At 47.4% G+C, this 115,343-nt stretch carries 112 protein-coding genes, 1 rRNA gene, 1 pseudogene and 4 riboswitches; of the genes and pseudogenes, 43 read left to right on the top strand and 71 right to left on the bottom strand.

The genetic code is table 11. The annotated features are described in order from the left end of the window. Positions 1–94 precede the first annotated feature (94 nt). The 4 genes from HZS85_RS14210 to HZS85_RS14195 form a co-directional block, all read right to left on the bottom strand. Positions 95–955: a hypothetical protein gene (locus HZS85_RS14210; protein WP_214856603.1), complete on the bottom strand. Its 861-nt coding sequence runs from the start codon at positions 953–955 to the stop codon at positions 95–97. 67 nt (positions 956–1,022) lie between these two features. Then, complete coding sequence (locus tag HZS85_RS14205; RefSeq protein ID WP_214856602.1) at positions 1,023–2,006, bottom strand: YhdH/YhfP family quinone oxidoreductase; 984 nt, start codon at positions 2,004–2,006, stop codon at positions 1,023–1,025. A gap of 254 nt (positions 2,007–2,260) precedes the next feature. Beyond that, positions 2,261–2,767, bottom strand: coding sequence for a hypothetical protein (locus HZS85_RS14200; RefSeq protein WP_214856617.1), 507 nt, complete (start codon positions 2,765–2,767; stop codon positions 2,261–2,263). 49 nt (positions 2,768–2,816) lie between these two features. Continuing rightward, positions 2,817–3,584 (bottom strand): hypothetical protein, encoded by a 768-nt coding sequence (locus HZS85_RS14195; protein ID WP_214856601.1) that lies wholly within the window; start codon positions 3,582–3,584, stop codon positions 2,817–2,819. 141 nt (positions 3,585–3,725) lie between these two features. Here HZS85_RS14195 and HZS85_RS14190 point away from each other — a divergent pair, with 141 nt between their 5' ends. Next, a complete protein-coding gene (locus tag HZS85_RS14190; RefSeq protein WP_214856600.1) occupies positions 3,726–5,363 on the top strand; it encodes a glycosyl hydrolase family 28-related protein in 1,638 nt (545 codons plus the stop codon). A gap of 39 nt (positions 5,364–5,402) precedes the next feature. Here the strand turns inward: HZS85_RS14190 and HZS85_RS14185 are convergent, their stop codons facing one another. From HZS85_RS14185 to HZS85_RS14175, 3 genes are all read right to left on the bottom strand, one after another. Further along, complete coding sequence (locus HZS85_RS14185; RefSeq protein ID WP_214856598.1) at positions 5,403–6,224, bottom strand: DUF1028 domain-containing protein; 822 nt, start codon at positions 6,222–6,224, stop codon at positions 5,403–5,405. A gap of 99 nt (positions 6,225–6,323) precedes the next feature. Beyond that, complete coding sequence (locus HZS85_RS14180; protein WP_069940101.1) at positions 6,324–7,727, bottom strand: YfcC family protein; 1,404 nt, start codon at positions 7,725–7,727, stop codon at positions 6,324–6,326. A 231-nt stretch (positions 7,728–7,958) separates the two neighbouring features. Further along, positions 7,959–8,240, bottom strand: coding sequence for a putative quinol monooxygenase (locus tag HZS85_RS14175; protein WP_214856597.1), 282 nt, complete (start codon positions 8,238–8,240; stop codon positions 7,959–7,961). Between the two features lie 156 nt (positions 8,241–8,396). On the opposite strand from HZS85_RS14175, the gene HZS85_RS14170 reads away from it, so the two are divergent. The 4 genes from HZS85_RS14170 to HZS85_RS14155 all read left to right on the top strand — a co-directional run bounded on the left by HZS85_RS14170 (position 8,397) and on the right by HZS85_RS14155 (position 11,344). Beyond that, positions 8,397–8,882: a cupin domain-containing protein gene (locus tag HZS85_RS14170; RefSeq protein WP_214856596.1), complete on the top strand. Its 486-nt coding sequence runs from the start codon at positions 8,397–8,399 to the stop codon at positions 8,880–8,882. Positions 8,883–8,968: 86 nt separating this feature from the next. Then, positions 8,969–9,859 carry an aldo/keto reductase gene (locus HZS85_RS14165; protein ID WP_214856595.1) on the top strand — a complete coding sequence of 297 codons (891 nt, stop codon included), beginning with the start codon at positions 8,969–8,971 and terminating at the stop codon, positions 9,857–9,859. A gap of 13 nt (positions 9,860–9,872) precedes the next feature. Further along, complete coding sequence (locus tag HZS85_RS14160) at positions 9,873–10,805, top strand: aldo/keto reductase (protein WP_214856594.1); 933 nt, start codon at positions 9,873–9,875, stop codon at positions 10,803–10,805. An 83-nt stretch (positions 10,806–10,888) separates the two neighbouring features. Next, positions 10,889–11,344, top strand: coding sequence for an OsmC family protein (locus tag HZS85_RS14155; protein ID WP_251138001.1), 456 nt, complete (start codon positions 10,889–10,891; stop codon positions 11,342–11,344). 70 nt (positions 11,345–11,414) lie between these two features. Here HZS85_RS14155 and HZS85_RS16990 read toward each other — a convergent pair whose 3' ends face one another. Then, positions 11,415–12,233 carry an HNH endonuclease gene (locus HZS85_RS16990; protein WP_214856593.1) on the bottom strand — a complete coding sequence of 273 codons (819 nt, stop codon included), beginning with the start codon at positions 12,231–12,233 and terminating at the stop codon, positions 11,415–11,417. 186 nt (positions 12,234–12,419) lie between these two features. On the opposite strand from HZS85_RS16990, the gene HZS85_RS14145 reads away from it, so the two are divergent. Then, positions 12,420–13,604 carry a class I SAM-dependent rRNA methyltransferase gene (locus tag HZS85_RS14145; RefSeq protein ID WP_214856591.1) on the top strand — a complete coding sequence of 395 codons (1,185 nt, stop codon included), beginning with the start codon at positions 12,420–12,422 and terminating at the stop codon, positions 13,602–13,604. A 90-nt stretch (positions 13,605–13,694) separates the two neighbouring features. Here HZS85_RS14145 and HZS85_RS14140 read toward each other — a convergent pair whose 3' ends face one another. After that, positions 13,695–14,687, bottom strand: coding sequence for a zinc-binding dehydrogenase (locus HZS85_RS14140; RefSeq protein WP_214856590.1), 993 nt, complete (start codon positions 14,685–14,687; stop codon positions 13,695–13,697). Positions 14,688–14,796: 109 nt separating this feature from the next. Here HZS85_RS14140 and pepT point away from each other — a divergent pair, with 109 nt between their 5' ends. Continuing rightward, positions 14,797–16,032, top strand: coding sequence for a peptidase T (gene pepT / locus HZS85_RS14135; protein WP_214856589.1), 1,236 nt, complete (start codon positions 14,797–14,799; stop codon positions 16,030–16,032). Positions 16,033–16,121: 89 nt separating this feature from the next. On the opposite strand, the gene HZS85_RS14130 is transcribed toward pepT, so the two are convergent. Further along, a complete protein-coding gene (locus HZS85_RS14130) occupies positions 16,122–16,991 on the bottom strand; it encodes a prohibitin family protein (RefSeq protein WP_058713675.1) in 870 nt (289 codons plus the stop codon). A gap of 299 nt (positions 16,992–17,290) precedes the next feature. Between HZS85_RS14130 and HZS85_RS14125 the strand changes: the two genes are divergently transcribed. Beyond that, positions 17,291–18,913: an ABC-F family ATP-binding cassette domain-containing protein gene (locus tag HZS85_RS14125; protein ID WP_023469778.1), complete on the top strand. Its 1,623-nt coding sequence runs from the start codon at positions 17,291–17,293 to the stop codon at positions 18,911–18,913. A 66-nt stretch (positions 18,914–18,979) separates the two neighbouring features. After that, positions 18,980–19,360, top strand: coding sequence for an NUDIX domain-containing protein (locus HZS85_RS14120; RefSeq protein WP_214856588.1), 381 nt, complete (start codon positions 18,980–18,982; stop codon positions 19,358–19,360). Positions 19,361–19,586: 226 nt separating this feature from the next. Here HZS85_RS14120 and HZS85_RS14115 read toward each other — a convergent pair whose 3' ends face one another. From HZS85_RS14115 to HZS85_RS14095, 5 genes are all read right to left on the bottom strand, one after another. Beyond that, positions 19,587–20,054, bottom strand: a complete 468-nt coding sequence (locus HZS85_RS14115) for an SRPBCC family protein (RefSeq protein WP_214748837.1) — start codon at positions 20,052–20,054, stop codon at positions 19,587–19,589. Positions 20,055–20,130: 76 nt separating this feature from the next. Continuing rightward, positions 20,131–21,078, bottom strand: coding sequence for an ATP-grasp domain-containing protein (locus HZS85_RS14110; RefSeq protein ID WP_214856587.1), 948 nt, complete (start codon positions 21,076–21,078; stop codon positions 20,131–20,133). Continuing rightward, entirely contained in the window at positions 21,075–22,133 is a 1,059-nt protein-coding gene (locus HZS85_RS14105) for an LLM class flavin-dependent oxidoreductase (protein WP_214856586.1), read from the bottom strand. Before HZS85_RS14105 ends, HZS85_RS14110 begins: the two co-directional genes overlap by 4 nt. Positions 22,134–22,207: 74 nt before the next feature. Beyond that, positions 22,208–22,310, bottom strand: a riboswitch (SAM riboswitch). A 109-nt stretch (positions 22,311–22,419) separates the two neighbouring features. Then, entirely contained in the window at positions 22,420–23,058 is a 639-nt protein-coding gene (locus HZS85_RS14100) for a DUF975 family protein (protein ID WP_214748846.1), read from the bottom strand. Between the two features lie 193 nt (positions 23,059–23,251). Beyond that, positions 23,252–24,037 carry a DUF817 domain-containing protein gene (locus HZS85_RS14095; protein WP_214856585.1) on the bottom strand — a complete coding sequence of 262 codons (786 nt, stop codon included), beginning with the start codon at positions 24,035–24,037 and terminating at the stop codon, positions 23,252–23,254. Positions 24,038–24,190: 153 nt separating this feature from the next. On the opposite strand from HZS85_RS14095, the gene HZS85_RS14090 reads away from it, so the two are divergent. The 5 genes from HZS85_RS14090 (at position 24,191) to HZS85_RS14070 (ending at position 28,184) form a co-directional block, all read left to right on the top strand. Then, positions 24,191–24,856 (top strand): YczE/YyaS/YitT family protein, encoded by a 666-nt coding sequence (locus tag HZS85_RS14090; protein WP_214856584.1) that lies wholly within the window; start codon positions 24,191–24,193, stop codon positions 24,854–24,856. A gap of 154 nt (positions 24,857–25,010) precedes the next feature. Then, complete coding sequence (locus HZS85_RS14085) at positions 25,011–25,466, top strand: MarR family winged helix-turn-helix transcriptional regulator (protein WP_214856583.1); 456 nt, start codon at positions 25,011–25,013, stop codon at positions 25,464–25,466. A gap of 1 nt (position 25,467) precedes the next feature. Then, positions 25,468–26,103 (top strand): nitroreductase family protein, encoded by a 636-nt coding sequence (locus HZS85_RS14080; RefSeq protein ID WP_023469789.1) that lies wholly within the window; start codon positions 25,468–25,470, stop codon positions 26,101–26,103. A 52-nt stretch (positions 26,104–26,155) separates the two neighbouring features. Beyond that, complete coding sequence (locus HZS85_RS14075) at positions 26,156–26,791, top strand: nitroreductase family protein (protein WP_023469790.1); 636 nt, start codon at positions 26,156–26,158, stop codon at positions 26,789–26,791. 76 nt (positions 26,792–26,867) lie between these two features. Continuing rightward, positions 26,868–28,184: an NAD(P)/FAD-dependent oxidoreductase gene (locus HZS85_RS14070; protein ID WP_214856582.1), complete on the top strand. Its 1,317-nt coding sequence runs from the start codon at positions 26,868–26,870 to the stop codon at positions 28,182–28,184. Between the two features lie 21 nt (positions 28,185–28,205). Here the strand turns inward: HZS85_RS14070 and HZS85_RS14065 are convergent, their stop codons facing one another. The 5 genes from HZS85_RS14065 to HZS85_RS14045 form a co-directional block, all read right to left on the bottom strand. Then, positions 28,206–29,642: a DEAD/DEAH box helicase gene (locus tag HZS85_RS14065; RefSeq protein WP_195866052.1), complete on the bottom strand. Its 1,437-nt coding sequence runs from the start codon at positions 29,640–29,642 to the stop codon at positions 28,206–28,208. Positions 29,643–29,705: 63 nt separating this feature from the next. Beyond that, positions 29,706–30,779 (bottom strand): dual-specificity RNA methyltransferase RlmN, encoded by a 1,074-nt coding sequence (rlmN, locus tag HZS85_RS14060; RefSeq protein WP_023469793.1) that lies wholly within the window; start codon positions 30,777–30,779, stop codon positions 29,706–29,708. A gap of 124 nt (positions 30,780–30,903) precedes the next feature. Next, complete coding sequence (locus HZS85_RS14055) at positions 30,904–31,710, bottom strand: ABC transporter permease subunit (RefSeq protein ID WP_311246990.1); 807 nt, start codon at positions 31,708–31,710, stop codon at positions 30,904–30,906. Continuing rightward, on the bottom strand, positions 31,707–32,588 hold the full coding sequence (locus HZS85_RS14050) for an ABC transporter ATP-binding protein (protein ID WP_214856581.1): 882 nt from the start codon (positions 32,586–32,588) through the stop codon (positions 31,707–31,709). Before HZS85_RS14050 ends, HZS85_RS14055 begins: the two co-directional genes overlap by 4 nt. Before the next feature lie 12 nt (positions 32,589–32,600). Then, complete coding sequence (locus tag HZS85_RS14045; RefSeq protein ID WP_214856579.1) at positions 32,601–33,260, bottom strand: class I SAM-dependent methyltransferase; 660 nt, start codon at positions 33,258–33,260, stop codon at positions 32,601–32,603. A gap of 89 nt (positions 33,261–33,349) precedes the next feature. Here HZS85_RS14045 and HZS85_RS14040 point away from each other — a divergent pair, with 89 nt between their 5' ends. The 3 genes from HZS85_RS14040 (at position 33,350) to HZS85_RS14030 (ending at position 36,497) form a co-directional block, all read left to right on the top strand. Then, the gene (locus tag HZS85_RS14040) at positions 33,350–33,670 is read left to right on the top strand and encodes a heme oxygenase (protein WP_023469797.1); all 321 of its coding nucleotides are present in this window, start codon (positions 33,350–33,352) and stop codon (positions 33,668–33,670) included. Positions 33,671–33,794: 124 nt separating this feature from the next. Then, positions 33,795–34,532, top strand: coding sequence for a hypothetical protein (locus tag HZS85_RS14035; RefSeq protein ID WP_214856578.1), 738 nt, complete (start codon positions 33,795–33,797; stop codon positions 34,530–34,532). Between the two features lie 92 nt (positions 34,533–34,624). Then, positions 34,625–34,803, top strand: a riboswitch (Lysine riboswitch). Between the two features lie 110 nt (positions 34,804–34,913). Continuing rightward, positions 34,914–36,497, top strand: a complete 1,584-nt coding sequence (locus HZS85_RS14030; protein ID WP_214856577.1) for a Na+/H+ antiporter NhaC family protein — start codon at positions 34,914–34,916, stop codon at positions 36,495–36,497. 65 nt (positions 36,498–36,562) lie between these two features. On the opposite strand, the gene htpG is transcribed toward HZS85_RS14030, so the two are convergent. Both htpG and HZS85_RS14020 read right to left on the bottom strand, forming a co-directional pair. Next, the gene (gene htpG / locus HZS85_RS14025; protein WP_214856576.1) at positions 36,563–38,425 is read right to left on the bottom strand and encodes a molecular chaperone HtpG; all 1,863 of its coding nucleotides are present in this window, start codon (positions 38,423–38,425) and stop codon (positions 36,563–36,565) included. 83 nt (positions 38,426–38,508) lie between these two features. Next, positions 38,509–39,441 (bottom strand): hypothetical protein, encoded by a 933-nt coding sequence (locus tag HZS85_RS14020; protein WP_251138000.1) that lies wholly within the window; start codon positions 39,439–39,441, stop codon positions 38,509–38,511. Between the two features lie 72 nt (positions 39,442–39,513). Between HZS85_RS14020 and HZS85_RS14015 the strand changes: the two genes are divergently transcribed. Together HZS85_RS14015 and HZS85_RS14010 are read left to right on the top strand one after the other, a co-directional pair. Beyond that, positions 39,514–40,344, top strand: a complete 831-nt coding sequence (locus HZS85_RS14015) for an SDR family oxidoreductase (protein ID WP_214856575.1) — start codon at positions 39,514–39,516, stop codon at positions 40,342–40,344. 140 nt (positions 40,345–40,484) lie between these two features. Continuing rightward, positions 40,485–41,717 (top strand): M20 family metallopeptidase, encoded by a 1,233-nt coding sequence (locus HZS85_RS14010; RefSeq protein ID WP_251137999.1) that lies wholly within the window; start codon positions 40,485–40,487, stop codon positions 41,715–41,717. Positions 41,718–41,735: 18 nt separating this feature from the next. Here HZS85_RS14010 and HZS85_RS14005 read toward each other — a convergent pair whose 3' ends face one another. Next, on the bottom strand, positions 41,736–42,083 hold the full coding sequence (locus tag HZS85_RS14005) for a hypothetical protein (protein WP_214856574.1): 348 nt from the start codon (positions 42,081–42,083) through the stop codon (positions 41,736–41,738). An 85-nt stretch (positions 42,084–42,168) separates the two neighbouring features. Here HZS85_RS14005 and HZS85_RS14000 point away from each other — a divergent pair, with 85 nt between their 5' ends. Then, entirely contained in the window at positions 42,169–42,594 is a 426-nt protein-coding gene (locus HZS85_RS14000) for a DUF1801 domain-containing protein (protein ID WP_214856573.1), read from the top strand. A 52-nt stretch (positions 42,595–42,646) separates the two neighbouring features. Here the strand turns inward: HZS85_RS14000 and HZS85_RS13995 are convergent, their stop codons facing one another. Both HZS85_RS13995 and HZS85_RS13990 read right to left on the bottom strand, forming a co-directional pair. Further along, entirely contained in the window at positions 42,647–43,885 is a 1,239-nt protein-coding gene (locus HZS85_RS13995) for an MFS transporter (RefSeq protein ID WP_214856571.1), read from the bottom strand. Between the two features lie 26 nt (positions 43,886–43,911). Then, positions 43,912–44,367: a CBS domain-containing protein gene (locus tag HZS85_RS13990; RefSeq protein ID WP_035395501.1), complete on the bottom strand. Its 456-nt coding sequence runs from the start codon at positions 44,365–44,367 to the stop codon at positions 43,912–43,914. 182 nt (positions 44,368–44,549) lie between these two features. Between HZS85_RS13990 and HZS85_RS13985 the strand changes: the two genes are divergently transcribed. Then, positions 44,550–44,972, top strand: a complete 423-nt coding sequence (locus tag HZS85_RS13985; protein ID WP_035411811.1) for a MarR family winged helix-turn-helix transcriptional regulator — start codon at positions 44,550–44,552, stop codon at positions 44,970–44,972. A gap of 70 nt (positions 44,973–45,042) precedes the next feature. On the opposite strand, the gene mmuM is transcribed toward HZS85_RS13985, so the two are convergent. From mmuM to HZS85_RS13965, 4 genes are all read right to left on the bottom strand, one after another. Further along, positions 45,043–45,978 (bottom strand): homocysteine S-methyltransferase, encoded by a 936-nt coding sequence (mmuM, locus tag HZS85_RS13980; protein ID WP_214856570.1) that lies wholly within the window; start codon positions 45,976–45,978, stop codon positions 45,043–45,045. Beyond that, a complete protein-coding gene (locus HZS85_RS13975) occupies positions 45,953–47,356 on the bottom strand; it encodes an amino acid permease (protein WP_214856569.1) in 1,404 nt (467 codons plus the stop codon). The genes mmuM and HZS85_RS13975 overlap by 26 nt, the downstream gene beginning before the upstream one ends. A 77-nt stretch (positions 47,357–47,433) precedes the next feature. Beyond that, positions 47,434–47,535, bottom strand: a riboswitch (SAM riboswitch). Between the two features lie 108 nt (positions 47,536–47,643). Then, positions 47,644–49,110: a polysaccharide pyruvyl transferase family protein gene (locus tag HZS85_RS13970; protein WP_214856568.1), complete on the bottom strand. Its 1,467-nt coding sequence runs from the start codon at positions 49,108–49,110 to the stop codon at positions 47,644–47,646. Between the two features lie 204 nt (positions 49,111–49,314). Beyond that, positions 49,315–50,229, bottom strand: coding sequence for a ketopantoate reductase family protein (locus HZS85_RS13965; protein ID WP_214856567.1), 915 nt, complete (start codon positions 50,227–50,229; stop codon positions 49,315–49,317). A 182-nt stretch (positions 50,230–50,411) separates the two neighbouring features. Here HZS85_RS13965 and HZS85_RS13960 point away from each other — a divergent pair, with 182 nt between their 5' ends. The 6 genes from HZS85_RS13960 to ahpF all read left to right on the top strand — a co-directional run bounded on the left by HZS85_RS13960 (position 50,412) and on the right by ahpF (position 57,783). After that, complete coding sequence (locus HZS85_RS13960; protein WP_214856566.1) at positions 50,412–51,128, top strand: GntR family transcriptional regulator; 717 nt, start codon at positions 50,412–50,414, stop codon at positions 51,126–51,128. Beyond that, positions 51,121–52,662: a gluconokinase gene (gene gntK / locus HZS85_RS13955; RefSeq protein WP_214856564.1), complete on the top strand. Its 1,542-nt coding sequence runs from the start codon at positions 51,121–51,123 to the stop codon at positions 52,660–52,662. The genes HZS85_RS13960 and gntK overlap by 8 nt, the downstream gene beginning before the upstream one ends. 24 nt (positions 52,663–52,686) lie before the next feature. After that, positions 52,687–54,033, top strand: a complete 1,347-nt coding sequence (locus HZS85_RS13950) for a GntP family permease (RefSeq protein ID WP_214856563.1) — start codon at positions 52,687–52,689, stop codon at positions 54,031–54,033. Positions 54,034–54,053: 20 nt separating this feature from the next. Next, positions 54,054–55,454 (top strand): decarboxylating NADP(+)-dependent phosphogluconate dehydrogenase, encoded by a 1,401-nt coding sequence (gnd, locus tag HZS85_RS13945; protein ID WP_214856562.1) that lies wholly within the window; start codon positions 54,054–54,056, stop codon positions 55,452–55,454. 221 nt (positions 55,455–55,675) lie between these two features. Continuing rightward, positions 55,676–56,239 (top strand): alkyl hydroperoxide reductase subunit C, encoded by a 564-nt coding sequence (ahpC, locus tag HZS85_RS13940; RefSeq protein ID WP_012371860.1) that lies wholly within the window; start codon positions 55,676–55,678, stop codon positions 56,237–56,239. Between the two features lie 14 nt (positions 56,240–56,253). After that, positions 56,254–57,783, top strand: a complete 1,530-nt coding sequence (ahpF, locus tag HZS85_RS13935; protein ID WP_149428068.1) for an alkyl hydroperoxide reductase subunit F — start codon at positions 56,254–56,256, stop codon at positions 57,781–57,783. Between the two features lie 43 nt (positions 57,784–57,826). Here the strand turns inward: ahpF and HZS85_RS13930 are convergent, their stop codons facing one another. Beyond that, positions 57,827–58,396 (bottom strand): hypothetical protein, encoded by a 570-nt coding sequence (locus tag HZS85_RS13930; protein ID WP_214856561.1) that lies wholly within the window; start codon positions 58,394–58,396, stop codon positions 57,827–57,829. Positions 58,397–58,646: 250 nt separating this feature from the next. On the opposite strand from HZS85_RS13930, the gene HZS85_RS13925 reads away from it, so the two are divergent. Continuing rightward, positions 58,647–59,189, top strand: coding sequence for an ECF transporter S component (locus tag HZS85_RS13925; protein ID WP_214856560.1), 543 nt, complete (start codon positions 58,647–58,649; stop codon positions 59,187–59,189). 43 nt (positions 59,190–59,232) lie between these two features. On the opposite strand, the gene HZS85_RS13920 is transcribed toward HZS85_RS13925, so the two are convergent. Further along, positions 59,233–60,726 carry a malate:quinone oxidoreductase gene (locus HZS85_RS13920; RefSeq protein WP_035411778.1) on the bottom strand — a complete coding sequence of 498 codons (1,494 nt, stop codon included), beginning with the start codon at positions 60,724–60,726 and terminating at the stop codon, positions 59,233–59,235. Between the two features lie 245 nt (positions 60,727–60,971). On the opposite strand from HZS85_RS13920, the gene HZS85_RS13915 reads away from it, so the two are divergent. Next, positions 60,972–62,501 carry a cryptochrome/photolyase family protein gene (locus HZS85_RS13915; protein ID WP_214856559.1) on the top strand — a complete coding sequence of 510 codons (1,530 nt, stop codon included), beginning with the start codon at positions 60,972–60,974 and terminating at the stop codon, positions 62,499–62,501. Positions 62,502–62,541: 40 nt separating this feature from the next. Here the strand turns inward: HZS85_RS13915 and HZS85_RS13910 are convergent, their stop codons facing one another. Next, positions 62,542–63,909, bottom strand: coding sequence for an amino acid permease (locus tag HZS85_RS13910; RefSeq protein ID WP_214856558.1), 1,368 nt, complete (start codon positions 63,907–63,909; stop codon positions 62,542–62,544). Positions 63,910–64,069: 160 nt separating this feature from the next. Then, positions 64,070–64,147: riboswitch (glycine riboswitch) on the bottom strand. 209 nt (positions 64,148–64,356) lie between these two features. Between HZS85_RS13910 and HZS85_RS13905 the strand changes: the two genes are divergently transcribed. Next, positions 64,357–64,896 (top strand): histidine phosphatase family protein, encoded by a 540-nt coding sequence (locus HZS85_RS13905; protein ID WP_214856556.1) that lies wholly within the window; start codon positions 64,357–64,359, stop codon positions 64,894–64,896. 213 nt (positions 64,897–65,109) lie between these two features. Here HZS85_RS13905 and HZS85_RS13900 read toward each other — a convergent pair whose 3' ends face one another. Together HZS85_RS13900 and HZS85_RS13895 are read right to left on the bottom strand one after the other, a co-directional pair. Further along, positions 65,110–65,631, bottom strand: coding sequence for an NUDIX hydrolase (locus HZS85_RS13900; protein WP_214856555.1), 522 nt, complete (start codon positions 65,629–65,631; stop codon positions 65,110–65,112). Positions 65,632–65,649: 18 nt separating this feature from the next. Then, on the bottom strand, positions 65,650–66,144 hold the full coding sequence (locus HZS85_RS13895; RefSeq protein ID WP_214856554.1) for an LURP-one-related/scramblase family protein: 495 nt from the start codon (positions 66,142–66,144) through the stop codon (positions 65,650–65,652). 152 nt (positions 66,145–66,296) lie between these two features. Between HZS85_RS13895 and HZS85_RS13890 the strand changes: the two genes are divergently transcribed. Beyond that, complete coding sequence (locus tag HZS85_RS13890) at positions 66,297–67,904, top strand: FMN-binding glutamate synthase family protein (RefSeq protein ID WP_214856553.1); 1,608 nt, start codon at positions 66,297–66,299, stop codon at positions 67,902–67,904. A gap of 107 nt (positions 67,905–68,011) precedes the next feature. Beyond that, a complete protein-coding gene (locus tag HZS85_RS13885) occupies positions 68,012–69,007 on the top strand; it encodes a tRNA dihydrouridine synthase (protein WP_029343007.1) in 996 nt (331 codons plus the stop codon). A 45-nt stretch (positions 69,008–69,052) separates the two neighbouring features. On the opposite strand, the gene HZS85_RS13880 is transcribed toward HZS85_RS13885, so the two are convergent. From HZS85_RS13880 to HZS85_RS13860, 7 genes and pseudogenes are all read right to left on the bottom strand, one after another. Further along, positions 69,053–69,574, bottom strand: a complete 522-nt coding sequence (locus HZS85_RS13880) for an SF0329 family protein (protein ID WP_214856552.1) — start codon at positions 69,572–69,574, stop codon at positions 69,053–69,055. 31 nt (positions 69,575–69,605) lie between these two features. After that, entirely contained in the window at positions 69,606–71,150 is a 1,545-nt protein-coding gene (locus HZS85_RS16985; protein WP_353048876.1) for a glycoside hydrolase family 3 protein, read from the bottom strand. Between the two features lie 84 nt (positions 71,151–71,234). Beyond that, positions 71,235–71,423 (bottom strand): annotated as a pseudogene (locus HZS85_RS16980) (fibronectin type III-like domain-contianing protein); the annotation flags it as partial. A 15-nt stretch (positions 71,424–71,438) separates the two neighbouring features. Next, positions 71,439–72,365, bottom strand: coding sequence for a glycoside hydrolase family 3 protein (locus HZS85_RS16975; RefSeq protein ID WP_353048874.1), 927 nt, complete (start codon positions 72,363–72,365; stop codon positions 71,439–71,441). Positions 72,366–72,380: 15 nt separating this feature from the next. Beyond that, positions 72,381–73,460, bottom strand: coding sequence for an alpha/beta hydrolase (locus tag HZS85_RS13870; RefSeq protein WP_251137998.1), 1,080 nt, complete (start codon positions 73,458–73,460; stop codon positions 72,381–72,383). A gap of 177 nt (positions 73,461–73,637) precedes the next feature. Then, positions 73,638–74,825, bottom strand: coding sequence for a DUF4317 domain-containing protein (locus tag HZS85_RS13865; RefSeq protein WP_214856551.1), 1,188 nt, complete (start codon positions 74,823–74,825; stop codon positions 73,638–73,640). An 82-nt stretch (positions 74,826–74,907) separates the two neighbouring features. Continuing rightward, complete coding sequence (locus tag HZS85_RS13860; protein WP_214856549.1) at positions 74,908–75,105, bottom strand: hypothetical protein; 198 nt, start codon at positions 75,103–75,105, stop codon at positions 74,908–74,910. 192 nt (positions 75,106–75,297) lie between these two features. Here HZS85_RS13860 and HZS85_RS13855 point away from each other — a divergent pair, with 192 nt between their 5' ends. Continuing rightward, positions 75,298–75,918 (top strand): HNH endonuclease family protein, encoded by a 621-nt coding sequence (locus HZS85_RS13855; protein ID WP_396208846.1) that lies wholly within the window; start codon positions 75,298–75,300, stop codon positions 75,916–75,918. 15 nt (positions 75,919–75,933) lie between these two features. Further along, positions 75,934–76,176 (top strand): hypothetical protein, encoded by a 243-nt coding sequence (locus HZS85_RS13850; protein ID WP_214856547.1) that lies wholly within the window; start codon positions 75,934–75,936, stop codon positions 76,174–76,176. An 80-nt stretch (positions 76,177–76,256) separates the two neighbouring features. Here the strand turns inward: HZS85_RS13850 and HZS85_RS13845 are convergent, their stop codons facing one another. From HZS85_RS13845 to HZS85_RS13745, 21 genes are all read right to left on the bottom strand, one after another. Continuing rightward, a complete protein-coding gene (locus HZS85_RS13845) occupies positions 76,257–76,943 on the bottom strand; it encodes a hypothetical protein (protein ID WP_214856546.1) in 687 nt (228 codons plus the stop codon). Between the two features lie 24 nt (positions 76,944–76,967). Beyond that, positions 76,968–77,252: an STAS-like domain-containing protein gene (locus HZS85_RS13840; RefSeq protein ID WP_214856545.1), complete on the bottom strand. Its 285-nt coding sequence runs from the start codon at positions 77,250–77,252 to the stop codon at positions 76,968–76,970. A gap of 5 nt (positions 77,253–77,257) precedes the next feature. Continuing rightward, positions 77,258–78,409 (bottom strand): hypothetical protein, encoded by a 1,152-nt coding sequence (locus tag HZS85_RS13835; protein ID WP_214856544.1) that lies wholly within the window; start codon positions 78,407–78,409, stop codon positions 77,258–77,260. A 214-nt stretch (positions 78,410–78,623) separates the two neighbouring features. After that, positions 78,624–79,103, bottom strand: coding sequence for a 23S rRNA (pseudouridine(1915)-N(3))-methyltransferase RlmH (gene rlmH / locus HZS85_RS13830; RefSeq protein ID WP_023469837.1), 480 nt, complete (start codon positions 79,101–79,103; stop codon positions 78,624–78,626). A 72-nt stretch (positions 79,104–79,175) separates the two neighbouring features. Continuing rightward, on the bottom strand, positions 79,176–79,337 hold the full coding sequence (locus tag HZS85_RS13825) for a CxxH/CxxC protein (protein WP_069201504.1): 162 nt from the start codon (positions 79,335–79,337) through the stop codon (positions 79,176–79,178). Positions 79,338–79,481: 144 nt separating this feature from the next. Beyond that, positions 79,482–80,771, bottom strand: a complete 1,290-nt coding sequence (locus HZS85_RS13820) for a S1C family serine protease (protein ID WP_214856543.1) — start codon at positions 80,769–80,771, stop codon at positions 79,482–79,484. 106 nt (positions 80,772–80,877) lie between these two features. Next, entirely contained in the window at positions 80,878–81,669 is a 792-nt protein-coding gene (locus HZS85_RS13815) for an MBL fold metallo-hydrolase (protein ID WP_023469840.1), read from the bottom strand. A gap of 10 nt (positions 81,670–81,679) precedes the next feature. Further along, positions 81,680–82,516 (bottom strand): two-component system regulatory protein YycI, encoded by an 837-nt coding sequence (locus HZS85_RS13810; protein WP_214856542.1) that lies wholly within the window; start codon positions 82,514–82,516, stop codon positions 81,680–81,682. Positions 82,517–82,522: 6 nt separating this feature from the next. Further along, positions 82,523–83,839 (bottom strand): two-component system activity regulator YycH, encoded by a 1,317-nt coding sequence (yycH, locus tag HZS85_RS13805; RefSeq protein WP_214856541.1) that lies wholly within the window; start codon positions 83,837–83,839, stop codon positions 82,523–82,525. Further along, complete coding sequence (gene walK / locus HZS85_RS13800; protein WP_214856539.1) at positions 83,836–85,686, bottom strand: cell wall metabolism sensor histidine kinase WalK; 1,851 nt, start codon at positions 85,684–85,686, stop codon at positions 83,836–83,838. Before walK ends, yycH begins: the two co-directional genes overlap by 4 nt. Before the next feature lie 2 nt (positions 85,687–85,688). Beyond that, positions 85,689–86,396: a response regulator YycF gene (gene yycF, locus HZS85_RS13795; RefSeq protein ID WP_023469844.1), complete on the bottom strand. Its 708-nt coding sequence runs from the start codon at positions 86,394–86,396 to the stop codon at positions 85,689–85,691. A gap of 441 nt (positions 86,397–86,837) precedes the next feature. Continuing rightward, positions 86,838–88,130 carry an adenylosuccinate synthase gene (locus HZS85_RS13790; protein WP_056064628.1) on the bottom strand — a complete coding sequence of 431 codons (1,293 nt, stop codon included), beginning with the start codon at positions 88,128–88,130 and terminating at the stop codon, positions 86,838–86,840. A gap of 212 nt (positions 88,131–88,342) precedes the next feature. Beyond that, on the bottom strand, positions 88,343–89,695 hold the full coding sequence (gene dnaB, locus HZS85_RS13785) for a replicative DNA helicase (protein WP_023469846.1): 1,353 nt from the start codon (positions 89,693–89,695) through the stop codon (positions 88,343–88,345). Between the two features lie 19 nt (positions 89,696–89,714). Continuing rightward, positions 89,715–90,158, bottom strand: coding sequence for a 50S ribosomal protein L9 (gene rplI / locus HZS85_RS13780; protein ID WP_023469847.1), 444 nt, complete (start codon positions 90,156–90,158; stop codon positions 89,715–89,717). Continuing rightward, a complete protein-coding gene (locus tag HZS85_RS13775) occupies positions 90,155–92,140 on the bottom strand; it encodes a DHH family phosphoesterase (RefSeq protein WP_214856538.1) in 1,986 nt (661 codons plus the stop codon). Before HZS85_RS13775 ends, rplI begins: the two co-directional genes overlap by 4 nt. A gap of 134 nt (positions 92,141–92,274) precedes the next feature. Further along, positions 92,275–92,505 (bottom strand): 30S ribosomal protein S18, encoded by a 231-nt coding sequence (gene rpsR, locus HZS85_RS13770; protein WP_023469849.1) that lies wholly within the window; start codon positions 92,503–92,505, stop codon positions 92,275–92,277. Between the two features lie 45 nt (positions 92,506–92,550). After that, positions 92,551–93,069 carry a single-stranded DNA-binding protein gene (ssb, locus tag HZS85_RS13765; protein WP_023469850.1) on the bottom strand — a complete coding sequence of 173 codons (519 nt, stop codon included), beginning with the start codon at positions 93,067–93,069 and terminating at the stop codon, positions 92,551–92,553. A 23-nt stretch (positions 93,070–93,092) separates the two neighbouring features. Beyond that, entirely contained in the window at positions 93,093–93,380 is a 288-nt protein-coding gene (rpsF, locus tag HZS85_RS13760; protein WP_058704734.1) for a 30S ribosomal protein S6, read from the bottom strand. Between the two features lie 120 nt (positions 93,381–93,500). After that, on the bottom strand, positions 93,501–94,601 hold the full coding sequence (ychF, locus tag HZS85_RS13755) for a redox-regulated ATPase YchF (protein ID WP_214856537.1): 1,101 nt from the start codon (positions 94,599–94,601) through the stop codon (positions 93,501–93,503). 229 nt (positions 94,602–94,830) lie between these two features. Continuing rightward, on the bottom strand, positions 94,831–95,019 hold the full coding sequence (locus HZS85_RS13750; protein ID WP_023469853.1) for a DUF951 domain-containing protein: 189 nt from the start codon (positions 95,017–95,019) through the stop codon (positions 94,831–94,833). Further along, on the bottom strand, positions 94,991–95,920 hold the full coding sequence (locus HZS85_RS13745; protein WP_214856536.1) for a mechanosensitive ion channel family protein: 930 nt from the start codon (positions 95,918–95,920) through the stop codon (positions 94,991–94,993). Before HZS85_RS13745 ends, HZS85_RS13750 begins: the two co-directional genes overlap by 29 nt. 182 nt (positions 95,921–96,102) lie before the next feature. Between HZS85_RS13745 and yyaC the strand changes: the two genes are divergently transcribed. Further along, on the top strand, positions 96,103–96,720 hold the full coding sequence (gene yyaC / locus HZS85_RS13740) for a spore protease YyaC (protein ID WP_035412220.1): 618 nt from the start codon (positions 96,103–96,105) through the stop codon (positions 96,718–96,720). Between the two features lie 38 nt (positions 96,721–96,758). On the opposite strand, the gene HZS85_RS16905 is transcribed toward yyaC, so the two are convergent. The 9 genes from HZS85_RS16905 to HZS85_RS13695 form a co-directional block, all read right to left on the bottom strand. Beyond that, complete coding sequence (locus HZS85_RS16905) at positions 96,759–97,523, bottom strand: ParB/RepB/Spo0J family partition protein (protein WP_214856535.1); 765 nt, start codon at positions 97,521–97,523, stop codon at positions 96,759–96,761. 38 nt (positions 97,524–97,561) lie between these two features. Beyond that, a complete protein-coding gene (gene noc / locus HZS85_RS13730) occupies positions 97,562–98,395 on the bottom strand; it encodes a nucleoid occlusion protein (protein WP_214856534.1) in 834 nt (277 codons plus the stop codon). Between the two features lie 48 nt (positions 98,396–98,443). After that, positions 98,444–99,160, bottom strand: coding sequence for a 16S rRNA (guanine(527)-N(7))-methyltransferase RsmG (gene rsmG, locus HZS85_RS13725; RefSeq protein ID WP_023469858.1), 717 nt, complete (start codon positions 99,158–99,160; stop codon positions 98,444–98,446). Positions 99,161–99,165: 5 nt separating this feature from the next. Then, positions 99,166–101,055, bottom strand: a complete 1,890-nt coding sequence (gene mnmG / locus HZS85_RS13720) for a tRNA uridine-5-carboxymethylaminomethyl(34) synthesis enzyme MnmG (RefSeq protein ID WP_214856532.1) — start codon at positions 101,053–101,055, stop codon at positions 99,166–99,168. 43 nt (positions 101,056–101,098) lie between these two features. Beyond that, a complete protein-coding gene (mnmE, locus tag HZS85_RS13715; RefSeq protein ID WP_285801421.1) occupies positions 101,099–102,481 on the bottom strand; it encodes a tRNA uridine-5-carboxymethylaminomethyl(34) synthesis GTPase MnmE in 1,383 nt (460 codons plus the stop codon). Positions 102,482–102,628: 147 nt separating this feature from the next. After that, positions 102,629–103,483: a membrane protein insertase YidC gene (gene yidC, locus HZS85_RS13710; protein WP_214856531.1), complete on the bottom strand. Its 855-nt coding sequence runs from the start codon at positions 103,481–103,483 to the stop codon at positions 102,629–102,631. A gap of 104 nt (positions 103,484–103,587) precedes the next feature. Then, positions 103,588–103,938 (bottom strand): ribonuclease P protein component, encoded by a 351-nt coding sequence (rnpA, locus tag HZS85_RS13705; RefSeq protein WP_023469862.1) that lies wholly within the window; start codon positions 103,936–103,938, stop codon positions 103,588–103,590. Positions 103,939–104,103: 165 nt separating this feature from the next. Next, complete coding sequence (gene rpmH, locus HZS85_RS13700; protein WP_012371910.1) at positions 104,104–104,238, bottom strand: 50S ribosomal protein L34; 135 nt, start codon at positions 104,236–104,238, stop codon at positions 104,104–104,106. A gap of 202 nt (positions 104,239–104,440) precedes the next feature. Further along, complete coding sequence (locus HZS85_RS13695) at positions 104,441–104,635, bottom strand: hypothetical protein (protein ID WP_214856530.1); 195 nt, start codon at positions 104,633–104,635, stop codon at positions 104,441–104,443. Positions 104,636–104,975: 340 nt separating this feature from the next. Here HZS85_RS13695 and dnaA point away from each other — a divergent pair, with 340 nt between their 5' ends. The 8 genes from dnaA to HZS85_RS13655 form a co-directional block, all read left to right on the top strand. After that, positions 104,976–106,367, top strand: coding sequence for a chromosomal replication initiator protein DnaA (gene dnaA / locus HZS85_RS13690; RefSeq protein ID WP_056064610.1), 1,392 nt, complete (start codon positions 104,976–104,978; stop codon positions 106,365–106,367). Between the two features lie 191 nt (positions 106,368–106,558). Then, positions 106,559–107,692, top strand: a complete 1,134-nt coding sequence (gene dnaN / locus HZS85_RS13685) for a DNA polymerase III subunit beta (RefSeq protein ID WP_023469864.1) — start codon at positions 106,559–106,561, stop codon at positions 107,690–107,692. A 163-nt stretch (positions 107,693–107,855) separates the two neighbouring features. Next, complete coding sequence (gene yaaA / locus HZS85_RS13680) at positions 107,856–108,077, top strand: S4 domain-containing protein YaaA (RefSeq protein ID WP_023469865.1); 222 nt, start codon at positions 107,856–107,858, stop codon at positions 108,075–108,077. Position 108,078: 1 nt separating this feature from the next. After that, complete coding sequence (recF, locus tag HZS85_RS13675; protein ID WP_214856529.1) at positions 108,079–109,233, top strand: DNA replication/repair protein RecF; 1,155 nt, start codon at positions 108,079–108,081, stop codon at positions 109,231–109,233. Positions 109,234–109,243: 10 nt separating this feature from the next. Beyond that, on the top strand, positions 109,244–111,157 hold the full coding sequence (gyrB, locus tag HZS85_RS13670; protein ID WP_214856610.1) for a DNA topoisomerase (ATP-hydrolyzing) subunit B: 1,914 nt from the start codon (positions 109,244–109,246) through the stop codon (positions 111,155–111,157). A 27-nt stretch (positions 111,158–111,184) separates the two neighbouring features. After that, a complete protein-coding gene (gyrA, locus tag HZS85_RS13665; protein WP_214856528.1) occupies positions 111,185–113,797 on the top strand; it encodes a DNA gyrase subunit A in 2,613 nt (870 codons plus the stop codon). An 88-nt stretch (positions 113,798–113,885) separates the two neighbouring features. Continuing rightward, the gene (locus HZS85_RS13660; protein ID WP_214856527.1) at positions 113,886–114,929 is read left to right on the top strand and encodes an HD-GYP domain-containing protein; all 1,044 of its coding nucleotides are present in this window, start codon (positions 113,886–113,888) and stop codon (positions 114,927–114,929) included. Positions 114,930–115,274: 345 nt separating this feature from the next. Continuing rightward, positions 115,275–115,343: ribosomal RNA gene (locus HZS85_RS13655) — 16S ribosomal RNA — on the top strand; the annotation flags it as partial.

Below are 115,343 nucleotides of genomic sequence, written 5' to 3'. Positions count from 1 at the left end.
CCAAAGGATTTTCATATTTCCTCCCGAGTGTCGGACTCGGGAGGTTTTTTGCGCAAAAAAAGACGAATTCGCTTGAAGCAAATCCGCCGTTCATTCATTCTTGTCCAGGATCACGCGCAAGACGTAAACGCATCTTTCCGTTATCCGGGAACACTTTTAGTTGTAAAGATTCTCCCTCGTACCACGTACCATAGCTCGTATCGACGACGGGTTCACCCAGTGTCGATAATCCACCAGTCGAAGCATTCGTCCAGTCAATCGCTTCAATGATTCCATCCGAGACGACGAGCAGATATCCAGCATTCGAGAAGTAATACGTATTGACCGCGTCCTGTTGCGTATTACCAACAGCACCATATTTTGCTTCGAAGTCAGCAATTGGTTTTCCGAGATACTGCTCCGGCTTATCAATCGGTTGGTTGGCAACTGCTTGCGAGAGTGCCGTAAGGACTGCTTTATCTGATGTTCCTTTTGGTGCTTCTAATCGGACATCGGTCTCAGGCAAATACCCTTCGATACTATCGTTGAGTTGCAAGTGGACCATTCCGTCTTTTGCATCCAATACCTCATAGACATCACCTAAATCTGCTTTATAAATGACACTACTTCGGCTTGCATCGCGATAGACGTTCGCGAACGGACGTGTCACCCAAGCTGCTTGCGCATACTCTGCCGCCTTTTTCTTTGATTTCTTCTTCTCTTTTTTCGCTTCTTTTGGATCCTTTGTCGAGGCTGCCTCTTTCTTCGACTTTTCGTTTTTCGTTGCTTGATCCGTCGTTTTCGGCTTCTCAAGCGTCGATGTTGCTTGAGAGACATCGTTATTCGTCAACATATACAACCAGCCACCTACGATGAATAGCGTTGCTAAAATACCGCCAAACGCAATCCCTCGGCGATTGCGTTTCTGTCTCCGTCGTTCTTGTCGAGACTGTCGTTCTTGTTGGTGTTCACTCATGTATGGTTCCTCCTGAAAAGTCGACACAGTTTTTCCCCACTATACCACCAATGTTTACTCGAAATATTTAAATTTCGATGACAGTTCGACCACGATGACGAGAAGTCAGCAGAGCTTCTGCGATTTTAGGTAAGTCGTTCAGTTTTTTGACGTCGACTTCTGGTTCAAGATCGACGCGCCACTCATCCGCTAGCCGTTGCCATAAGATCTCTCGATATGCAATTGGTGTTTGTACCGCATCGATTCCAATCAAACGAATGCCACGCAGGATGAAGGGATAGACTGTCAGCGTCATCTCTGCCCCACCGACGTTACCACACGTCGTCACGACACCACCATACTGTACGAAGCGAATGACGGATGCGAGCAATGGACCCCCTACCGTATCAATGACACCTGAATACGTTCCTTTTTTTAATGGACGGTCTGTTTCTTCTAAGAACGTAGTGCGGTCTAATACCTCCGCCACACCTTTTTTAAGTAATCGTTCTTGTTCTACTCGTTTCCCGGTTACGGCGTGTACTGTATAGCCTAATCGAATCAGTAAGGCGATCGCAATCGTACCGACACCTCCTGTCGCTCCAGTCACAAGGATGGGGCCTGTCTCCTTTGAGACAATTCGTGATAGTTCATCGACTGATTGCGCTGCTGTCAATCCTGCCGTTCCATGTCGCATCGCTTCTAATGGGCGAATGGATTCTGGAAGTGGCGTCACCCAATCGGCTGGTACGCGTATGTATTCTTGAAATCCGCCCGAGGTATTCATTCCAAAATCAAAGCCATTGACGACGACCGCTTGACCGCTTTTAAACCGTTCATCTGTCGTTTGTTCGATATATCCTGCTGCGTCAACGCCTGGTGTATGCGGATAGGATTTCGTCACCCCTCGATTACCCGACATCGATAAGGCATCCTTATAATTGACACAGGAATGCGTGACACGAATTAAGACGTCTCCTTCCGGTAAATCATCGACTTGTTTCGCCTCAACCTTCCCTTCATAGTTCCCATCCACCTCTCGTACGACGAATGCTGAAAAAGTGTGTTTCATGATGTCTCTCCTTTCTCTTGTGCTTCTCTATACCCTGTTGTTTCCATCGACACACTAAAAATCCCTGTCGTTTCTCAAAGAAACGACAGGGAACGGGGACGGAAAAAACATCAGCGTTCCATAGGTGGTCAAAGGTAACAGGTCAGTCTGTCAATGGTTCATGGTCATCGGTTTGCCGTCGCCATCTCTTCTCCACAGAGGAAAATTGAGGTCCGTCCCCTCTCCTTGACGTGGAGTCTCACCACGTCAAGGAGTTACATATAACGTCCACCATCAAAGTCAATTGTCGTTTGATAGTTCGCGGCATTGATCGCATTCGATACTTTGTGTGCTTGCCGTTCCACTTCCTCCGCTTTTAAGCGATAGGCATCTGGATCGAATAAGGCATGACGAATGATCGTCGTCCCTTCAAATCCGTATTGGAACTCGCGTTTTGGTCGACTTGCGAGCATCTGATAATTTTGTGCCTTTGCCCGCAATTGGGTCGCCCACTCGATTGCTTCGACGAGCGGCATTTCTCCTTCATCCGTCACGATGACAGTTTCTAGATTCGCCGCGTAGACGAGACGATCCAAGACTCGCATATCATGACGCACGATGTCCATGGCGGATTCGACGTCGGTTAAGCTCCGGCCTTGTTGTGCGGGGAGTGCTTCTCCCTTTTCTAAATCAATGAACGCTACGCGCTCCATCTCTTCAATCAGCTGATCAAGCTGTTTCCTCAGAATACTCTTTAATTTCACGGCATCTGCTAGGTACATCATCAACTCCCCTTTCCTGTTCCATTTACGTCATTCCTTTCAAAAGGTTTCAATCAAACTGATGGACGAAGGCTCCAAATTCCCCCTGAATCGTTTGCTTGTCCATCTCCGATATCGTAGTATCTCGGTCTGTATAGCGTTCTAAGAGATAGGCTTTTATTAGGACATGTGACGGTTGGAATCCGATACGCAGGCACCATTCCTGAAGTGTTTCTGTATCATGTCGCCGTAAGCGGGTCGGGAGTATCTGATTGAACTGGATGAGTTGTTTACGAATCCAGGCATTTGGTAGCTCGATCGAGTTCTCTTTTATAACAAAGTCGTTGTCTAAGGACTGTAACGGGGTGTCAGTTCTGATCGAGTCCTCATCCTGTTTCTTGGTCTTTCGACGTTTCCGCCAAACGATATAGCTTATGATGAATAGAGGTAGAACAATCAGACTCATCAGTAACATCGATGAGGACGATTCCCCTTTTTCATTTATACCTCGCTTAGCATTTTCAACCCCTACAACGATGAGCTTATTCTTTTTCGGTTTGAGGTCTTTCTGCTTTTTGGGCTTTTCATTCGTGTTCCAAACACGTAAATCTTCGTCATTCTTCGTCTGCTTTTTAGGCAACCACGAAAGAAATGGAATGTTTAACAGCTTGCCGTTTTTCTTACAGTTCGGTTTACACGATCCGTTCGTTTCGACTCCTGACATCTTTATCGCTTGTGGCTTCAATGCTTGAAAAGCCGCTTCCGTAAGCGGCTTACTGATCCCTAATATCAGCAAAATCAATCCGATACCAATTACGAGTCGTTTGCAAAGTGACATCAAAAGTCCTCCTTTTTATAAATCCATTATAATCCAACTGTATAGTTTTAGTGTATTTTTATGGATGTTATGAAACAAGGAATGATTGTTCAATTAGAGGGGAAAAGGTAGACAGACCTATTCAGAGAGGAGAACTATTTCATGTTGAAACTCGATCACACGCATGATCCGTATCAAAATGCGGCGCTGATTCAAGAATACGTTGAAACATCAAGCAACGAACAGGCTGTTCGACAAGCAGAACGACTACTACACGATAGTACATTTATTGCACCACGACGTGATCCTAACCTCAGTCGAACACTTCGTTCGATGATCTCACCGTTATTTTTGACAAACCGTGATAAACATATTTTACCGCTGACACCAGCTTTCGTAACGCCACACGATGAGATTCGACCGAGTTGGTTCGGGCGGCTCAATCATGAGTTCGAACGTTTGATCAGTGAAGTCGAAATCGTTGATATCACTTCCTATGGTGCGGTCGGTGATGGACAGACAGATGATACACAAGCGTTCATCGAAGCCCTCGGTGATGGACATCGACAAGTCCATGTTCCAGCCGGTACGTACATCGTTCGAGGAATTCGTTTACCTAGTTATACGATTTTAACGGGAGCTGGCAAAGGGAAAACGATTATAAAGATGCACGATGACGCACCTAAAGGACGACGTCTTGTAACGAACCAAAATTATCTCCTTGGCAATCATCACCTGCTTGTTGAGAAAATGACGCTTGATTGGAACATCAAACGAATCGGTGACGCAAAGAAAAGTAGCACATGGGGCAATCACTCCAGTTGTCTCACATACGCACATGTCACTTATGGTTGGGTCTTTGATGTTGAAGCTGTCAATCCAGGACTCCATTGTTTTGATATTTCGACACCGTATTACAATTACAACGGGGACGGTGCTCGAGCGAACTTAAGTAGTTCATTCATCTGGTTCGATGGATTAACCGGTTACGGGTTCGGAGACGACGGGATCACGACGCATCATAGTGACCATCTCTTCATCTCGAACTGCTTTATGCATGACCCAAGTGGACGTGCCCATGCAGAAGGTTTTTCCAATTCGAACGGGATTGAAATCGATGATGGGTCACGCGATGTCTGGTTATTCAATAACGCATCAAGTCGTTGCTTCGGTGGACTTGAAATCAAGGCGCATGCGACCTCTTCTGCTGCCTCAACTGTTAAAATCGTTGGTCATTTATCAATTGATGACCACCGTGCCTTTAATTTTCGCCATATCGGGCATCATCAAGCAAGTGATCCAACGTCTCAGACGGCTTACAATATCATCGCAACACGCTTGATTGCTCAGACTCCTCAATATACGGAGCTATATACGAATTCAAAACCGCGCGCACTCGTCGTTTCCGCTTATCGTAATGTCGTCATTCATGATTTCACGGTGCTAGGTGATCCGTATTATGACTACCAAGAACAGCCAATGATCGGAATACAATATAAGGCGCGCAACGTTACGATCAGTCAGTTAAAAATGAGTGGATTTCGCCACGCAAAAACGGATATTCAAATCTTTGGTGGAGAAAACGGAGCTGAGGATGTACGCCTTCGGGATATCCGGATCGAGGATTCTGCCAAACACGGGATTACGATCGGTCCTGACATCAATCGCGTTAAGTTAACGAATGTGGCACTAAAAGGAGATGGGACGGTTGGCTTGAATGCTAAATCGGAACCGGAAATGGAACGGTTCATCGCGACCGGATTTAAAGTACCGATTCGTGCTCAGTCGACGCAAGCATGAACAAAACGACAGGATGGACTGTGGTCCATCCTGTCGTTTTCATTGGGATCGAATGTACGCGAGGACACGTGTATCAATCGCACGATCCGCTTGTTCGCGCATCTCAAAGTTTTCCGTATGAAGATATGTCCGGAGCGCTTCTTCGAAATCACCGCGATAGCCAAGTGTCAATAATTTATCCATCAACTCCGACTCTAACGCATCATCGATGGGCTTGATTTCTTCCGGCTTACTCGGTTGTAGGTAAAGTGTGTGCAATTGATAGATGCGTTCGAGTTCTTCAATTGGATTCGGGTGATCATCAACACGTAGATCAATATAGCGATCGTTGAATCCACCGTACCCGCCACCTTCCTTGACGACGAGCAGTGCTGCTGATTGCATTCCACGTGAGTCCCCGCCTGCTGCTTGCCCCGCAGCCAACGCACGCAACAACCGTTCTGCGAGTGGCCCTTGCGTCGATTCAAAGACACGTGCCATCTCTTTGACCGTATTGCCATCTACAAGAATATTCCCTTGCGCCGCAAAATGTTTCCCCGCAATTCCGCCTGCCCAGTCGTTACATCTCTCTCCCGTAAAAGTCGCACTTTTGCCATTCGCATCGATGATCCCGACCTGGCGATCCGCTCGTCCTTCATCTGCTTCCGTCAATCGACGGAGCACTTCGTCCGCTGAAGCGCCTTGTTCAATCATCCGCAATCCTTCAGGACCATACGTCGTGTTTGCAAACGACTGTGTCGCTACCGCACCCACTCCTGCCTTCGCAAACGGAACAGCACTCCCGACCGCTAAAAACTTCGACTGAACGGCAACGCCCCATGCTTGTTCTTTTTCACAATACCCAACGATTGAATATGTCACTTCAGTTCCCCCTTTAGTCATTACCTATTCCGTTCGTGATAACGCTTCCCGATTCCTGCAACTGAAAAACCTTCCAGACACATGTCCGGAAGGTCGACTTCATTGAATACCAAGTGTCACAGCGAGTAATAAGGCAGCACATGCCAAGGCAATCCAAATCGCGAAGAGTTTCCAAACGAAGCGTAACCATTTCTCATACGGAATGCCTGCAATCGCGAGAAACGCCATCAAATGTGCGCTCGTCGGGAAAATCATGTTCGTCAATCCATCCCCATATTGGAATGCCAAGACAGCCACTTGACGCTCGATTCCTAATAAATCGGACAATGGTGCCATGATGGGCATCGTCGTCGCCGCTTGTCCACTTCCCGATGGAATGAAGAAATTCGTAATCAATTGCACGGCGTACATCCCGATGACGGCAAAGAACGTCGGTAAATGTCCTACGGCATTCGATAAGCCGTAAATGACCGTGTCAATGACACGACCTTCTTCAAGAATGACGACAATCGCACGAGCAAAGCCAACGATCAATGCACCGAACGTCACGGCTTTCGCCCCGTCAATCAAACTCTCGAACGTACCGTTCACACCAAGCGTAACGATTCCCGCAATCATCCCGATGATCAAGAAGGATGCGGTTAATTCCGTCAAATACCAGCCCCACTCAAAGATTCCGATCACATTGAGCGTGATCCCACCGATTAAAACCAGTAAGACGAAAGCATGACGTTTCGAAAAGCGCGAAATCGTCGTCGCTGCTTCTTCCGAACGACGTTGTTCGAGATCATAAACAAGACTGCGCGCCGGATCATGTTTGACTTTCCGTGCGTAGTTCATGACATAAAGAATTGTCACCGCTAAAAATACGATATACACAGCCGTTCGATACCCGAGACCACTAAAGAGCGGTACTTCCGCAATTGATTGAGCGACACCTACCGTAAACGGATTCAGCATCCCGCCAGCAAAACCAACCGCCGCTCCTAAACTAACGATTGCAGCTCCTGTCATCGCATCATATCCAAGTGCACGCGCTAACATGATCCCAATCGGCACGAAGATGATCGTTTCCTCTGCCATACCAATCGTTGCTCCGGCAATCGAAAAGACGAACATCGTCATCGGAATCATGATGTGCCCTTTTTGACCAAATCGACGGATTAATTGATTGATTCCCGCTTCAATAGCACCGGTTTGACGAATGATACCGAAGACACCGCCAACTAAGAAAATGTAAAAAATGATCGCAGCACCCGCTTCCATGCCTTGCGGAATTGCTTCAAATAAACCAAAGAGATTGACAGGCGCAGACTCTACCGCGCGATATGTACCATCGATGACGACAGTCTGTCCGTCTTGCTTTTCACGATCGAATTGTCCTGCTGGAAGTGTATACGTCAAGATGACTGAGATGATGAGAATTGCCATGATAATGGCGTAAGTATGAGGCATCTTGAAGAATGATCGCTTCGACCCTGGTGCATTCGTTCGTTCATTCATGATAAAAGCCTCCTTTTTGTGTCTTTATAAGAATAATGCCCTAATCAGGGAAAAACTAACAGTTTCAATGAAATGTCATATGATTGTAAAAGAAAAGTGGAATACTGCTAACTTAAAGTTTCGTTAAAAGTAGAGGCTTTGATCAACCGTGTCGCATGAAACAAAAAAGGAAGGTATTTTAGGCCATGAACCCCGAATACCTTCCTTATGTGTTACGTCAATCTCTTATGATTATGCATGGAATGATTGAACATCCAATGGTTTAGCAAGAGCTGTTTGAGCAAATGCAACGAATTGTCCGAAATGAGCACTTGTGTTATGAGCTTCGATCGCAGCTTGGTCTTCCCATTTTTCAATCATCATGAAGACATTTTCGTCTTCTGTACTTTGGAACAGATCGTAGCTGATGTTTCCAGCTTCAGCACGCGATCCTGCTACTAATGTTTTAGTTGCTGCTAAAAATTCTTCTCGTTTTGCGGGTTGTACTTCTAACTTTGCTTCGATGGCGATCATCGGAAAGCCTCCTTTGTAATTTCGTTAACTTAAGCATCGTAGCACCTCCCGATTCGTTACGCCATAAAGATGCTCGGACGATTGATGATATATAATTACGGGTAATTACAGAGGGAATTATTACTTTTTACCACATCAGAGAAGGGAGCAACGAAGATGCGTGTTGAGGTATTTTACTTTGAGGATGACGGACATATTCCGAATAACCCTAATTTTCCGGTGTTGATTTATCGGCATGCATTTGAAGAACCGTCACGCATCGAACAGACTTTCCATTCACATGACTGGCGCAATAGCTGGGTGGATGGCATTTTTGATTTTCATCATTATCATAGTATCGCCCATGAAGTGATTGGTATTCTCGAAGGACATGCGACCGTCCAACTCGGTGGTCCACTCGGTAAGACCTTCACCTTGACGAGTGGAGACGTTCTCTTACTTCCTGCAGGCACAGGACACAAAGCGCTTGATACAAGTCGACACTTCCGTGTGGTCGGTGCCTATCCGAATGGTCAAGACTACGATACGTTGACCGGTCAAACAAGTGAACGCCCGGAAAACCTTCAGCGTATCCGCCAGGTAATGCGTCCCAAAAAAGATCCCGTCCTCGGTGATCATGGTCCCTTATTTGAGCATTGGTGACGTCTCTTTCTCTTGAAGAAGACGTTTTTGTTCGGAGTTCGCGTGGTAAACCCTACTATTGTCTATCTACTTAAAGGAGGAATTCAATGAACGCAACAGAAAAGACGCTAATACTCGCTGCATTAAAACAAAAAACAGTGACGTTTCCAGATCAGACGCACGTTCGGGCACTTGGACAAGGCACATGGCGGATGGGGGAAGAATCGGAGAAACATGAAGCTGAAATCGAAGCACTCCGCGTCGGTCTCGATAGCGGAATGGAACTCATCGATACGGCAGAGATGTACGGGGAAGGCGCCTCTGAAGAATTAATTCGCGACGCAATCGCTGATCGACGCGAAGAAGTCTTTCTCGTCTCGAAAGTTTATCCTCATCATGCTGGTGGGGAAGCGTTAAAAAAAGCTTGTTCCAAATCGCTTGAACGTCTCGGTACGGATTATCTTGATCTCTATCTTCTTCACTGGCGTGGCGACATTCCACTAAAGGAAACCGTTGAAGGACTGGAAGCCTTAAAACAAGAGGGCAAGATTCGCCGTTGGGGTGTATCGAACTTTGACGTATCAGACATGAAAGAACTGTTGGCGCTACCAAACGGTGACCAGTGTGCTGTCAATCAGGTACTCTATCACCTCGGCTCACGCGGAATCGAGTATGAACTGCTCCCGTTACTACGCGAACATGGTATTCCAGTAATGGCGTATTGCCCACTAGCTGAAGGTGGTTCACTGCGTGATCAACTCCTGAATCATCCGACCGTCGAGGAACTCGCTGAGACACATGGTGTTGAACCGGCACAGATCTTACTTGCTTGGGCGATGCGTGAAGGTGACGTCATCGCAATTCCTAAAGCAGGACAAGCACATCATGTCGAAGCCAACGGTCGCGCCGCACTTTTGAATTTAACAAAAGAAGAGCTAGCTGCACTTGATCAAGCGTTCCCAGCACCAACAAAAAAAGAACCACTCGATATCGTTTAAGGAGGTCATTTTCATGACAAAACATGTTCAACTCGGTCAATCTAACCTATTCGTTCACCCAATCGGTCTCGGGACGAATGCTGTCGGTGGACACAACTTGTATCCAAATCTCGATGAGCAAGCCGGACGCGATCTCGTTCGTGTCGCGTTACAGCAAGGGATCAATTTCCTCGACACAGCTTTCATCTACGGACCAGAACGTTCGGAGGAACTCGTCGGTGAAGTCTGGCACGACACGGTCGCTCGAGAAGATGTCGTCCTCGCGACGAAAGGTGCGCATCAGTTCGTTGACGGAAACGTCGTCATGAACAACTCACCTGACTTTCTCCGTCAATCGGTCGAAGAGAGTTTAAAACGTCTTAAAACAGACTATATCGATTTATATTACATCCATTTCCCAGATGAGTCGACACCGAAGGACGAAGCCGTCGCTGCACTTGCTGAACTAAAAAAAGAAGGAAAAATTCGCGCGATTGGTGTCTCGAATTTTTCACTCGAACAACTGAAGGAAGCGAACAAGGACGGACATGTCGACGTCTATCAAGGAGAATACAATCTGTTTAAACGGGATGCGGAAAAAGAGTTACTTCCGTACATCGTTGAGAACGGTATGTCCTTCGTTCCGTACTTCCCACTCGCCGCTGGGTTATTGGCAGGGAAATATACGAAAGAGACGACGTTTGATGATTTACGAAAAAACGACCCGTTGTTCCAAAAAGACGTCTTTGAACAAAACCTCGCAAAAGTCGATCAACTGCGTCCGATCGCAGACGCACACGATGCGGAAGTCGCACACGTCGTACTCGCGTGGTATTTGGCACAAGATGGCATCGATGCCATCATTCCTGGTGCGAAACGCCCGGATCAGGTGACAGATACGTTGCGTACGTTAGACGTTCAGTTATCGCAAGAGGATATCAAAAAAATCGACCAAATTTTTAGCTGATCGTTCTCTTCTTATACACATGAGCAGAATAGGCGAAAAATCATGCTGAACTTCGTATGATGGAGGCATGGAGGCGATTGATCATGAAGCACCATTTTCATTTAACTGCAGACTGGCCGGGAAATCGCAATGATGTCGGTCAGATCGAGACAGGTGAGTTAAAAACAAAAATTTCAATTCCGGACGCTATGGATGGTCCAGGGGTTGGCACGAATCCAGATGAGATGTTGCTTGGGGCAGCTGCTACATGCTATATCATCACGCTTGCCGCAATGCTTGAGCGTAGTAACATCCCAAAAGTCTCCTTAACGATGGAATCTGAAGGCATTGTTGATGTCACGAACGGCGTCTTCACATACGATGCGATCATTCATCGTCCGAAACTCTTATTACCAGCCGATCTGTCGGATCGTGATGTGGAGAAGGCGCAACGTCTCGCTGAAAAAGCAGAAGGTTCGTGTATGATTACGCGGGCACTGGCTGGTAATGTCAAAGTATCGCTTGAGGCTGTTGTAGAACGTGTGTCAGTTAATTTTTAATTAGAAATCAAATACTCCTTTAACTGTGCATTTTCTAAATTACAGTTAAAGGAGTATTTTTTTACTGAACTCAATAGCGATAAGGAGTCTTCAAAGAACTTTGTATCTTCCTTTTTAGCATCTCGTAAGAGGCATATTCATCTTGTCTCATTAATTTATGAATCATTCGATGGCAACTTGCACATAATAGAGCTAAGTCTTCAGTCTGAGTATCTGTTATACCACTTATACTTAATTGATTTTTATGATGCGCTTCAATATAACCTTTCCCGATAACTCCATAAACTTCCTCATAGTTCATCTCACAAATATCACAGAATAATTGCCCAGCATGTTCAATTGCAAACTGTTCTTTTGCTTTTTTAACTACTTTTGCATTTCGTTCTGTTATGTAATGCGTAGCGAGTCGCTTTTCGCCTTCTGTATAACGCTCATCTTCCAGTAGACTTTCAGCAATGTGCGAGTTAAGTACTTCACTTTCGTCTGTATAGTAGTCTATTTGAAAAGCAAAGTATTCTTTAAATTTGCTTTCGAAAGTATCAAACGTCATAAAGGGATGAAATTTTTCCAGTTTAAATGATTTATCTGAACCGTTCAGATCTTTTTTTAAGTTGATTACTTCATTTTGATTCAGCAATACAAATTGTATATCATCTATTCTGACTAACTCCTCCTCAGTAGTAATACAAAAAATAAGATAATCATATTCGGTTACTTTCGTATCTCGAATTCCATACATTCCACCCGTTGCCCCTCTTATTCCGATACGTTTCCCATCTAAAATTTGCTTATTCTTTTCTGATTTAAATGATACATTATATTGATCAGACAACGATTTTAACCACTCTTTTGTTAACTTTTTCATTACACTTACAATGTCTTTTTGCACGATCTATCCCCACTCTCGCTTTATTTGGAAGATTTTATTTATGATCAAAAAACAAAAAAATCAAAAGATCAACATAGGATTGATTTTAGGGATATCATTTTTTTATACCCAGTTATCCACATGTGGATAACTCCATTTATGGTATACTTATGCCACTTATCCACAAGTAGAAATGAGGAAACTTACATGTCTCGTGAACTTTATCCGATCGTCGTCAAACCAGAATGGATTGAATCGATTCGAAGCGGGTATCCCGCGTTACGCAAGGAAATGTTCGAAGCCTTACAACATGTCAAAGAGGCAGGCGGACTGCTCCATCTGATGACAGAACATAAAGAATACCTCGCGACTGGTTATTTTGGCAAGCAAGAAAAAGGTGTCGGTTGGACTCTCTCCATGGACGAGCAAGAAGCGATTGATGTCGACTTCTTCAAACAACTTTTTGAACAAGCATTAGACAAACGAAACGAATTTTTTGAAGAGTATTCAGAAGCCTTCCGTATCTTTAACGGTGCAGGAGATGGTATCGGTGGTTTGACGATTGATTGTTACGATCATCATTACCTTATTACATTCGAAAATGAAGGCATCTATACATTCCGTCCACTGATTCTTGAAGCTCTTGAATCACTACTGAATTACAGAAGCATTTATGAAAAACGAGATTTCCTCGTCGATCTTCAACCCGTCAAAGGCGACGACTTTTTGAAAGGGGAACGAGGCGATTTTCCTGAAGTCGCACAAGAATACGGTGTGTTGTATGAGTATGACTTGGATGCTGGTATGCGGACTGGTTTTGACATTGCCCAACGTGAACTTCGCCGAATCCTTCTCGATTCCGTCGAACGAAAAACCGTACTTAATCTCTTTTCTGATACAGGAACATTAACGGTAGCTGCCCTTTATGGTGAGGCTGCTCAAACGACAAGCGTTGATTTCTCGACACGTAGTCGAAATAAGACAAAAGATAATCTTGTGTTGAACAGTTTTACTCCTGAGAAACAGAAGATTTTAGTTCAGGATGCGTTCGACTACATCGAACAAGCCGATAAGAAGACTCGTTTTGACGTCGTCTTATTCCATCCACCCGTACAAGTCAATACACGAACACGTCAGTTTCGGACTGAACAGGATCTCGCTCTTTGGATCCAAAAAGTCATTCATTTGGCGAATCGCGGAGGACTGCTTGCGATTACGACAGACAGTCCCGCTCTTGATGCGTCACAATTGAAAAAAGCTGTGGAGCAGGCGTTCAACAAGTTGCGTCAAAAATTTGAAGTCGTATGGGAGCAGCCGGAGCAGAAAGATTTCCCGACTCCTCCTTCCATGCCACAACTCGCTCCAAAAAGTATTCTTGTTCGCCGTAAATGACGTGTTATCTAAAAAATCCGCTACTGAATTTTTCAGTAACGGATTTTTTATATTTTTAACAGGAAATGTAAAATGAATGGAGAATCATTTTTAATGGGTTGGATATACACTCACTTTACCAAAGTGTGATGTTCGATCAAATCGTTGATAGAGATCGTTCAACGCATCGCGTTCATAGGGAATCTGCTCTTCAATCCGTATTTCAATCATTCCTTCTTTCACTAAATGCATGAGTTCTGCTAAGTGACGTTGCTGTTGTTTCATCTCCTCTACTTTTCCTTTCAGCAACGGAAGCGCGACGAACACAGCTTCAAGTGACAAGGCTTTACTATGCATCATCGTTAAATCTTGTGTCGTCCGTGTCGCGATCGAAATGATGCGTCCCCGCTCTTTTGCGAGTATGAACGATTCTTGTAAATGGTCACCACCGACTGTATCAATGATGACGTCGAATCCATCCAGATCGAGTCGTTTGAGCAATGTTTCAGCTGATTCTTCCTTATACCGGTGAACGTGAATCCCTTTTGCTTCTAGCCAAGCTGCCTTCTCGTCAGAAGAGGCACTTGCTGTAACGTCACACCCATAATGACGAGCAAGTTGAACGGTAAGATGTCCTACTCCACCCGTTCCGCCTGCTACATATACGCGGATTCCTGGGGTAATCGCGATTCGCTCTTTTAAAATTTCCATTGCTGTCAATCCAATCACCGGTAAACAACCAGCAACCTCAGCCGATACCCCTTCCGGTCGTAAGACTGCCATTTGTTCAGGCACAAGCATTTCTTCCGCTAACGCACCGGCGCGTTTTCCAAGTCCACCGCCGAATGCGACGATGCGATCGCCGACAGAAAAAGACGTCACCCCCTCCCCGATTTCAATCACTTTCCCCGTTACATCACCCTGGAGAATTCCAGTCGTTGAAGCCGCCGCCACATGTCCGAAAAACATCTTCGTATCAAGTGGATTGATGCTTGACCCCTCGATTTGAACCCGTAATTCGTACTTCCCCGCTTTTTCGGGTGTGACGTCTTTTTCTGTAAGTGATGCATTTTTTCCGTACTGATCGACTACGAATGCTCTCATGAAGAATTCCCCCTTTTTCAATATTAGTCTATCATGATTCAGAATTCTCTCACATTAGTCGTTCATGCTATGATGAAGATATCTTATGACGAGAAGGGACGTTTTTGATTTGAAACAAGAATTGATTGATCGTCTAACTACATACGTGAAAGTCGATACACAGTCGAACTATGAGAGTATGACTGTTCCAACGACAGAAGGGCAATGGACACTAGCTCGTTTGCTCGTAGAAGAATTAAAGACAATTGGCATGGAAGAAGTCACCGTTGATGATAATGGTTATGTCATGGCGACATTACCTGCCAATACAGACGCAGACATTCCTACAATCGGTTTTCTCGCTCATCTCGATACAGCGACAGACTTCACAGGTACGAATGTCCGTCCACAACTCGTGGAAGCGTATGACGGACATCCCATCACGTTAAGTGAAGTGCCATCCGTCATTCTATCGCCAACTGATTTTCCTGCACTGCACAACTACGTCGGTCACACCTTGATGACGACAGATGGGACGACATTACTCGGAGCCGATAATAAAGCCGGAATCGCAGAAATCATGACAGCCATGCATCATTTGATTTCACATCCGGAAATTAAGCATGGTCGTATTCGTGTTGCCTTCACACCTGACGAAGAGATTGGTCGTGGACCACATCACTTTAATGTCGAAGCGTTCGATGCCACGTATGCTTATACGGTCGACGGCGGTCCGCTTGGTGAGCTTGAATACGAGAGCTTTAATGCGGCGGCGGCTAAAATCGTCTTCCACGGAACAAATGTCCATCCGGGAACAGCAAAAGATAAGATGGTCAATTCGCAGAAACATGCGATGGCGTTCCACGATCGTCTTCCCGGAGAAGAGTCTCCTGAATTCACGGATGGTTTTGAAGGATTCTTCCATCTGATTTCATTTGACGGTTCGGTCGAAAAAACGACGCTCGACTACATCATTCGTGATTTTGATCGTGAAGCCTTCGAGGGACGGAAACACTTCTTGTCTGCCCTTGTCGATGAGTGGAACAAAAAGTATGGTGCTGGTAGTGTGGAAATCGACTTACACGATCAGTACTACAACATGCGTGAAAAAATCGAGCCCCACATGCACATCGTCGATATCGCTCATGCAGCGATGGAGTCGCTTGACATCACACCGATCATTAAGCCGATCCGTGGTGGAACGGATGGCTCACAACTTTCATACATGGGTCTTCCGACACCGAACATCTTTACCGGTGGCGAGAACTACCACGGCAAGTTTGAATTCATTTCGGTCGATAATATGGTCAAAGCAACACAAGTGATCATTGCCATCGCTCAAGGATTTGAACAGGCTTCGCGCTAATCAAAAAGCAGATTCTCAGCGCTGAGAATCTGCTTTTTTTCATGTCTGGCGTTGTGGTCTTTATGCGGTTTATCTTAGACATATTTCAATTAGTTTTTTTCTTGTGTCGTACCGTCAGGAATCGGTAGTTGAACCATACTCCCTGATCCACTGACGAGTGGTGATTTCCCGTCCCACTTCTTGACGGCTTCATATTGAATCATTTCTTTCGTCAACGTCTTCTGTAATTCTTTTTGTGCTTTTGCCAATCCTTGAGCTTCGATCAAACGCGCATCGGCTGCTCCTTTTGCTTCTACGCGAAGACGTTCTGCCTCTGCTTTAGCGATTTCAAGATCCGTTTTCTTTTTATCGAGTTCCTGCGACGCTTTGACACGCGCATCGATTGCTTCCTGTGTCTTTTCATCTGGTTTTGGTGCACCGAGTGCGACATCCTCGATGATGAACCCGATGTCCTTGACGTCTTCTGCAAACTGCGTCTGAATGCTCGTCGAGACGTTTCCTGATTTTTCACCGAACAGTTCAAGGACGGTAACTTTCGAGATTTGCTCACGAGATGCATCATAGAGTCGTTGTTTCAAGTAACCTTTGGCAATCTCATCGATTTCGATTGGTCCGAACTTGTTGAAGACTTTTGTCACCTTATCCGGCGAAACGGAGAAGCTGTATGTAAAGTCGACGACGATGTTCTTTCCGTCTTTAGTCGCAAGCGTCATGTTATCAAGCGATTTCGTCTGTGTACGGATCGGATACTCCGTCACCCGTGTGATCGGTGAAACGACATGCCAGCCTTGCGATAACGTCTCATCTTTGACACCGCTTGACGGGGTATAAACGACACCAACTTGTCCGGGTTCGATTTGTTCGACGACGAACGGCGTTGTAGCCAGCAGGGCTAATACAAGTACACCGGCGATGATCATCGATGGACGAATTTTTTTCTTCGGTTTGATTTCTCTCATTCTGAATCTCCTTTATCAATCTTTTCTTGGATATAGCGATAGAGTTCCATGCCAAGCAAAACGATGAGGGCGAAAAACAATAACGTGAAAAAGATGGCCATCTAACGCCTCCTCTAGCGAATTCCTTACTTTCTTCTACGCATCCATCTGGAAAATGTTTCATTATTTTAAATGTCCGGTTGCTTATTTTTAATTTCTGTCCTAATATGGAAAGAACTTTGCCTGCTCTACGACAGATCACGATTTGTGGTACACTCGAATGAGCACATCACTTACTAGAAACGAGGGTTCATCTCTATATGATTACAGTACAAAACGTCGGTCTTCGCTTTGCGGACCGAAAATTATTCGAAGACGTCAACATCAAGTTCACGCCAGGTAACTGTTACGGTCTGATCGGTGCGAACGGCGCTGGTAAGTCGACATTCCTGAAAATTCTCGCTGGTGACATCGAAGCACAACAAGGCGATGTCATCATCACACCAGGCGAACGCTTAGGCGTCCTTCGCCAGAATCATTATGAATACGAAGAATTCCAAGTCATCGAAACAGTCATGATGGGACACAAACGTCTCTATGAAGTCATGAAAGAAAAAGATGCCATCTATATGAAAGAAGATTTCTCAGACGAGGACGGCATGCGTGCTGCTGAACTCGAAGGTGAATTCGCTGAGATGAACGGTTGGGAAGCGGAGTCGGAAGCAGCGATGCTTCTTCAAGGACTCGGCATCAAGGAAGACCTTCACTCGAAAACGATGGCTGAGCTGACAGGATCTGAAAAAGTTAAAGTCTTGCTTGCGCAAGCGTTGTTCGGTAAACCAGACATTCTCTTACTCGATGAGCCGACGAACGGACTCGACCTGAAAGCTGTCAAATGGCTTGAAGAATTCTTGATCGGATTCGAGAACACGGTCATCGTCATTTCCCACGACCGTCACTTCTTGAACAACGTCTGTACGCACATGGCGGATCTTGATTACGGTAAGATCCAACTGTATATCGGAAACTATGATTTCTGGTATGAATCAAGTCAGCTTGCTTCGCGTATGGCAAGTGACCAAAACAAGAAAAAAGAAGAGAAGATTAAAGAACTTCAAGCCTTCATCGCACGTTTCAGCTCAAACGCCTCAAAAGCGAAACAAGCGACGTCACGGAAGAAATTGCTTGATAAAATCACACTCGACGACATTCGTCCATCGTCACGCCGTTATCCGTTCGTCGGCTTCACACCGGAACGTGAAATCGGAAATGATCTCTTGATGGTCGACGGCATCTCGAAGACGATCGATGGCGTCAAAGTCCTTGATAACGTCCGCTTCTCGTTGAACAAGACGGATAAAGTCGCGTTCATCAGCCAAAGCGATATCGCGATCACGACACTATTCAAAATCCTTATGGGTGAGATGGAACCGGATAGCGGTACGTTCAAATGGGGCGTCACGACTTCCCAGTCATACTTGCCGAAAGATAACTCGGAATTCTTCGAAGGCTCGGATAAGACGATCCTCGATTGGCTCCGTCAGTATTCACCGGCAGATGAGAGTGATACGTTCCTCCGTGGATTCCTCGGTCGGATGCTCTTCTCTGGAGAAGAAGTCATGAAAAAAGCATCTGTCTTATCCGGGGGCGAAAAAGTCCGTTGTATGCTTTCAAAAGCGATGCTCAGTGGTGCTAACGTCCTTGTACTCGACGATCCAACGAACCACTTGGATCTCGAATCGATCACGGCACTCAACGATGGTTTGATCGCTTATAAAGGCGCAATGCTCTTCAGCTCGCATGACCACCAGTTCGTCGAAACGATCGCGAACCGCATCATCGAGTTGACGCCAAACGGTATCGTCGATAAAGAAACGACATACGATGAGTATTTGAACAACGATACGATTCAACAGCAATTAACAGCGTTATACGCACAATGATTTTAAAAGAGACCGGAACTGTCGTTTCGGTCTTTTTTTTTGAACATGTTGAAGGAGGAATGCGATATGCGACATCGGGTATGCGCTGCGTTGATTGAAGAGCAACAGATCCTAATGGTCGAATTACATACCCCTTACCGGACATTTTGGACGTTACCCGGCGGAGGTGTCGCGAATGGTGAAACAAAAGAGCAAGCCATCATGCGAGAAGTGTTAGAAGAAATGCATCTTCACGTCACGGTCGAACGGAAACTTTACGAGATTTCAATGGATCAAGGAACAGAGACATGTTTTCTTGTTCGCCGTGCCTTAGATAGTCCTGAACCTCGACTCGGGATCGATCCTGAACTATCGCTTGATCAACAAGAATTACGAGCTGTTCGGTTTCGACCACTGAATGAGATGCAAAATGATTCACAGATTTCTCGTTTGCGTCTACTATCGTAACGATATAATCTTTGGATTAAATGAAAATTTAATAACCGTATTTATACTTAAAAATAGTAGTCGGTAACTAAGCATTTTGATAATCCAAAATCGCTCGATCCAGCGATAGAAAACGAGAACGTTATCAAGGTGTCGACTGCCTATCCGTTTTACCGAGTGATCATAAATCGTATACGAATCGATAAGATATGAAAAAACGGATTCCCCAGTGCGGGAATCCGTTTTTTCATGCATTGTTCTTCTTTTGTTTCGCTGCCTCTTCTTCGACACGTTGCAACAAGCCTTGAACAATTTTCTCGTTTTCTCGTTCGCCACCGAGTGACAAGAGACTTTTCCCAACGAAGTTCACTCCTTCATTTTTTCCTGTATAAATCAACAGACAACGATCGTGTCCAAGTGGTTTGAGCGTAAACGTCATCTCGATCTTGAATATTTTAGCCAATGTGAATCCAATCGTATTTTGCTTGAAGTCAGGCTCGTTCGTATAGGCTAAATCGGTCACGATATAGGTTTCGAGTCGATTACCCTGCATGTATGTTTGACGATACGTCGAACCGACGACACCCGGTTTTCGTTCAATCACCTCGTGCTGGACGACGTTTGGAATCAAACGCTGCAATCGCGTGTGATCAAACAAGTGCCATGCTTCCTCAATCGGGATATCGAGCTGTCGTTCTTCTCTCCACGTAATCATAGATCCGCCCCCTTTTCTATAGAAATACCCTGTCATCCGGTCTTGTAACGTCCGGTGACAGGGCGGGAGCAGATTCTTATTTTACTGTGCTTGTTTCAAGGGCTGCACCGAGGAACTTCGCTAGTTCGAGCATGCCGTAGCGTCCTGCAGCTGCCTCGGCATCCGAATTATAGTTCGTATTCGTATTGACGTCATACGTATAGATCGTACCTGACGCATCCTTAATGAACTCGATGCCTGCGACCGCGATTTGGTTCGCTTGGAGGAATGCTTCATACTTTTGGATGATCGGGTTATCGAAGCCTTCAACGATTTGGAACTTCATCGGTGTTTGCGGTGCTTCTTCACCGACTGGGCAGAACAAGTCGTCGATCACGCATGCATCCGCTGGGCAAAGCTCAAAACCTTCTGATGTATCGACTCGAACCGCATAGACGAACTTTCCACCTACGAACTCACAACGTGTGATGTACGGTTCTGGTGCTTGAATATACTCTTGAATCAACGTGATGCCATCGACTGGTTCGTCGAATGTCGGACCGTCGAGATAAGCTTCAAGTGCTTCAATCGAATGGAATAACTGGACGCCGAGACCTTTCCCGGCACGGTTGTGTTTCGTGATGAATGACGAAACACCGATCTCTTTTGCTGCTTGTACGATTTGATCGCGTCCGACGGCAGCCGTCGTCTTCGGTACACGAATCCCAGCCTTCCGCAACGCCGTGTATTGATTGACTTTGCTGACTTCAAGACGAAGCGCACGCGTTCCGTTAAAGACGGTCCGGTCATGCTCTTCTAACCAAGCGAGGACCCCTTCCGTCAACTCCGGCGCGTAACGATGCCCCCGCGTATGCGAAGACGCACTCATACGACTGTAAAAGACACCTTCTGGCGGCAGTTCATCTAACGGTACGATTCCTTCATTTAAGTGCCACTGCTCGTACGGCAACTTGAGTTCTTCGAGACGTTTGATGAGATGATCCGTCCATTCTTGGTTTTCGTGGAGAATATGAATTTTTGTCATGATTGTTGACCTACCTTTCGTTTCGCTTCGACCAGTGGCATTACGTCACGGGCAAAGCGTTCCATTTCTTCAAGTTGTGGTGAGAATTGTAACAAGAGCAACGTGACACCAACGGCTTCGAACGCTAGAATCCGTTCGGCAATCTGTTCTGGTGTTCCGATCAAGTTCGGTCGCAGACCACGGTTCGAGACGGAATAATCATTTCGTTCGACCTGTTGTTCGAGTTGCGATTTACTGATGAAATCTTGATAACCGGCATAACCGGCGCTGTCTTCCTTAACGTCCGTGATGCGTTGCCACTCAAGAAGCGCTTCTTCTTCCGTATCCCGACAAATGATGTAGGCAGCAAGACCGAAGCTCTCAAGCGGTGCGTGTCCCGTCGCTTCCCGGCGTATTTTCATATCATTGATTTTATGAGCTACTTCTTCAACAGTGCCTCCATGCATGACGTAGGCATCACAATGTTCGACGATCGTCCGTTTTCCGGCTTCACTCTCTCCACCAGCGTAGAGCTTAATCCCCGGACGCTGGACGGGTTTCGGATGGAGTTCTGCCTGTTCGATCGTGTAGTGATGACCGAAGAAGCTGTACGGTGACGCATCTGCCCATAGTCCTTTCATGACCGTGACGAACTCTTCCGTCCGGGCATAGCGCTCAGCATGTGCAGTAAAAATACCGTTGTATTGTTTTGCTTCTTCTGCCCACCAGGCTGAGACGACATTGAGCGTAAATCGCCCTCCACTCAACTGATCGATGTTTGCCGCCATCTTCGCCGTCGTCGCTGGATTATGGAACCCGGGACGAACCGCTGTCATGATCTCAAGGCGTTCTGTTGTTGCAGCAATCGCCGCTGCCGTTGTCCATGCCTCAAGACTCGGTTCCTTGATGCCTTTGATATCGTTCAAGTTCAATTCCGCAATCAACGTCGTCGAGAAGCCGATGCGTTCAGCTGTTTGTGCGACTTGTTTCGCATAATCGAATGTTGCTGGCATCTGTTCATCCTCGACGTTACGTAACCATCCCCCAAAAATCGGTAACCAAAAACCATACTCCACTCCATCGTCCCCCTTATCATAAAAAAACGCTCTTTTCGAAGTTCGAAAAGAGCGACGGTATCTTGTCCTGTCCGCTCTTATCTTCAGAAGGTATTCCTTCCTGGAAGTAGCACCTTCCGCCATAGCGGGGTTGCTGAAGTGTCTTCGGGCCAGTCCCTCGACTTCTCTAGATAAGATGTGTTGCATTCATCGTACAGAATTCATTGAACTAAAGCAACCATTAAACCGTCTTTTCCTATCGGATTTATTTCAAAGAAAAATCCCGACGTAGTGTCGGGATTCCGGATTAATATGGTGCGACGAAATCTGATGTTGGCTCTGGTGCTTGTTCACCACGAACACGATCATAGAATTTGGCAAGCGTGACGCTGAAGTATGGTCCAACCCATAAGACAGCAAGACCAAGTGTAACGATTACAAGTAATGCCCAACCAATGAATGATAGGAAGAGTAAGAATGCTTCCATCTTGTGACCATCCATGAGTTGGCGTGAACGCGTGATGGCCTCTAGGATACCGATCGATGGTTCATCTCGAAGGATGTAGAACGTCAACAAGTAAGAGAATGACTTGATGATACCAGGGATGATTAAGAGTAACGTCCAGAGCGCGATAAAGATGAACTGAACAATGGCCAGCCCCACCACTTTCAGGAACATACCATATGGCTCAAACAAATCCGTCACTTTCGTTTCTTCGCCACGAGCAATCGACATGGCAATCCATGTCCAACCGACTCCTACTGGAATCAATAAAATCGACACCAATGATACAACGAGATCTATACTACTAGACGGCTCATCGATATCCGATCCAAATAAATTAGGAACACCCTGAATAATACTAAACAGCAGAAAAGCTAGGACTGCAAATCCCCAACGACCGCTGAGCGACTCCTTCGCTGCTTTCTTTAATTGAGATGACATGAGTAAGGTCCTCCTTGAAAAATAAGTTCTCACCTTACTCTACGGCTTAAAATTTCTAATGTTTCACTCTTTTTTCAATAATTTCCCGTCTCGTTGCTGGTTGAGCCAAGCACGCTCAAGTTGTCGTCCACATGTTAGAACGAACGTTGAACATCGAAGCGCTTCATCGCAAACGAAATGTCATATTTTTCGTCTATGTACGCTGATATATCTCCACAGCCGGATCCTGACGCTTGTATTTCGCGACGATGACGATCAAAACCGTGATGATCACAAGCAGGAACCAAGAAGACAATTTTCCAAGATCAACGACTGCCCAGCCTCCTTCCTGATGCGGATAGACCCAGCCTTTAAAGAACGTCACGATGTTCTCCGCGATCCAAATGAAAAAGGCAATCAGTAAAAAGGATAGGACGAGCGGCATCCGGTAGATCGTCTGCTCGATCGTAAAATGAACCCATGACTTATAGAAGACAAGGACGACGAGGACCATCAATAGCCAGCGTGCATCGAAGATCCAATGGTGGGTGAAGAAGTTGAGATAGACGAGACTGCCTACGCTGATCGCAAGCCAAGGCGGTGGAAATGCTGTGAAGCGTAAATGAAATCTTCGGAACGCTTGACAGACATAACTTGCGACACTTGCATACATGAATCCTGCATACAAGGGAACACCAGCCACTTTCGTTAGAGCCTGTTCCGGATAACTCCAAGACCCAACGTTCACTTTGAACAGTTCAAGTGCTAGACCAATCACGTGAAAGAGTAAGATCAGTTTGAACTCTTCCAGCGTTTCATAACGCGTGACAAGTAAGACGATTTGGACGAGAAGACACCATAGCAACAGGAGATCGTATCGCGCGATCGGTTCAGCAGGAAGATAACGTGAAAGAGCAAGCGCTGCGAAAATCATGACGGGAAAGACGCAACAGACGGCTTCTATGTATGTAAAACGAATCAGGTGCCGGATCGCTTTCATCCTGTCATCTCCTTTTTTCTTCAGTATACGTTTCTCTTTCGACCTTCCCCTCCTTCTTAAGATGGAAAAAACGGAAAATTTCGTCTTTCTTCTTCTACTTTCCTCATGATACAGTTAACGAATCAATTATTTTTAAGAAATGAGGTGTTAGACATGACGCGTCATCGTGCTTCCTGGTTATTACGCGCTACGTTAAAGTGGGGACTCTTCCTACTCGGTTTATTTTTACTCGCTCTCGGCTCATCGATGATGATCACGGCTGAACTCGGTGTCTCGACGTGGGATGTATTACATCTTGGTCTCCAAAAGAAGACGCCGCTATCCGTCGGAACGATCATCTTGCTTGTCGGTCTATTACTCGTTTTCGTGAAGTACGCGTTAGACCGCGTCACACCGCAAATCGGAACGCTCGTCAACGCGATTTTCGTCGGTGTCTTCATGAATCTTGTTCTTGGTTCTCATCTCTTACCTTCTTTTGAGTCGATCTGGTTGAATACGCTCTGGCTGATTTTCGGTATCTTCATCATTGGGATGGGCGCTGGTCTGTATGTCGCTGTTGGATACGGGGCCGGTCCACGTGATGGGTTGACGCTGACACTTGCAGAGCAATTCGGAACGTCAATTCGTCTGATGCGGACGATCATGGAAGTCACGGCATGCGGCATCGGTTGGTTGCTTGGAGGACCTGTTTTCTTCGGTACGATCCTCTCGATTTTCCTGATCGGACCGTTCCTGCAATTTTGGTTGTTCTATTTCCGCCGGATCATTGCAGCAATTGATGCAAAAGGACTTCCAGCGTCTGAACGCCAAATTAGCTAAGTCGCCTGACTCGATATCATTCCGCGTGAATGATATCTTTTTTTATGTCAGAAGCAGATAAGTTGCGTCATCAAAATAAACACGTTATATTCGTTTACATATCAATCTTTGATACGTCAAAGGTTTCTTCGAACGAAGGGAAGGATGTGATGGATTGAGTATTTCCTGCACCGAAAAAGGACGTTTGATCTATGCACTCGTCTCCGTCAATAAGACGATTGCTCAAAAATTCGATCTCTGTACGGATGGTTTCAGTCAGACGCGAATGGACCTACTTGCTCAACTACAAGTCGATCAAACGATCAGTCAAAAAGAATTGCAAAAACGCGTCAATGTCGATCACGCGGCGGTGACCCGTCACCTCAAACACCTGGAATCGACAGGGATGATTGCTCGCGAGCGTTCAGCCGCTGACAATCGGGTGATTCTTGTTTCCTTAACGGAACAAGGGGCGACGCGCATTGCACGATTACGCGAACAAAAAGAGGAGTTCCTCGAGAACTTACTCGAAGGATTCTCTGCTGAAGAACAACGGACTTTAGCTGAGATGATTCAACGCATCGAAGCGAACGCCGAAACATTACCTAAATTAAAAGAGGAGTCGCTTTAATATGGCAACGCAAACTCAAACAGACTTCATGGAAATCGTCAAAGGACGCCGTTCGATTCGTAACTACGATACAGACGTGAAGATCTCAAAAGAAGAAATGACACAAATTCTTGAAGAAGCAACACTCGCACCTTCTTCTGTCAACATGCAACCATGGCGTTTCCTCGTCATCGATAGCGAAGAAGGCAAAGCGACACTTGCACCACTCGCGAAATTCAACCAAGTCCAAGTCGAAACATCTTCTGCTGTCATCGCCGTCTTCGGTGACATGAACGCTGTTGATCAACTCGAGAACATCTACGATACAGCTGTCGCAAAAGGGCTCATGCCACAAGAAGTACGCGATCGCCAAGTACCAGCGATCCAAGGGATGTACAGCAGCGTATCAGCAAACGACTTGAAAGACAGCATCTTGATTGACTCGGGTCTCGTCTCGATGCAATTGATGCTCGTCGCTCGTGCACACGGTTATGATACAAACCCAATCGGTGGTTACGAGAAAGATCAAATCGCGGAAGCATTCGGTCTTGAAAAAGATCGTTATGTACCGGTCATGTTGCTATCGATCGGTAAAGCGGTGGACGCTGGATATCCATCAGTTCGCCTACCAATCAACGACATCGCAGACTGGAAATAAGTTTTTTTACACTATAAAAAAAGAAAACACACACAAGGGAGATTGAATAATTATGACTACTCAAACAACAACGGACTTCATGGAAATCGTCAAAGGACGCCGCTCGATTCGTAACTACGACACGAACGTAAAAATTTCAAAAGAAGAAATGACACAAATCCTTGAAGAAGCAACACTTGCTCCATCTTCAGTTAACATGCAACCATGGCGTTTCCTCGTCATCGATAGCGAAGAAGGTAAAGCGACACTCGCACCACTCGCAAAATTCAACCAAGTTCAAGTCGAGACATCTTCTGCTGTCATCGCTGTCTTCGGTGACATGAACGCGGTCGACAGCATCGAGACAATCTACGACATGGCTGTTGAAAAAGGTCTTATGCCACAAGAAGTACGTGATCGCCAAGTACCAGCCATCAAAGGTTTCTACCGTCCAGAAGACGTTGAAACATTACGTGATAGCATCTTGATCGACTCAGGTCTCGTTTCAATGCAATTGATGCTCGTCGCTCGTGCACACGGTTACGATACAAACCCAATCGGTGGTTACGAAAAAGACCAAATCGCAGAAGCATTCGGTCTTGAAAAAGAGCGTTACCTCCCAGTCATGTTGCTTTCAATCGGTAAAGCCGTGGACGCAGGATACCCATCGGTTCGTCTACCAATCGCTGACATCGCAGAGTGGAAATAAGCGATCTCACTCAGTCCGGATTCCTTTCATAGGCATCCGGCTTTTTTGTATACTCAAAGAAAAGGAGGCGTCAGTAATGTATGATGTGACGATTATCGGAGCCGGTGTGGCAGGAATTTTCCTCGCCCATCAGCTTGTTGAAGACGGGCAACGCGTCTTACTGCTCGATGCCGGAAAACCAATCCGTGAACGAACGACAGAAGATGCGTATCTTGGATTCGCAGGGCTTGGCAAATCAGAAGGAAAGTTCAATTATGCGACAGGATTCGGCGGGGAACTCGTCTCAAAAATCGGTGAAGAGACGACACGACGACTGTTCCAAGAAGTCGATGATCTTTTATGTACATATGGTGGAGGTACAGTTGAGACCTACTCGACGCATTCCTCTACTGTAGCGTCTCGTGCCCGTCGCGCCGGTCTACATTCGGTCGAGACGACCGTCCGTCATTTAGGCACAGTACGGACAGCTGCTGTCTTCACGGCGTTTGAGGACGCCTTATTACCACGTCTCGGTGCCCGGTTCGAAACGACAATCGAGCAGATCACGAAATCAGAGCCGTTTACGATCAAAACAGCGGACGAGATCTTCGTCAGTCAACGGATCGTGTTCGCGACAGGTCGTTCAGGTGCAGACTTTACGTTGCAAAAGTTAGCGACGCTTGGTGTCACCCCACAGCGGACTCGACTTGATCTCGGGGTGCGAATCGAGACGGATGAGGCGCTATTTCGGACATTGTTACAGGAGACGTTCGAGACGAAGCTCGGTTACGACTCGCCTTACGGTCAAGCCGTCACCTATTGCATGAATCCGCGCGGACGGATCATCCGCAAATATCAAGAAGGACTCGTCATGCCGGACGGCCAAAACGTCCACGAGACGGCAGACGGCTCGACGAATCTGAACTTTACACTATTTCTCCCGCGTTATTTTTCGACGCTAGCGAAAGCGAATGCGTATGCCGCACGCATCATTGGCGGAATCAACCAAGGTGGTGATCGCATCCTCGTTCAGCGACTCAGTGATTTCCGAGCATCGCGAGCGACGGCAAACGATCAACTGAGTCGTAACACCATTGTCCCTTCCCTAACCGCGTCCCCCGGTAATTTGCATGCAGAAGTGCCTACAGAAGACCTGCTCGTCTTAGAAGGGTTTTTAGAGCGCCTTGAGCAACTCCTTGAAGTGGAACTTCCGGGAGATACGTTGCTTTACGGATTAGATGGCAAGTTTTACGCACCGATGCTCGAGACGTCAGAGACGTTTGAGACGACATGTTCCGGTGTCTATGCGATCGGGGATTGTTCCGGTGCCACACACTCGCTTGCCCAAGCAGCTGCTAGCGGACTCCATCTTGGACATGCCTTGACGCAAAACAGCCGGTCCCTCTTCGCTTAAGCGGAGAATGACCGGCTTGTCTTATTTCTTGAATGCTTCGTACACTTTCAATTGTTTCCCTTTGACCTTCGTCGTCTTCATCGCCCGGAGGACAAGCGGACCTTTCCCGTTGAGGATATCGACATACGTCAACGTATCCTGAATCGAGATGATGCCGATGTCGTCTGCTGTGACGCCTTCAATCTTCGCAATCGTTCCAACGAAGTCGACGGCACGGAGTTTTTTCTTCTTCCCACCGTTAAAGAACAATTTCATGATGTCCGCATCAAGCTGTTCCGTTTTCGAAGAACGCGTATCTTCCGTCGCCATTTTCTCTTCGAATGCATCCGCTGTTCGCATCAAGTCCTTTTCCGTTGGTGCTTGGCGACGTGTCAGTTTCCCGTGATACTGCTCGATTTCCTTTAGGCGACGTTCGTCTGCCGGTGTGACGAGACTGATTGCTTGTCCGGCTGCTCCTGCCCGCCCCGTCCGACCGGTCCGGTGAACGTAGCTTTCTCGTTCGACAGGGAGATCATACTGGATGACGTGCGTGATGTTCTCGATATCGATGCCGCGTGCTGCGACATCTGTTGCGACAAGAATTCGGAACTTCCCGGCACGGAAGGCTTTCATCGCATCGAGTCGATCGTCTTGTTCCATTCCACCGTGAATTGCTTCAACCGGATAGTCATGGGCGCGGAGACCATTTGCGACGAAATCGACATGTTCTTTCGTCCGACAGAAGATCATGCAGCGATCCGGGTTTTCAGCGACCAGGACATCTTTTAAAATGGCGAACTTCGTCTTGTCCGTCACCGGAATATAACTATGCGTAATCGTTGAGACGACGGTCTCGCCCGCTTCGATTCGTTTTGGTGCCTCCATGTAGCGGTCACTCAACTGTTCGATATCTTCTGGGAAGGTCGCAGAGAACAACAGTGTCATTCGCTCTTTTGGTAACTCGGACAAGATGGCATCGACTTGATCGAGGAAGCCCATATTCAGCATTTCATCCGCTTCATCTAAAACGACGTAACGTACTTTCTCAAGCGATAACGTGCCCCGCTCGATATGATCGCGTACACGTCCCGGTGTTCCGACGACGACGTGTGTCTTTTGTTTGAGCTCCGTGACTTGCCCGCGGAACGGTTGCTTGCCGAAGACGGCTGTCGCTTTGATCCGCTTATAGCGTCCGATGTTCATGATATCTTCTTTGACCTGCAAGGCCAGCTCACGTGTTGGCGTCAAGACTAAGACTTGTGGTTTGTTTTCTTCCCACTCGACGAGTTCACACAGTGGGATCGCAAACGATGCCGTCTTTCCGCTCCCCGTCCGTGATTTGACGATGACGTCTTTTCCGGATAATACGACGGGGATGACCGATTGTTGGACTTCGGTTGGTGTCGTGTAACCGAGTTGCTCGATTGAATCGAGAATCGGTGTGCTTAAGTTAAAATCATTGAATCGTGTACGTGTCATAGAATGTCCTCATTTCTTATCGTAAAAAAAGCTTCCCACCGAAACGATGAGAAGCCCAACGAATTATTTGGATGCTACTTTATCTTTTTTGATTTGCTTACTACGTAATTGACCACATGCCGCATCGATGTCTGTTCCGTGCTCGAGACGAACACCACAGTTCAAGCCGTTCTTTTTCAACGTATCGTAGAACGTCGTGATATCTTCAGACGTACTGCGCTGATATTGACCGTGCTCATCGACTGGATTGTACGGAATCAAGTTGACATACGTCAGGTGACGTTTGTCTTCGAACAGTTTTGCTAGTTCGACTGCGTGTTCTTTTTGGTCGTTGACGCCACGAAGCAAGATGTACTCGATCGTGATTTTACGGTTCGTCGTTTGAACGTAATAATCGATCGCTGGCATCAATTTCTCAAGCGGGATCGCCCGGTTGATTTTCATGATTTGCGTACGCAATTCATTGTTTGGTGCGTGAAGCGAGATGGCTAAGTTGACTTGGAGTTTCAAGTCAGCGAACTTGTAGATCTTGTCTGCCAAACCACTTGTTGAAACCGTGATGTGACGTGCACCGATCGCAAGACCATTGTGGTCCTTGATGACGTTCAAGAAGTCAACCATGTTGTCGAAGTTATCGAACGGTTCACCGATACCCATGACGACGACGTGGCTGACACGTTCTTCGTTACCGACTGCATCGAGGTGATGTTGGACGTTCATGATTTGCTCAACGATTTCGCCTGCTGACAAGTCGCGGCTCTTCTTGATCAGACCACTTGCACAGAAGCTACAGCCGATGTTACAGCCGACCTGTGTCGTAACACAGACAGAAAGACCGTACTTATGACGCATCAGAACCGTTTCAATCAAGTTGCCATCATATAATTTGAAAAGGAACTTGATTGTTCCGTCTGCTGATTCTTGCTTGACCGCTTCTGTCATCGAGTCAATCGTAAAACTCTGATCTAACAACTCAAGGCAATCCTTGTTGACATTCGTCATTTCCGCGAAAGTCGTGACACGTTTACGGTAGAGCCAATCCCATACTTGTTTGGCACGGAATGGTTTGTGCCCTTGATTCGATAACCATTCTGTCATCTGCTCAAGCGTTAATCCATAAATGGATGGTTTATTCATTTCGAAAGACCTCATTTCTTTTTCCAGAACTACAACATTCCTTTATCTTAGTAAAAATCAGCGCGTGACGCAACGTTCAAATCCTAAATGTTCACTTTCTGTAAAGTTTTTGCGCCACTTTCGATCAAATCGACAGACTCCGACGTCCGAATTGAACGACTGCTCCGGTCAAGAACACGAGACAGAGGACGAGTAAAAGAATGGAATGAAGAAGAAAATGATTCGTTCCTTCTAGTAATTGTGTCGTATTGAATAAGGAGAAGACGGATAGATAACGGAGCCACTCCGTCTTGTCACTTAGTTCCGACAGAATCGTCAAGACGATCGATAGGACGAGTACACTACCGGCAAGCGAAAAAGCACGACGTTCTTCGTCAAATAACGTCGCAACGAATAACGTAAAGGCGCCGATCGCCAAGAGTAACAATAGCGCATTGAGCTGAATCCGCCATAAGATGACGTCATTGATCGAAATATCTGTCATCCACCAGTCGGATACCATCAAGACAAGTCCATTCAGTCCTACGAGAACCATACTTGCGATACCCATGACGATCGCGACAGCAAACGTATACGCATTCCGGGTGATCGGGGCTGCGAGATAGACGATCAGCTCTCCGTTGTCGATCGGTCGCGCAACGAGGCGCGCTGCTAATGAGAGCAAGAATAGACTCGCAATGACTTGAAAGATCAATCCATAATAGTTCCCTCCGAGCAGATCCAGTACATTATCGAATCCCGTCACCTTATCGTATTGAAATGCTTTTAAGACTTCTGGAGGTAACGCTTCTAGTTTTGTTTCTAGTAAACCAGTCTTCATCATCGATGGATAAAGCAACGCAAGCATCAATAAGTAGAGACTCGTTCCAATCGCATAAGCAAGCACGGGCTTTCTGACCTGCTTGAATAAAGAGCGGATCAACAATATCACGACGATTCCTCCTCTCCATAATAATGCAAGAAGACCTGTTCTAAATCATCTGCTGACGGACGAATCAGCCGTACATCGTACTGGGTTAAATAAGCGATCGCCTGATTCAAGCTCAGCGTCTCATCCGTTTGAAAACTGACTTCCAGCCGCTTCGGTTCAACACCGACTTGCATCGCGAACTGTGCTGCTTCCACCTCCGTTCGGAAGACGATCGTATACGTCTTTCGACTCGATCGAACCAACTCATGAATATCCGATTCGACGATGATGCGCCCTGCTTTGATTAAAGCCGCTCGATCGCACGATTTTTCCATCTCCGGAAAGTGGTGTGAACTCATCAGAATCGCTTTTCCAGCATGCTTCTCCTGTTCGATCCACTCTAAAAAACGCTCTTGCATCAAAGGATCAAGTCCACTGGTTGGCTCATCAAGTAGATAGACCGGTGCATCTTTCATGAAGCAACCGACAAGTGCCAGTTTTTGTTTCATCCCTTTTGACATCTTGCGGATTTTCGTCTTCGTCTCAAAAGGAAATCGTTTCAACAACAGTTGTCGCCGTGCCGGATTGCTACCGTGTAGTCGTTGCATCAAATCCAGCATGTCTGCTCCCGTCATGTCTCCAGGTAAACTAATCTCCCCCGGCAAATAACCGACCAACTGCTTCACCTCTTTACTTTGCTTCCAGCAATCAAAACCACCGATCGTCGCCCTTCCATCGTCCGCAACCATTAGTCCCATCAAATGTCGGAGTGTCGTTGATTTTCCAGATCCGTTTGGTCCGATGAAACCGAATATCATACCTGGATCAACTGTAAAACTGACATCGAATATTCCACGCCCCGGCGCAAATTCCTTCGTCACATGCTCCAAACGGATCATCATCCGACCTCCCTATTTTTTATTTCTTTCCTCACTGTATTCATACCCGTTTTGAAGCAGTTTGTTCGGATCAAAGCGATAGATGACGAACCGCTCGTCATGATTTTTTTCATAGAGGTCTCGTAATCGAATCTCATCGATTTGCTCGAATACGGTATGGCGCTCCAGGTACTCCCGGTATTCATCGGTCGGGTAATACAAGATGAGATCAACCGAACGCGGGGAACGTTCGACCGAACTTAAAATGTGATCGATCACTTTCATGAAAATTTGTGAAGAGAATGGATTAAAGAAATAAAACTTATTCGCCTCATCCGGAATGGTATACTGCTCGGCATACGTCTGTTCGAATCGCAAACTTCCGGAACGCCGCTTCCTTCGACTTTGGTATTTCGCCATATTCCGAAGTGCGTCCTCGTAAAATTGTCCATTCATCTCGATTCCGATGACGGAACAGTCGAATCGGTCGTGTAAGTAAAAGTTTAAACGCCCTTTCCCACACCCGAAATCAATGACCGTGTCCTGTTTTTGAAACGGATAGGTTTCGCATAATTCGCCGAGTGCCGCATAAGGCGTTGGTTCATAGCGATTGTAGTGACTAAATACACCATAAAGGTGTTGCATCTCAATGGTCTCAATTCGTAATCGTTGATCATATTCCTGTTCATTCATCGTCTTTTGTTCCTTCTTTCCGGCATTCTTGCCTTCATCGTACTATACTGAAGAAGTACGTTACTCGTTTTTTGAAAGGGGATTTTATGATGATCGTCGTTACGAACCGGATTAAAGTCAAAAAAGGGATGGCTGCAGCTCTCGCTCCTCGTTTTACGCGTCCAAGTGGACTTGATACGATGGACGGATTCATCCGTGTTGAGGTCTTATTGACGCAAAATATCGAAGAACACGATGAAATGAACGTCAACATGTACTGGGAAGACATGAAGAGTTTTCAAGCATGGCGGGAGAGTGACGATTTCAAAGCGTCACATAGTCGACCTGCGAGTAGTGAGGCAGGAGAATCGCCAATGCTCGGAAGCGAGATTCTGACATATGAAGTCGCTTCGGTCAAAGAACGCGCATAATGCACGAAAAGGACTCGTATCGAGTCCTTTTTTATATACCTATATACAAATAGTGAAAGGGTCGAATTGTCACAAATGGTATTATTTGTTATCATAGTGCCATTACAGAGAGAGAGGGTCCTTCATGAATTCATTAACTATATTTGAACAAGCCATTCGTAGCTTACCTGACGATCGTACGTTACGACGTGATGAATTATGGACGGACGATTTTTTATTGCAACAGGAGAACGAGCTGACCGTCTATTACTCTCCGATTGGCGAATACGTCAATACTGAAGCAAAAGTCGTCATCATCGGGATCACACCAGGTTTTGAACAGATGCGGATCGCTTTCGAAGAAGCGACAGATGCCCTTCACCATGGTGTTTCATTAGAAGAGACGGCACGCCTCGTCAAATATACAGCAAGCTTTGCCGGAACGATGCGACGTAACCTCGTCCAGATGCTCGATACACTTGAACTTCCAGCATTGCTCGGAATCGAGACGACGGCTAGCTTATTTCATCAACACCAGGAATTGTTACATCCGACGTCACTGTTAAAGCAACCCGTCTTTTATCGCGAAAAAAATTACTCGGGTCATCAACCGAAGATCAATCGTAGCCCTTTATTGAGGCACTACGCGGAAGAACACTTCGTCGCTGAGATCAATCAGTTACAAAAAACAGCGTTATTAATTCCACTCGGTCGGGTCGTCGAGACGCAAGTCCGTGGATTGATTCATGATGGACGAATCGAACAGCATCAGCTTCTTTCCGGATTCCCCCACCCATCTGGCGCGAACGGTCATCGAAAAAAACAATTCGAGGAAAACCAAGCCTATTTGATGAAACAGCTCATTCAACATTTTGCTGAATAAACAACTTTATCTTAAATTATCAGAATATATGGTTGAATCGCTTCTGAAATACATGATAAAGTGTCCATAAGAACAGAATATGACTATTCTATCGATGAGGTAGAGGCGCGATTTCAATCAGTACTTGGTCCGAGGATGACAACGAAGACGACTACAGGAAAGGTGACATCGCCGAAATGACAGTATGTGTCGAGCATATCGTCGTTGGTCGATTCGGGAAACACCCGATCGATTGCCATACATAACAGTTGTATGGAGCGCTCCAATTCGGCTAAGAAAGACGCATCCAGCGAGGGTGTCGGCTTTGTTGCCGGTGCCCTTGCTTTTTTTGTGCCGCGGGGTCTCATCTTTAAGCCATTTTTAAAGAGGAGGATATTTTTCATGGTCAACTATTCAGATTCCATCATTGCCCTTGTACCTGCTTTACTAGCTATCTTATTAGCCATCTTTACGCGAAAGGTCGTTCTTTCGTTAGGTGTCGGCATTCTCGTCGGTGCCCTGTTACTCCACCGTTTTAACCCGATCGATACGGTAACCTATCTCGGCAAGAACATCTTCAGTCTCTTTTGGGCAGACGGTGCCTTGAACGAGTGGAACGTCTTATTGCTTGTCTTCTTGTTATTGCTCGGCGTCCTTTCCACGCTCATTCAGACATCAGGTGGTGCTCGCGCCTTCGGTGAATGGGCTGCTACGCATGTCAAAACGGCGCGTGGTGCACGCTTAGTCGCCTTCGGACTCGGTATCTTGATTTTCATCGATGATTACTTCAACAGTCTCGCTGTCGGCAACGTTAGTCGTCCGTTAACGGATCGCCGCGGTGTCTCACGAGCAAAGCTTGCCTATCTGATTGACTCAACGGCTGCACCTGTTTGTGTCATCAGTCCGCTTTCGAGTTGGGGTGCATTCATCATCTCCATCATCGCCGGTATCTTAACGACGCACTCGATTACGGATTACTCAGCGTTTAGTGCCTTCATGATGATCGTTCCAATGAACTTCTATGCGATTTTCGCGTTACTTTTAACACTTTACATCGCTTACTCTGGCGTCTCTGTCGGACCGATGAAACAACATGAACACCGTGCCGCGAAAGGTGAACTTTTTGATGCGTCAAAAGGAACACCGATGGGGATGGCAAAAGAGGTCAACGAACATACGAACGGAAAAGTACGGGATCTCGTCGTTCCAATCGTCGTTCTCGTCATTGCTACGATCAGTGCGTTACTCGGAACAGGTGCTCAGGCACTTGCAACCGACAATCGCCCGTTTACTTTAATTGGAGCATTTGAGGCAACAGACGTCACACGGTCACTCGTCGCAGGTGTCGTCATCAGTTTAATCGTTGCTTTCCTGATGCTGATCGGACGGAAAATTCCGGGCCGCGATTACCGTGCAAGCATCGTTGCTGGTATGCGTTCCATGTGGCCAGCAGTCGTGATTCTGTTATTCGCTTGGACGATCATCGCTGTTATTGGTGATATGAAAACAGGCGATTATCTCGCAAGCTTCATCAGCAACTCGATTTCTGCTTCGTACTTGCCGTTCTTGTTATTCTTGATTGCCGGCTTGATGGCATTCTCGACAGGAACAAGTTGGGGCACATTCGGGATCGTGTTGCCCATCGGTGCGGATCTCGTCATGGCTGTCGATGCCTCACTCTTGTTACCGACGCTTGCTGCTGTTCTTGCTGGATCTGTCTTCGGTGACCATTGTTCACCGATTTCCGATACGACGATCCTCAGTTCGACAGGGGCTGGATCCCATCATATCGATCATGTCACGACACAGTTACCGTATGCGCTAGTCGGTGCCGTCACTGCGGCAGTCGGTTATTTAGTCATCGGTTTCACGGAGTCTTCGGTCTTCGGTTTCATCGGAGCTCTTGTCACATTCGTACTCTTCGTCGTCGTCTTGAACGTTCTCTCGAAAAAAGGAGAAACCGCTTCGGATTTACAGACGGATTAATGTAATTCTTTACGAAAAAAGGCATTGGATGCGCGCATCCAATGCCTTTTTTATATCTATTCGTTTCACACCATCAATAAACACACATCATTCGCGAACGCTACTGGATCCTCGAGTGGAAGTCCTTCGACAAGTAATGCTTGTTGATACATTAGTTTGGTATAGCGCTCGAATTTCGAACGATCGTTTTGATACGCTGTTTCGAGAGACTCGAACACCGCGTGTGACGGATTCAATTCAAGAATCTTGACCGCTTCTACCCCTTCGTTATTCGGCATCGCCTTCAAGATTTTCTCCATCTCGATCGAGACGGCGCCGTCCGTCGCAAAACAGACGGGATGCGATTTTAGACGCGTTGATGCTTTGACTTCCTTGACTTGTCCACTTAGCACTTCCTGCATTGCTTGGAACATCTCCGCTTGTGCATCCGTCGTCTCCGCTTCTTCTGCTTCGATCCCTAAATCGCTACTCGTGACCGACTTGAACGTCTTCTCGTTGTACGTCACGAGCATCTGGATCGCGAACTCATCGATCTCTTCCGTGAAGTACAAGATATCGTAACCTTTATCACGGACGAGCTCGGATTGTGGTAATTTATCCAGACGATTCGTACTCTCACCAGCGGCGTAGTAGATATGCGCTTGGTCTTCCGGCATCGCTGCGACGTATTCTGCGAGCGTGATCAACTTCTTCTCCTTCGCTGAGTAGAAGAGGATCAGGTCCTGTACCTGTTCTTTATGCATGCCGTAATCATTGTACATACCAAACTTCAGCTGACGTCCGAACGCTTGATAGAACGTTTCGTACTTCGCGCGATCTTCGCGTAAAAGTGCTTCGAGTTGTGTTTTAATTTTACTTTGGATATTTTTCGCGATCAGTTTCAATTGACGATCGTGTTGCAACAACTCACGCGAGATGTTAAGCGATAAGTCCTCCGAGTCGACCATCCCTTTGACGAAACTGAAGTGATCCGGCAACAAATCACTGCATTTTTCCATGATCAAGACACCATTCGCATAAAGCTCGAGTCCTTTTTCAAATTCTTTCGAATAATAATCGTACGGTGCCTGTTCCGGAATGAATAAGATCGATTGATAACGAACGGCGCCATCGACGCTGATATGAATGTGTTTTGCCGGTTTGTCAAAACCATACCGCTTCTCTTGGTAGAAGTTCGCATAGTCTTCGTCTGTCAATTCTCGTTTGTTCTTCCGCCAGATCGGCACCATGCTGTTGATCGTCTTGACGACCTCGACCTCTTCCGTCTCGTCACTGCCCTCGATCGGCTGACGTTCGAGTTCCTTCATCTCGATCGGATAACGGATGAAATCCGAGTATTTCTTGATGATGTTGCGCAGACGATACGTCTCGAGGTATTCATCATACGATTCTTCGTCTTCATTCGTCTTAATATGAAGCGTAATCTCCGTTCCAACCGTGTCCTTGTCGACTTCCTCGATCGTATAGCCTTCGACACCACGCGATTCCCATTTATAAGCAATCGTACTACCGAACGGTTTCGTAACGACAGTGACGACGTCTGCGACCATGAAGGCGGAATAGAATCCGACACCGAATTGACCGATGATATCATGACCATCTTGTGCTTCATTCTCTGCCTTAAAGGCAAGCGATCCACTTTTTGCGATCGTACCGAGATTCTCTTCTAGTTCTTCCTTCGTCATTCCGATTCCCGTATCACGAATGATGAGTTGACGCGCTTCTTTATTTGGTTCGATCGTAATTTTGTAGTGTTCCTTTTCGAACGAAATCGTCTCGTCCGTCAATGCTTTGTAGTACATCTTATCCATGGCGTCACTTGCATTCGAGATCAATTCGCGCAGGAAAATCTCCTTATGCGTATAGATGGAATGAATCATCATCTCCAGCAATCGTTTTGATTCCGCCTTAAATTGTTTCGTTTCCATGCTCATTCTGCCTCCCCTTTTTTAGCACTCATTCATATAGAGTGCTAATTCATCTCCTATTATTAGGGAGTTCTAAATATCTGTCAATCTTCTTTCCCGCTATTTTTTACGACTTTTTCACGGACGATTTTTCCGATTTGACGTAAGTGCTCTGCTGACCCGTAGGTGCCATGGCTGACGCCGTTTTCATCTTTTCGATTACCGAGACCGATGAATTGCTCACTTGGTTTGAAGTGGAGACCGACGACGGGGACCTGAAATTGTGACGAAAAGCCGATTTGAAAAATCGCGTCCGGATAATCTGTTGGTTGATACATATGCCAATCGATTGCTGGTTCAAGCTTTGCAAATCGTTTCGTGTGCTCCTTCCCGAGCAGAATGATTCCTTTTATCGAAAACAGTTCAAGCAGGCGTAACAAAAATGTCTGACCGAACGGACTATCTTCTAACACCCCGCGTTCTTTGATCGCTCCCATGTAGTGGTGCGTCGGAAACGGGAAAAAATCCAGATGAACGACTGGATCAAGCGCCTCCTCGTAAAACGACGCACCGAGTCCGTTCAAGAATCCTTCAAGCTTACCGCCACCAGGTCGACCGAACCATATCCGGTAAATGTTCGGTTGTTTGAAATAATCATTGAAGCGCCGGATTGAATCTGTCAGCGTCTCCTCCTGGAGATAATCCTCCCATGACATCGACTTCGGACGAATAAAGAGCGGACCGGTCTCGTCGAATCGTAATGCGCCCGTCCGGTCTAAAAACTGTGTTCGGGATGGGTTCGTCGCGATCGTCACCCAACTGCTACGCGTCGCATCACCAAACCAAAGGACAGGTGTCGTTTGATCAATCAGTTGATCTGCGAACGCACTTTTCTCGAGCGTCATTTGATACTCGACAGCTTCCTGTAATAATTTTTTGGCAAGTTGCCATTGATCGGATGTCAGCGTTCTCCTCTCCCTTTTTACAGCGATTATGCTGTTGTAGATGTACCCCTTATCTTCTATTACTAGACGCATCGATGGGTTTAACCTCCATTTCTCCGGGAATGTTTCATAAGGTGAACGATACGACTTAGGAGGGATTTAGCAATGGGTAGACTGGATCAAAAAATAGCTGTCATTACCGGCTCGGCAACAGGAATTGGACAAGCAACTGCGCTTGTATTCGCAGAACAAGGAGCAACGGTCGTTTGTGCCGATGTCTCACTTGAAAAAGCACAACAAACAGTAGAACAGATTACACAACAAGGCGGGAAAGCGGAAGCCGTCCATGTTGACGTCTCAGACGTCGAGAGTGTTGAGCAACTTGCGAAGCATGTCAAAGAGACGTACGGTACGGTCGACGTCCTCTTCAACAATGCCGGAATCGATGAACAAGGTGGGAAAGTCCACGAGTATCCAATCGATCTCTTCGACCGGATCATCGCTGTCGATTTACGCGGTACATTCCTCGTCAGTAAATTCTTGATTCCACTCATGCTGGATAACGGTGGTTCGATCATCAATACGTCATCGATGTCGGGTCGCGCAGCTGACTTGAACCGGTCTGGTTATAACGCGGCGAAAGGCGGGATTGCGAACTTCACTCGCGCGATGGCAATCGATTACGCGCGTCATGGCATTCGTGTCAATTCGTTATCGCCAGGAACGATTGAAACACCACTCATCGATACACTCGTCGGTGAAAAAGAAAAAGAAAAAGGCAAACAGTTCCGCGATGCGAACGCCTGGATCACACCACTCGGTCGACTCGGTAAACCACGCGAGATGGCAACGGTTGCCCTCTTCCTTGCTTCTGACGACAGCTCGTATGTCACAGGTGAGGACATCACGGCGGATGGCGGCATCATGGCTTATACATGGCCGGGAGAGATGTTAATCGATTCGAAGTGGAAAGACGAAGCAGAAAAAAGTGAATGAGCAATGCGCGGTGTAACCCTTTGGTTGCACCGCTTTTCTTTTACCTCAAGACGTTCAGTACCGCAAATTATTTTCTGAATTAGTGTACCTCCCTGAAGTATTTTTATCAGGGTATAGGACAGGTAAAGGGGGAAAAAATCATGCAAACAGCGATTGCTTACTTACAACAGTGTCTTCAAATTCCAAGCGTCAATCCGATGGACGGAGAAGAAGCCGTCGCACGTTACGTATACGATGTACTGGTCGACCATCAGATCTCGACAGAATGGATTGAAGTTTCACCAAAACGAATTTGTCTCGTCGCGACCGTTCCTGCGAGCGAAGATGTTTCACGTCCTGCCGTCCTCGGTCTATCTGGTCATCTCGATACGGTTCCAGTTCAAGGAGACGGCTGGACGAAAGATCCATACGGCGGCGAAATCGAAAACGGCCGCATCTATGGTCGTGGGGCTTCTGATATGAAATCAGGTGTCATGGCAATGGTGCAAGCACTGATTCAATATAGAGAACGTCAAGACCGACCAAACACTATCAAACTTCTGATTACATCCGATGAGGAGAATGGAATGACGGGTGCTCGTCATTTGACCGAACAAGGACACGCGGATGATTTAGACGCTTTACTGATTACAGAACCAACAAGCGGAATGATCGGTTATGCACAAAAAGGTGTCGTTGGGATCGAAGTGACATGTCGTGGGAAAAGTGCACACAGCTCTGCCCCTCAACTCGGACGTAATGCGATCGATGACGTCTATCGCGTCATCCAGGAAGTGAAGTCGGAACGCTTCTCGATTACGGCGAATCATCATCCGGCGCTTGGTCCGGTCGTCGCGTCAATCACATCCATAAAAGGAGGCGAAGGACCGAACGTCGTTCCGAGTCAGGCTTCGTTTTATATGGATATTCGGACGATTCCCGGGTTCGATCGAGCGGACGTTCTTGCTGCCTTTACAGCTATCGAGCGTCGTCTTGTAGCAGAAGATCCCGAGTTTGATATGAACGTGACCGTCATCAAGGATATTCCTTCTTGTGAAACCGATGAACAGGCGCCTTTCTTGCAACAGGTCGCGGATACGATGGAGCAGGTTAGCGGCGTGACACCACGAAAAATCGCTATTCCAGGTGGAACGGATGGTGCGATGTTCAGCCAAGCGAAAAAGTCATTTCCAATCGCAATCGCTTCATTCCATGATTTCCGTCTCGCACACCAAGTGGATGAATCGATTCCGTTATCCGAATATAAAAAAACGATTGCGTTTTGCTTCAACTTGATCAACACACCATTACATCAATCGCTCCCATCACATAAAAAAAAAGAAGGGACGACATTCGATATTGTAACCGAATGTCGTCCCTTCTTTTTGTGTTAGCGCCTTTCATCAGCTGATTCAGTAGACGCCAAGTTGTGCTAACGCCTCACTTAAATAACTTTGATCACTGCGAAACTGGTGACTCGTTTGTCCGTCAGACCAACTGATGAAGACACGACCAAGTCGGTCATAGCGTAAGCGGAGACGAATTACTCCCTGCTCGAATACGACTTCACCGTGTAACGACTCATGGACGTGAGCAAAGTTACGGATGAACGCATCATATTGATTGAATGTAACTGAAAACTGGTGTTCACTATTCCGCCCTACCATCTGAATCGTTAGTTCTTCTTGCGTTGGATATACGTGTAAGATTCCCCATAGTACACTGCTTTCTTCTCCTCGAAACACGATACGATGCTTCATTCGATTTCCACCTCTGAGCCACAGGATATTTACTAGTACTTCTCGAAAGTAACCCATATCTTCTTCATCCGAAAGGAGTCTGCTTATGCCTGATACGCCAAAGACAGGTCCTACCGAACAGTCCGTTGATGCCTTTCTGGCACAAGTCGAACCGCCGCAACGTCAAGCAGATGGTATCACACTACGTCAGTTCTTCGAAGATGTCATGGGATATGAAGCCGTCCTTTGGGGTTCATCCTTGATTGGTTTTGGTTCCTACCATTATCGCTACGCCTCCGGCCGCGAGGGCGACAGCTTTTATGTCGGCTTTTCTCCGCGGAAGACGAACCTCGTCCTTTATCTCGCGCTTGGTGAAGACGCAGTCTCAGAACGACTGCTTGCCAGTCTCGGTACGTATCGACGCGGTAAGTCCTGCATCTACGTCAAACGACTGACTGACATCGACTTAGGCATACTTCGTGAAATGATCGAGCACTCGATCCGCACGTTAAAAACCATGTACCCCTCTTGATTTCAATCAAAAACAGCCGAAGCGAATGCGCTTCGGCTGTCTTGTTATCGAATTAATGTCCGCCTTCCGTCCGATCGATATGGCGAATGTGTTTGAGATTGACCCCGATGATGATGACGGATAAGAGGACGAAGCCACTTCCGACATAAAACGGTAGATTTGCGTTGAAGATTTCAGCCAATTTACCGGCCATGAATGGCGCGATGGCTGCCCCGAGAAAACGTAGGAAACTGTATGCCGCAGATGCTGTTGAACGTTCGACAGGTGCTGCATCCATGACAGCTGTCGTGATGAGCGTGTTGTTATTCCCAAGCACAGCTCCCGCCAAGATGACACAGACGATGACGACGGCTGGAGTTTCCGTGAAGATCCCCATCAACAGAAGCAAGATCGCGAATGTGATCAACATCATGATCATCGCTTTGATCGTTCCGAACCATTGTTTCAGTTTCGGAGCCGTTAAGACTGATGTGATCGCAAGCAACATCCCCCAACCGAGGAAGACGAATCCGAGTCCTTTCGCTGGTAGTTTCATGACGAATGGTGCATAAGCCATGATCGTAAAGAAACCAACGTTATAAAGCGCTGCAACGATTCCGAGTGTCAGTAATGAACGATGTTTCATCGCTTGGAACGGTGCTTTTAATGATAACTTCTGTTTCGGTGCAACAGATGCTGCTTGTTTTGGCATCAAGAAAAGTAAGACAAGAAACGCGATGATCATGATCGTCGCAACACCCATGAATGGGGCGCGCCATGTGATCGAACCGAGCGTTCCGCCTAATAGCGGTCCGATCGAAATCCCAAGACCAACGGCTGCTTCATATAAAATAATCGCTTTTGCTGTTCCGCCTGATGACAGCGAAACAATCGCAGCAAGTGCTGTTGCGACGAATAAGGCGTTCCCAAGTCCCCATCCACCGCGTAACGCGACGAGCGTCCAAATGCTGTCTGCTTGTGAAGCAAAACCAGCAACAGTTGCGATGACTGCAATCCCGAGCATCAATGTTCCTTTTTGACCAATCCGTGATGAGATCGCGCCTGTAATTAACATCGCGAATGCCATGACGGCGTTATAACTTGTAAATAAGAGCGTTACTTCACTTTTGGACGCTTCTAAATTTTCAGCAATCGTCGGTAAGACAGGATTGACGAGCCCCATTCCCATGAATGCTGTGATACTGGCGAAAAAGACTGCCCAAACAGCAACCGGTTGATGGAATAATCCATGTTTGCTTTCCGCTAATACCGTTTCCGGCTCAAGCGTCGTTGTTTTTTCAGCAAGTGCCATAGTGTCCCTTCTTTCTATTGGATGTGTTACATGAACTGTTTAAACGAATGGCGGATGACGTCACCTCGACTAATGATCCCAACAAGACGTCCTGCCTTGAGGATTGGAAGCTTTTTGATCCGTTTTGCGCCGAGTGTCGCTGCAATCTCTTCCATTTCTGTGTCAGCGTCCGCTGTTACGACTTTCCGGCGTGCAAGTTCCATGACAGGTCGATTCAAGATATGACGAATTCGATCTTCATAATCTTCTTCGTCTCCTTTGATGACATCTACATATAAGAATGTATCGACGATGATGTCCTTGTGTTTTCCGATCGCTCGCATGATATCTCCGTCACTGATATAACCGACGACCTCTTGCTCGGCATTGATGACAGGTACGCCGCTAATACCAGATTGAATGAATCGTTCGATGACCGTACGAATCAGATCTGTATCGTTTACCGTGATGACCTCTTGTTTCATCGACTCATAAGCTTTCATCTGAATTCTCCTTTGTCGTTCGTTTCTCATCTACTAAAGTTGTATGATACAATTAAAAGAACAAAAATAATTGTATAATACAACTACAACTCTGTCAAGCCTCCTGCTTTTCGCATTGACAGCTTATCCACATTGGGTAATCATGAGGGACAGAGAGACTTTTTTGAAAGGGGAGATACCCGATGTCTCAACAATCACTCGAAACCATTGAACTCGAGTTAGCGATCCTGATCCGGCGCTTAACGACGGCGACGGCAGACAATCGTAATTTGGACCGTGCTTCTTATCTCTTACTGCGACAATTAGCGGATTCCGGCAACGTCGGTGTTAAAACACTTGCCCGTGAACTTCAGCTCGATGTCTCGACCGTCAGTCGCCAAGCAGCGGCACTCGATCAGAAGCAACTCGTTGAAAAAGTAAAAGATCCGACAGATGGGCGAGCCTTTTTCTATCATATTACAGATAAAGGACAACAAGAACTCACCATCTACCGAACCGCACGTCTCGCAAGCATCGAACGTCTACTGACAGACTGGCCAGCGGATGATGCAGAAGATTTCGGACGCCTATTGCAACAATTCAATCGCGCCTTGCGCGAACGGTAATGGAATTACACCATAAAAAAAACGGACGCGAAATCGATTGATTTCGTGTCCGTTTTTTCGTCATCATTCATCACGTATGAGAAACCTGGCAAACCGAACGAATTTGCGCGATATGTTCCGGTGAAGTTCTACAACAACCGCCAATCAATCGTGCTCCAGCTTCATACCATGTCTTTGCGATGGCTTGGAACGACGTACACTGATTATTCGTACCTGACCATGTTTTTGCGACCGGATCATAGACCTCACCGGAGTTCGGATAGACGATGATTGGAACACTCGTCAACGTCTTGATGTGACGGATGAAGTCGGTCGCGTAGGATGCTGGAAAACAATTTGCGCCGATTGCTGCAAGTTGCGGATGCTGTCCGATCGTCTCGATGCACGTCGCAAGTGCCGTTCCTTCACTGATGTGCGTCGCATCTTGAAGCGAGAACGTCAGCCAAGCAGATACTTCCGGGAACGCTTCGAGAATCCCGAACAACACGACAGCTTCCTCAAGCGACGGAATCGTCTCGAATGCCAGCAGATCAGCCCCCGCTTCAATCAATGCTTCGATGCGCGGTCTGTGGAAGGCTTCTAGCACATCTGCTGACACACCATAATGACCGCGATACTCAGAACCATCTGCTAAGTAGGCACCATAAGGACCAACTGAACCCGCGATCAATGCGGCACTCTTTCCGCTACGCGTCCGTGCATCTTGCGCTAAGGTAACCGTTTGTCGAATTAACGCTTGTGCTTCCTCGGTCGTGATGTGACGTTGCTTGAATCCTTCGATATTTGCTTGATAGCTTGAGGTGATCGCAACATCGGCGCCCACTTCAAAGTAATCGTGATGGACACGCTCAATCTGTTCCGGTGCTTCGATTAAGAGGCGTGCTGACCAGAGTGGATCGTTCAGGTCGAATCCCTTTTGTTCGAGTTCAGTCGCAAGCGCACCATCTAAAATTAGGAAAGGAACTTCCTGTAATCGTTGATCAACTGGATTTTTGATTCGGGACATCTTCAACACTCCGTTTCTGAGAAGAATTCGTGAACGCATGAACGACATAACAGATCACGATGAATGGGATACCGCAATACAAGGCGACTCGTTGCGTCGGATCAAATCCGATACCAATCAGGGAAATCAAACAGACGACGAAAGCGGCGATCGGTATCAATGGAAAGAGTGGTGTACGATAGACCAATTCGTCGACCATATGCCCTTCGCGGAGGAATTGTTTCCGGAAGCGATACTGCGCAACGCTGATACTCATCCAGACGACGACGACAGCAAGACCGGAAATCGAGACGAGCGCGATATAGACACTTCCTGCTGCATAGATGCTAGAAAGCAAAGCAAGTCCTCCGCCAAGCATGCTGAACAATACAGCTCGAAGTGGAACCCCACTTGGTGTCACCTGGGCGAAGAAGCGCGGAATCATGCGTTCGTTCGCAAGCGACCAAAGCATCCGGGAGGCAGCGTAAAGCCCAGAGTTCGCTGCCGATAAGATCGCTGTCAGAATGACGAAGTTCATCACGTCTGCCGCATACGGAATCCCGATTCGTTCAAACACCGCAACGAATGGACTTTCGAGCACACCCTTCCCTTCCGTTGGCAATAAGACGGCTAATACGATGATCGTACCGACGAAAAAGAGGACGAGTCGCAAAATCGTTGTTCGGATCGCAAGCGGAATCGTCCGCTTCGGATCGACCGCTTCACCCGCTGCGACGCCGATCAATTCCGTTCCTGAGTAAGCAAAGTTCACGGCAAGCATCGTCATGAAGATCGCAAATGCCCCATTTGGAAACAATCCTCCTTCCGTTAAGGAAGAAAAGAATGGTGCCGGGCTACCATCTTGTAATGGGATGAAGCCAACGATCGCTCCCGCACCAAGTAAAATGAAAGCAATGATCGTTACGACCTTAATGGCGGAGAACCAAAACTCGACTTCAGCAAATACGCGGACCTTCAAGACGTTGATACCAAGGATCATCGCAGCGAATAATGCACTGAACACAAAGACTGGAATCGACGGGAACCAACGTTGCATTAAAATGCCTGCTGCCGTGAATTCTGAACCAAGGGCGACCGTCCACGTCAGCCAGTAGAGCCAGGCCACCGTATAACCGGTACCGGGTCCGATATACTTCGTTGCGTACTTATGGAATGATCCGGTTTCCGGCATGTGTACAGCGAGTTCGCCAAGACTTAACATGACTAAGTAGACGACGACGGCTCCGATTAAATACGACAAAATCGTTCCGACACGTCCCGCTTGTTCCAACGTATAACCTGTACTTAAAAATAATCCTGTTCCAATGACGCCTCCTAACGACAGCATGATCAGATGACGTGATTCCATCTTGCGTCGAAACGCTCCGCTCGTTTTCATGAATCCATTTCCTCCTCGTTCCCCCTATTTCAAACAAAAAACGCATCCTCACGGATGCGTCGGTCGACAATTCGGAAATCTTATCGATCGGGTGCAACACCCGCAGGAATTAGCACAGTATCTTTCGACCTGTTGCTGAGGTTTCATAGGGCCAGTCCCTCCACCTCTCTGGATAAGTATGTAATTGTTCCTAACCCTATCAAGTCTTTTCTGAATTGTCAATACAATTCAGAATACTCCTACCAAAAAACATTCCGTATCGTAATGACCCGGAATGTTAGAACACTTTATTTTTTTGCGAATAGATCCGCTGTTTTTAAGGCTGCCCGAACCGCTTTCCGGTTCAATGTTCCTTGCTGATGCTTCATTTTCTTCGTTTGAGCAGCAAGTTGTGCTTTGAGCGCCGCAATTTCTTGATCTTTTTGAGTCGTCGTTGTCTGTTTCTGCAATGCTTTGATTTTCTTATCTTTTTCGGCCAATTGCGCTTTTGCCTGTTTTTGCGCATCCGCGATCTTCTTCTCTTGTTCCGGGAAGAACCGTTCGAAACGGGCGACTGCTTCTTCGAGACTCACGCCAGAAATCGGTTGAACCGGTGGAAGTAGTTCCGCTTGCGCCATTTGACGGTCAAACGGCACATTCTCAGGATAATTCGTCTCTTGGTAAATGTGTTCAAGATCATTCACGTTCAAGAAATCAACGAAGTTGTCGAAGTTACGTGCTTGAACACGTGCCGGACTTTGGAAATCAGCATTGGCTACGACGTCGGATAATTGTGTATCCGCTTTGATGTCGTTCGCCCAAATATGCGTCAACTGATGATAATCCGTTAGTTCGCGCATTCGTGCATCCTTTGGAATGAGGATACTCGGCGTACCCGCAAGCGTTGCTGTGATATTTCCATGCAAGCGCGCACCAAAACTGAGGTCTGCCTGCCCGATGAAATCGAACCATGTTTGTGCGTTCAAGAAGAAACGAACACGATCGTTCATGTAAGCAGGATCCGACATCTTCACCGGATAGTTCGTCACGGACAAATCTGCGATCGGATGCGTTCCTGTATACGTCAATTTCAGTTCCTTCATCCATTGGGGAATGAAGTAATGATTCGGATACTCTTCCATTCCGCGCGTAATGAAATCAAGAACATTTTGTGGTGCTAAACGTGACGAGTTGACCGTAATCATCGACTCGGGCGTAATGTTCGTTTCACGAATATGTAAGTCGCGACCAAACGCGTACATCGAAGGACATCCGATGACACGATGATCAATGCCTTCGCGAAAACCAAGACGCGTCAAGTATTTCGACGTGATTTCCCCACGAAGACCAAGCATGCTTGAGCGCTCAAGTACAGCGCTGACGAATGCTTTGACATCTTCATCGAATGGGAATCCACCGTCTAGATCTGGTTCAAACGGTGCACGTAAGCCTACACCGATGACGACGACTGGAATTTTTAATTTCTTGATAAGGCGGGTGTACTTCCGCAACGTCGGTACGAATTCTTTTCGGAATGCGTCCGCTAACGGAATGACGTAGAGATCGAAGTTGGCATTGATTTCGTCCGCCCGTTCTTCATCGTAATAGTAATAGTCCGGTGTAATCGTCGTTCCTTCTGTCATCAACGTCCGAAAGATACTGTATTGATAAATGAGATTTCCAACGTTTCCTCCAATGGAATTATGTTTCATCAAATAAGGAGCATCGAACTGTTCGAATGGTGTCATACCTGCACGAATAATAATACGTTTCATAATGGATAAACTTCCCCTCTCGTCTGCTTCATTCGTCCTTGCAAGAAAAAATGCGGAAAAATATATTATCACTTTTTTTCAATCTCATTAACAATAGATGAACTTTATTTCGGAAGTCAACGATTCTTAGGGGAAACAGGTCTTTCGTCATCAAAACGAAACATTTGTACCACTCCATTATTTTTCTAAAATAGAAAAATGCAACTATTTAATCGTTCCAAGATACATGCGTAAGTTTGCTTCGACTAATTTTAAAGCTCTGAACCGTTCTGTCGAAGTGGGTTTTAACAAGGCGCTGAAAAAATGTTCCACTTCGACTGGCTGACCTTTTTCCATATCGCGCAACATCGACGATTTCATCGTATCTTCCATCGCATCCATCTGCTTCAATAGCACCGTTTCTGTATCGTCATTGAAGACCGCGCCCTGTTCTTCCATCGCCTGTTTCGCTTCGTTCATGACGTCTACAATCATCTGACGCCCGACAGCTTCTTCCCGAATCGAACCGATCGCTGAACGAAATAGTGTCGTCACACCCGCAAATGTCGAAATAAAAAGATACTTTTGCCACATGTCATCCATGATATGCATCGAGTACGCCATCGGTGCCTTCGCTTTCGCAAAACGTGTTGCGATCTCCTGCAAACGAGCTGTTGGTTTGCCGGTTCGTGAGCCAAACAACAGTCGATGTGACGGACTCGTCTGTAAAATGCGTCCTTCTGCATCAAGCGTCGATTCAATGAAGCAAAGACCGCCCAGTACACGCTCTTCTCCAAAGACTTCTGTTAACCGACGAATATGTTGCATGCCATTCAATAAAGGAATGATATACGTCTCGTTCGAAACGAATGGCGTAAGATCCTTTAAGACATCATCTAAGTGATAGGCTTTCGTCGAAAGCAAGATGACATCAAATGCACGATCCGGTCGCATGTCTCGTGTCACTAACTGAGGCGTGATCGTGATATCGCCATGAGGACTAGTGATCTGTAGACCTGTTTTTTGTAATTGTTCATATCGCTTCGGACGGACGAGAAAGGTCACCTGTTCACCTTGCTCCGCAAGACGGCCCCCGAAATAACCTCCGACTGCTCCTGCACCTACAACTAAAATATTCATATGTACTATCTCCTCCTTACCCGTTCTGATTATTGATTACTCCTTCACCCTAACATATTTGGAATCGATTTCCTGATTGCCAGTTGAATCGTTAAGATTTAAGTGAAGCGTTTGCATTTTAGAAAAAAACGTATATACTAACTTGTATACAAGTATACTCACTCTAGAAATTAGGTGATTTTATGTCAGAACTGTTATACCCCTTGAAGTGGTTGTCAAAAGCTTCTGCCGGAGATCGTGTCGCGCACGAACTACGAATGCGGATCATTTCAGGAAAAAATGAAAGCGGTACCATTTTATCCGAAAACAAAATAGCCTCTGATTTTTCAGTCAGTCGCTCACCTGTCCGTGACGCGTTAAAGGTGCTTGCAGCCGAACAGTTGATTCGTCTCGAACGAATGGGGGCGGTCGTCGTCGGTTTATCCGAGCGCGACATTCAAGAAATCTATGATGTCCGGCTACTTATCGAAACGTTCGTCTTCGAGCGACTTGTTAAGGTCGAACGGGCAGAACTCGTCCGGGAACTCAGTAAGATTCTCGAAATGATGAAGGTTGCCATCAAATACAAGGATGCCGATGAATTCTCCTTCCAGGATGTACTGTTTCATGAAACAATCATCCGCTCGATTGATCATGGATATGTCAGCATGATTTGGCAAAATCTCAAACCAGTCATGGAAAGTTTCATCCTCCTATCGATGCGGGTACGATTCGAGGAAGACATCGAAGACTTTGAACGCATCCTCGCGAACCATGCTTTGTATATCGAAGCGATCGAGACAGGAGATCGTGAACGGATGGTTGCTTCCTTACATCAGAACTTTGATGATGTTCAGGAAGTCGAAGATCTCTGGAAAACGCAACAAATGATGTCGAAAGGAGTCGATTCACATGACTGAATACATGTTAGGCGTCGATATCGGAACGACGAGTACGAAAGCAGTCTTATTTACGACAAAAGGAGAGGTCATCGGACAAACGAACGTCGGTTACCCACTCCACACACCAAACCGTTCGACGGCGGAACAGGATCCGGAAGAAATTTTTGATGCCGTACTCGAATCCATCCGATTGATCACGAAACGTCATCCGAGCATGCCACCGAAGTTCGTCGCGTTCAGTAGTGCCATGCACAGTTTGATTGCGATGGACGCACAACATCAACCGTTGACTGCCTGCATCACATGGGCGGACAGTCGGAGTGAAGCATGGTCGAACAAGATTAAGGAACAATATGGTCTCTCGATCTATCACCGGACCGGGACACCGATTCATCCGATGTCACCGCTTAGCAAAATCAGTTGGCTCGTCGAAGATCGTCCGGAGCTCCACGCTCAAACGAAAAAGTATGTCGGGATCAAGGAGTTCGTGTTCCAAAGACTGTTCGGAACATATGTCATCGACCACTCTCTCGCTTCAGCAACTGGTCTCTTTAATATTCATGAATTAGGTTGGGATACGGGCGCACTGCATGTCGCGGGTATCGATGCAAGCTATTTATCGGAACCCGTACCGACAACGACGTCATGTACCGGACTCAATACTGATTACGCACGACAAATGGGACTATCCGTCGATACGCCGTTCTTAGTCGGCGCCAGTGACGGTGTCCTCTCCAATTTAGGTGTCAACGCGATTCGCAAAGGGGAAATCGCGATCACGATCGGAACGAGCGGTGCCATCCGAACGATCATTGATCGTCCACAGACGGATGAAAAAGGACGAACGTTCTGTTACGCACTGACCGAGGACCACTGGGTCATCGGCGGCCCCGTCAATAACGGTGGAATGGTCTTACGGTGGATTCGAGACGAACTCGCTTCAGCAGAAGTCGAGACAGCAAAACGCCTCGGCATCGATCCGTATGCTGTCCTGACGAAGATTGCCGAACGCGTCCGCCCGGGGTCCGACGGTCTGTTGTTCCATCCTTACTTGTCCGGTGAACGAGCACCGCTATGGAATCCGGACGTCAGCGGTTCATTCTTCGGTTTGACGCTCTCACACAAAAAAGAGCATATGATCCGGGCGGCACTAGAAGGCGTCATCTACAATCTGTATACCGTCTTCCTCGCACTCGTCGAATGCATGGATGGTCCTGTGACGCGGATTCAGGCAACCGGTGGGTTTGCCCGGTCCGAAGTCTGGCGCCAAATGATGGCGGACATCTTTGAATCAGAAGTCGTCATTCCGGAAAGTTTTGAAAGTTCATGTCTTGGTGCTTGTATTCTCGGACTGTATGCGACAGGGGAAGTCGATTCGTTCGAAGTCGTCTCTGAGATGATCGGGGAAACGCATCGCCATGTACCAAATGAAGAAGCGATGCATGAATATCGTCAGCTCTTACCAATTTTCATTAGTCTAGCGCGGACATTGTCTGAAGATCACAAACGAATCGCTACGTATCAACGGAGCTTGATTCAAGAAGAAAACTAACTTAATCTTTTGGGGGAAGTCATCATGCCTTTAGTCATCGTAGGAATTGGGATCGTCGCGTTGCTCGTTCTCATCATGGGGTTGAAATTAAATACGTTCGTCTCACTCATCATCGTTTCCTTTGGCGTTGCACTACTACTCGGCATGCCGCTCGATCAAATCGTCAAGACGATCGAAGCCGGTATCGGAGGAACGCTTGGTCACTTGGCACTGATCTTTGGTCTCGGTGCGATGCTTGGAAAGCTGATTGCTGACGCCGGGGGGGCGCAGCGAATCGCGATGACGCTTGTCGCCCGATTCGGGGAAAAGAACATCCAGTGGGCAGTCGTCGTCGCTTCGTTCATCATCGGGATCGCCCTCTTCTTCGAAGTCGGACTCGTTTTGTTGATTCCAATCGTCTTTGCGATTTCACGTCAACTTCGTGTCTCGATTCTATATCTCGGGATCCCGATGGTCGCTGCCCTATCCGTCACGCACGGCTTCTTACCACCTCACCCGGGTCCGACCGTCATCGCTGGGGAGTATAAAGCCAATATCGGGGAAGTCTTATTGTATGGTTTCATCGTTGCTGTTCCGACAGTCATCATCGCTGGTCCTGTTTTTACGAAGATCGCGAAACGCCTCGTACCTGAATCGTTTACACGCACAGGAAACATCGCGTCACTCGGGGAACAAAAAGAATTTGATTTAGACGAGACGCCAGGTTTCGGTATTAGTGTCTTCACTGCGATGCTACCGGTCCTCTTGATGTCGGTCGCAACGATCTTCACGCTTTTACAAGAAACACTCGGCTTGAGTGAGAATAGCGTTATCTCGGCGATCGAGTTCATCGGGAACGCCTCGACGGCGATGTTGATTTCGTTACTCGTCGCGGTCTACACGATGGGGATCGCCCGTAAGATTCCGATGCAAACGGTCATGGAATCTTGTACGACGGCCATCGCCCAAATCGGGATGATGCTATTGATCATCGGTGGTGGCGGTGCCTTCAAACAAGTCTTGATTGACGGCGGCGTCGGTACATTCGTCGCACAATTATTTGAAGGATCGGCGTTATCTCCGATTCTGCTCGCTTGGTTGATCGCTGCGATTCTGCGAATCTCACTTGGTTCTGCGACAGTCGCTGCCCTTTCGACAGCAGGTCTCGTCATTCCGTTACTGGAGCAATCTGACGTCAACTTAGCGCTCGTCGTCCTTGCGACTGGTGCGGGTAGTCTAATCGCTTCACACGTCAATGATGCGGGCTTCTGGATGTTTAAAGAATATTTCGGTTTATCATTAAAAGAAACGTTTGCGACATGGACTGTGCTTGAGACGATCATTTCCGTTTGTGGACTTGGGTTCGTTCTTCTCCTCAGCCTCGTCGTCTAAGAAAAGGAGTCGTTCTACTTATGCAACATTCTATCGGAGTCATCGGGCTTGGCGTCATGGGACGCAACTTAGCACTGAATATGGCGAGTCATCAAGAAGAAGTCGCCATCTATAACTACACACGTGATTTAACGGATGATCTCGTCGCACACGATGAGGGATTACCACTTCATCCGTACTACGATATCGAAGCATTCGTACAGTCACTCGCCCGTCCGCGTAAAATCTTCATGATGGTCACGGCCGGCAGCGCGATTGATTCAGTCATCGAATCGTTACTTCCACATCTCGAAACAGGCGACATCATCATGGATGGTGGGAATTCCCACTTCCTTGATACGGAACGTCGCTTCGACGAACTCCAACGACACGGCATCGAATACATCGGCGTCGGTGTATCGGGTGGTGAAGTCGGTGCACGAACCGGTCCTGCGATCATGCCGGGTGGATCGAAAGAAGCCTACGAACATGTCGCACCGATCTTGACGAAGATCGCCGCTCATGTCGAAGGCGATCCATGTTGTGTCTATATCGGTCCGAAGGGCGCTGGTCACTTCGTCAAGATGGTCCATAACGGGATCGAGTACGCTGACATGCAATTGATCGCTGAAGCTTACAGCTTCCTTCGTTTCCGTCTAGGACTCGACGTGACGGAAGTCGCGGACATCTTCGTCGAGTGGAACGCAGGCGAACTGAAAAGTTACCTGATTGAGATCACAGCGGACATTCTCCGGAAAACGGATGACGAGACAGGGAAACCGTTGATCGATGTCATTCTCGATCAAGCCGGTCAAAAAGGAACCGGAAAATGGACAAGCTTACAAGCAATTGATAATGGAATCGCCTCTTCAATCATTACAGAAGCTCTGTTCGCGCGTTACCTTTCAGCTGTTAAAGAAGAACGCGTCGCAGCGTCTGCTGTTCTGAAGGGACCAGAAGACTTGTCATCGCTTGAGCGGGACGCGTGGATCGAACGGATTCGTCAAGCGCTTTATATGGGGAAAGTCGCCGCATACGCGCAAGGCTTTACCCAGTACCGGACATCGTCTGAACTATACGACTGGAACTTACGCCTTGAAGAAATCGCCTTGATTTTCCGTGGTGGATGTATCATCCGGGCCGACTTCTTGAATGTCATCAGTGAAGCGTTCAAAAACGACGCGAACCTCTCGAACTTAATGCTCGCCCCATTCTTCGCTGAGAAAGTACAGGCGTATCAAGAATCGTTACGCCACGTCGTTGCCGAGGGTGCGTTATCTGGTTTTGCGCTCCCATGTCTATCGACGTCGTTGACGTATTATGATAGCTACCGGACAGCAAACTCGAATGCCAACATGTTGCAAGCCCAACGCGATTATTTCGGTGCGCATACGTATGCCCGGACAGACCGCGAAGGGATCTTCCACACGGACTGGCAATAAAGAATACAGCTCCCGACTCCTGTTTCATTTAGGAGTCGGGATTTCATTTTTTGTTCACACAATTTTTCCTGAAATAAGAAATTGCCGATTATACCTTGACAAAAGTGTTGGTCTATATGAAATTAGTATTAGATTAGAATTATTCTAGTGTGATAAATACAGATTATCTGTATGCACTAGAACAGATTCTAAAAATAGAACCCTTGAGGAGGATTTTTATCATGTCTTTAATCGGAAGTGAAGTAAAACCATTCAGTGCATCAGCATTCCACAACGGAGAATTCGTTGACCTAACGGATGCCAACCTTCGCGGTAAATGGAGTGTCGTATGTTTCTACCCTGCAGACTTTACATTCGTTTGCCCGACAGAACTCGAAGATCTCCAAAACCAATACGCAACACTCAAAGCGCTTGACGTTGAAGTTTACTCTGTTTCAACAGATACGCATTTCACACATAAAGCATGGCACGAAACGTCAGAAACAATCGGTAAAATCGAGTACGTCATGATCGGCGACCCATCACACGTCATCTCACGTAACTTCGAAGTCTTGAACGAACAAGATGGTCTTGCTGACCGCGGTACGTTCATCATCGACCCAGACGGCGTCATCCAAACAGTTGAGATCAACGCAGGCGGCATCGGTCGTGATGCGAGCACGCTCGTCAACAAAATCAAAGCAGCACAATATGTACGTAATAATCCAGGCGAAGTCTGCCCAGCGAAATGGGAAGAAGGCTCTGCAACACTCACACCAAGCCTTGACCTCGTCGGAAAAATTTAAGGAGCGGATTCGCGATGGCTTTAGCACCAGACATTAAAGCACAACTCGCGCAATACCTCGAGCTTCTCGAAGGCGATCTCGTCCTAGCCGTTAGTGCTGGGACAGACGCCGTCTCGCTTGAGATGAGCGCACTCGTCGAAGAGATCGCAAGCATGACACCACGTATCTCCGTCGAGCAGGCAAGCCTTCCCCGGACACCAAGTTTCACAGTCAACCGTGTCGGTGAGACAAGCGGCATCACGTTCGCGGGAATTCCACTCGGTCATGAGTTCACGTCCCTCGTCCTCGCACTGCTCCAAGTCAGCGGTCGAGCACCGAAGGTCGACGCAGATGTCATCAAGCAGATTCAAGGCATTCAAGAAACGTACCACTTCGAGTCGTACATCAGCTTGAGCTGCCACAACTGCCCGGATGTCGTACAAGCGTTGAACGTCATGAGTGTCCTCAACCCGAACATCAGTCACACGATGATTGATGGTGCGGCATTTAAGGAAGAAGTCGAACAAAAAGAGATCATGGCTGTTCCAACGGTCTTCGTCAACGGCGAAGCATTCGGTAACGGACGGATGTCACTTGAAGAAATCTTAGCGAAGCTTGGCACAGGTGCCGATGCTTCTGATTTCGCTGATAAAGATCCATACGATGTTCTCGTTGTCGGTGGTGGTCCAGCTGGATCGAGTGCTGCCATCTATGCAGCCCGTAAAGGCATCCGGACAGGAATCGTCGCAGAACGCTTCGGTGGACAAGTCATGGATACGATGAGCATTGAGAACTTCATCAGCATGAAGTACACGGAAGGACCAAAACTCGTCGCAAGTCTTGAGGAGCACGTTAAGGAATATGGCATCGACGTCATGAACCTGCAACGAGCAACGCGCCTTGAGAAGAAGGACCTCCTTGAGCTTGAGCTCGAGAACGGTGCCGTCTTGAAAACGAAGAGTTTGATCCTTTCAACAGGTGCACGCTGGCGGAACGTTGGTGTCCCAGGCGAACTCGAATTCAAGAACAAAGGCGTCGCGTACTGCCCACACTGTGACGGTCCATTGTTCGAAGGAAAACGTGTCGCGGTCATCGGTGGCGGAAACTCAGGGATCGAAGCAGCCATCGATCTCGCGGGAATCGTCAAGCATGTCACGGTCCTTGAATTCGCACCGGAACTAAAAGCGGATGCTGTTCTTCAAGAACGCCTCGCTTCTCTTCCGAACGTCACGGTCGTCGTCAACGCACAGACGAAGGAAATCACAGGAACGGATAAAGTAAACGGGATCACGTATATCGAGCGCGAAACGAACGTCGAACGTCACGTTGAGCTCGAAGGTGTCTTCGTCCAAATCGGTCTCGTACCAAACACGGACTGGCTCGGTGAAACGGTGAGCCGTAACAAGTTCGGTGAAGTCCAAGTCGATCGCCACGGCGCAACGAACGTACCAGGCGTTTTCGCTGCAGGCGACTGCACGGATAGCGCGTATAAACAGATCATCATCTCGATGGGATCTGGTGCAACAGCTGCACTCGGTGCTTTCGATCACTTGATCCGGAATTAAACGAAAAGAGCGGAACTCAGACGAGTTTCGCTCTTTTTCTATTTCAATAGTAGATTTCACCGTACCATGAACAATGATATTCTTTCGTGATGTGATGTCTTGTTAAGATGCCTTGCTTCGCGTATGTACCGCTGACCGTTACGACCATCGTTTGCAAAGCATCGATTGGAGTACCAGAGAATCCGGTTTGCGTCCACTTTCCATCATCGACGGCAAGAGATGTCATCGAAAAGACATCGGATAATCGTTGTCGTTTACTCTGTTCCAAGAGTTCTGTCTCGAAATTTCCGATGATCCGGACTTCGTTTCCACGTTCTGTACGTTCAAGCGTTCGTTCACTATCCCACTCTAGACTCGTTTGAACACGTAACGGCTTTAACCGTTTGACTACCCGTTCCTGAAAACGTTTCGGTGAAACCCAGTCCTCGTCTGCGAATTGATCTGCTGCAAGCAACGTAATGTCCGCATTTTCATTCGTCCGATTTATTTTCTGTACGATTTTCTCGTATGCTACGTAATAACGCTGATGTTGTGTCGTCTGATCCTTTGCCTCCGTTTTGACTGGTAACAATGAAGCAAGTATGACAATGGCTGTTGCGATCTGATATTTCATTGACTTCCCCTTCCCTTCTCTATTCATTGTATGAAAAAAATGACGAATAGATTCGAAAAGAGCGACTGTTTTATAGATTTTTTCATTCTGAACTGTATCAATAGATCGTATTCTTCTGGAATTAAAAACAGATGAGGATTTGTATTCAAATCTGACCCCTATAAATAATTCAAAGTTGACACTTTTGACTAGTCCAGTCATCTGATAGATTGAAGATATCTTAAAATCTATCATAAAGAAGGTTAGCCACATGCAAAAAGCAGCACCGTATTCTAGCACTCGTACCCGTCAACTCGTCATCACTGCGATGTCGATCGCACTTGTCCTTGTTGCGACGATGTTGATCAAGATTCAATTACCAATCGCACTAAACGGTGGTCTCATTCACATGGGAACAGCGATGCTCTTTCTCATCGCGATTTTATTCGGTCCACGGACAGCATTGATTGCCGGTGCTGTTGGAATGGGGTTATTCGATCTTCTAACGGGCTATGCGATTTGGGCACCTGGTACGATCATCGCACGTGGACTTCAAGGATTGATCGTCGGTTACATCGCGTGGTCAGGTGGTCGTAACGGAACGAATGTCACGTTCAACTTGATCGGGATGATCGCTTCCATTCCTGTCATGCTACTCGTTTACTTCGTGCACGAAGGAATTGCATTCAGCAACTGGGTCGCACCAGTCGCTTCAATTCCAGGAAACATCACACAAAACGTCATCGGAATCCTCGTTGCGATTCCAGTCGGGATTGCTCTAAAGAAAACACGTTTCTTCCGTAGCTTCCGCTAAACGAAAAACCGTCCGGCTCTCGTAGAGTCGGACGGTTTTTCGTTTAGCGAATCGGTTGACCTTGTTCGAGTTCAAGCGTTTTTGCTGTTTCAGCATGAATCTGTTCGAACAGTTCTGGATGTTCAACGAGTGAGATCCCGTATGACGGAATCATCTCCTTGATTTTTGCTTCCCACGCCGGTAACTCGGACGGGAAACATTTGCCGAGTACTTCTAGCATGACCGGAACCGCTGTTGAGGCACCTGGAGACGCCCCGAGTAAAGCAGCAACAGATCCGTCGGCTGCGCTGACAACCTCTGTTCCGAACTGGAGTGTCCCTTTTCCTTGCGGTGTATCCTTGATGACTTGGACACGTTGACCAGCGACGACGACATCCCAGTCTTCCGTCTTCGCATTCGGGATGAACTCCCGTAATTCGTTCATCCGTTGCTCCGTCGACAAGAGGACTTGTTCGATCAGATACTTCGTCAATCCCATCTCTTTCGCTCCCGCAGCAAGCATCGTCAAGACGTTGTTCGGTTTAACGGACGCGATCAAATCAAGATTTGATCCTGTCTTAAGGAACTTCGGTGAGAAGCCAGCAAACGGCCCGAAGAGGAGTGATTTCTTCCCATCGATGTATCGTGTATCCAAGTGCGGTACTGACATCGGCGGTGCTCCGACTTTCGCTTTTCCGTAGACTTTCGCATGATGCTGTTCGATGATCTCAGGATTTTTACAAACTAGGAATAAACCACTGACCGGGAAACCACCGATTTGCTTCGATTCCTCGATGCCTGTTTTTTGGAGCAACGGTAGACTACCGCCGCCACCTCCGATGAAGACGAACTGCGCCGTATGATGCTCGATCCGGTGATCGCGCTCATTCTTCACTTTGACTTCCCAACCCCCGTCAACACGCTTCAAATCCTCGACGCCGTGCTGATAGTTGATCTCTACATCGTGCTGTGCGAGATATTCAAACAGGATTCGTGTCAACGCACCGAAGTTGACGTCCGTTCCTGAATCGATTTTTGTCGCGGCGATCGGCTCTGGTGACGTCCGACCGTTCATGATGAGTGGAATCCACTCGGCTAATTTCGCTGGATCCTCTGAATATTCCATCCCTGCGAACAACGGATTCGCTGATAGCGCTTCCAATCGTTTTTTCAGGAATTCGACGTTTTCCGTTCCTTCGACCATGCTCATATGTGGAATCGGCATGATGAATTCTTTTGGATTCGGCAAGACACCTTCCTTGACGAGATGCGACCAGAATTGACGTGACAGTTGGAACTGTTCGTTTACTTTGACTGCTTTACTGATATCGATCGAACCATCGGCGTTTTCTGTCGTATAGTTCAGTTCACATAATGCGGCGTGACCTGTTCCAGCATTGTTCCACTCATTCGAGCTTTCTTCCCCGGCACTCGCGAGTTTCTCGAATACCTTGATGTTCATCTCAGGCGCGAGTTCTTTTAACAAGACCCCTAACGTCGCGCTCATGACTCCGGCACCAATTAAAATAACGTCTGTTTTTTTAGGCATACTGCTCATGATATCCTTCCTATCCCCGTTGATATTATGGACTACCTGTCATGAAAAACTTCCCCCTCATGACGACAACTTACCTTTCCATTATAACCCTATCATAGCTTGCACAGAAAGGAACTTCTTTTACATTCAGAAATGTGTAAAAGCGATGATTCAAAATAAGAAGATGTTCGTCAGCCGGCACACAATCAGGCATGACTTTGACGAAAAACGGTAATCATATAACGAAAGTAAAAGGAGGAACACTCATGGCGACACGCTGGATATTCGGCAATCAATTGAATCACGATCTCCCTTTATTGAAGGAAGCAAACAAACAAGACGACGTCATCCTGATGGTCGAAGCGACCTCGCGCTCCAAGTGGAAGACGTACCATAAACAAAAACTTGTCCTCGTCTTCTCAGCGATGCGACATTTTGCGGAAGAACTGCGCGAAAAAGGCTTCACCGTCGATTACCGGGAAGCGGATTCGTTTGATCAGGCATTTAAGGCGCACCGGAAAGATCATGATCCGGATCATGTATTTTATACGGCGATCACGGACGAACCGATGCGCAAGGCGATGCACAAGTGGCAAGACGCTTTACCGAAGAAGATCAAGGTCGAGGTCTGTTCCGACGTGCCGTTGTTTTTACTGACACAGGAAGAAGCGGTCGAAGCAATTGGCGACAAGCCATACAAGATGGATCGGTTTTATCGCAAACTGCGCAAGGAACGAAACGTTCTCATGAACGGCTCTAAACCGATCGGTGGAAAGTGGTCGTTTGACGTCGATAACCGGAAACCGGCGAAGTCCGGGACGACGTTTCCGGATCCCGTTCAGTTTCGTCCCGACCACATCACAAGGGATGTCATCGATAAGGTCGAGCGTGATTTTTCCGATCATCCAGGAGCACTTGATTCCTTTCATTGGCCGGTTACGCGAAAGGAAGCGATGCAGGCTCTCCATCGTTTCATCGAAGAGCGTCTTGAAACGTTCGGGACGTATCAAGACGCCATGCTGACCGGGGAAGATACGTTATCGCATTCGCTCTTATCAGCAGTAATCAATCTCGGCTTACTGACACCGGAAGAGGTCATTCGTCAAGTCGAGGCAGCACTTGAAGAACAGGATGCTCCGCTCAATGCGGTCGAAGGTTTCATACGCCAAATCCTCGGCTGGCGCGAGTACATGCGTGCCGTCTATCTAGCCGAGATGCCAGACTACGCTTCCGTCAATACGCTGCGTCATGAAGCGGATCTACCGGACTTTTTCTGGACCGGGAAGACGAACATGAACTGTGTCGCTGAATCGTTACGTCCTGTCGTCGAGCATGCCCATAATCACCATATCCAGCGCTTGATGGTGCTCGGGAACTTCGCCAATCTGTTTGCGATCTCGCCGCAACAGACGGCAGATTGGTTCAATGAGATGTACATCGATGCCTATGACTGGGTCGTCTTACCGAACGTCCTCGGGATGGCGCTACATGCCGACGGGGGAACGTTATCGACTAAACCGTACATCGCTTCGGCAAATTACATCCATAAGATGAGTGATTATTGCAAGGGATGTCCGTTCCATCAAAAGGACATGCTTGGCGAAGATGCCTGTCCGTTCAACGCCTTGTACTGGGACTTCATCGACCGGCACGAAAAGCGCTTTGCTGACAATCCGCGGATGTCGATGATGTATCGGCAATGGGGAAAGCGCGATGCCGACAGCAAACGCGATATTCGAAAGAAAGCGAAAGCACTTCGGAAACAACTACAGGACGGTGCTTTCGATACACCATGAAACAAGCCGGTCGGATTAGATCCGACCGGCTTGTTTTGGCTTACGCACTTTTTTGTTCAGCTGCTTGTTGTTTCTTTTTCCGGAGATGATACAGTCCGAATAGTCCGAGGAACCAGACCGGTGTCAGCAACAAGGCTGGACGTGTATCGTCAGCAAACAGCATGACGACGAGAATGACGGCAAACAATCCGAGCACGAGGTAATTGACGAGTGGTGTCAATGGTGCTTTGAATGTCGACGCCGCATGTAATTCCGGATTTTGTTTCTTGTACCGGAGATGACAGACGAGGATGACACCCCAGACCCAGATGAAGCAGATCGCACTGATCGTCGTGACGATACTGAACGCTTGTCCTGGTAACAGTTTACTGAGCAAGGCACCGACCGAGACGACGATCGTCGAAACGAACAAGGCGTTTGCTGGGACATGGTTTTTATTCAACTTCGAGAACTTGTTCGATGCTTGCTGTTGATTTCCCAGGTTATACAGAATCCGACTCGTCGAGAACATCCCGCTGTTACACGCAGAAGCAGCTGATGTCAGTACGACGAAGTTGATGATTCCTGCTGCGAGCGGTATCCCGATCAGACTGAACGTCTTGACGAACGGACTTTCTGTCGCACTTAATCCTGTCCATGGGTTGATCATCAAGAGGACGAGTAAGGCACCGACATAGAAGAATAAGATCCGAAGCGGAATCTTATTGATCGCGGACGGGATGTTCTTCTTCGGATCCGCTGTCTCCGCTGCGGATACCCCAACGAGCTCGACGCCGACATAGGCAAAGACGACCATTTGGAACGAGAGCAGGAATCCAGAAATCCCGTTTGGCATCCATCCGTCATGTGACCAGAGGTTCGACACGGCTACGGGGCCGGCGTCTGTTTTAAAACCGATTGCGAGCAGGACGATTCCGACACCAATCAAGGCAAGGATCGTCACGACCTTGATCAAGGCGAACCAAAACTCGAGTTCACCGAACAATTTAACAGTCAATAAGTTAAAACCAAGTAAAATCAAGAGTGCAAGAACGGCTGGAATCCATTGCGGGATATCAAACCAATACTTGACGTACAGACCGACAGCGATAATGTCCGCCATCGCTGTCATGATCCAACAGAACCAGTACGTCCAACCGGTCACGAATGCGGCACGTGGTCCGAGATAAGCTTCTGCGATATCCGTGAGTGACTGATAACCTGCTTTTGACAATAACAATTCCCCAAGTGCGCGCATGACGAAGAAAATTGCGATCCCGACGAGTAAGTAGGCAAAAATGATCGATGGTCCGGCGAGTTGGATCGCTTTTCCTGATCCTAAAAACAACCCTGTTCCGATCGTTCCACCAATGGCAATCAACTGTACATGACGATTCGATAAATCCCGCTTTAATCCTTGCTGTTCCAAACCTGAACTCCTCCTTGTGATGGTTTCTCTACACTTCAGACCGTTCTGTCGGTCCTGAAAAAGAAAAAAAGAGACTGGACGAATGTCCAATCTCAACAAAATCAAAGGAATAACCCATACACGCCACTACGACATTCCATGAATGCCCGTCGCTGCATGTGATTACTCTTCTGTCCGTTTGCCTGAGATTGTGAACCCTTCGGCGCCGTGTCGACACGGTCTCTCCAGAAGCTGCTCCTGCCATAGTGTGACCCATGACAATCATAGCTTTCTCTTTATTTGATTATCCGATGCGTCGCTGCATCGATGAATTGTTTCTAATTCTAGTAATCTTAACAGCATTTGTCAACGCCTTTTTCAAAATCATTTTTCAATCTATGAAAAGGACTTTACCATATTTTCCAGAAATCATATAGCACCACTTGATCATGAAAGGATGAAACATTCATGTCGACGATTTACTTGATTCGCCACTGTGAAACGACTGGTCAAGCACCCGATGCCCCGTTAACACCTCGCGGAGAAGAACAGGCGCAACGACTGTGTACGCAGTTATTTGAGCTTCCGATCATACATCTTATTTCGAGTCCGTATCGCCGAGCGCTCGACTCGATTCAACCACTTGCGACTGCCCTGAAACTTCCCATTACACAGGAGGATGCTTTGAAAGAACGACAGTTAAGTGCTGTTCCACTTGACGATTGGCAGGATCACCTCCGACAAACGTTCATCGATCCAAACTATACGTGTCCTGGTGGTGAATCTAGCCGAATAGCAACTGAGCGCATCACGCGTGTCGTCGATGAAACGTTGCAACAGCATGATGGATCCATTCTCATGACACACGGGAATTTGTTGTCTTTATATTTGCATTCGATCGATCCAACATTTGGATTCGAAGAAAGCTTACAGCTCAAAAATCCGGATATTTTTAAGGTGACACGTATTCAAAAACAAACAATTATAGAACACTTAGTAGCCTTTTGAAATTCTATTTATCTTAGGCATATGAACCGATAGAATCTATTTTTTTATTTATAAAAAGCATAAGAACTACCTATTTTACTTCCCTTCGAAACGGCTTTATATTAAACGAATTGATAACAAAATTAAGTGGTTTTTGATTCATGTATGAAGCGGAACTTCGAAAATCTGCTTAATCAATCAACAAGCCCTTCCGGATCACCGGAAGGGCTGTCTTTATACTTCATTATGAGCACCATAGCTATGGCGAAGGACAAATAACAGTCGAATCAATGATTCATGATAACCGATGAACCATCCTTCTTCGATCCCGTTGACAATGGCTTCTTCTGTCATCCAAGCGACACGCTGAACTTCTTCTTCCTGTAACGTCAAAGTCGTCAGATCCACTTCCCGTTCGACGAGATAATAATCATCAAAACCGATTTCAAATGGAATCGTCAGATGGGGGCGGACACCCGTGAAATCAATATCAAGTCCAAGCTCTTCCGACAGTTCCCGTTGCGCTGCCATCTGACTCGTATCCCCACTGACGGCACTACCTCCGACCGTCACATCCCACATGTTCGGCCAACCAGATTTGAACGGTTGTCGTTGTTGGACGAGCATCTCTCCTTTGGCGTTAAAGACACAGACATGAATCGTCATGTGATAATCGCCGGCTGTATGTGGCGTTCCCCGTGTCCAGAGCCGTCCTGTTTTCTTACGATCTGCTGTGTATACATCCCACTGTTCCATCTTGCATCATTCCCCTTTTTAATTGATGAAAGACGAGTTATTCGAGCTTTCCTCCGCTTTGACGCAATCAATCGCGACGACGAGGGCGATCAACAATTCTTCCATCGCTTCATCTTCGACTTCGATCATGTACTGATCGGTCCAAGAAATCCACTTTTTCTGCACGCGACCAATCCGTTGTCCCTGTTGCAGGACTTCAAAATCGACATCCCACCAGTCGCCTGTGACTTCGAACTGATCCGAGTTGATTGTATAACGGTCCTTGAAGAACGTGAACTCTTTGATGATTTCAAACGATTGTCCCGCTGCTTCGACATAAAAGACCGGACGGAAACTGAACGTTTTTTTCTCGATTTCAGCGACGACTTCTCCGTTTTGATTCGTTACGGTGAAGGTCTTCGGTAATTTCATAAAACTACCCTCAATGTGATACGCATCGTGTCCTTCTTCGTCCTGAATCGCAAATCGTCCACGCAAACTGAAGGCTTTTTGTTTCATATAAAGTGTATGCATACCGGTCTCCTCCTTAAATGTATAGTCTTATTTACGACATTACTGACAGAAAAGATTCAAAATCTGGAAATAGCCAGTTGGTGCAGTTTGTAACAGAAGCTTCAGTGGTATCAACTTACATAACACGAATCTACGGGAAAGAAGGAATTTTGATGTCTATCGATACGATTGTGCTCTTCATTCTACTCGCCATCGCCCTGTTGATCATCCTTGTGCCGCCCCTCCTCTTTTGGCACGTCTGGCGCGCCGATCGTCGCCAGCAAGAACACGCGGTCCTGCGCAACTTCCCCGTCCTTGGAAAGATGCGTTACATCCTCGAAAACATGGGACCGGAACTCCGCCAATACTTATTTCTCAACAATAACGAAGGCAAACCCTTCTCCCGCAACGAATACAAGACAGCCGTCCTTTCTGGCAAATACCAAAGTCGGATTCTCGGTTTCGGATCGGAACGTGACTTTGAAGAAGCTGGTTTTTATGTACAAAATGCCCTCTTTCCAACGAATCGAAATGAACTACGCATCGATCAGACAGAACGTGTCGATACGCACATTTATCAAATCGACCGTGATGAACTATTTACACGTAAAGAACATCTCGTTGAAAAGCAAATCTCACCCTATCTCTTGAAAGTGGAGGATGCACCAGTGATCGGGGCGACGACGTGTCGGCATCCTTATCAAATCCAAGGACTGATCGGTCAATCGGCGATGAGCTTCGGAGCACTTGGTGACCGGGCCATCACCGCTCTATCGATCGGACTCGGTCGCGCTAAAGGAAGCTGGATGAATACCGGTGAAGGCGGGCTGTCCGACTTTCATCTCAAAGGTGATGTCGACATCATCTGTCAGATTGGTCCCGGTCTGTTCGGCGTCCGGACGGAAGACGGTGACTTTTCGTTCGACGAGTTTCAGAAAAAAAGTGAGTTACCGCAAGTCAAAGCCTTTGAACTCAAACTTGCCCAAGGAGCTAAGACACGCGGTGGTCACCTCGAAGGATCAAAGGTCACAGAAGAAATTGCTGCTGTCCGGAAGGTCAAAGTCGGTGTCGGCATCGATAGTCCGAACCGGTTTAACGAATTCACGACACCAGAGACGATGCTCGACTGGGTCGAACGTCTCCGTGAGATCGGCGGAAAACCGGTTGGGATTAAAGTTGTCGTCGGTAATCTTGAAGACATGTGTCAGTTGATTGCTTATATGAAAGAATCAGGTCGTCATCCGGACTTCATGACGGTCGACGGTGGCGAAGGAGGGACCGGCGCGACGTTCCAAGAACTTGCGGATGCTGCCGGCCTACCACTCTTTTCCGCTTTACCGTTCGTCCATCAACTTTTGACGGAAGCTGGTTTACGCGACAAGGTCAAAGTGTTCGCATCCGGTAAGCTGATCAGTGCTGATAAGATTGCGATCGCTCTCGCCCTCGGCACCGACTTCGTCAATATCGCGCGTGGTTTGATGTTTAACGTCGGCTGTATCCAAGCCCAAGTTTGTCATACGAATCACTGTCCGGTCGGCGTCGCGACGACTGATCCGAAACTGCAGAAGGCGCTGATCGTCGACGAAAAAAGCTTCCGCGTGACGAACTACATCATCTCGTTACGAGAAGGTCTCTACAATCTGACGGCAGCAGCAGGACTCGTCTCACCGACGGAACTTCGCCCAGAACACGTCACCTATAAGGACGAAGCCGGACACCTGATTCCGGGTCCAGACTGGATGAAGCAGCATATGGTACACCAATCTCTTTCTTCACGGTAACGAATAGCACTCACTTGCACTTTTTAACGAGAGCGCTTAAAGTGTATAGTTGATGAAATTCTTTAACCACACATGTGCATTACCTTAAGGAAAGGGTTTAATATACTATGAAAAAGAACTTTTGGCAGGACTTACCACGACCATTTTTCGTCTTAGCACCGATGGAAGACGTCACTGACGTCGTCTTCCGTCACGTCGTCGCAAAAGCGGCGCGTCCGGACGTCTTCTTCACGGAATTTACGAATACAGAAAGCTATTGTCATCCGAAAGGCAAACAGAGCGTCCGCGGACGTCTCGAGTTCACGGAGGATGAACAACCCATGGTCGCTCACATTTGGGGCGACAAACCGGAATATTTCCGCGAAATGAGCATCGGTATGGCAGAGATGGGCTTTAGCGGGATCGACATCAACATGGGCTGTCCCGTCCATAACGTTGCCGTTAACGGAAAAGGCTCCGGCTTGATCAATCGTCCGGAAGTGGCGGCTGAATTAATCCAAGCGGCAAAAGCAGGCGGTCTCCCAGTCAGCGTCAAAACGCGTCTAGGCTACACGAAGGTCGAAGAGTGGCACGATTGGTTGCGCCACATCCTCGAGCAAGATATCGCGAACCTCTCGATTCACCTCCGGACACGTAAAGAGATGAGCGCCGTTCCAGCGCACTTCGAATTGATTCCGGAAATCAAGAAGTTACGCGATGAGATCGCACCACAGACGTTACTGACGATCAATGGAGATATCAATGATCGCCAACACGGTCTTGAACTCGTCGAGAAATATGGTGTCGATGGCGTCATGATCGGTCGCGGGATCTTCCACAATCCGTTTGCGTTCGAAGTCGAGAAAAAAGAACATTCGAGCCAAGAATTACTCGATTTGTTACGTCTACAGCTCGATCTACACGATCACTACTCGGCTCAATTCGAGCCCCGTCTCTTCAAGCCATTACGTCGGTTCTTCAAGATTTACGTCCGCGGATTCCGCGGTGCGAGTGAACTGCGGGTCAAATTGATGGAGACGAACTCAACGGACGAAGTCCGTGCCTTACTCGACGCTTTCGTTGAAGAAGAAGGCATTCACGAGGTCAACTCGTTTTCAATCTAACAGCAAAGCACGCCTCCTCGTCTTGAGGAAGCGTGCTTTTTCGTGTCACCAGCGCTCAACTGTTTGGCGTGTACGTGCACACCATTGTTCAAAGTCTGAAGCATGTGTCAGTAACAAGAAACGTCGTTTCCCGAGTCGTCGGTCGAGCCGTGCGATACCACGGATGAAAGGATGTGGATGAACGAGCGCTTGTTCAAACGCAAGATTCGGGTACTGTAACAAATCTTGTTGCATCTCGTAGTTCGCTAGATATCCGTCTTGTTTGACCTGTCGTTCGATCTCAGCCGATAACGCATGCGACTGCTTCAACCAGTCGGACTGCCATAATTCTCGGAATGACACTTCTGGTTTATCCGGTAATTGTGCAGCTTGTAACGCGTAACGCCGATCGACTTCCCGTTCGAAGTGAAAGTCGTCTGCTCCGAGAATCTCTTCTCCGTCAAACGCCACCCAGACGCGACTAGGGTTATCTTGAATCCGGTAGACGGCGGCGTGAAAAGCGATTCGCCCTTGTAACGACGGGGCGAGCAGTTGCTCGACCCGTTTTTTGATGATGGAAAACTGCAAACGATCCGTCCTTTCCGTCCGGCTAATGTGATTAGCCGTTCTTCATATGAAACGATTCCGCAAGCGTAAACGTCAACTCTTTTAACTCAAGACCTCCGAGTGCAAAGTAGAGTTTTAAATAGTTGTGCGGGTTGAAGACGAAGACATCCTTCGTCTGACTGACCCACTCGCCGTTCGTCCCGTTGAAGGTGAAGGTCGCGACCGGCATGTTGTTCGCAAACAACGTCACCGGCATTTGCGCCAGTTCGCCGGCGTTCGAACGTGCCGTCAACGTGACCTGATACATCCCTGTCTCTTCTGCTGTGACAGCGAAGACATGACTGCTGCCCGTCGTCGTCACGACGTCCGTTAACGGGAACGCATCCCCACTGACGAGCCGTTGGTGCGAGACCGCTTGCTCTTCAAGTGTCTCTTCTTCGACCGGTGCCCCGAGGACCTCAATCGATGTCGCGGTTCCCATCACACGATCCATGACCGGTGACCGCAGTAGGAACTGACAGATGATCGCGGCACTGCGCAGTAACTCGGAACGTCGAAGTGTTCCGTCGGCTAAAGCCGTCAACGTATCATCCTCGAACGGGTTCGTTCCCGGTTCCCCGACGACCATGTAGAGATCGTTTTGTGAACGGACCATCGTCGCTGTTTGCTGACGGTTTGCTTCCGTTCCTTCGGCGTTGATTTTCGCCCACCAGTCGGTCATGACGATTCCGTCAAAGCCCCACTCATCACGTAGGATCCGCGTGTTCTGATCGTACAAGCCAGCAGTCCAGATGCCATTGACGGCACCATACGTCGTCATGATCGAGTAGGCTTTCCCGTCCTTGACGGCCATCTCGAACCCTTTCAGGTACAACTCACGCAACGCCCGTTCTGACACAATCGAATCCAGATCGTGTCGGTGGAATTCTTGGTTGTTGGCACTAAAGTGCTTCAACGTTCCCGTCACACCCACCCGGTGCATCCCGTCGAGCTGTGCCACTGCCATTTTTCTAGTCAGGTACGAATCTTCCGAGAAATACTCGAAGTTCCGTCCGTTGAGTGGATGACGATGGAGGTTCATCCCGGGTCCAAGCAACGTATCAATCTCATTCTTCCGCAACTCAAGACCTGTCATCTCAAATAGATCCGCAATCAACGTCGTGTTGAACGTCGAAGCCAGCAACGTTCCATTTGGTAACGAGAAGGCTTTCGTCCCGATGTCCATCCGGATTCCGGACGGACCATCCGCGCAGCAGCCTGCTGGAATGCCGAGTGCTTCGAGTTCTGTCGTCACGCCACCGAAGGCGCCCGCCGTTCCCGGTGTGACGCGCGGTGAGTTCATCCCTTCCCCTCGGACGATCGCTGCGAGATCCGCATCCGTCAATTGATCGAGGAACGTCTCGAGCGTGACCCGTCCTTCTTTAACGTCGCGTAACTTCCAACCGGCATCTTCCGTCTGCGTCCGTTCAACAGGACGATCCTGTTGACGACGTTGTTCCGGATTGATCGTCCGTAGTGGTGTCGCTTCATACGTCACCGTATATCCCGTTTCGGTCGCTTGTGGTTTGATGCGTTCAAACGCCGTCACCGGTGCCATGTTTTCCGTTAAGACGTCGGTGACGTCAAGCGTCTCGACGGAATGGTTTGCGACTAGAACCGCCGACCGGACGTCCGTCCCGAGATAGAGTTGATACGCGCCAGGTTCAATGACATAAGACGACTTATGCCCGGTAACGCCACTATCGTCATAACTCGCAAACGAGGCAAACGGTACGACGAGTGTGAGAGATTCTTGCTCGCCCGATGCGAGTTCTTTTGTCTTTCCGAACGTCACGAGTTGACGCGTTGGGTTACCGAGTTGTCCTTGTGGTTTCTCAAGGTATCCTTATATGACTTCCTTCCCGCTCGTCTGCCCAGTATTCGTCACTGTCGCCGTCACCGTCCAGGCGTCAGCTGACATCGTCACGTCTGTCGTGATGTTGAACGACGTATACGATAATCCATATCCGAACGGATACAAGACCGTTTCCGGTGCGAACGTCTCAAAATAACGGTACCCGACATAGAGGTCTTCCTGATACAGCGCGTGATCGGCGTGACCGAAATGGGGTGTCGACGGATAATCATCAAGTGAACGGACGATCGTATCCGGTAGTTTCCCGGACGGCGAGATGCGTCCAAGCAAGAGATCACTCAGCCCGGTTCCCCCTTCCATTCCTCCTTGCCAGGCGTAGAGGACAGCACTTGGCGCTGTCTCTTCGACCCAGCGCATATCGATGATGTTCCCGACGTTCAATACGACGACAGTCTGCTTGAAGTGTGTCGTCACGAGTCGGAGCATCTCCTGTTCCGTCTCCGTTAAAAAATAACTCCCTGGATCCGCCGTATTATCGCGGTCTTCCCCAGCCGTGCGACCGATCATGATCAAGGCAACATCGGAGTCAAGCGCTGCTTGCTGAACGAGTGTCGCGTCAAGCGGCATCTCTTCTTGCGACCACGGCTCGGCTGCCCAGCCTTCACCTTGGTCAAACGGATGGTCTTCAAGCCAGTTCTCGTACGCCTTGAGGACGTCCGTATTCAATGTCACGTCTTCGCGTAGCATGTCGAGCGGACTAACGACGTTCGTGACGTTGACCATCCCGCCTGATCCTGTGCCACTTTTATAGTAGTTGAACTGATTACGTCCGAAGACTGCGACCGTTGTTGCGGGTTGCAACGGGAGTACACCATCGTTTTGTAAGAGTACCGCTCCTTCCGCCACGGTTTGTCGTGCGAGCTTTGTGTAGGCTTGCCAATCGAGCGTGTATGTCATGCGTCATCCACCTTTTTAGTTAGTTTGAGAAAAGAGTCGTTTTAAATCTTTTGCGATTTCGTCCAGACTATCTTCGGCTTGCGGATAAAGACCGAGTTTATCGAGAAAGGCATGTTCCATCCCGCGATAATGGAGATAGCGGGTTTTGACACCGGCACGCGCGAGCTTTTTCGCATACGCCTCCCCTTCAAGACGTAAGTGATCAAACTCTCCCGTAATGACGAGTGCCTCTGGTAGATCGTCGAGCGTCGCGAACAATGGCGAGATTCGTGGATCCTTCGAATCGCTTTCTTGGACATACCATTGCTCGAGGATACCCTCTTCATCTTGCAGCGATAAAATGATCCGTTCGAGTAGCTCGGGTTCCGTTTGTCGGTCGTATACCTCAAGCGTCCAGTCATATTCAGGATTCGGATGTTCGCCGACATTAACGACTGGATAATACAAAACTTGATAGCGAATGTAGGGCGTCGGACGCTCACGGTCGAGCAGACAACAGACCGTCGCTAAGTTCCCACCGGCACTATCGCCAGCGACAGCAATCGCACTTGGATCGATTCCGAGTCGATCGGCGTATTCAACTGCCCAATCGATTGCTGCATGACAATCCTCGAGCCCTGTCGGAAACGGATATTCCGGCGCTAATCGATAGCCGACCGACAAGACAGCGACATTCCCCTTATCAGCTAATGCCTTACATGGGTTCTCGACTGTCTCGAGCGTTCCACCGAAAAAACCACCGCCGTGGAAGTAGACGACTAGCGGGAGCGGACGCGCTGCTTCTGGACGATACAGCCGTGCTTCGATCGTGGTGCCGGGTCTTGGAATCAAGAGGGCGTCCGTTGAAATCTGCCGTGTCGTCACGTCTGCGTTGTCCCAGCCCATTCCGGCACGCGCCAGTTCGACTGGCGACGTACCTTCTGGAATCGAGACCGATGGACACTGCATGAGGACGACCTCACGGACACGCGGATCGAGTGTGCCTGGAGTCGAGACGTCGGGAATCGGCTTATCGACGATTTCAAGACCGTCTTGATGGATCGATGAACGATTTCGTAACGTTCGCAGTAAATCTTGCATTGATGTGGTAGACAATTGAATTGCTCCTTTCCTAGTCAAACAATTATCGAAAGCGCTTTCGATAACGGTTAAAAAAAATTCGAATGTCTCTTTTCTAAAAAAGAGACCGCTTACATCACAATATACCTGTCTTTGACAGGAGAAGCAAATGTTTCACCTAAAAAAAATCAGCGCAGTCGCCTGCGCTGATCCTCATCGTAATTGTTCTTGTGAAACGATCGTAAAGCCATCGATGACCGTATCTTCCTCGACCTCGATCAACAAGCAGCGTTTACCTTGATAGTTGACCTGTTTGACGTACTTCAAGTCTTGCGGACTGATTGCGATGTTTGCGACCTTCGTATTGATTTTAATCGATTTCGCTTCATAGTTCGGAACGATGTTACTCGCCTTCATCTCGTACGTTGGATCGTCGACGACCGTCTTGAACGCTCGTTCGACCTGCTCCGTGTTGACGTCTTCGACACCACTCGCCTTGAGGACACGCTCGACTTCCTGAACGTCGAGCATCGGTACGTCTTCCTCATCTTGATCCTCTTCGACGACGATCAACTGATTGATGTTTTCATAGACACCGGCTAACGTCTTCGTATCCATCGATTCACCGACGACCGATTTGACGATTTCCTCGAAGATCGCTTTATCCTCATCTGCCGTGACGATCGGTTGACCGTTCAAGACGTTTTCAAGGAAGCCAAAATCCGGTTTATTCGGCTTACCCGCCGCATACAAGACATGATTGACGTCTGCTGCATTGTCGGTGAAGGTCGGGAAGAGGAATCCACCGATCGGCGATGCGAGTTTGATGACCGGATTGATGAATAAGTTCGACTTGAATTCGCGTTCGACGAAATCAAAGACGAGCGATTGTTTCGGTAACTCTGTTAAGTTCAGGCTACCGAGAATGAACGGCGTCGTATAGACGTCGTCATTCGGATCGATTTCCGTCTCATCCGCTTGGCGTTTCGTCGTTTTATAGTATTGCCCACGAATGAACGTGACGACGAGGTCATTCTCGTACTGGACGTCTTGGACCATCTTCAACGCCATCGTCTGCATCTGCTCGACCCAGTCCTCTGGCTCTTCCGCATACAGTCCTTCATAAAGAAGTTGTTGCGTGTGCCCCGTCTCCCCTTCTTCTGGATGCGTGAACTTGACCTCGAACAGCTTGACGTCGAGTTTTCCACCTAGTACCTTCTTGAAGTTCGCAAGGAACAGTTCCTGTTGTTCCGGATCAAGCAACGGAAACGGTCGTGCTTCCTCATGATAGATTTCACTTGTCTCTTTTCGGATATAGACGTTGTAGATTTCATGGATTTTTAGTAAATCGGCATCCATCTTGAAGTGACGACGGATATCGGCGATGTCTTTTTTATTCATGCATACCAGCTCCTCGAATCATTAAAATCCTGCTTCCTGAAAAGCGTACCATATGCGAGATGACCCGACATCTTTTAGAAAATCAATACGCACTGAACGAATAAGCGCGTGTGACGGGATTAACGATCTCATATTCATATTCTTGGTGGGCAGCGCGAGCTTGCGCGATGCAATTATCTAGTTCTTTTGTATTGAAATAACGTTGTGCTTCCGTTAGTGTGCCACTTACGACTAAAAAGACGCCGAACACGACCAACCAACCTCTGATTCGTTCGTTCATTATACTGTCCCCTTTCTTCTCCACCTAAATCCTAACATCAGACCCTTTCATATAATGACAAAAATTTAATTTTAGTAACATTTACACGATATTTATTTTCTCCTAAATGAGTGATGCCATACTAAAAATTGTGAAGGGTATCTTCACATCATCTCGTCTCATACATAGGAGGAATGACACGTGTTCAAAGCCATCAAGTCCATCGTCATCACTACGCTCGTCTGCCTGACCGCTTTCCAATTCGATACGACGTCTGTTTCCGCGTTACCATCAGGCATCTCGTCGAAAGCGACGGCTCAGTCTCAACTCAATGCCTTAACGGTTAAAACAGAAGGCAGCATGACTGGTTATTCGCGTGATTTGTTCCCGCACTGGAGTAGTCAAGGAAGCGGCTGTGATACACGACAAGTCGTCTTAAAACGTGACGCTGATTCATATGTCGGATCGTGTCCCGTTACATCTGGTTCTTGGTATAGTTACTATGACGGACTGACATTTACGAATCCATCTGACCTTGATATCGATCACGTCGTACCGCTTGCCGAAGCATGGCGCTCAGGAGCAAGCAGTTGGACGACGACGACACGTCAAGCGTTCGCAAACGATTTAACAGGTCCGCAATTGATTGCTGTCTCTGCAAGCTCGAACCGTTCAAAAGGGGATCAGGATCCGTCGACATGGAAGCCGACACGTGCCGGTGCGAGCTGTGCCTACTCGAAGATGTGGATCAATACGAAGAGCCGCTGGAACCTCAGCTTACAATCGAGTGAAAAAACAGCGCTACAGACGATGTTGAACACATGTACATACTAAAAAGGAGTCGATTCGATGGAAAAGAAAACCTCTACTTTTACCGCCAAACATGGTGTCATGACGCAAGAAGTCGGTGTCATCAGCGGTGAACTGGAACTGCGGACGACCTGTCAGGAGGATGGAACGTTAGTACTAAAGATTGCTTACGTCGGGGCGATAGACGTCTATACGTTACCCGGTAGTTATCGTGTCCATGACGTTCGGGATCATGACGTCATTCATAAAATACTAATAAATGTATTAGAAAGAAGTTCATAAATAAAAAATAAACTACGCATTTAGGTAAGCGTAGTTTATTTTCAATTACTAATCATTACATTAGGATAAAAATAGTCACACTACTTTGTAGAACTAGTTTCAAAATAAAATGATTTAGTTATAGAGTTATTTATTTTTATTTTATATTCAAGATTATTTTCTTGAGAGTATCGAATTAATCTTCTGATCTCAATAGAATTATAATGACGTTGAATAGAAATTATTACTGATGAAAAAATAAAAAAGACAATTACTATATAAGTAATTTTATAAATAAGTTTGGTTCTGTTAAGAGACAATTTAAAAAACTTTAATTTATATTTTTTAGTTCCTAAAAATTTATCGTTTACTATTTGGTACAATTCTTTTATTTGACGCCGAATTTTAGTATTAAATATTTCTATATCAGTTGTTGATAAAGGTCGCTCCTGCTTTTCTAAAATATAATCCTCTATTTCTTCACATTTTGATCTTAATGTATTATAAAAATTTTCATCATTATATTGATAATACACAGAAACTTGAAACATTTGTTGTAATGATTCCCTTAACCTTTCAGTATCTTTTATATCTCCTGTTGTACTAATACGCATATATTTAAGACCTGTAGGTATATCTTTTATGAGTATTTTTTTATAGATATCGTTAAAATAGACTGATTCCAAATTTGTTTGATTCAGTCTATTTTCTCTTAAATGTTGTACGACACTAAAATAGATTGTAACTATTACAGATATTAAAGATATGATTATAGCTGCTAATGCCAATACTAATACCTCCAATAAAAACTATTATATTAAGTTTTGAATTATCAATTGTTTTAAATTCGGAATCGAAGATTGGATAGTTATTTTTTCTTCAATTCCTGCAATTCCAATATTTTTAACTATCTCTTCAAAAAAACCTTGGATAAACGAAGACGCTATTGAATCAATCCTATCTGGGATTATTATTACAATATCTTCATTATAATTAATTTCACTTTTTATCTGTTCTTGAAAAATTCTTTTTCCTAAAGGATTACCAGCTAATTTTGTTATTATTTTATCAATATTTAATTCAAAATTATTATTCATTTTTATTAATCCTCAACTTTCATGACAAAGTGTAAGTTATAAGCTGTACCGGGCATGTTGATATTGTTTGGTCCAAATGTACGTTCGTTAGGAATCTCATTAAAAAAGTCTCTTGTATTGTTAAAGCCAATCCAATTGTCTTCATTATAAAATAAATACTCATGATGGAAAAAAAGCGCTCTTTTTCCACTTATCATATAACAGGAGTAATCATCTGATTGTTTTTCAAGTCGTTGAATTAGCTTTGTTAGTCCAGTTCCTCCAGTGGTTTCATTTTTAGCTCTACCTGTTATTTTATGTTGAAAAGAAGCTATATTGTAAAAGTCTTCTTCAATATAGTCATTATCAAATTTTCTTTTATGTTCTTGAAAAGCATCTAATAAACATAAATGTCGTTCGTTTAATATATCTATTTTTTTTAACTTTTGAGATATAGAATGACCTAATAATTGATTTGAGAAGTTAACAATTGTTATATTCAAACCATAAAAATTTCCAGGTTCTTTTTCTTTTACATAATCACTAGCAACATCTAAATCTATTAGACAATCTGTTTTAGTGTGTTCTAAAGCATTACCTACTAATTCAGTAATTACTTCAGCAATTGTATGTCTATTATCCTTATTTACATTAAATGGTTTCAAAAAGGAATCAATATCTCCCATAATCTTAGATAATAAATAAGGATCTTCTTCTTCTTCCACGGCTATCAATCTTCTGTAGTGTGAATTCTGAATTTCTTTTTTAAATTTCTCACCATATATTTCAAATTTATTTTTTGGTTTATACCCTATACTTAAAAATTTTAAAGGCGATGAGGCTATACCATCAGTTACTATATTTTTATCCGCTTTAAAATTTAAAAGTACCTTTCGATTTTTAACCCTGATTAAATACTCGCAAATACATTCAAAAATAATATATGTTAGCTTATCTTTAATTTCAATTAAACCTAGGTCGAAGTATACTGGAAGTTTAGCTCTGCCAAACTTTTGTTCCAAATTATTTACGAAATATAAAATGTCTCTAATCACGGCACCGTCAAAAAGCGTTTGATTTAATTTATACTCAAACACTTTCAATTTAGAATTGAATTTAATTTCAATTTTAGATTGAACATTTTTATTGTAATCAATCAACATATATTGATTCTTCAATTAGATCATCCTATTCAATTTAAGAATGTTATTGCTAGCAAATCTTTTAGAAATATTTTTATTACTTATAGCTTTATTTCTTCGGGTCTTATACTTTTCCCTTTAGAATTTTTTTTATACAGCTATATTTCAATTTTTACAGTTAGCGTATGAATATTTATAAGAAGAGATTCATTCAATATTGAACGAATCTCTAGAAAACACATACCTATAGTTACTTATGATACGGCTCATTCCGATTAATCCGGTACGCCCGATAAATCTGTTCACACAGAATCATCTTCATCAATTGATGCGGGAATGTCATCTTCGAGAACGAGATCGTATCATTCGCCCGCTGCATCACTTCTGGTGCGAGACCAAGCGAGCCACCGATGACGAAGGCAATCTTGCTCTTGCCGTATGTCGCGAGTTGATCGAGTTCTTTTGCGAACTGTTCACTCGTCCGTTGTTTTCCTTCGATAGCAAGTGCAAGGACATGAACGTCCGGTCCAATCTTCGCCAAAATCCGTTCGCCCTCTTTTTTCTTCACTTGCGCCATCTCCGCTTCACTCAACTGCTCCGGTGCCTTTTCGTCCGCGACCTCGATTTCTTGGATCGAGCAGTAGGCGCCAAGACGCTTCGTATATTCGGCGATGCCTTGCTTCAAATACTTCTCTTTTAGCTTTCCGACCGTAATGATGGTAATTTGCATCTTTTTTCTCGCTTTCTGACAGAAAATTCAGGAGTTATCCACAGAGTTATCCACAAATCCACATGTTGATATTTATTTTTTGCTTGACACAAGATATGTTGCCGGTGCCTCGCAGTATTCACACGTGATGTTTTTTTCTGGATTTAGCTGATCGAGAATCGGGTATTGTTCTGTTTCATCTACGATTTCGTCAAGTGCGAGCTCGACATGTTCTAAACAAACATACTTATCCACAGGTGGTCTCCTCCTTTCACTTATCCACATTTATCCGCTTCCAGTATAACAAATATCGACCTTCCTGACCGGAAAAGGCGCAGGTTTCCTCACTCAAAAAACCATCCACAGATCGGACCTGTGGATGGTTTTTCAGGTTATGCCTTATTGAACAGTTGGTGACTGAGCCGACAACTTCACATCTGCTGTCTGTTTTTCACCGCCTCGGTAGAACGTGACTTTGACTGTTTCACCGACTTTTGCATCCCGGTACAGTACACTTTTTAAATCGGCGAACGATGCAATTGCTTTTCCGTTGATCTCAACGATGACATCGTTTGCCTTCATTCCCGCTTTTTCGGCTCCACTATTACGTGTCAGACCGACGACGACGATTCCTTTCGTGACATCATCCGGTAATTTCAGACGATCTTCGCGATATCCGCTTGGGAATTCCTGCACGTCACGAATCTGAATCCCGAGCTGTGGACGTACGACTTCACCGTTTTGCTCGAGGTCACGCATGATTGGTAACGCTTCGTTGATCGGAATCGCAAATCCGACTCCTTCGACACTTGCTTCCGCAATCTTCATCGAGTTGATTCCGATTAATTGACCGGCTGTGTTGATGAGCGCTCCACCGGAGTTCCCCGGGTTGATTGCTGCATCGGTTTGAATGACTTCTGTATTAAAGTCTTGCTGCCCATCCTTGTTCGTATCAACTGGAACCGTCCGTTCCTGCGCACTGATGACACCGCGTGTGACTGAGTTCGCGAAGATTCCGAGCGGGTTCCCGATCGCAAGCACCGTTTCACCGGCACGTAACGTATCCGAATCCCCCAGTTTTGCGACTTGTGTCACTTTCGATGAATCAATCGACAGGACCGCTAAATCGTACGTCGGATCTTCGCCGAGGACTTTTGCCTCGAGTGCTGTTCCGTCAGATAACGTGACAGACAGGCGGCTCGCGCCTTCGACGACGTGGTAGTTCGTGACGACGTAGGCTTTATTGCCGTCTTTTTTATAGATGACGCCGGACCCCGCACCCGTTTCCTGATCGGTTCCTTGGAACGAGCTCTGGAGGTTCGTCACGCTCACGACGGCTTCCTTCGTCTTACCGACCGCACCGACGATGTCGGCTTCATCCTCTGTCGTCTGTGTCGCAGTCTGTTCCGCTGTCGTCGACGAAACCGGAGTCGGACTCGTCATCTCATCGCGGACGAACGGCCACGCGACGAGGGCGATCAATAAGGCTCCGACGATTCCGCCGATTAGACCGACGAAAAAGGCTTTTCCGGCACCGCGACGCCGTGGTGGTTCTGGTTGTTCTTCATATGGTTCACGATAAGGGCTGACCGGTTCGCTCGTTGCCGGCTGACGGGGCGGGAAGCCGCTCTCATCGGATGATTGTTCGTATCGTTCGGATTCGTTCCGTGGTTCTTCGGGTCGATCCATCGACATACGCCTCCTTTATGACTCTCTTTACACAAGTATACCCCCATCACGTGGCAAGTGAGCCAAATGTGGGGGTCTTTTGAGCATATTCAGTAATTTCCCATAATCAAAGCTTCAGGAGCGGCGTCGGAATGACCGGATCCGTGTCGAGAAGCTGAATCTTACTCAGATCGACGTCACGGCTTGCGAGCGTCTGGGAGACACTCATCCGGGCGAGTTCCTTCATGTTGTTATCCTTGCTCAAGTGGGCCATGTGGATCCGTTTCGTCCGGTCGTCAAGGACCTCGCTCATCGCGATCGCAGCGTCTTCGTTCGAGACGTGTCCGTAATCCCCGAGGATCCGTCGTTTGACGCTCCACGGGTAATGTCCCATCTGGAGCATACCGATATCATGGTTCGCTTCGAAGATATAGGCATCGGCGCCCCGAATGACACCTTTCATCCGGTCCGAGACGTATCCGGTATCCGTGATGTGTGCTAACCGTTTTCCCTCATGAGCGAACTGGAAGAACATCGGATCCGCTGCATCGTGACTGACGTTGAACGATTCGACTTCGATGTCACCGAACTGCTTGACCTCTCCGACTTCCCAGAGGAACTTCAGCGCCGGATCAATCTTACCGATCTTCGCTTCCATCGCTGCCCACGTTTTTTCATTCGCATAGAGCGGGATATTGTACTTGCGTGCCATGATGCCGACGCCTTTGATATGGTCGGAGTGTTCATGGGTGACGAACAGACCATCGATGCCATGCGGCGACCGATCAATCTGGTCGAACAAGGCGAGCATCGCCTTTCCAGTCAGTCCGGCGTCGACGAGCAAACGGGTCTGTTCACTTTCGATATAGAGGGCGTTCCCCGTCGAGCCACTGGCCATGACGCTGTAGTGTAGGCTCATCGTGCATTCCTCATTTCTCTGAGACTGTATCCAATCGTTCAACGGTTTGGACACCGCCATCAATTGCATTGACAAAGTAGACTTCCTCGTTGTCGAGCTCGATTTGCCACGTCGGCGGCAGGATTTGAACGGATTCCGTGCCTTCCGTGACGAGACAGAAATATCCGAGCTTATGACTCGTCAACCGTTTCGATACCGGGAACAAACCTTGCTCCGACAACTGGACGATCGCTTCACTTGCCGATAACAACGTCACGTCCTGTGCTTGCCGGACGACCTTGTTCAAGTGGCGTTGTTTGTAGCTGACAATTTCCTTCGCATCGTTGAGCTGCAAGACGAGCAGGGACGGTCCGATCATCGCATCGTCCTCACGCGACTGCTGTGGTGTCGAATAGAGCGGCTGTCCCTTATACGTCTGAACGAATGTCATCTCCTGATACTTACTATCATACTTCCAAAATGTATATTCGGCACCATACCGAACGGACGCTTGAACGAACGATGAAGCGGAATCCCGCATCGTCTTCGTTTCGAGTCGATACGGTTTCGTCAACCGGACCGACCACTCGACATCGTTCTTGACGGAAGCGACCGCGTCACGAATCGGTGAACTCGCGAGTGGCGCTAGCGTCCGCGCATCGACTTCGGCTGTTAAATAGCCGATGTCTCGCGTAACCGGTTGTAGTTTTTTCTCATCGATTTGACGATCCTTCAAGATCGATTTACCGGTCGCACTCGTCGCGACGATCCGCGGTTCGACCATCCGGTCCATCAATTGAATGGCAAGGTAGACGTTCAGGATCAAAAAGGTCAGCATCAATAAGGTCTTCGCTTTACTCCAGTCCATTCATCCTCACCCCTCATTCCCGACAGCTTGATTGATCGATTGCCAAACCCCATCGACCTTGATGAACCACGTCGGCTCAAAGACAGCGTAGCGGCTCGTTGAAATTTTATAAGTCATCTCATATCCGACCCGGATCCCACTGATTTCTTTTAAGAGATCGGCGCGTCTTAAACGTTCAAGAACCGTTTCAACAGCCGGCACCGTCTCTTCCCGAAGGATCAACTTCCGCTTCGCTCGAAGCATGCTGCGGCTGAGCGACCGGACTTGATTTTCTTCATACATGATCTTCAGTGTCGCGAGATCGAACTTCGTCTGTTCGAGCAACGGACCGCTCTCCCCGAACACCGGATATCGGTTCAAGTACAACCGGAACGTCGCCGTCTGTTCCTCGCCCTTCTTACTCATCTGATCGAAGTAATAGCGGAAACCACTCCGTTGCGTCTCTTGATCAAGCCAGCCTCCATGAATGTTGACGTAGCTGACGAGCGTGCTGTAATCGACGGTCGAGCTTTGGGTGTTCGGCGATAACGTGTTGAAGCGATAGACATTGTAGTTTCGGTCGTACGTCGAGACGCTGACGCCATCCGTCAAGACGTCGAGATCATCGCGACTCTTGATTTGCTGGACGTTCGAATTTTCGGCAAAGAAGGCACTCCGGATGCGATCGAGTGGTTGCGGCGATTGCCCGACCTCGTCATAGACGAAGACTTGTTCCAGCCGTGTCGTACCACTCGCGACATACGTATAATCGCCCCCTTTGAGTTCGACGCGCGTCATCGGTTTTTTCCTATCGTACGCGAACAGTCGTTTCAGAACCGTCTCATCGCCGACGAGTTTAAAGTCCTTTAGGCGCCCCGTCGCCGACTCAAGACGGAGAATCGGACCATCGTAATCGAGGAGATAGAGCCGTTTGATCGGTTCTGAGAACGCGATCTGTTTTTCTCCGAGTAACTCCTCAAGCATCGTTGCGCTGATCGGTGTCGGAAAAATCATCTCGACGCTCCGCTCGCCGACCGGGATGTTCTTTGCTTTATCCGTCAGGACAAGGACCCCGATATTGAACGATGCACCGATCCGGTTGAGGAAGGTCCGCCCGATGATTTGCGTTTGGTACGTCCCTTCCTGATCCGAATAGACAAGTAATTCCGGATTAATCAGCTGGTTGCTTTCAATCGTCTTTGAGGCATCGATTTCGTTGAACGAGACTTGTTCCCGCTCGATCGATTCACTGCTTGGATGATAGGTCCAGAGCATCGCTGTCTGAGCGATCGAACCGGCGACGAGCAGGACGAGTAACAGCGAACTCCAGTGTTGTTTCTTCATCCGGCATCCACCTCTTCGATCACCTCATACGGAAGCGTGAAGTAAATCGTCGTACCGCGTCCCCATTCGCTTTCTGCCCAGATGTCGCCACCGTGAGCCGAAACGACGTCTTTCGCGATCGACAGACCAAGACCAGTTCCGCCGATTTTACGGGCACGGGCTTTATCGACACGATAGAAGCGTTCGAAGATTTTTTGGAGATTCGCTTTCGGGATTCCGACACCTTCATCCTTGATGCTGATGACGATCCGTTTTGCCCGGAGCATCGTCCGGACGGTGATTGTTCCGCCTTCCGGTGAGTATTTGATCGCGTTCGTCAGGATGTTATCTGCGACCTGAATCAATTTATCCTGATCTCCACGGATATAGACTTTCCGCTTCATGATCTTACGACGGAAACGAATCCGTTCCGGCTTCGTCATGTCATGGCGATCGAGAATCTCATTCAAGAACTGAATGTAATCGAAGCGGACCTTGTTCATCTTGTATTCCTTACTGTCCATCTTCGACAGCTGTAAAAGATCGGTGACGAGGCGGATCATCCGCTCCGTCTCATTTTGTGTCGTCTCAAGGAAACGCGGTGCGAGTTCCTCATCCTGATAGGCGCCTTCTGCCAAGGCTTCGAGGTAGCTGCGCATCGTCGTCAGCGGTGTCCGGAGCTCGTGACTGACGTTCGCGACGAATTCACGTCGATCCTGTTCGACCTGCTCCTGTTCCGTGACGTCATGTAGGACGACGATCATCCCGGTAATCGGTCCACTGTGTTTCTTGACGGGCGAGAAGAATGCCCGGACGAGGAACAGTTCGTCCTCACTACTGAAATCGAGCAGACGCGGTGGCATCGTGCCGTCTTCCGAAATCATGAAATCGTCACCGAGTGCCAGTAGGTCCTTCAAGTTCGTTCCGACGACGCTCGCATCGTCGGCGCCAACGATATCCTTCGCTTGATCGTTCATCAAGATGACACGCAGCGTCCGGTCCGTCGCGATGACCCCGTCGGTCATGTTCTCAAGGACACTCGTCAACTTCCGCCGTTCGGCTTCCGTCGTCGCGTTCGCTTCGAGCAGCTCATCCGTCAATTCATTGAACGAACGAGCGAGTTGCCCGATCTCATCATCCGAATAGACCTTAACCTTCCGCGAGAAGTTCCCGCGTCGCATCTCGATCGCTTGACGCCGCATATCCGAAATCGGACGCGTGATCGTCCGCGACAGCAAGACTCCGAGAATCGACGTGATGACGAGGGCGATGACTGTTCCGGTCGCCAAAATCCGCGTGACCTGTTGCATCTGCGAATAGATCGACTCCATCGAGGCACGGACATAAATCATCCCGGTCGTCACACCGTCTCGTTCCGAGGTGACGGGTACGGCAAAGATCCGGATCTTATCTTCTGATTCCGGATCGAGTACGGTGTCCGTCCGGGTCGAGCTCGTTGCCTGCGCTTTTTTAATCAGTGAATTCGTCGCCCGTTGACCGACCGCCGACTGGTTCTCGTCATCCGATGTCGCTTGGATGACCGAGTCCTGATCGATAATCTGGACTTCGAGGATGTCGTTCCTTGAGGTGGAGCCATTACTAAACTCAGACAGCAGTTGCCCTAATGATTGGGACAACTGCCGTTTGGAGGCTTCATCATCGCCTGTTTTATCGAATTCCTTCCCGACGTTATAGGCGACAAGACCTGCCCGGTCCTCGACCGACTTCGAGAAGTTCGTAATGTACTGCTTTTCAAGGGAACGAACGAAGTAGACACCAATGACCTGCATCGCCACTAAAATCAATAAGGCATAGATGACGACAAGTTTCCATTGGATGGATTTAAAGAAGTTCGTTCCTTTTAACATCGTTATTCATTCTCCCCGTCTTGGAGATAGTAGCCGACCCCACGACGCGTCATGATATAGACCGGCGTACTTGGGTTATCTTCGACTTTTTCACGAAGACGGCGCACTGTCACGTCGACTGTCCGGACGTCACCAAAGTAGTCATAGCCCCAGACCGTCTGCAACAAATGCTCACGCGTCATAACTTGACCGATGTTTTTCGCGAGGTAATGCAACAATTCAAACTCACGCTGCGTCAGCTCGATCTTTTGATCCTTACGCGTCACTGTATGTGAATTCGTATCGATATACAGTTCTCCGACTTTGAGTGGACCTGGTCCAACCGGTTGTGGTGTAGCTTCCGGACTCGTATTGCGCAAGTGGACTTTCACGCGGGCGAGTAACTCACGTGAGCTGAATGGCTTCGTCACGTAATCATTCGCACCAAGCTCAAGACCAAGTACCGTATCAATTTCAGAATCCTTTGCTGTCAGCATGATGATTGGAATCTTCGACGTCTTCCGGACTTCCCGGCAGACTTCCATCCCGTCCATTAGTGGAAGCATGATATCAAGTAACATCAAATCCGGTTTGAACTCCTCGAATTTTTCTAATGCCTCCACGCCGTCGTTTGCGATCGCGACCTGGTAGCCTTCTTTTTCTAATTTAAACTTGAGTATATCTGCAATCGGTAACTCGTCATCGACGACTAGAATTTTACGTTCCGTCACTGGGTGTGCCCCCTTAAAAATTTCTATTCAATCTATTTTACCTGTTTTTTCGGCATATAGAAAGGTGGCGACGGAAACTCCCGGCGCCACTCGCTCTACTGTTCGTCGTCTCACGGGAGAAGTTCCACGTGAAACACTGTATTTAGTATACCTGTTTTTGCTTCCGTTTGTGAACCATTTCGCACAAAAAACGGTGCTGACTCAAAAGTCAGTCTCGACAAAGAGAGGGGTGGCAGAATAATGATCTGCCACCCCTATTCCGTAACAAAAAGAATGACGCGTCACACGCCACTCCTACAGGAAAAGCGCATTTATGCGCTATCAGAGACGAACAAGACCCGCTTTCCTGCTTAAATGAAGCAGGAAAACTGGCTTGTGTCTCGCCTGAGGAAAGGGCGTGAAAAGACACGTCATTCTTTTTTTAGTCAGTCCTGTTGAGACTTATGCTTCTTCGTAGAGATCACGCAAGACGACTGTCTGTTCACGACCCGGTCCGACCGAGAACGTGACGAGCGAGATACCTGTCAGATCTGCAATCCGCTTAACGTAGTTCTGTGCGTTCAACGGTAGATCTTCAAAGCGACGGACACCTGTGATGTCCTCTTTCCAGCCTGGAAGCTCTTCGTAAACTGGAACACATGCTTCGAGATCACGGAAGCTTGCTGGATACTCATCGATCTGTTTACCGTTGAATTCGTATGATGTACAGATCTTCAATGTTTCGAGTCCTGTCAGAACGTCGATCGAGTTGAGCGAAAGATCCGTCAATCCACTTGTACGACGCGAGTGGCGAACAACGACAGAGTCGAACCAACCAACACGACGCGGACGTCCTGTCGTCGTTCCGTATTCACGACCGACTTCACGGATTTGATGACCGATGTCATCGAACAATTCCGTTGGGAACGGACCGTCACCGACACGTGACGTGTACGCTTTACAGACACCAACGACGTGGTCGATTCGGGCTGGACCGACACCGACACCTGATGCGACACCGCCAGCTGATGCGTTCGATGATGTAACGAACGGATACGTTCCGTGGTCAAGGTCGAGTAAGACACCTTGCGCGCCTTCGAATAACACTTTTTCACCGTGGTCGAGACTATCGTTGACGACGACGGATGTATCACAGACATATTTCGCGAACTCTTGTCCATAGGCATAGTACTCTTCGAAGATATCGTCGAACGCGATTGGTTCAGCGTCATACATCTTCGTGAACATGCGGTTCTTTTGGTCGAGAACGATCTTCAACTTCTCAGCAAACGTTTCTTTGTCGAGTAAGTCTGCCATCCGGATACCGATTCGTGCGGCTTTATCCATGTAGCACGGTCCGATTCCTTTTAGCGTCGTTCCGACTTTTGCGTCGCCCTTCGCTTCTTCTTCCAACTGATCCTGCAACTGATGATACGGCAAGATGACATGCGCCCGATTCGAAATTAACAAGTTATCCGTTGAGACACCACGATCGTGCAGATACTTCAATTCCTTGACGAGTGATTTCGGGTTGACGACAAGACCGTTCCCGATGACACATTTCTTATCCGAGTAAAAAATACCTGATGGGATCAAGTGCAATTTGTACGTCTCGTTATTGAATACGATCGTATGTCCTGCATTGTCTCCACCTTGATAACGTGCTACGACGTCGGCTTGTTTCGAAAGAAAATCGGTGATTTTCCCTTTTCCTTCGTCGCCCCACTGTGTTCCGACTACTACTACTGATGACATCTTATCATCCACCTCCACGTACGATTCAAAACCACGACTAAGTGTAACGCGATAAAAAAAAGAAGTCAACCAAATACCGAACAATTAATTGTTACAATTCTCTTTCGTTCGTTTAATTATTGTTTTTTAGCGAATAAACTGAGAATCTTTAGGTGAAAATAAAAAAAGCTACGTTTTGCCTCCGATTCATCGAGGGCAAGACGTAGCTTGGATTAAGCAGGTGGCGCGTACGAGTTACTTGGCTCGAGATCCACGAACTTGTTGAATTCTTTTCGGAAGGCGAGCTTGACGGTACCGGTTGGACCATTCCGCTGTTTCGCGATGATGATCTCAATCGTATTCGCATCTTCCGTTTCTTTATTGTAGTAATCATCACGGTACAAGAAGGCGACGATATCGGCATCTTGCTCGATCGCTCCCGATTCCCGGATATCCGACATCATCGGTCGCTTATCTTGACGACTCTCCACCCCGCGCGAGAGCTGCGATAAGGCGATGACGGGAACTTCGAGTTCACGCGCGAGTGATTTCAAGGAACGAGAAATTTCCGAGACCTCTTGTTGACGGTTGTCGCTGGAGCGACCGTTCCCTTGAATCAACTGCAAGTAATCGATCATGATCATCCCAAGACCATGCTCCTGCTTCAAACGACGGCACTTCGCCCGGATATCGTTGACCCGAATCCCTGGTGTATCGTCGATATAGATACCAGCTTGAGACAGATTACTCATCGCAAGCGATAACTTGCCCCAGTCCTCTTCTTCGAGTTGACCAGTCCGGAGTCGCTGGGCGTCGACGTTTCCTTCGGCACAGAGCATCCGCATGACGAGCTGCTCGGCACCCATCTCAAGACTAAAGATGGCGACGTTCTCGTCAGCACGTGTCGCGACGTTTTGCGAGATGTTCAAGGCGAACGCCGTCTTCCCGACCGACGGACGTGCTGCGACGATGATTAAATCGTTGCGCTGGAAGCCGGCCGTCATCTTATCGAGATCCTGGAAACCGGTCGGAATCCCCGTCGTCTCGCCGCTTTGCTTATGCAATTTATCAATCGTTGCATAGGCACTCGTCAAGACGTCCGAGATCGGGATGAAGCTTGCGCTCCCTTTTCCTTGTGATACTTCGAGAATCTTCCGTTCTGCCTCGTTCAGCAGGACATCGACCTCATTTTGCCGTTCGTACCCGTCAGTGACGATTTCACCCGCCGTCCGAATGAGACGCCGAAGCGTCGACTTCTGGTCAACGACGTTGACGTAATAATTGATGTTGGCTGCGGTCGGTACCCCTTCCGCTAGTTCCGCTAGATACGGTAGACCACCGATCTCATCTAGGATACCAAGCGTACTGAGCTCGGCTGTGACCGTGACGAGGTCGATCGCTTCGCCTCGGTCGGACAGCACGAGCATCGCTTCGAAGATCCGTTGGTGAGAGGCACGGTAAAAGTCCTGCGGTAACAGACGTTCTGATGCACTGATCAAACGATCCGCATCAATCATGATCGCCCCTAGGACGGCTTGTTCTGCCTCGATACTTTGGGGAGGCATATTTTGCATGACTTCACTCATCACCGTTCCCCTTTTCTACTCACGCCTCTTTGACCTGAACGTTCAGCGTCGCTGTCACTTCGTTGTGTAGCTTCAATGGTACCTTCGTAAAGCCGAGTGCCTTGATTGGGTGCTCGAGCTCGATTTTACGTTTGTCGATCTTGTAACCCATGCTCTTGAGTGCTTCCGCGATCTGTTTGCTTGTGACAGAACCGAAGACACGACCGCCTTCACCGGCTTTCGTCGAGACGACGATCGTCTCTTTTTCGATTTTCTCTTTTAACGCTTGTGCGTCAAGCAAGTTTTGTTTCGCTTCTTCTGCTGCTTTACGTTCGTGTGCTTCATGTTGCTTCAAGTTGCCAGTCGTCGCAGGGCGCGCCAACTTTTTCTTGAAGAGTACGTTATTTGCATAAGCATCGGCCACGTCTTTGACGTCTCCTGCTTTCCCTTGTCCTTTTACATCCTGTAAGAAAATAACCTTCATTCTGATTCCTCTCCTTTTGTCTCATCTTCTAGATATTGATCGATTGCTTTACGCAACGCATCCGCGACGGTGACGACTGATTCTGACATCTGTGTCGCCGCGTTCGTCAAGTGACCGCCGCCACCGAGCGTCTCCATGATCAACTGAACGTTGACATCCCCAAGCGAACGGGCGCTAATTGCCGTTCGTCCGTCTTGAAGTTCCGCGATGACGAAAGCGGCGCGAATGCCTCGAAGCGATAACAATTGATCGGCTGCTTGCGCGATCAAGACTTGATCGTGAATGACGCCAGGTTCCGCTGTCGCAATCGCCATCCCTTCCGTATAGACCTCGGATCGCTCGAGAATATGTGACTGCTCGACGTACGTCTCAAGATCCTGACTGAGGAACTCTTGTACGAGCACCGTGTCAGCACCTTGTGAGCGTAAATAGGATGCAGCATCGAACGTCCGAGAACCGGTCCGCAGGGCAAAGCCTTTCGTATCGACGATGATCCCAGCGAGTAACGCCGTCGCTTCAAGCATCGCCAGTTTCTGATTCGTCGGTTGATACTCGATCAGCTCGGTGACGAGCTCCGACGTCGAAGAAGCATACGGCTCAAGATATACGAGAACCGCATCTTCGATGAAATCTTCCCCCCGACGGTGATGATCAATCACGACCATATGCTCGAATCGGTCGAGTAATGCCGGTACGACGACAAGTGACGGTTTGTGTGTATCGACGACGACGAGTAACGTCTGATCGTCGATCAATTGATCGGCTTGAAACGCATTGACGAACCGTGTCTCGAGTTGTGGTACTTCAGCGATCTCATCCATCATCCGGCGAATCCCGCGTCCGATTTCTTCCGGTGGTAAGACGATATGTGCTTCCTTATCGTTCATTTCCGCAAGCTTTAAAATGCCGATTGCTGATCCGAGTGCATCCATGTCTGGATTCTTGTGACCCATGATCAGGACACGGCTCGATTCCTGCATTAAGTCACGAAGCGAGTTAGCGATGACCCGGGCCCGGACGCGCGTCCGTTTTTCCGTCGGATTCGTCTTACCACCGTAAAAGCGGACCTTCCCATCGCGTTTGATGACGACTTGGTCGCCACCTCGTCCCAGCGCAAGATCGAGACTCGACTGAGCCATCTGACCAAGCGCCGGAATCGGGTCACTTCCGCAACCAATTCCGATGGATAACGTCAACTGGACGCCGCGTTGACTCGTCTCTTCCCGAACCGTATCCAGAATCGTAAACTTCGATCGTTCGAGAATCCGTAGATTCTCTTCTGTCGTAACGATGAAATACCGATCGGACGCAGTCCGCTTGATATACGTCCCGTGTTCGGCTGCCCAGTGATTCAATAACTGCGTGACCCTGCTGTTCAGTTCACTGCGTAACTGATCCTCGATGCCTTGTGTCATCTCATCGTAGTTATCAAGATAGATGACACCGATGACCGTCTGATTATCGACGAGTTGTTGTTCGACTTGTGCTTCTTCCGTCATATCGAACAGGTAAAAGGTCCGGTTCTCATGATTCGAAAAGACACGATACACGGCATCGCCGATTTCAAGCGTCGCTTGATCCTCATTCGTCGCGACCATTTCGATGAATAAGGGATCGAGCTCATTGAGCGTCTGTCCCATTGCTACATCATCAAAGATATCCCGCATTGGATCATTGAACCAGGTGACAAGTGTTTCCTCATCGTATAACAAAATTCCGATCGGCATGTTCGTCAACGCATCTTGTCCCGTCTCCTCGACCTGCATCGAGATTCCAGCGACGTACGTCTCCCATGCCCTGCGTGCACGACGTTCTTCGTATAGGTGCAATCCGAAGAGGAGGGCAGTCACGACGGCTCCGATGGCAGAGATGATCGGTTCGCGGACAGCGACGACGAGAAGTAGACCGACGATTAATAGATACGGAATGAAGCGAACGATACGTCGTTCGCGTTCCGGTGATACTTGTTGACCTGACTCCATCGTGTCCTCCTTATATGCTCTATAGGGTTCATTAAAATTTTTAGTAACTTGTTTATTATAACCGAAAAGCAGGAGGTGATGAAAGAGAAGCGAAAAAAAGCACCACCCTCACGCTTGAGGATGGTGCTACGAAATCAGTCAGCCACGTATGGGATTAAAGCCATTTGACGTGCGCGTTTGATTGCGATTGTAAGTGGACGTTGGTATTTCGCTGAAGTACCAGTCACACGACGTGGAAGAATCTTACCGCGTTCCGAAATGAAACGTTTGAGAAGTTCTACGTCTTTATAATCGATATGAGTGATGTGGTTCGACGTGAAGTAACATACTTTACGACGACGTTTTCCACCTGGACGACGTGCCATGTGATTAACCTCCTTTTTTAACTTGGATTTTTCAGAACGATTTCCTTAGAACGGGAGATCGTCGTCTGAAAGGTCGATCGAACTACCGCCGCTGAACGGATCAGCGCCGAAGCCCGAATTCGATGAAGCGGGTGCTGGCGAGGAAGAGTTGTTCTGCTGTTGCTGTGAACCCCATCCTGCAGCATTCCCGTTTCCACCAGTAGATGAAGCGTAGCCTTCGCTACCATCCGAAGAACGGCTCGCGTTGCGTGACTCAAGGAAGCGAACGCTATCAGCGACGACTTCCGCACGGTAACGGCGTTGCCCTTCTTTATCGTCGTAGCTGCTAATCTGGAGGCGACCCTCTACACCAGCAAGACTACCTTTCTTCAAATACTGAGCAACGTTCTCTGCTTGCTTGCGCCAAACGACGCAATCGATGAAATCAGCTTCTCGCTTCCCATCTTGCCCTGTGAAAGGACGGTCACATGCGAGTGTGAATCGCGTTACCGCAATCCCGCTCTGCGTATAACGCATTTCCGGGTCACGAGTTAACCGACCGACTAAAACGACGCGGTTAATCATCAGAATCACTCTCCTGTTTCAGCTTATTTCTCGTCTTTTGTGATCATTAAGCGAACGATATCGTCACTGATCTTCATGAGACGGTCAAGTTCTTTTGTAGCTGCTGGTTCAGCAGTCACGTTAAGAAGAACGTAGAACCCTTCACGCATATCATTGATTTCGTAAGCGAAACGACGTTTACCCATTTCAGTTGTTTTATCAACTGTACCACCGTTATCAGTGAGGACTTTGTTAAAACGCTCCACTGTTGCTTTGCGTGCTTCCTCATCAAGTTCCGGACGGATGATGTAAAGTACTTCGTATTTACGCATATCTGTCACCTCCTCTTGGACTGGCGGCTCGAATGTTCGAGCAAGGAGCAATAATTCATTACTCACATTCGTTAATACTACCAAAGTATTTTGCTTTATGCAATAACGATTCGATTTCGATTAGACGTTGAAGCGGAATGTGACGACATCGCCGTCCTGGAAGACATATTCCTTACCTTCTGAACGGTAACGACCTTGTTCCTTAACTGTCGCCATGTTACCTGCAGCTGCTAAATCTTCATACGCAACGACTTCTGCACGGATGAATCCGCGTTCGAAGTCCGAGTGGATGACACCCGCACATTGTGGGGCTTTCATGCCTTTTTTAAACGTCCAAGCGCGTACTTCTTTTTCACCTGCTGTGAAGTATGTCGCAAGACCAAGTGTGCTGTACGCCGCATGGATCAATTGATCAAGACCCGACTCTTCGATTCCGAGATCGACGAGGAACTCTTGACGTTCTTCTGGCTCAAGCTCCGCAATCTCTTCTTCGATGCGAGCACAGATGACGATGACTTCTGCGCCTTCTTTTGCTGCGAACTCACGGACGAGACGAACGTTCTCATTGCTGTCTGCATCTGCGACTTCATCTTCGCCGACGTTTGCGACGTAGAGCATTGGTTTCATCGTCAACAATTGGAAGTGTTTGACGATGGCTGCTTGATCTTCATTCAATTCAGCGAGACGTGCTGGTTTCTCATCTTCGAGCAACGCTTGCACGATTTCAAGTGCTTCAAGCTCAGCCGCTGCGTTTTTATCGCGCGACTTGACTTGTTTTTGGACACGCTGAATCCGTTTTTCGACCTGCTCAAGATCTGCGAGGATCAATTCGAGGTTGATCGTCTCGATATCATCGATCGGTGAGACTTTTCCGGCCACGTGTGTGATGTTCTCATCTACGAAACAACGCACGACCTGACAAATCGCATCTACTTCACGAATGTTCGCGAGGAATTTATTTCCGAGCCCTTCCCCTTTAGACGCACCTTTTACGATACCGGCGATATCCGTGAATTCGAATGCTGTCGGGATCGTCTTTTTCGGATTGACGAGTTCTGTCAATTTCCGAAGACGTGCATCTGGTACTTCAACGACACCGACGTTCGGGTCGATCGTTGCGAACGGATAGTTCGCTGCCTCGACACCTGCTTGTGTGATGGCGTTAAAAAGTGTTGATTTTCCTACGTTTGGTAAGCCAACGATTCCTGCTGTTAATCCCACTTGGAATTCCTCCTTTTCGGTATTTCCTAGGAAATCCGTGCTAGCGGCCGCAGTGGGTAGAATGATTACACCACATCAGCACATCTTTCACAATTATAGATAGTTCATTTTTTTTAAGCAAGGAGCTCGACCGTCTTTTTTAATCACGCTCTAATCGAACACAATCACTTCGCTTATGAAAGACAACGAAAAAGCGGATGTGATCACGAGAATCACATCCGCTTTTTCGTCACTCTGGTAAGACTTTTTTCAATCGTTTATCAAAATCACGACGTGGCATTAAAATGCTTGCCCCGCAACCTTGACATTTGATTCGGATATCCATGCCGACCCGAATGATCTGCCATCGGTTCGTTCCACATGGATGCTGCTTCTTCATCTCAACATAATCATGGAGTTGATACGTTTTTGGAATCATCCGTCTGTCCACCATTCTTTTGTTCTGGATTCATCATGACCATCCGTGGATACGGGATCTTGATGTTTTCTTCTTCGAGTCCTTGCTTCAATTCCTTCCGGATCAGGCGACCAGCTTGGAAATGTTGCATCGGTGGTACTTCTGCCATCAAACGATAGACGACCTCTGAAGGGCCAAGTGTCTGAACACCGAGCATCTGAATCGGCTCGACGAACATATCGACATACTTCTTCGTCGTCCGGTCTGCAATCTCATGCAAAACTTGTTCGACGCGTTCAAGATCCTCATCATAAGAGACTTGGACATCGACGAGTGCGAAACTGTTGTCGACCGAATAGTTCGTGACTTGTAAAATCTGACCGTTCGGGATGATGTGGATTTCTCCGTTGAGTCCTTTGAGTTTTGTCGTCCGGATACCAAGTTCCGTCACGACGCCTTCGATTACACCGACGCGTACATAATCTCCGACTTTAAACTGACGTTCGAAGATGATGAACGCTCCGGTAATGATATCTTGCACCAAGTTCTTCGCACCGAACGAAATCGCGAGACCGGCGATTCCGGCACTGGCGACGAGACCGGTGATGTTGATACCGAACTGACTGAGCACCGTCAACAACATGATGATTCCAAGTACGTAGCGAATCGCATTTTGCAGTAGCTTCAACAGCGTCTCGTTCTGACGTTGTGCTAGATAGTCCTGTTCATTGATTTTCCTGATCGTAAAGAGACGTGAGACTGCCCCAGTCAAAACGCGCGTCAACACATAGAACGCCGCGATGATGATGAGCGCAATCAGTAGTTTCATCCCAAAACGAATCCACATATCCGCATCCATTACTTGGTTGATCAATTTATCGACTTGGGCGACGGATTCTTGTACATCTTGATTGGTAGCCATTCTCTCATCCTTTCTTATTCTCTCTATTACGACAGTATACGTGATTTTAATCGAGTTTCAACCAAAGAGCCGATTTTGACGTTAGATTTCTGGAAAAACCGGGAAAGGAAAATCATCTAAGAACCCTTCACTCTTGCCAATCCACCACGACACCGACACCAAGAGAAGAAAGGATGATTTCGATGAACTTCCGCTTTCATTCGCACGAGCCCAAGCCCTATTCTTTCTTTTTAGAATATACGGAACCGTTCGCGAAAGAACGCTTAGCCGAACAATTATTCGAACAAGTCTCTGCCGTCCAAGAAAAACGTCCAATCGTACTCGTCTGCATTGGTTCTGATCGTTCAACAGGTGACTCACTCGGTCCACTCGTTGGGACATTCCTCGAGAAACAAGCGCCTGCTCATCTTCACGTCTACGGTACACTCGCTAAACCCGTCCATGCACTGAATCTCGCGGAAACCATTCATTCGATCCAAACGACACATTACCGTCCACTCGTCATCGCGATCGATGCGTGTCTCGGTCGGCTTTCAAGTGTCGGACATGTCTTTTTCTCGGAAGGTCCACTCGCACCCGGCGCCGGCGTCCAAAAAGAGTTGCCTGCGGTCGGTGACTTCAACATTAAGGCTGTCGTCAACGTCAGTGGATTCATGGAGATGATGATTCTCCAGAACACACGGTTACACCTTGTTTATGAACTAGCGGAACTCGTCGCGAACAGCTTCCATTTACTTGATGCGAAACTCTCCGCTGAATCCACACGAACGACGATTTCTTTCACGCCGCGTTCAATGTAAGCAAAAAGAAGCGAACCGTCGCCCGGAACGCTTCTTTTTCATTGATTCGATTCAGGTAACAACAAGTCGAGCAACCGGTTAAGGTCGTCTTCGTCTGTAAAATCGATCTCGAGTTTCCCTGCTTGTTTTCCTTGTTTAATCCGAACGGTCGCCCCGTATTTTTCGCGAAGTGATTCCTCGACGAATTGAACAGCGGTCGCTTGCTGCGGACGGACGGATTCCTTTCGCTCCCGAAGCGCCTGCTCTAACCGACGGACGTTCCAGTTCTCCGCCATGACCCGTTCTGCCATCTGTTCGATCTTCTTTGGATGTTTCAGCGATAGGAGCGCGCGGGCATGTCCCATCGACAACCGTTCGTCCATGACCGCTTGTTGAACGAGCAATGGCAACTGTAACAGTCGAAGGCTGTTCGTAATGTGCGAACGACTTTTCCCGACACGCTGTGCAAGCTCTGCTTGCGTAATGTCGAATTCCTCGATCATCTCCGCATACGCCATCGCTTCTTCAATCGCGGATAAGTCCGCTCGTTGGATGTTTTCAATCAAGGCGAGTTCCATGACGCGTGTCTCGTCCGCTTCAATCACAAGGACCGGCACACGTTCGAATCCTGCGCGACTTGCTGCCTGATAGCGCCGCTCACCGGCGATGATTTCATAGTAGCCATCACGTGGTCGAACGACGATCGGTTGGATCATCCCGTGACGAACGAGCGATTGGGCTAACTCTTCTAATGCTTTTTCATTGAATCGTTTCCGAGGTTGAGTCGGATTCGGGCGAATCGCCCGAACAGGTAATTCATTCACGTGTTTTCTCTCCTAAACGTAGCGGAAGGCACGACCGCTTATTCCGGACGTGCCTTCACGATGCGAATTCGCACCTCTACATATTCTTCGCAATCGACTTCTTCTTTTTCGATCGTCAATCCAGTCTGCTCGATCATATCCACGGAGTCCCGCAAGGTGTTTAACGCGATCCGTGTATCTCGTGCAAAGCTTTTATGACGTTTTTTCTTCGGTGGCTGTGGTGTCATCAATCGTTCCACCCGGCGCTCCGTCTCCTTGACGTTCCATTCCCGTTCCAGAATTTCAGCGAGTACCGTTACTTGTAACGCTTCATCCTTGAGCGGCAATAGCGCACGGGCATGACGCTCCGTGATCGTCCGTTGCTTCAATGCTTCCCGGACATCGGTTGGCAATCGAAGCAAACGTAATTTGTTGGCAATCGTCGATTGACTACGTCCGAGCTTACGCGCTAACACTTCTTGCGTGATGTCCTGTAACGCAAGCAAGCGCTCATAGGCTTCTGCTTCTTCGATTGGTGTCAAATCTTCGCGTTGCAGATTTTCAATCAATGCCAAGGAAGCAGTCGTCTCGTCCGTCATCTCTTTGACGATGGCAGGAATCGTTTCCCAACCAAGCGAGCGCACTGCTCGGTACCGTCGTTCTCCGGCAATGATTTCGTATCCTGTTCCTTGTTTTCGAACGACGATCGGCTGGAGTAACCCATGCTCTTCGATCGTAACCGCTAGTTCTTCAATTCGGTCCCCGTCAAACACAGTCCGTGGTTGGAACTGGTTCGCGACAAGTTCTGTCAATGGTAATTCCTGAACCGTCTCTTGTGGGTCAAGCTCGATCGTAGCAGGTTTACCGAGCAGTTTGGCAATTGCATTTCTCACGTTGGCGCACCTCACCTTTATCAGTCATCGTTTCACGTGAAACGGTGTTTAGCTTAATGGATCTTTCGCAGGCGTACCCGCTTTACGCGGATATTTCCCGGGTGTTGTTCGTTTTTTATCTACAATAACGATATTACGCTCACTTTCCTCGCCTGGCAATTGGAACTGGAAACTTTCCCGTAAATTCCCACCGAGTACTTTCAAGGCAATCGCACCATCCTCGAGCTCTTCACTGACTTTCGCTGCCTTCAAGGCAACGAATTGTCCTCCGACTTTCGCAAGTGGTAGGCAATATTCCGCGAGAACGGACATCCGGGCGACCGCACGTGCGGTCACGACGTCAAACCGTTCGCGGAATTGTTTATTTTTACCGAACTCTTCTGCGCGTCCATGATGGAACGCGACACCTTCGAGTCCGAGTTCCGTCGCCAAATGATTCAGGAAGCCGATTCGTTTGTTCAGTGAATCGACGATCGTCACTTGAAGGTGCGGGAACATGATCTTGATCGGCAGACTCGGGAAACCGGCGCCCGCTCCGACATCACAAACCGTCGTGACCGTCGTGAAATCAAAATAGAACGCTGCTGTGATCGAGTCATAGAAGTGCTTTAAATAGACATCTTCTTCATCGGTGATCGCCGTCAGGTTCATCTTTTCATTCCACTCGACGAGCAGTTCATAATACCGCTTGAATTGATGCAACTGATGTTCTGAGACCTCAAGTCCCTGTGCTGCCAATGCTGTTACGAATTGCTGTTGGTTCATCTCGTTCACTCCGCAGTCAATGCGTATTGGCCTTGTTCGATATAGACAAGCAGGATCGAGATATCAGACGGGTTAACCCCTGAAATCCGGGATGCTTGTCCGATCGAGAGCGGACGCACTTGGTTTAGTTTTTGTTTCGCTTCAATCGCTAATCCACTGATCGCATCGTAATCGAGACGATCCGGAATCCGTTTTTGCTCCATCCTCATCATTTTTTCGACTTGATCGAGTTGTTTATCGATGTAGCCGGCATATTTGACTTGGATTTCGACTTGTTCTGCTGCTTCTGCAGACAATGGTGTTTCCGGTGGTGTCATCTGCGCGATCATCGCATATGTGATTTCCGGGCGTTTCAGCAACGTGATCGCATGCAAGGCTTCCTTGAGTGGTGACGCACCGATGGCTTCAAGCTGTGCATTCACGTCCGGTGTCGCTTTGATGACGACCTTCTCAAGACGTTTCATCTCAAGACGGATTTGTTCTTGTTTGTCGAGTAGCTTCGCTTGGCGTTCTTCCGAGATCAATCCGAGTTCATGTCCGATTTCTGATAAGCGAAGGTCCGCATTATCATGACGGAGCAACAACCGGTACTCGGCACGTGACGTCAAGAGACGGTACGGTTCGTTCGTACCTTTCGTGACGAGATCATCGATCATGACACCGATATAGCCTTGCGAACGTGACAAGATGAGTGGTTCTTTGCCTTGGACTTGTAGTCCGGCATTGATCCCTGCCATGATCCCTTGTCCCGCTGCTTCCTCATAACCACTTGTTCCATTGATTTGACCCGCTGTGAATAAACCAGGAACCCGCTTTGTCTCGAGCGTTGGCCAGAGTTGTGTCGGAACGACGGCATCGTACTCAATCGCGTAACCAGGACGCATCATTTCTGAATTCTCAAGCCCAGGAATCGAGCGGAGAATATCATGTTGAACGTCTTCCGGTAAACTTGTCGATAATCCTTGGACATAGACTTCTTCCGTATCGCGACCTTCTGGCTCAAGGAAGATTTGGTGACGCGGTTTATCGTTGAACCGGACGACCTTATCTTCGATCGATGGACAATAACGGGGACCTGTCCCTTTAATCATCCCAGAGAACATCGGGGAACGGTGTAGGTTCGCATCGATCAACTGATGCGTATACTCCGTCGTATACGTCAACCAGCATGGGATCTGTTCCGTGATCATCTGAGTCGTTTCATGACTAAACGGAAGCGCTACTTCGTCACCTGGTTGGATCTCCGTCTTCGAATAATCGATCGTTTTCCCATCGATGCGCGGTGGTGTACCTGTCTTGAAACGTGCGAGCTCAAATCCGAGTTCTTCAAGGTGTTTCGATAGATTGATCGATGGCATCTGATTGTTCGGACCACTCTCGTACGACAATTCACCGATGATGATTTTCCCGCGCATGAACGTTCCTGTCGTGATGATGACTGCTTTCGCCCGGTACTCTGCTCCGGTATTCGTGACGACACCAACGCAACGTCCGTCTTCATCGATCAACAACCGTTCGACGAGTGCTTGACGTAAAAGAAGATTCGGCTCATCCTCGAGCGCTTTTTTCATCCGGTTTTGGTATTCGAATTTATCCGCCTGTGCCCGTAATGCTCGTACAGCAGGACCTTTAGACGTATTTAACATTTTCATTTGAATATACGTTGCATCGATCGCGCGTGCCATTTCACCACCGAGCGCATCGATTTCCCGGACGACGATCCCTTTTGCAGGACCACCAATCGACGGGTTGCAATACATGAATCCAACCATGTCGGGATTCATTGTCAACATGACCGTTTTCGAGCCCATTCGTGCCGCAGCAAGAGAGGCTTCGATGCCGGCATGTCCGGCTCCGACGACGATGACGTCGAATTCACCTGCTTGATAAGCCATAGTACTGGTTCCTCCTTCTTATTCCACACGCAGTCGTCTTGGATTATTTCCCGAGACAAAACTGCGAAAACAACTGATCCAATAAACTATCCTGTGCTGTATCTCCATTGATTTCGCCGAGCGTGTCCCATGCCCGTCGTAAATCGATCTGTACCATATCGATCGGCATCGCTGCTTCTGCTGCGCCGAGGGCATCTTCAATCATTTGACTCGCGCGTTTGATCAGTTGGATATGTCGTGCATTCGAGACGTACGTCATATCTTGGCTCTCGACACCCTGTTCAAAGAACAGACTCGCAATCGCCGCTTCAAGATCGTTGACGCCTGCTTCTTCGAGCAAGGACGTCGTAACGATCGGTCGACCATCGGCAAGCTCCGTGACACGCGCTAAGTCAATCTGTTGCGCCAAGTCACTCTTGTTGACGATGATGATTGCGTTCATCCCTTTAATCGCTTCAAACAGCAAGACATCCTCATCCGTCAGGACATCGTTCCCGTTGAGGACGAGTAAGATCAAATCGGCCGTCTTTAAAGCCTGGCGTGATTTTTCGACACCCATCCGTTCGACGATATCTTCCGTCTCTCGAATCCCTGCCGTATCAATCAACTTTAGTGGTACACCACGAACATTGACGTACTCCTCGATCGTATCGCGTGTCGTTCCCGCGATATCCGTGACGATAGCCTTCGCTTCTTGCACCAATGTGTTGAGCAAAGACGATTTACCGACGTTCGGACGACCGATGATTGCTGTGGATAACCCTTCACGAAGGATTTTTCCTTGGCGTGCCGTTGTTAATAACTCTGCTAGAATCGCGCGGACAGCACCCGCGTCACGTTCGACGATCTGTTGTGTCATCTCTTCTGCATCATATTCCGGGTAATCGATGTTGACTTCGATCGCAGCAATCGTCTGCAACAGTTGTTGACGTAAGTCTTGGACGAGTTTTGAGAGACGCCCTTCAATTTGACTGACGGCGACATGCATCGCTCGATCCGTCTTCGCGCGGATCAGATCCATGACAGCTTCCGCCTGCGACAAATCGATTCGTCCGTTCAAGAACGCGCGTTTCGTGAATTCACCCGGTTCCGCTAATCGGACTTCCGGTTGTGCGAGAATGAGTTCGAGGACACGATTGACCGCGACGACTCCTCCATGACAATTCAATTCGATGACATCTTCACGTGTGAACGTCTTTGGTGCGCGCATGACACTCACCATTACTTCATCGACGACACGGTCCGCCTCGTGATCGACCAATTTCCCGTAATGAATCGTATGGGTTGGTACTTCCGTCAAGCGGTTGGTTCCTTTATAGACGCGGTCGGCTACAGCGACTGCATCAGGACCTGATAAGCGCACGATCGCAATCGCCCCTTCTCCCATCGGCGTCGAAATCGCGGCAATCGTATCAAATTCCATCATCCGTTCTTCCACCTCGTTTTTCTTCTGTCTTTTTATGAGTATTTAATCCTTAATCGTTGCAATGGGTATAACGAAACAACTATACACGAAATGACGCAAAAGAAAAAGAGCGACACTCTGTCAAAACAAAGCGTCGCTCTTCACGTATTAGCGTTTCTTTTTCGATTTTTTAGGAGCCGGTGCTGCTTGTGCCGCTTCTTTTTCACGTTTAGCAGCCATTGCCGCTTCCGTCTGCAACTTAATCTTTTCACGCATTGGTTTCATGATGACGATCGTGACGATGATCGAGAAGATGTAACCGACGACCCAGTAAAGCGAAAGGGCAGAAGGGAGTGTGACCCCCATGATGAAGATCATGATCGGGAAGACGTAGAGCATGATTTTCATTTGTGGGTTGTCTTCTTGACCTGCCATCGAGATCTTTTGTTGCAGATACGTCAGTACCGCAGACATGATCGGCAAGATGAAGAATGGATCCGGTTTACCAAGGTCGAACCAGAGGAATGTGTGTTGGAAAATAGCCGGTGTATAAATGATGGCGTTATAGAACGCGATCAAGATCGGCATTTGGATCAAGATCGGTAAACAGCCTGCGAGTGGATTGACGTTGTGCTCTTGGTAGAGCTTCATCATTTCCTGTTGCAATTTCTGTTGCGTCTCTTGGTCTTTTGAGCTGTATTTCTCACGAAGCTTCATCATTTCAGGTTGAATGACTTGCATTCCACCCATACTCTTCGTTTGTTTGATCATCAATGGAAGGATGACAAGACGAACGAGAAGTGTCGTAATGATGATTCCGATACCGTAATCACCGCTAAAGAACTGTGAAATCTCACGAATCAACCACGCCATCGGCCAAACGAAGTAATGTTTCCAAAAACCTTCTGTGTCTGCTGTGATCGGTTCACCAGTACCATACGAACTAGGTGTACAGCCGGATAACACGATCGCGAGCACGGACATGAGTCCGAGAGTTAACCAAATCTTAGTTCTCTTGTTCATAGTTCCTCCTAGAAATTGTTTACGCTTTGTCGAACGCCATCTTCTTCTATAGTAAGGCAAGGAAAGGGAGCGCCGTACAAATCAACAGGATACATTGCTACGATTCATTTTTTTGATCGCATCCAGACACCGGAACGTTTAAGCACGTGACGGAGACTGTCAGCCACTTCTTGCGCGGTCATCTTCGCGGCCGGATTGCGCGCGATGATCACCAAATCATAATTCGGGGCAATCGAGGCTTCATGCTGCTGGCATGCTTCCCGAAGATACCGTTTCACCTGATTCCGGACGACGGCATTCCCGATTTTCTTACTGACGGATAAACCAACCCGAAAGTGAGTCTGTTGCTCCTTTTTCAAGGCATACACGACAAATTGCCGATTTGCGACAGAGGCTCCTTTAGTAAACACCGCTTGGAACTCCTTGTCTTTCTTGACGCGGTATTCCTTCTTCACCTTATTCACACTCCATCCTGACACTACGAAAATTCGTCGTCTCTCATCATATCATAGAATAAACATGCGACGCGATAGGGCGCATGTGACAAAAGCACGAACACACGAAAAAACATAAAAAAAATCACCTCGGATCATGCCCGAAGTGATGGATGCATCAATGCATTAGACAGTCAAGGCTTTGCGGCCCTTAAGACGGCGAGCAGCCAAGATACGGCGGCCACTCTTCGTAGCCATACGCGCACGGAATCCGTGAACTTTTTTACGCTTACGGTTGTTTGGGTTGAAAGTTGGTTTCATTCGTCTGCACCTCCTTTAAAAGATCTTTATAACCAATTGTTATTTTCTACTTTAAGGCAGTCTTGTACATTATATAAACTGATTGTGGCATTGTCAATGAAAGTTCAGAAGATTTCTTGTCCTGCTTAAGGGATTTCTGGTTTGAAAACAGGCAATAGGATTCGACTGCGCAAACTCTATTACGCGATAGAATGCGTGTGGATCATGGAGGGGATGTTTGTAGACTTATCCACCTATCCACAGACTTATCCACATTATCCACACTTTCCGTGGATAACTCTTCACTTTGTCTACGATAGTATTTTTTAAAATCGACGTCAATCCTCGATTTTGGATTTCCTTTTTCCACTTCTTTTGTGTTTTGTGAATAACTCTTTTTTAACGCTTCCTCTTTCAAAAAGTTATCCACCTCTTATCCACAATTTATCCACACTATCCACAGCTTGTGGGTAACTACCTGTGGACGATTGAATTTACTTGTGGATAAATCATTCCAACCATTGCCAGAGCTCATTTCTTTTGATACACTAATTGTGCATAACACGATCCTGATTGCTTAGGACCAAACAAGTTATACACACCCTGTGGATAACTTTATACACAGATTCAATTGCCTGTGGATAACGTTATCCACAGTTTTTACGTTATGGGGATAAGTCGAGTTTCTTCATTAACTTTGTCTGTGTATAAGCCTGTGTACAAATTTTTTCTATCTTGATAAAAAAAGGGGGGTATTTATGAAAAACGCTGCCGAACTTTGGCATAATGTCTTATCTGTGATTGAGGAAGAGGAACGAACACCGAAAGCCAGTTATGATATGTGGTTGAAGTCCACAGAAGGCGTTACGCTAAATGGAACGACTTTACTCGTTTCAGCACCGGCTGCATTTACGGTGACGTGGCTTGAGCGCCAGTACTTATCTTTACTTGAAGACACAGTTGAGGAAGTAACCGGAAGCCGACTCGATATTCAGTTCATTGAAGAGGGACAAGCGAAGAAAATGCTCGATCGACAAGAAGAGGAACGGATCGAAGCAACACCGGCTCCGAAATCGCGTCCATTGAACACGCGCAAACCGACAGATGAACTGACGATGAGTGAACTTGGACAATTGAATGAGAAGTACACGTTCGATACATTTGTCATCGGATCGGGGAACCGTTTTGCACACGCCGCTTCACTGGCTGTTGCTGAAGCACCTGCTAAAGCATATAATCCGCTTTTCATCTACGGTGGCGTTGGTCTTGGCAAAACCCATCTGATGCATGCCATCGGACAGTACGTTCAAGATCAAAATCTTGGGACACGGATTGCCTATGTCTCTTCTGAACGCTTTACGAATGACTTTATTAACTCCATCCGTGATAATAAGACGGTTGAGTTTCGAAATAAATACCGTAACATCGATGTCCTCTTAATTGATGACATCCAGTTCCTTGCGGGCAAAGAACAGACGCAAGAAGAGTTTTTCCACACATTTAATGCACTGCATAACGATCAAAAACAAATCATCATCTCAAGCGATCGACCACCAAAAGAGATTCCAACGCTTGAAGATCGGCTCCGTTCTCGTTTTGAATGGGGATTGATTACCGACATCACGCCACCGGATCTCGAGACACGGATTGCGATCTTACGGAAAAAGGCGAATGCTGAACAGCTTGATGTCTCAAACGAAGTCATGCTCTACATCGCGAGTCAGATTGATACGAATATCCGTGAGCTCGAAGGAGCGTTGACGCGTGTCATCGCTTATGCGAATCTCGTCGGACGACCGATTGATCCAAATGTCGCTGCAGAAGCCTTGCATAACATCATGCCAGTCGCCGAACCGCGTAAAGTCACGATTCGTGACATCCAGGAGTCGGTCAGTAAGCATTTCAACTTGCCGTTTGATGATCTTAAGGCGAAGAAACGGACGAAATCGATTGCCTTTCCACGTCAAATCGCGATGTATCTTTCGCGTGAGATGACGGAAAGCTCATTACCGAAGATTGGGGAGGAATTTGGAGGACGCGACCATACGACCGTCATCCATGCCCATGAAAAAATCAGTATGTTGATCAAATCAGACGGTGAAACAGGAAAAGTCATCGAACAAATCAAGCATGAGTTAAAGCATTCGTAAAACTGTGGATAAACATGTGGATAAAGTAGGGTGGTTATCCACAACTTATCCACACCGTTTTTGGCTCTATATCAAGTTATCCACCGACTTATCCACACTATCCACAGCCCCTAAGACTATTATTAAAAAAATATATTATTATGTTATGATGGGCGCATGCCCATTATTTTCGAGAGGAGTCTAACGACGATATGCATATCACCATTCAACGCGAAGCTTTAATTCAAGCAGTACAAGATGTAGCCAAAGCGGTCTCATCCCGCACGACGATTCCGATTCTGACAGGGATCAAACTCGAAGCTCATGGAGATGGCATGACGCTGACAGGAAGCGATACAGAAATCTCGATTGAACGGACGATCTATGCAGAAGAGAACGGAACGTCTTATGTCACGGTCCACCGTGCTGGTAGTGTCGTCTTGAATGCTCGCTTCTTCGGCGATATCGTCAAAAAGATGCCAAAAGACGAAGTGACACTTGAAGTCTCACCGAACTTCATGACACGGATTCAGTCAGGAACAGCGGAATTCCATTTGAACGGTCTTGATCCAGATGAGTTCCCACGTCTTCCACAAGTCGATGGGGGACAACGTTTCCGTTTACCGGCTGATCTCTTACGGTCGATGATTCGTCAAACAAGCTTTGCTGTCGCTGTTCAAGAAACACGTCCTGTTCTCACAGGTGTGAACTTCTCAGCCGACAAAGGTATCTTGACGTGTGTCTCAACGGATAGTCACCGTTTAGCCCTTCGTCGTGCTCAGTTTGAGACAGATACGGATATCTCGTTCCAGAACGTCATCGTTCCTGGTAAGAGCTTAAATGAATTATCGAAGTTACTTGGGGATGGTCATGTGGATATTACGATCACGAACCAACAAATCTTGTTCAAGATGAAACACGTTCTCTTCTTCTCGCGTCTACTTGACGGAAACTATCCGGATACATCACGTTTGATTCCAGAAGAGTACCGGACAGCTGTCCGCATGAACGCGAAAGAATTGCTCCAAGCGATCGATCGCGCGTCACTGCTCGCACGTGAGGACCGTAACAACGTCATCAAGTTTGCAGCTGAAGGAACGACAGCGGTCGAGATTTCTTCGCATTCACCAGAAGTCGGGAAAGTCTCGGAGCAAGTCAGCATCCTTTCGCTTGAAGGGGAAGAACTGAAAATCTCGTTCAACTCGAAGTACATGATGGATGCCTTAAAGGCGCTTGACGCGACAGATATCGAAATCCAGTTCACGGGTTCGATTCGTCCATTCATCTTGCATCCAGTTGATCAAGATAACGTCTTGCAACTGATTCTTCCAGTCCGGACGGCGTAAGCATCAACATAAAAACACGTGACAAGACGGGTTCGATCGTTTCGACATCGGACCCGTCTTTTTCGTATACCGTATATACGTTCGGGAATTTTGCTAAATCGTTCAATATTTAGTACAATAAAGAGTACGTCATTTATAATATGTAGGTAGGAGGAGTCAATCCATGCAAGAAATCAGAATTACAACGGAATATGTCACATTAGGGCAGTTCCTGAAACTGTCGGATATCATCTCAAGCGGAGGGCAAGCCAAACCGTTTTTAGCAGAGGTGCCAATTCTAGTCAACGGCGAAGTCGATCAGCGACGTGGTCGTAAATTACGGGATGGAGACATCATTGATGTAGAAGACTACGGTCAGTTCATCATCAAGAACGAGGGTAACTAACGTGCGGCTGGATTCAGTCCGACTCAGTCATTATCGCAACTATGACGCACTCGAACTGTCATTCTCCGAAAAGACGAATGTTCTGATTGGTGAAAATGCACAAGGGAAGACGAACTTATTGGAAGCGATCTATGTTCTCGCTCTCGCGAAGTCTCACCGGACGACACATGACAAGGAACTGATTGGTTGGGACCAGGAGACGGCGCGCGTCGAAGGACGTGTCGTCAAACGAACAGGTTCTCATGTCCAGGAGATCGTCATCTCGGGTCGCGGGAAAAAAGCAAAACTAAATCATCTAGAGCAACGACGCTTGAGTGATTATGTCGGGGCACTGAACATCGTTTTATTCGCCCCGGAAGATTTGCATATCGTCAAAGGCAGTCCACAAGTCCGCCGGCGGTTTCTCGATATGGAGATCGGTCAAGTCAGCCCGGTCTATTTGCATGAATTGAGTCAGTATCTGAAAGTGTTGAAGCAACGCAACGCATTGCTGAAACAACTGTCCATGAAGGGAGGAGACGAGACCTTCCTTGATATCTTGACGGAGCAAATGATTACGCTAGCCGTTAAAATCGTTCAGCGCCGCCATCATTTCATGGCCCAACTCGAAAAGTGGGCACGACCGATTCATGACGGAATTAGTCGTGGACAGGAAGAACTCGCGCTCATCTATCGTTCGGACACATTTGGCAATGAATTACTCGATGTCGAAGGAATGACTGCGTCCTACACGCAGAAGTTTGGTAAAATAAAAGAAAATGAAATCCGAAGAGGAGTTACGTTGTTTGGACCACATCGCGATGACTTTGAGATGGAAGTCAATGGACGAAACGTCCAAACGTATGGTTCACAAGGACAACAACGAACAGCAGCCCTCTCGTTAAAACTTGCAGAGATCGAATTGATTCACGAGGAAGTCGGAGAGTATCCACTTCTTCTACTCGACGATGTCTTATCCGAGCTTGATGATCATCGTCAAACACATTTGCTCGATACGATGCAACAAAAGGTCCAGACGATCCTGACGACGACAAGCGTCGATGGGATTGCGCATGAAACGATCAACCAAGCGAAGTTGTTCCACGTGAAACAAGGGACGGTCGATTTGGAAGAGACATCATATAAAGAAACAGTAGGTGAGAAAACCGATGAGTAATCATGAAGATATGGAATTGGAACAAGGATACGGTGCCGATCAGATTCAAGTTCTTGAAGGATTAGAAGCAGTACGTAAACGTCCAGGGATGTATATCGGCTCGACGGCATCAAAAGGTCTCCATCACCTCGTATGGGAGATCGTCGATAACTCGATCGATGAGGCGCTCGCAGGATACTGTGACACGATCAAAGTCACGATCGAACCAGGGAACTCGATCTTAGTCGAGGATAACGGACGCGGTATTCCAGTCGACATTCAAGAGAAGATGGGTCGTCCTGCCGTTGAGGTCATCCTGACAGTCCTCCACGCCGGTGGTAAATTCGGCGGCGGCGGATATAAAGTATCGGGTGGATTACACGGTGTTGGGGCCTCAGTCGTTAACGCCCTGTCGACGAAACTTGAAGTATTCGTCAAACGGAATGAAAAGCTGTATTACCAAGCGTACCATCGCGGTGTACCAGCGCAAGACCTCGAAGTGATTGGAACATCAGAAGAGACCGGAACGACGATTCGTTTCTTCCCAGACGGTGAGATTTTCCAAGAAACGCTCGAGTATGACTACGATTTGCTAGCGACACGCCTGCGGGAACTTGCTTTCTTAAACAAAGGCTTGAAGATCATCATCACGGACGATCGTGCGGATGAGCCGATGACGCGTAGTTTCCACTACGAAGGTGGGATTAAATCTTACGTCGAACACTTAAACCGTTCAAAAGAAGTCGTTCACGCAGAACCTGTCTACGTACACGGCACAAAAGACGGCATCGAAGTCGAAGTTGCACTTCAGTACAACGATGGATTTGCGTCAAACATCTACTCGTTCACGAACAACATCCCTACGCATGAGGGTGGTACGCACGAGACCGGCTTCAAGACAGCTTTGACACGCGTCATCAATGATTACGCGAAAAAGTTCGGTCTGATGAAGGATGCAGACGGTACACTGTCCGGTGAAGACGTACGGGAAGGGATGACAGCGATCGTTTCTGTCAAGCACCCGAACCCGCAGTTCGAAGGACAGACGAAGACGAAACTTGGGAATTCCGACGCACGTACGGTCACGGATTCGCTCTTCTCTGGTGCATTTGAGCAATTCATGCTTGAAAATCCGACGAACGCACGCGCAATCGTCGAAAAAGGGATGATGGCGTCTCGCGCCCGGATGGCAGCAAAACGCGCACGTGAATTGACACGCCGTAAAGGTGTTCTTGAAGTCAGCTCGCTTCCAGGTAAACTGGCCGACTGTTCGTCACGTGATGCGTCGATTTCCGAATTGTATATCGTTGAGGGTGACTCAGCGGGTGGTTCTGCGAAATCCGGACGTGATCGTCATTTCCAAGCAATCTTACCGATTCGCGGTAAAATCTTGAACGTTGAGAAAGCACGTCTTGATAAGATTCTTGGAAGCGATGAGATCCGGACGATCATCACGGCACTCGGGACAAGTATTGGTTCTGAGTTCAATATCGAGAAGGCACGCTACCACAAAGTCATCATCATGACCGATGCCGATGTCGATGGTGCCCACATCCGGACACTCTTGTTGACGTTCTTCTACCGTTACATGCGTCCGCTTGTCGAGCATGGATACGTCTATATCGCTCAGCCACCGCTATACGGAATCAAACAAGGGAAGAACATCACGTACGTGCACAACGAACGTGAATTGACAGAGGCGCTTGCAGCGCTTCCTGAAAACGCACGGTACGATATTCAGCGCTACAAAGGTCTTGGAGAGATGGATCCAGAGCAGCTTTGGGAAACGACGATGGATCCAAGTGGTCGTCAAATGTTGCGTGTCGAGCTTCAAGATGCGATCGAAGCGGATGAAGTCTTCGATATCTTGATGGGAGATCAGGTCAAACCACGACGCGACTTCATTCAATCTCACGCACATTACGTCAAGAACCTGGATATTTAACGCTGAACAGAGAGGGTGGCCAGAAGCATGTCCGAACAAAATCACGGAATCATCAAGGATATTAATATCAGTCAAGAGATGCGTACGTCCTTCATGGACTACGCGATGAGCGTCATCGTCGCACGTGCTCTTCCGGACGTACGGGACGGTTTAAAACCCGGACACCGCCGGATTCTCTATGCGATGAACGACCTCGGTATTCGTGCCGATAAACCACATAAAAAGTCTGCCCGTATCGTCGGGGAAGTCATCGGTAAGTATCACCCGCACGGGGATTCTGCCGTCTATGACACGATGGTCCGCATGGCGCAAGATTTCAGCTATCGTTATGAACTCGTCGATGGACACGGAAACTTCGGTTCAGTCGATGGAGACTCGGCGGCTGCGATGCGATATACGGAAGCTCGTATGTCAAAAATCGCAATGGAAATCGTTCGCGATATCAACAAAAACACAGTTGACTTCAAAGATAACTACGATGGTTCGGAACGCGAACCGGAAGTCTTACCGTCGCGCTTCCCGAACTTGCTCGTCAACGGTTCAAGCGGGATCGCGGTCGGGATGGCAACAAACATTCCGCCGCATCAGTTAGGTGAGGTCATCGATGGTGTCTTAGCACTGTCTCACGATCCCGAAATCACGATTCAAGAATTGATGCAGCACATTCCGGGACCTGATTTCCCAACGGCTGGTGAAATTCTTGGTCGTAGCGGGATTCGTCGCGCATATGAAACAGGACGTGGCTCCATCATCGTCCGTGCGAAAGCAGAAATCGAACAGACGAAAAAAGACCGGGAACGGATCATCGTGACAGAGTTACCTTATCAGGTCAACAAAGCCCGCCTTGTTGAAAAGATTGCCGATCTCGTCCGCGAGAAAAAGATCGAAGGCATTACGGATTTACGGGATGAGTCAGATCGCCGCGGTATGCGGATCGTCATGGAAGTCCGTCGTGATGCAAATGCAAGTGTCATCTTAAACAACTTGTATAAACAGACGTCAATGCAAACGACGTTTGGTGTCAACATGCTTGCGATTGTCGGAGGGCGTCCAAAAACATTGACGCTTAAAGAAATGCTCTATCATTACCTCGAGCATCAAAAAGAAATCGTTCGTCGTCGGACACAGTTCGATCTCGAAAAAGCAGAAGCACGTGAACACTTGCTCGCTGGTCTACGGATTGCGCTTGATCATTTGGATGAAGTCATTCAAATCATTCGCGGTAACCGGACAGCAGACGCAGCACGTGAACAGTTGATGGAGCGTTTTGCGTTATCTGAGAAACAATCACAAGCGATTCTCGATATGCGCTTACAACGCCTGACAGGTCTTGAGCGGGAAAAAATTGAAGCAGAGTATGACGAAATCATGCAATTGATCGCAGAACTAAACCGCATCCTTGCAAGTGAAGAAGTCTTGCTTGATTTGATCCGGACAGAACTCGAGGAGTTGAAAGAACGTTTCAACGACGAGCGACGGACGGAAATCCGGATGGATCATATCGAATTCGAAGATGAAGACTTGATTCCAGAACAAGATATCATCATCACGTTGACAAGCAGTGGTTATATCAAACGGATGACGACGGATTCGTACCGGACACAGCGCCGCGGTGGACGTGGCGTTCAAGGAATCGGAACGAACGACGAGGATTACGTTACGCGTCTCTTATCTTGTTCGACGCATGATACGATTCTATTCTTTACGAACCGCGGGAAAGTCTACCGGATTCGTGGGTACGAAGTACCAGAGATGAGCCGGACATCAAAAGGTGTGCCGATCATCAACCTCATCCAAATTGAACGCGATGAAAAGGTCGAGACGATGATTCCAGTCAACTTCAAACGTTATCTTGAGGAGCAACAAGCAACTGAAGCACCTGTCGAGGTGGTTGAAGGAGAGATTGAAGAGACGGAAGAAGCGCTCGAAACGGAAGAAGTCGTTCAAGATGAGCAAAAATCATTGATCTTCATGACACGTAAAGGACGCGTCAAACGTTCACCGTTGTCCGCATATGCCCGGATCAACAAAAATGGTTTGATTGCGATTCGGTTGTTTGAAGACGATGAATTGACATCTGTTCGTCTTGCATCGACGGATGATGAAGTCTTTGCTGTTTCAACAAGCGGGAAAGCGATTCGTTTCCCAATCACGAATGTCCGCTCGATGGGACGTGGTGCTCGTGGTGTCAAAGCGATGACGTTACGCCCAGACGATTTCGTCGTCGGGATGGAACTTGCACGTGATGCACAAGATGTTCTGGTTATTACGGAAAAAGGATTCGGTAAACGAACACCGATGACCGAGTTCCGTAGTCAATCGCGTGGTGGGAAAGGATTGATCGCGAGTAAGGTAACAGATCGCGTCGGTCAAATCGTTGCCATGCGAATCGTTGATGTCGATGATGACATCATGATCATGACAGAGAGCGGTATCGTTATTCGGACAGACTCGCAATACATTTCACGTGTCGGCCGCAACACCCAAGGGGTGAAGGTCATTCGAATTGAAGAAGGTGACCGTGTTGCAACGGTTGCGAAACTGAAACGAGAAGAAACCGATGAAACGGAAGAAGATACGGATCTTGTATCAGAAGAGAATGTAGTCGAATCGGATACTTCAGAAGAAGTGGAGGAGTAAGCAAGACGTTAGTAAGGAAGCAGCAGAGTGATACCACTCTGCTGCTTTTATCTACATATATAGAAAGAAGAGAAAGGAACGAAGCGATATGCGAGTGGCAAGTGATCAATTACGCATCGGGGATCGTTTAACCGAATCGATCTACTTACATACAGATCATCCGATCGTAGAAGCAGGGAAAAAAATTGGAACCGACGAGTTACGACGAATCCAACGGTTTTTGATTAAAGAAGTCACCATCGAGGATCGTCCTGATCTTGTCGAAGGTGAAAAGACACAGATTGAAACAGTGGCTGCGCAGATAGAACATCCTTTTGAAGAGTTCATTCGCTCCTATAATAAAGTCTTCATGTCATGGGAACAGGGGATGAAGCCAAATGTGTATGAAGCTTTGAGCTGGGTCAAACAGTCCGTCCCGGAACAAATTACGAGACAAGATGTTCTGCCATTCTTCCTTGAACGGGGAACGGAAGCTTACACTGTGCGACATGCCATTTATCGAGGAGCAGTTGCCCAAATGCTTGCTGAAGCAGTCAGAAAAGAACGGAAAATGATCCATGAGCTGTGGACGGCATCTTATTTTGCGGATTACGGACTAGCGCGGATCATGGAATGGCGTCACACGAAACGTTATGAAGCGATGCAACAAGAAATTTTTCAACGTCACCCGGCAATGGCATATCAAGTCTTGCAAAAGGAGACGATTATCTCTGACACGGTAAATCGTTTGATTGTTCAACATCATGAACGTTTAGATGGATCTGGTTATCCTCTAAAGGTAAAAGGTGATAAGATTGCAGATCATGCTCGATTGTTCATTGTAGCGGATGTTTTTGCTGCAATGACAAGTTGGCGCCCATACCGGGAAGCGTATACGCCGTTTGACGCATATCGTCATTTAAAAGCGCGACCGATGCAATATTGTTCAAAATATGTATTATTGCTTGGACAGTTACTTCTACCGATTGAAGTCGGTGATCGCGTATTGATGAGTAATGGGAAGATTGCAACAATCGCTCAAAAGAATCCAGTCTTTGATCGTCCTGTCATTTCTTATGAAGACCAGGGAAGAATGATCACCGTTGATTTAATGGAAGAACGACAGCATAGCATCATTCAATTGATGGATTGATAAGGAATAAGTAGCCTCTTGAGCCGAATTCGTAAGGTTCAAGAGGTTTGTTCATGATTTTAAAAATAATTTCAAAATAAGTGTTGCGCAATAATAAAACGCATGATATATTATTACATGTCATTAACAAAGACAAGCGCTTGAAACAAACGAAAAAACAATTTCAAAAAAGTTGTTGACTTCTTGTTTCAGACTTGGTATTCTAATTGAGTCGCCAAAACGGGCGCGGACGAACTTTGAAAACTGAACGATGAGGCAAAAATCGTATTCTACGGAATACAAAAACGAATGAAGCGCAAGCTTCGTCAACCGTGACTTCGGTCACACAACGAGCAAGTCAAACACTTCATGGAGAGTTTGATCCTGGCTCAGGACGAACGCTGGCGGCGTGCCTAATACATGCAAGTCGAGCGC

This window comes from Exiguobacterium sp. s130 (assembly GCF_018619055.1).
Taxonomy (GTDB): Bacteria; Bacillota; Bacilli; order Exiguobacteriales; family Exiguobacteriaceae; genus Exiguobacterium_A.
Note: the sequence above shows the minus strand (reverse complement) of the source record. Positions and strands in the feature narration are given on the sequence as shown.

Coding starts and splice junctions, on each gene's coding strand:
- HZS85_RS14110 (WP_214856587.1), bottom strand. CDS start 21,078: ATGACAAAAATTCATATTCTCCACGAAAACCAAGAATGGACGGATCAT.
- HZS85_RS13900 (WP_214856555.1), bottom strand. CDS start 65,631: ATGGAACAGTGGGATGTATACACAGCAGATCGTAAGAAAACAGGACGG.
- ahpC (WP_012371860.1), top strand. CDS start 55,676: ATGTCTTTAATCGGAAGTGAAGTAAAACCATTCAGTGCATCAGCATTC.
- HZS85_RS14120 (WP_214856588.1), top strand. CDS start 18,980: ATGCGACATCGGGTATGCGCTGCGTTGATTGAAGAGCAACAGATCCTA.
- HZS85_RS14170 (WP_214856596.1), top strand. CDS start 8,397: ATGCGTGTTGAGGTATTTTACTTTGAGGATGACGGACATATTCCGAAT.
- HZS85_RS14195 (WP_214856601.1), bottom strand. CDS start 3,584: ATGTCACTTTGCAAACGACTCGTAATTGGTATCGGATTGATTTTGCTG.
- HZS85_RS16985 (WP_353048876.1), bottom strand. CDS start 71,150: ATGGCACCGGTGACGGCGTTTGAACGCATCAAACCACAAGCGACCGAA.
- HZS85_RS14140 (WP_214856590.1), bottom strand. CDS start 14,687: ATGAGAGCATTCGTAGTCGATCAGTACGGAAAAAATGCATCACTTACA.
- HZS85_RS14040 (WP_023469797.1), top strand. CDS start 33,350: ATGATCGTCGTTACGAACCGGATTAAAGTCAAAAAAGGGATGGCTGCA.
- HZS85_RS13865 (WP_214856551.1), bottom strand. CDS start 74,825: ATGAATAAAAAAGACATCGCCGATATCCGTCGTCACTTCAAGATGGAT.
- HZS85_RS13790 (WP_056064628.1), bottom strand. CDS start 88,130: ATGTCATCAGTAGTAGTAGTCGGAACACAGTGGGGCGACGAAGGAAAA.
- rplI (WP_023469847.1), bottom strand. CDS start 90,158: ATGAAGGTTATTTTCTTACAGGATGTAAAAGGACAAGGGAAAGCAGGA.
- HZS85_RS13840 (WP_214856545.1), bottom strand. CDS start 77,252: ATGAATAATAATTTTGAATTAAATATTGATAAAATAATAACAAAATTA.
- HZS85_RS14210 (WP_214856603.1), bottom strand. CDS start 955: ATGAGTGAACACCAACAAGAACGACAGTCTCGACAAGAACGACGGAGA.
- dnaN (WP_023469864.1), top strand. CDS start 106,559: ATGCATATCACCATTCAACGCGAAGCTTTAATTCAAGCAGTACAAGAT.
- HZS85_RS13890 (WP_214856553.1), top strand. CDS start 66,297: ATGTCTATCGATACGATTGTGCTCTTCATTCTACTCGCCATCGCCCTG.
- HZS85_RS13960 (WP_214856566.1), top strand. CDS start 50,412: ATGTCAGAACTGTTATACCCCTTGAAGTGGTTGTCAAAAGCTTCTGCC.
- HZS85_RS13995 (WP_214856571.1), bottom strand. CDS start 43,885: ATGGCACTTGCTGAAAAAACAACGACGCTTGAGCCGGAAACGGTATTA.
- HZS85_RS13775 (WP_214856538.1), bottom strand. CDS start 92,140: ATGGAGTCAGGTCAACAAGTATCACCGGAACGCGAACGACGTATCGTT.
- HZS85_RS13970 (WP_214856568.1), bottom strand. CDS start 49,110: ATGAAACGTATTATTATTCGTGCAGGTATGACACCATTCGAACAGTTC.
- HZS85_RS14070 (WP_214856582.1), top strand. CDS start 26,868: ATGTATGATGTGACGATTATCGGAGCCGGTGTGGCAGGAATTTTCCTC.
- rlmH (WP_023469837.1), bottom strand. CDS start 79,103: ATGCAAATTACCATCATTACGGTCGGAAAGCTAAAAGAGAAGTATTTG.
- rpsR (WP_023469849.1), bottom strand. CDS start 92,505: ATGGCACGTCGTCCAGGTGGAAAACGTCGTCGTAAAGTATGTTACTTC.
- HZS85_RS14075 (WP_023469790.1), top strand. CDS start 26,156: ATGACTACTCAAACAACAACGGACTTCATGGAAATCGTCAAAGGACGC.
- walK (WP_214856539.1), bottom strand. CDS start 85,686: ATGTTAAAAGGAACGAACTTCTTTAAATCCATCCAATGGAAACTTGTC.
- HZS85_RS14130 (WP_058713675.1), bottom strand. CDS start 16,991: ATGAGAGAAATCAAACCGAAGAAAAAAATTCGTCCATCGATGATCATC.
- HZS85_RS14090 (WP_214856584.1), top strand. CDS start 24,191: ATGACGCGTCATCGTGCTTCCTGGTTATTACGCGCTACGTTAAAGTGG.
- HZS85_RS13750 (WP_023469853.1), bottom strand. CDS start 95,019: ATGATTCCAAAAACGTATCAACTCCATGATTATGTTGAGATGAAGAAG.
- HZS85_RS14190 (WP_214856600.1), top strand. CDS start 3,726: ATGTTGAAACTCGATCACACGCATGATCCGTATCAAAATGCGGCGCTG.
- HZS85_RS14165 (WP_214856595.1), top strand. CDS start 8,969: ATGAACGCAACAGAAAAGACGCTAATACTCGCTGCATTAAAACAAAAA.
- HZS85_RS13850 (WP_214856547.1), top strand. CDS start 75,934: ATGGAAAAGAAAACCTCTACTTTTACCGCCAAACATGGTGTCATGACG.
- yyaC (WP_035412220.1), top strand. CDS start 96,103: ATGAACTTCCGCTTTCATTCGCACGAGCCCAAGCCCTATTCTTTCTTT.
- HZS85_RS13745 (WP_214856536.1), bottom strand. CDS start 95,920: ATGGCTACCAATCAAGATGTACAAGAATCCGTCGCCCAAGTCGATAAA.
- HZS85_RS14005 (WP_214856574.1), bottom strand. CDS start 42,083: ATGAAGCATCGTATCGTGTTTCGAGGAGAAGAAAGCAGTGTACTATGG.
- HZS85_RS13885 (WP_029343007.1), top strand. CDS start 68,012: ATGAAAAAGAACTTTTGGCAGGACTTACCACGACCATTTTTCGTCTTA.
- gyrA (WP_214856528.1), top strand. CDS start 111,185: ATGTCCGAACAAAATCACGGAATCATCAAGGATATTAATATCAGTCAA.
- HZS85_RS14065 (WP_195866052.1), bottom strand. CDS start 29,642: ATGACACGTACACGATTCAATGATTTTAACTTAAGCACACCGATTCTC.
- HZS85_RS14155 (WP_251138001.1), top strand. CDS start 10,889: ATGAAGCACCATTTTCATTTAACTGCAGACTGGCCGGGAAATCGCAAT.
- mnmE (WP_285801421.1), bottom strand. CDS start 102,481: ATGATGGAATTTGATACGATTGCCGCGATTTCGACGCCGATGGGAGAA.
- HZS85_RS14020 (WP_251138000.1), bottom strand. CDS start 39,441: ATGCGTCTAGTAATAGAAGATAAGGGGTACATCTACAACAGCATAATC.
- HZS85_RS14160 (WP_214856594.1), top strand. CDS start 9,873: ATGACAAAACATGTTCAACTCGGTCAATCTAACCTATTCGTTCACCCA.
- HZS85_RS14095 (WP_214856585.1), bottom strand. CDS start 24,037: ATGAAAGCGATCCGGCACCTGATTCGTTTTACATACATAGAAGCCGTC.
- rlmN (WP_023469793.1), bottom strand. CDS start 30,779: ATGAATAAACCATCCATTTATGGATTAACGCTTGAGCAGATGACAGAA.
- htpG (WP_214856576.1), bottom strand. CDS start 38,425: ATGGAAACGAAACAATTTAAGGCGGAATCAAAACGATTGCTGGAGATG.
- HZS85_RS13815 (WP_023469840.1), bottom strand. CDS start 81,669: ATGAGCCTACACTACAGCGTCATGGCCAGTGGCTCGACGGGGAACGCC.
- yaaA (WP_023469865.1), top strand. CDS start 107,856: ATGCAAGAAATCAGAATTACAACGGAATATGTCACATTAGGGCAGTTC.
- HZS85_RS14115 (WP_214748837.1), bottom strand. CDS start 20,054: ATGATTACGTGGAGAGAAGAACGACAGCTCGATATCCCGATTGAGGAA.
- rsmG (WP_023469858.1), bottom strand. CDS start 99,160: ATGAACCAACAGCAATTCGTAACAGCATTGGCAGCACAGGGACTTGAG.
- rpsF (WP_058704734.1), bottom strand. CDS start 93,380: ATGCGTAAATACGAAGTACTTTACATCATCCGTCCGGAACTTGATGAG.
- HZS85_RS14145 (WP_214856591.1), top strand. CDS start 12,420: ATGTCTCGTGAACTTTATCCGATCGTCGTCAAACCAGAATGGATTGAA.
- HZS85_RS14015 (WP_214856575.1), top strand. CDS start 39,514: ATGGGTAGACTGGATCAAAAAATAGCTGTCATTACCGGCTCGGCAACA.
- HZS85_RS14045 (WP_214856579.1), bottom strand. CDS start 33,260: ATGAATGAACAGGAATATGATCAACGATTACGAATTGAGACCATTGAG.
- HZS85_RS14125 (WP_023469778.1), top strand. CDS start 17,291: ATGATTACAGTACAAAACGTCGGTCTTCGCTTTGCGGACCGAAAATTA.
- yidC (WP_214856531.1), bottom strand. CDS start 103,483: ATGAACAAGAGAACTAAGATTTGGTTAACTCTCGGACTCATGTCCGTG.
- HZS85_RS13915 (WP_214856559.1), top strand. CDS start 60,972: ATGGCGACACGCTGGATATTCGGCAATCAATTGAATCACGATCTCCCT.
- HZS85_RS14035 (WP_214856578.1), top strand. CDS start 33,795: ATGAATTCATTAACTATATTTGAACAAGCCATTCGTAGCTTACCTGAC.
- HZS85_RS13860 (WP_214856549.1), bottom strand. CDS start 75,105: ATGAACGAACGAATCAGAGGTTGGTTGGTCGTGTTCGGCGTCTTTTTA.
- HZS85_RS14010 (WP_251137999.1), top strand. CDS start 40,485: ATGCAAACAGCGATTGCTTACTTACAACAGTGTCTTCAAATTCCAAGC.
- mmuM (WP_214856570.1), bottom strand. CDS start 45,978: ATGTCCCGAATCAAAAATCCAGTTGATCAACGATTACAGGAAGTTCCT.
- HZS85_RS14050 (WP_214856581.1), bottom strand. CDS start 32,588: ATGATCCGTTTGGAGCATGTGACGAAGGAATTTGCGCCGGGGCGTGGA.
- dnaA (WP_056064610.1), top strand. CDS start 104,976: ATGAAAAACGCTGCCGAACTTTGGCATAATGTCTTATCTGTGATTGAG.
- HZS85_RS14175 (WP_214856597.1), bottom strand. CDS start 8,240: ATGATCGCCATCGAAGCAAAGTTAGAAGTACAACCCGCAAAACGAGAA.
- mnmG (WP_214856532.1), bottom strand. CDS start 101,055: ATGGCTTATCAAGCAGGTGAATTCGACGTCATCGTCGTCGGAGCCGGA.
- HZS85_RS14200 (WP_214856617.1), bottom strand. CDS start 2,767: ATGTACCTAGCAGATGCCGTGAAATTAAAGAGTATTCTGAGGAAACAG.
- HZS85_RS14030 (WP_214856577.1), top strand. CDS start 34,914: ATGGTCAACTATTCAGATTCCATCATTGCCCTTGTACCTGCTTTACTA.
- HZS85_RS14180 (WP_069940101.1), bottom strand. CDS start 7,727: ATGAATGAACGAACGAATGCACCAGGGTCGAAGCGATCATTCTTCAAG.
- HZS85_RS13925 (WP_214856560.1), top strand. CDS start 58,647: ATGCAAAAAGCAGCACCGTATTCTAGCACTCGTACCCGTCAACTCGTC.
- ahpF (WP_149428068.1), top strand. CDS start 56,254: ATGGCTTTAGCACCAGACATTAAAGCACAACTCGCGCAATACCTCGAG.
- HZS85_RS13820 (WP_214856543.1), bottom strand. CDS start 80,771: ATGGATCGACCCGAAGAACCACGGAACGAATCCGAACGATACGAACAA.
- HZS85_RS13810 (WP_214856542.1), bottom strand. CDS start 82,516: ATGGACTGGAGTAAAGCGAAGACCTTATTGATGCTGACCTTTTTGATC.
- HZS85_RS14000 (WP_214856573.1), top strand. CDS start 42,169: ATGCCTGATACGCCAAAGACAGGTCCTACCGAACAGTCCGTTGATGCC.
- yycH (WP_214856541.1), bottom strand. CDS start 83,839: ATGAAGAAACAACACTGGAGTTCGCTGTTACTCGTCCTGCTCGTCGCC.
- HZS85_RS13660 (WP_214856527.1), top strand. CDS start 113,886: ATGCGAGTGGCAAGTGATCAATTACGCATCGGGGATCGTTTAACCGAA.
- gntK (WP_214856564.1), top strand. CDS start 51,121: ATGACTGAATACATGTTAGGCGTCGATATCGGAACGACGAGTACGAAA.
- HZS85_RS13930 (WP_214856561.1), bottom strand. CDS start 58,396: ATGAAATATCAGATCGCAACAGCCATTGTCATACTTGCTTCATTGTTA.
- HZS85_RS14205 (WP_214856602.1), bottom strand. CDS start 2,006: ATGAAACACACTTTTTCAGCATTCGTCGTACGAGAGGTGGATGGGAAC.
- ssb (WP_023469850.1), bottom strand. CDS start 93,069: ATGATTAACCGCGTCGTTTTAGTCGGTCGGTTAACTCGTGACCCGGAA.
- HZS85_RS13985 (WP_035411811.1), top strand. CDS start 44,550: ATGTCTCAACAATCACTCGAAACCATTGAACTCGAGTTAGCGATCCTG.
- rpmH (WP_012371910.1), bottom strand. CDS start 104,238: ATGAAACCAACTTTCAACCCAAACAACCGTAAGCGTAAAAAAGTTCAC.
- HZS85_RS13975 (WP_214856569.1), bottom strand. CDS start 47,356: ATGAAAACGAGCGGAGCGTTTCGACGCAAGATGGAATCACGTCATCTG.
- dnaB (WP_023469846.1), bottom strand. CDS start 89,695: ATGAGTGAAGTCATGCAAAATATGCCTCCCCAAAGTATCGAGGCAGAA.
- HZS85_RS16975 (WP_353048874.1), bottom strand. CDS start 72,365: ATGACATACACGCTCGATTGGCAAGCCTACACAAAGCTCGCACGACAA.
- HZS85_RS14080 (WP_023469789.1), top strand. CDS start 25,468: ATGGCAACGCAAACTCAAACAGACTTCATGGAAATCGTCAAAGGACGC.
- HZS85_RS13990 (WP_035395501.1), bottom strand. CDS start 44,367: ATGAAAGCTTATGAGTCGATGAAACAAGAGGTCATCACGGTAAACGAT.
- HZS85_RS14100 (WP_214748846.1), bottom strand. CDS start 23,058: ATGTCATCTCAATTAAAGAAAGCAGCGAAGGAGTCGCTCAGCGGTCGT.
- HZS85_RS13895 (WP_214856554.1), bottom strand. CDS start 66,144: ATGCATACACTTTATATGAAACAAAAAGCCTTCAGTTTGCGTGGACGA.
- HZS85_RS13920 (WP_035411778.1), bottom strand. CDS start 60,726: ATGAGCAGTATGCCTAAAAAAACAGACGTTATTTTAATTGGTGCCGGA.
- gnd (WP_214856562.1), top strand. CDS start 54,054: ATGCAACATTCTATCGGAGTCATCGGGCTTGGCGTCATGGGACGCAAC.
- gyrB (WP_214856610.1), top strand. CDS start 109,244: ATGGAATTGGAACAAGGATACGGTGCCGATCAGATTCAAGTTCTTGAA.
- HZS85_RS13950 (WP_214856563.1), top strand. CDS start 52,687: ATGCCTTTAGTCATCGTAGGAATTGGGATCGTCGCGTTGCTCGTTCTC.
- HZS85_RS13965 (WP_214856567.1), bottom strand. CDS start 50,229: ATGAATATTTTAGTTGTAGGTGCAGGAGCAGTCGGAGGTTATTTCGGG.
- HZS85_RS13905 (WP_214856556.1), top strand. CDS start 64,357: ATGTCGACGATTTACTTGATTCGCCACTGTGAAACGACTGGTCAAGCA.